We start from the raw sequence: 115,343 nt of genomic DNA, 5'->3' as shown, positions 1-115,343 counted from the left end.
TGCAGCCTGCTGAGCAGGTCGGTCAGCGGCTTGCCGATCATCGCCAGCACCGCCGCCGTCAGGATATACGCGACTACGTTGCTGAAGTACCACACGAGGAACAGAACCACTGCCGTGATGACCCCTGCAACGATATACCGGTATATTTTAGACATCTTTATAAATTAGGTCTCAAGAGTAGGAATGTCTTTATCTCTTTTTTGGGGGAGCGGATTCCGGCATAACCCGGCCGAAACTACTGCTTTTTCAGCCGCGCGATCAGCGTTTGCGTACCGACCACCTTGTCGCCGAGCTTGACCCGGATGTCGGCGTCCAGCGGCAGAAACAGATCGACCCGCGAGCCGAACTTGATGAATCCGCACTGCGAATTTTGTTCGACGCGGTGCCCTACGCGGGCGTAAGAGACGATCCGTCGGGCCACCATACCGGCGATCTGGCGGAACATGATTTTTTGTCCTCCCATGTCCACGACCGTCGTCGTCCGTTCGTTGTCTTCCGACGATTTCGGGTGCCACGCCACCAGGAACAGCCCGTGGTGGTGCCGGAAGTAATCGACCGTTCCCGAAACCGGGAACCAGTTGATGTGCACGTTCCAGATCGACATGAAGACCGATACCACGATCCGGTTGTCCTTGAAATATTCCTTTTCTTCGACCTCCTCGAGCGCGACGATCGTTCCGTCCGCCGGCGAATACACGGCTCCGTCGTCCTGCAACAGCGGCCGCGACGGGCTTCGGAAAAAGGAGGTGATGAACAGTACGCCGATCCATGCCGTCACGGATACGATCCATGCCGCCGCTGTCGGCAACAACCAGAAAGAAAGTACGGCAAGAACGATTGCCAGAGCCGCGGCGCACAGGATGATCGGAGCTCCCTCCTTATGGATTTTCATACTATCTCAGATTGGGTTTCAGAGCGTAAATATAATGCTAAAATAGGTGTAAACAAAAGGCAATGCCAAAATCAGCGCGTCGAAGCGATCCAGGAAGCCTCCGTGTCCCGGAAGAATGTTCCCGGAGTCTTTGATTCCGACCGAACGTTTGAACATGGATTCGACCAGGTCGCCGAAAACCCCGGTAACGGCGACGATTCCCCCGGCCCCGGCCCATGCCGGAACCGAAGCGTCCTGCCACAGCGCGACCAGCATACCCACGCCCACGGCGCAGGCTACCCCGCCGAAGAATCCTTCCCACGATTTGTTCGGGGAGATGCGCTCGAACAGTTTGCGCCGTCCGAACGCCACGCCGAACAGGTAAGCGCCCACGTCGTTGGCCCAGACGATAAACAGGATGCTCAGCAGGACGGCCGGCGAATAGTCGATCGCTGCGCCGCGGACGGCGACCGGAAGGGTCACGAACAGCGCCATCGGTACCGCCGCATAGACGATCCCTGCGATTTCCCATGCGATGTTCGTCAACGGCGACGGCTGTTTGCGATAGAGTTCGGCGATGAACAGGACGAAGACCGCCGGAAGCGCCGCTGCGAGGCAGACCGGCGCAAGCGTGCCCGTTTTTATCAGGAAAGCGAGAACGACGATCGCCGCTCCGACGACGATCGGATATGTCGTGAGCGGCCGCGCGCCGGTAAGCCGCCCGATTCGGTAAAATTCACGCATGATTCCGGCCGTGAGAAATACGCCCAATGCAAGCATACTGTACGGCGACCACAGCACCGTTCCCAGTACGACAATCAGCAGCGCGATGCCGCTCAGCGTCCGGACATACAGCGTTTTATTCAGCAGACGGCTCACTGTTCAACGGTTCTTCGATTTTGACTTCCAGTTCTTTGCGGATTTCGCCTTTGCGTTTGCCGAATATCTTTTCGAGGTCTTCTGCGAAAATGACTTCCCGTTCGAGCAGCAGTTCGGCCAACTGGGTCAGCCCGGCGCGGTGTTTTTCGAGCGTTTCCAGCGAACGCTGGAAGGCTCCGTCGATCAGCTTCTTCACTTCGGCGTCGATCTCCTGCGCCGTCCGTTCGCTGTACGGTTTGGTCAGCGCCATGTCGTTCTGTCCGGTCGAATCGTAGAAACTCAGGTTCCCCACTTCGCTGCTCATTCCGTAGTAAGCGACCATTGCGTAAGCCTGTTTGGTCACGCGTTCGAGGTCGTTCAGCGCCCCGGTGGATACTTTGCCGAAGTTCAGCAGCTCCGATGCGCGCCCGCCGAGGATGGCGGCCATCTCGTCGAGCATTTGCTCCTTCGTGGTGATCTGGCGCTCTTCGGGCAGGTACCAAGCCGCGCCCAGCGCTTTGCCGCGCGGGATGATCGTTACCTTGATCAGCGGGTTGGCGTGTTCGAGTACCCAGCTTACTGTGGCGTGCCCCGCTTCATGATAGGCGATCGTCCGTTTTTCGGACGGAATGATGATCTTGTTCTTGCGTTCCAAGCCGCCGATGATCCGGTCGATGGCGCTGAGGAAATCCTCCTTCTCGACCTGTTTCTTATTGTTGCGGGCGGCGATCAGGGCCGCCTCGTTGCAGACGTTGGCGATGTCGGCGCCCGAGAATCCCGGAGTTTGGCGGGCCAGGAAGTCGCGGTCGAGCTTCGGATCGAGCTTCAGGTTTTTCAGGTGCACGTCGAAAATTTCACGGCGCTCTTTCAGGTCGGGCAGTTCGACGTTGATCTGGCGGTCGAAGCGTCCGGCCCGCAGCAGCGCTTTGTCGAGGATGTCGGCCCGGTTCGTGGCGGCCAGCACGATCACGCCGGCGTTCGTTCCGAAACCGTCCATCTCGGTCAGCAACTGGTTCAGCGTATTTTCTCGCTCGTCGTTCGACGAATAGCCGACGTTCTTGCTGCGCGCCCGCCCGATCGCGTCGATCTCGTCGATGAAGACGATGCAGGGCGCTTTTTCTTTTGCCTGCCGGAACAGGTCGCGCACCCGCGACGCGCCGACGCCGACGAACATCTCGACGAAGTCGGAACCGCTGATCGAAAAGAACGGCACGTTCGCCTCTCCGGCCACGGCTTTCGCCAACAGCGTCTTACCGGTTCCCGGAGGGCCTACGAGCAGGGCGCCTTTCGGAATTTTGCCGCCCAAGTCGCTGTACTTGCCCGGGTTTTTCAGGAAATCGACGATTTCCATGATTTCCACTTTAGCTTCTTCGAGTCCGGCGACGTCCTTGAACGTGATGTTGACGTTCGCATCCTTGTCGAACATCTGCGCTTTGGCCTTGCCGACGCTGAAGATCCCGCCGCCGCCGCCATTGTTGCCGCGCGACATGCCCCGCCACAGGAACCACCAGATTCCGACGAGGATCAGGATCGGGAAGATCAGCGTAAATGCATCTCCCCAGATGTTGCGGCGCGTTTCGAAACTGAGCGGAACTTCTTGATCGTATTCGGTTTGCGCGTTTTCCAGGTTGTGTTGGAAATAGTCGAGCGACCCGATATTGAACGAGAACTGGGGCCCTTGTTCGGTGATCCCTTTGTACTCTTTCCGGTCGGAGTAGGACGCGACCTTGTCGGGTTTCAGGTAGACCTCGGCCGTCTCTTTGTTCACGACGACGATTTTTTGCAGGTCTCCCTTTTCGATCATCTCCTTCACGCCGTCCCATGTGGTCGTGTGCGTCACTTTCTCGTTACCCAGCAGTCCCCACGAGAGGATCACCACGGCCAGGATCATCCAAACCCAGTAGATGTTGAATTTCGGACGTTTGCCCCCCAACTGGGGCATATTGTTGTTATGATTCGGTTTCATGTTTGTTATGTGATGCTTTTATCCAAAAAATCAACGGTCGGCCCGTTGCGATATTGTCTTACGCTTCGGATTCGTAGCGGGTCGCCGGAGCGTCGGCCCAGAGTTGTTCGAGTTTGTAAAAATCGCGCAACTCGGTCTGAAAAATGTGCACCAGCACGTCCCCGTAATCCATTACGACCCATACGCTGTTGGTGATTCCTTCGACGCGCCATACTTTTTCGCCCAGATCGGCCAGCGTTTTCTCTTCGATTCCCCGGGCGATGGCCTCGACCTGCGTAGTCGAGTCGGCGTTGCAGATAACGAAAGCGGGACATACAGCCCCGTCGAAACCGCTCAGATCCAGCGATATGATGTTTTTTCCTTTTTTGTCCTGTATAGCCTCTGCGATTGTATCGATCAGTTTACTCATAGGTTTTTACTTCATTTTAAGGAGGTAAAGATACGAAAAAGTTATAAATTCAAAATTTTTTGCCCGTAGTTATACGGATAACTTCGGAGGGGCGTTCAGGCGCCCTTCCGGAAAACTGCAAATATCCTGCAAAAGATAAAACGGATCAGTTCCGCGCGACGTTCATGACCGATTCTTTCAGCGCGTCGATCAGCGACCGTTTGACGTAGGTGCGGCGAACCGCAATCGTGATTTTGCGCGATGCGGCCCCTTTGGCCAGCGTTTTGACCTGTGGACGGTGTTTTTCGTCGATGTAGTCGGCGACCATTTCCGGAATGATCGTTATCAGGTTCGGGGTGTTGTCCACGATCCGCATCAGGGTTTCGAGCGATCCGCTTTCGAAAGAGTACTGCCGGGCGATGTTTTTCTGGGCTTGGCACAGTTCGATCACCTGGTCGCGCAGGCAGTTCCCTTCCGACAGTAGCAGCAAATGGCGCACGTCGATATCTTCGATACGGATGTTGCTGCGCTGGCAGAGCGGGTGGTCGGTCGACACGTAGGCGAAGAAACGGTCGTTGAAAAGTTCTTCTTCGCGGATGCCTTCGGGCGAAGTGCCCCCGGCCATGATTGCGGCGTCGAGCATGTCGCGGTCGAGCGCGCGGATGATGTCGCCGGTCATCATTTCCCGGATCTGCAGTTCGACCTTCGGGCATTTGCGGACGAAATCCGGAATGAAACGGTGCAGTAGATAAGGAGCGATCGTCGGAATGACCCCGAGCCGCAGCGTTCCCGAAATTTCGTTTTGCAGGTCGGATACGACTTCCCGCACCATGGCGAAAGCCTGTACCGCCTCTTTTGCCTGGCGGATGACCGCCAGGCCCGCGTCCGTCGGCAATACCGGTTTTTTGCTGCGGTCGAGCACGATGACGCCCAGTTCTTCCTCGAGGTTTTTCACCTGCATACTCAGCGAAGGCTGCGTCACGAAACATTTTTCGGCCGCCAGCGAGAAACTGCCGTAGTTGGCTACGGCCAGCAGGTATTCCAGTTGGATGATGGTCATATCAGCAGTGTTGATGTCGGACTGCAAATATTATAAAAAAAAATGATAACTTCCAACTTTCCGGATTTTTTTAACGGCGGTCGGCCGGTTTGATTATTAGATCGTTCTGGCGTACGATTTTCCCTGCCAACTGTCCCGTTCCTCGAGGCGGCGTTCCAGTTCGGCCCACAGTTGTTCATTACGGATCAGTCCCCAGGCCGGGCCTGCATGGAAGCGCGGCGGCGCCTCGCCGGCGAAACGTTCGACGACCAGGTCGGGACGCAGCCGTTCGAGGATGCCGATGAAAAAGTCGATATACTCCTCTTTGCCGAAAAAGCGGAAATCCTCCGGGTGCCGTGCGTACTGCTCGGCCATCGGCGTCTCTTTGAATAACTGCAACTGGTGGAATTTGACGGTGTCGAGCGGCAGCGCGTTGATCCGTTCGGTCTGTTCGGTCATCATCCCCCGGGTTTCGCCGGGCAGTCCGAGGATGAAATGCGCTCCGGTATGGATGCCGCGCGCCGCCGTCGCCTCCACGGCCCGCTGCGCGCAGGCGAAGTCGTGTCCGCGGTTGATGGCCTGCAGCGTGCGGTCGTAGCACGACTCGATGCCGTATTCGATCACGACGTAGTGGGATTCGGCGAGCCGGGCGAAGTAGTCGAGTTTGCGTTCGTCGATGCAGTCCGGGCGCGTGCCGACGATGATCCCGGCTACCTGCGGCACTTCGAACGCCTGCGAAAAAACGGTTTCGAGCCTCTCCAGAGACGCATACGTATTCGAAAAGGACTGGAAGTAGGCCAGGTATTTTTCCGCGGTGCGGTAGCGGCGGCGGTGGAATTCGATTCCCTCTTCCAACTGCTGCCGGACGTTTTTCTGCGGCGTGCAATAGGACGGAGAGAAAGCCGAGTTGTTGCAGAACGTGCATCCGCCGGTCGAGACCGTGCCGTCGCGGTTCGGGCAGGAGAATCCGGCGTTGACCGACAATTTTTGCACGCGGGTGCCGAACAGCCGCCGGAAGTATCCGGAATAGCTGTTGTAACGTCTCGCATCCCCCCAGGGATAGGTGCTGCCGGTACCGGATGGCGGTTTTGTTTCAGGGCGTTTCATGGATTCTAAGAGTTTGCTGCGGGGCGGCCGAAAACGGTCGGTAGCACTCCGCGAAGCGCGGCGGACGCGAATTCCCCATTGTCGAACGGCGGTCCGCGACCGGTTTACCCTTCGGCCGTTCAGTGGTTGCGCAGCGCTTCGATAAAGCCGGGAAACTGCGTCCAGAGGTGTTCGGTCTGTAGCCACAGTTCGCGGGCGAGAGTCTGGCGCAGCGGCTTTTCGCTCTCGATGTCGGCCAAGTATTCCGGAGTCACTTCGTGGACGTTCGACGTGAACTCGGCGTAAAATACCGGAAAACTTTTTTTGAAGTGAATCAATTCGCCGGCGGGGAGGCTGCCCGTCTGCCGGAATTCGCTCCAGAGCTTCAGGATCTCTTTTTCCGGATATTTGTCGCTGATGTCGTTGACGATTTCGTCGAAAAGTTCGTAGTCTTCGAGCGCCAGGTAGCAAAATGCCAGCGGCTTGGTAGTTTCGAGGTGGTCTTCCGGGTCCATGTCGAGCAGCATCTCCATCATTCCCGCCGCCATTTCGAAGTCGCCGACCAGGAAATGGTCGATCGCCGACCGTTTCAGCAGTTCCAGCACGGATTGGTTCTCCTCTTCTTCCCAGTCCAGCTGCACTTCGTCTTCGTCGGGGATCAGATCCATCAGCTTCTTGACGCCTTCGTACCGCAGGTTGCAGGCCTGTTCCACGTCGCCCTGCCGTTCACAGGTTCTGGACCTGGCCAGAATGGCCGCGAAATCGTAAGCGGCGTCCGTTCCGTGAATCGGATATGAGATGACGTAAGTGTTTTCGGCCGTCGGGACAAACTGGGGTGTATTAGCCATTTAGATAAAGATTAAACGAAAGGGTCTGCACTGTAAACCGCTGCAAAGGTACGATTTTTTGGAAAACGGCAACAAAGTCCCGAACATTATTTGACGGAAAACGGCATTTGCCGCCGCCGTTTTTTGCCGTTTGATGCGTCCGTCCGATTTAATGCATGTTAATATGTTGATAATTAATATACTGTCATCGAAAAGTCCGGCGCTTTGCAATATGGATAAGGGATCGGTTGTTCATCGTACCGGAAAAAATCTTATTTTTGCATACGCATAGCGGTCTGCCGTACAGACCGCCGACCGAACCGCCGCGCCATGAGTCTTACCGACATCAACAACGAATCCAGGTACCTGATCTCGACCGAAGAGGACGAGCTCTGGGGGCTCGTCGTGACCAGCGTGGGTAGCCAGACGATCTCCGCGAAAGAGAATTACCCTCCGTCGAGCCATCCGCAGGGCTATTTTTTCAATGTGGACGAAGGCCGGGTGCTGAGCGAATACCAATTGTTGTATATCACCGACGGCCAAGGTATTTTTACGTACGGCGATTCGCGCGAGTCGCAGCTGATTACCGAAGGAAAGGTGTTTTTTCTTTTCCCCGGCGTATGGCATACATACCGGCCTTTCGCCAATACCGGTTGGAAAGAGTACTGGATCGGGTTCAAAGGGGAGGTGATCGACCGGATCGTCGGCGAAGGCTTCTTCGTGAACCAGGCCCCGGTGTTCAATATCGGACTTAACGAGCGTATTGTCGACCTGTATATCAAGGCTTTCGATATCGCGAACGAGGAACGTTCCGGGTTTCAGCAAGCGTTGGGCGGGATCGTGATGCACCTGCTCGGGTTGATGTATTACCGTCACCGCACCCGCGATTTCGTCGACGAGAACATGATCAACAAAATGAACAAGGCGAAGGTGATCATGCGCGAGGGCGTTTACGAAAACCTGTCGGCCAAGGAAGTGGCCGACAGGTTGCATATCGGCTATTCGGGTTTCCGCAAAGCGTTCAAGGAGTTTACCGGAACCTCGCCGGCCCAATATATGCAGGAGTTGAAACTGAACGAGGCGAAGCTGCTGCTCACCACGACCACGCGTCCGGTGAAGGAAATCTCGTACAGTCTGAAGTACGAGAATCCGGAATATTTTTCGATGTTCTTCAAACGGCGGACTTCGATGACGCCCGTCGAGTACCGCAACATCGGGAGCCCGGCGAAGGACGAGGAGGAGCGCATGCCGGAATAATTCGAGTACTAAAGGATTAAAGGAGAGTAAGCAATTTTACGAATCTATGGAAAACAGGAACGAAAAGGTAGAAATCATACAGATTAATATTTCCGGGGAGGACAAGCCGGGGCTGACTTCTTCGCTGACCGATATTTTGGCGCGCTACGATGCGACGATCCTGGATATCGGGCAGGCCAATATCCACCAGACCCTGTCGATGGGCATCCTGTTCAAGACCGATTCCCAGCGGGCCGGCGACATCATGAAGGACTTGCTGTTCAAGGCCTACGAATTGGGCATTCAGGTGCGTTTCAAGCCGATTACCGCCGAACAGTACGAAAACTGGGTGGGAATGCAGGGGAAAAACCGTTACATCATCACGGTGCTCGGCCGTAAGTTGAGCGCGCAGCAGATCGCGGCGGTCACGAACGTGGTGGCCGGGCAGGGATTGAACATCGACTCGATCCTGCGGCTCACGGGGCGTATCCCGTTGGATGTCGATGCGCGCGCTCCAAAATCGTGCATCGAACTGTCGGTGCGCGGTACGCCGCGCGACCGCGAGGGGATGCAGTCCGAATTCATGCGGCTTTCGACCGAAATGGGGATGGATATTTCGTTTCAGGCCGATAATATGTTCCGCCGGACGCGCCGGCTGATCTGTTTCGATATGGATTCGACGTTGATCGAAACCGAAGTGATCGACGAATTGGCCGAGCGCGCCGGGGTCGGAGAGCACGTACGCGCGATCACCGAAAGCGCGATGCGCGGCGAGATCGATTTCACGGAGAGTTTCCGGCGCCGGGTGGCCATGCTCAAAGGGCTGGACGAGTCGGTGCTCGCCGACATTGCGGACCACCTGCCCTATACCGAGGGGCTCGACCGGTTGATGCATATCCTCAAGCGCATCGGGTTCAAAACGGCGATTCTGTCCGGCGGGTTCACCTATTTCGGCAATTATTTGCGGCAGAAATTCGGGTTCGATTACGTGTACGCCAACGAACTGGAGATCATTGACGGCAAGTTGACCGGCCGTTACCTCGGCGACATCGTCGATGGCAAGCGCAAAGCCGAATTGCTGAAACTGATCTCGCAAGTCGAAAACGTGGACATTGAGCAGACGATCGCCGTCGGCGACGGAGCCAACGACCTGCCGATGCTCAGCGTGGCCGGGCTCGGTATCGCATTCCACGCGAAACCGAAAGTAAAAGCCACGGCCGGACAGTCGCTGTCGACGATCGGGCTGGACGGCATTCTCTATTTCCTCGGTTACAAAGATTCTTATCTGGACGACAAACGGTTTGTGTGACGGGTTCCCGACAGGGGGAAACGTTCCGTTGTTTTCGACGGGTCGCGTGGCCGGATCGGCGACGGGAAGATGCGCTGTGCGTGGCCGGGCGGAGCCTTATCCGGCGCAAAACTTTGTAAACTTGAAAACTTTTTTTGTTTATTAGTTTTATTTCGTATCTTTGGAACCGGATTGTTAAGGTATTGCCATGTTGCTAAAAGATAGAATCGTAGCGGAGTCGACGAATCTGTTTGTCCGTAACGGCGTGAAGTCGGTCCGGATGGACGATATCGCGTCCCGCCTGGGCGTCTCTAAGCGGACGATTTACGAATTGTTCGGCGACCGGGAGTCGCTGATCGTCGAATGCGTGCGGCATTTTTATGCGTCGCAGGACGAAAAACACGACCGGCGCGTCGCATCGGCCCGCAACGTCATCGAGGAGTTTATCCTGCTGCTGGAAGATTGGGAAAACATGATGATGACCAACATCAATTTCATGAGCGATCTGAAACGGTTCTATCCCGCCGTCTTCGAGCGGGTCTATTCCGAGATTCGCCAGCGCGGGCAGGAGCGACTGAAAGGATCCCTGAAGAAGGGGATCGACGAAGGGTTGTTTTTCCCGGAGCTCAACCTCGACTTTACGGCCGTCGCGCTGATGGCCTCGATCAATACCATTTTCGCTTCGCCTTCGGTGTACGACGAGGTGCACGTGTCGGTGTCCGATGCCTTTAAGTACATCACGATGTGTTTTTTCAGAGGCATCTCGACCAAAGAGGGGATTCACATCATCGACGATACGTTCCGGAAGCATTTTCCCGGCGGCCTTTTCGGGCAGAACAAAGTTCGGGCGTAAGACGGAGTCGACCTCGATTGTATATAATCCGGGGGGCGGCCCGCTCAGACGCCGAGGATGAAAATCGCGGGGCGTTTGTGAATATCGGGCGTTTTCGCCTTCCAGTCGCGGATTTGCGCGGTGCGGATGAGTTGATCGGGCTGCAGGATATCCGCCGCGACCGTCAGCAGCGTATTCCCGTTGCATTCCTTCAGAAAATCTTCGAAAAGTTTCAGGTTGCGGTAAGGCGTTTCGATAAAGATCTGCGACTGGCGCTCGGTTTGCGCCCGTTTTTCGAAATGCCGGATCGCGCGGCCGCGTTCGGGTTGTTTGACCGGCAGGTAGCCGTTGAAAGCGAACGACTGCCCGTTCAGCCCGGAGGCCATCAGCGCCAGCAGGATCGACGACGGGCCGACCAGCGGAACCACTTCCACGCCGCGCAGGTGCGCAAGCGCCGCCAGGTCCGCGCCCGGGTCGGCTACGCCGGGCAGGCCCGCTTCCGAGATCACGCCGGCATCCGTTCCGGCGAGCACAGGGGTCAGCAGTTCGGCCACCGCTTCCGGCGTCGAGTGTTCGTTCAGTTCGGCGAAACGCAGCGAGTCGATCGGCCGTTGTATGCCGGCGCGGCTCAGAAAGCGGCGGGCCGAACGGGTGTTTTCGACGATGAAGTATTCCAGGCGGTCGATTACGGTTCGATTGTATTGCGGCAGCACATCCCATACCGGCGTATCGCCGATCGGGGTCGGCAGCATGTAGATTTTCCCCTTTCCCATTACTCTTTGGTGTAGATCCGTTTGACGCGGGTCGAAATACCCGTCATGATTTCGTAGGGAATGGTTCCCAGTACGTCGGCCATTTCGCCGACCGGCGCTCCTTCGCCGAAGACCGTGACCGTGTCGCCCTCGTGCGCGTCGATGCCGGTGATGTCGATCATGCAGGTGTCCATGCAGATATTTCCGATGATCGGGGCTTTCCGGCCGTTGACGATGAAGCTCCATTTTCCGCAGCTAAGCCGGCGGTTCAGGCCGTCGGCATAGCCGATCGGGACGGTCGCCGTACGCACGGGATGCTCTGCGACGATTCCGTGGCGGCCGTAGCCGACCGTATCGCCGACCGGAACCTCTTTGATCTGGACGATGCGGCTTTTGAGCGCGCTGACCGGCAGCAGGTGCTCCTGGTGGGCGACGCTGATGCCGTACAGTCCGATGCCGAGCCGTACCATGTCGAACTGCGCTTCCGGGAAGCGCTCGATCCCGGCGCTGTTGTCGACGTGCCGCAGGATGTGCCGCTGCGGGAAGGCGGCGACCAGCCGGTCGCTCAATTCGCGGAACAGGGCGATCTGGCCGCGCGTGAAGTCGTCGTGCCGGGCTTCGTCGCTACCGGCTAAGTGCGTGAAGATCGTGCGGATGTAGAGTTCCGGGATCGTTTTCAGCGCGTCGATCAGCGGGTCGATGTCCTGCCGTTCGAATCCGAGGCGGTGCATGCCGGTGTCGAGCTTGATGTGGATCGGATAGTCGGTTTCTCCGTTCCGGCGTACCGTTTCGGCGAACGACTGCAACGACGATCGGCTGTAAATCTCCGGTTCGAGCCGGTAGTCGAGCATCAAGTCGAAGCTGTCCGAATCGGCGTTCAGCACGACGATCGGCATCGTGATGCCGGCCTCGCGCAGTGCGACGCCTTCGTCGGCGAACGCGACGGCCAGGAAGCCGACGCCCTGCTGTTCGAGCATGTTGGCGACTTCGAAAGTGCCGTTGCCGTAGCCGGATGCCTTGACCATCGCCATCACTTGTTCTCCTTCGCGCAGCAGGCTGCGGAAGTAGTTCAGGTTGTGGATCATGTGGTCGAGGTTGACTTCCAGCACGGTCGTATGTATCTTGTCTTCGAGGATGCGGCCGATCCGTTCGAACTGGAAGCGGCGTCCTCCTTTCAGCAGGATGCTTTTTTTCGAGAAGCGCGACCGGTTGACGCCCCGCAGGAAATTTTCGGTGGTCAGGTAGAACTCCTTGCGGCAGTCGAATGCCCCCGCATGTTTGAAAATCTCTTCGCCGATACCGATCAGTTCGGTCACTCCGTTCGCCTTCAGCAGTTCGGCCACCCCGGCGTACAGCCGGTCGGGTTTCAGACCGCTCTGGTCGATGTCGGACAGGATCAGCGTTTTTTCGCGGTGGCCGGCTACCGACGACAGGTATTCCAGCGCGATGCCCAGCGAGTTGATGTCCGAATTGTAGCTGTCGTTGACGATTTTGCAGCCGTTGATGCCGTCTTTGAGTTCCAGCCGCATCGCTACGTTTTGCAGCGAGCGGAGTCCGCCCCGGACTTGCGACATGTCGTACCCCATTACTCCGTACAGGGTCAGCGCTTCGGCCGCGTTTTCGCGCGAGGCGGCGTCAGGGTAGGGCAGTCCGTTCAGGTCGCAGCGGCTCGCGTCGACGGCGATCAACTGCCGGTCGGGATAGCGGGCCGGAACGAGGCGCCGCAACAGCGGGTCGCCGGCATTGTAGATAATCGTCGGCGTGTGGGCGAATAGGTTCAGTTTCTCTTCGGCCTTTTCTTCCGGCGTGTCGAAATTCTCCTGATGGGCGTCGCCGATGTTCGTGATGATGCCGATGTCGGGACGGACGATCCGTTCGAGCGACTGCATCTCGCCCTTGCGGGAGATACCCGCTTCGATCACGGCGATCTGCTCGTCGCCCGCGGTCATCAGCAGCGACAGCGGTACGCCGATCTGCGAGTTGTAGCTTTTCGGACTGCGGAACAGTTTTACGCCCGGCGGGCAGAGCTGGGCGATCCACTCTTTGGTGACGGTCTTGCCGTTGCTGCCGGTGATGGCTACCACTTTGCCGCGGATGCGGTCGCGGAAGCAGGCGGCCAGCCGCTGCAACGCCGCTACCGAATCGTCGCAGCGGACGAATCCGGCTTCCGGGTAGCGTCGGACGTCGACGGCGCCGTCGACGATGAAGGCGCGCACTCCCTTGCGGTATAACGGTTCGATGTAGTCGTGTCCGTCTCGGTTCGTTCCGCGGATCGCGACGAAAAGGGTACCTTCCGGGAGGTTGGCTCGCCGGCTGTCGGTCGTCACGCGGACGACGGTCGTGTCCGTCCCTTCGAATGCGCCCCCGACGCAAGCGGCGATATGTGTCAGTAGATCGTTCATGTTCCGAATGAATTGAAGCGACACAAAAGTACGCCATTTTCCGCAAAAAGTTTTGAACCGTGCGGAATTTTACCGGAATTACCGGCTCGTTGCCTGCGGTTCTCCGATAAAAAAGCCGGAAAAAACGGATCGTCCGTTTTTCCCGGCGTATGCGAACCGGCCGGATGCCTTTAGAAAACGTATCCGAACCCGATGTTCAGGTAGACGTTGTACATGTTGAACCCGATGCTTTTGAATCCTTTTTTGAAGATCGAGTTCGCCGCCCAGGTCAGCTCTCCGTATACCGACAGGTGGCGGTAAGCCATCCATTCGGCTCCGAATTCGCCGCCCCAGTTGAACCGCCGGATGTCGTTATCGAAATTGTACGTGGCCGACTCGACGCCGATCTTGGTTCCGGTCGGATCTCCGTCGCGGATGTATCCGTCGTAGGCGTTTCCGCTGAAGCCGCCCCGCAACAGGTATGAGAAGAAGAACCCCAGTTTCAGTTCCCAACGCGGGGAGACCTGGCGCATTGCCATCACCGGCACGGTCAGGTATTCGTTCTGCACCCGGGTTTTGACCTGTCCGGTGAATACTCCGGAGATCAGCCCTTGTTCGTCGCCGTTGTCCACGTTCATCGTCAGTTGGTAATTCTTCACCTGGGCGCCGGCCGACATCCCCTTCGTTTCGAAACGGAGTCCGCTGATCAGCGCCCATTTCGCAGTCAGGTTTCGGACGACGTTTCCTTCGATGGCGAAAGCCAGCGTCGGCGAGTACGCTTTCAGTTTCCGGATCTCGGCCGGTAGCGGAAGCGGGGTCGTGCCGCCGATGTTGAAACCTGCCTTGACGCGGTATTCGAATTTTTTGAAAGACTGGGCGGATACGCCGCCGATACACAGCAGTGCGACCGCCAGGCAGATGATGTGTTTTTTATTCATCGTCATAGTTGGGTTGTCGGGTTAGTTTGCCGGTTTCTCTTCGCAGATCACTTCTACGTCGTCCACGAGCAGCGTGCTTCCTACGGCTCCTTTGAAATAGGCTCCGTAACGGCTGGACGAGAAGACGACGGTCAGGTTGTACTTGTAATTCTTCATTTTTTCCTCGTCGAACCGCTTGAGATAGGTGAATTCCACGTCGAAAGGAAGGTAGGTTCCCAGCGGCGACTCGACCGGGTCCGGGACGACGGCCTTGGCGACGATGTTCGGCGAAGTGAGCACGTTGTCGCCGAACAGGCATTCGACGTTGTCGTCCGTTTCGTACAGCACCGCGTAAATCTGGCAGGAATCCCGCTGTTCGGGGATCACCAGGTTGTTGTATTTATCGGTCACGTTGCCGGCCGACACGTAGCTGTAATAACCTTTCAGGCGCAGCGGTTTTTTGCCGAACGGAAGACCGAACCGGGTGGCCTCCATCGGATTTTTGGTAGCCAGCATACCGTCGAACGTTCCGATGAACAGGTTCCCGGCGGCGATCGGCATGTTCAGGGCCGAACCGAACGTCCCGGTCGATTTGGTTTCGAGTTTGGCCGCCAGCCGGCCTCCGTGGGCGATCGGGGTGGAACAAGTCGGAAATTTGCTCGGGACGGATGCGCCTCCGGTCAGCGCGTAACCCGCATTTCCGGACGACCATATCTCTTGGGCCACACCCCCGGCGATGATTTCGTAAGGCTGTTCGTATTTTCCTATCTCTTTCCAGTCTTCGAAACTGAACAGGGTCGGCAGGTCGGTTTCGATCACGCTGACCAAGTAGGATTTGTTCCAGCGCCCATCCTGCGAGGTGACTTTGTAAAGCTTCGGAGTGGTGAAATCGCGGACGGTGCCCGATGCCGGTTCGATGACGGCTCCGGGAGTCAGCTTGAACTCCGGGGCCATCCGGGTAACGTCCGTCGAGCCCGGGACGATCAGGATCATCACCGTGTTGTCGGCGATCTTGGGATCGGTTTTGACGATGTCTCCCGGAACGGTGCATTCGATGATGTCCGCTTCGGCGTTCAGCGGTTCGTCCTTGATGCAGGAAACCGTCAGCGCTGCGGCGCCCAGGAGCGTTAACAATAAGCGTATTTTCATAATTGTCGGATACATTTATCGGATTTTCTCCGCAAAGGTAATTTTAATCAGATATCTCCGCAAATCTTTGTTCCGGGGGGCGCGGAATTTCTCCGGAGATATTTACGGATTCATTTCTTCTGTCCGAGGTAATCGGGGTACGGTAAAATAATCTTATTTATTAAATAACGCATATTTCGGCGATAAGTTACATGTGTGGGTTTATTCGGTTGATACATAGTGTTATAAAAATGAGGCGGATATGGAAATGCCGAATTTCGGACGGAAATGTCCGGATTCGCCGGATCGTTTTCGTCGAAAGTTTGACGCCCTCGGCCGAAAATCATTTTCGGAAATTTGTTAATCGGCGATTTTTTTCCTACTTTGCAAAATGATTACGGAATTATTTTTAACTTAAAATTAACCTTGAAAACTTCCCTTCGGAGGTTTTGTAACCTGATTTAATTAAGATGAAACGAGTCGATTTCAAACCGAAAGGCATTTTGTCCGCGGGCGTTTTCTGGCAGCGTTCGGTTGCCGTCTGCCGGAAAGCGGTTCCCGCATTGATGGTCGCGGCGTTGCTGTTGGCGTCCTGTGGAAAGGATAACGGGGACGATCCCGGTCCGGGACCTAATCCCCCCGACCCGGATCCTACGCCGACTCCGAAAACCGAATACCTGACCTTCGCTACCAAGACGGCGAATCAGATTTCCGTCAAAGAAGTTTCGACCGGCGAGTACGAAATGTCGATGACCGGGACGGACCCCTACATTTTCACCAATTCGTTGGAGCGTACCAATCCGGCGGACTCCTGCATTCTTACCTTTCAGTACCGTTGCGATAAGGAAATTTCATTCTTACAACTGTTTTTCGCCTCTACACCTTCTTCCGGCGTGTCGGAAGACCGTTCGGTAAAAGTGGACGGGATTCCCGCTTCGCAGACCTGGAAAACCTGGAAAGCCAACGTGAGCGAATCGCTCGTAAAATTCGCATGGGGGAAAGCCGGTAACTGTTTGCGGGTCGATTTCGGAGACAAATCGGGGATTAAACTCTATATAAAAGGGATTCATTTCCGCGGAATGACCGAGCAGGAGAAACAGGAGGCCGAAGAGGAAGAAGAGAACAGCAAGTCCGAAGCGGCGTTCGAAAACAACCTGAAAACCTATCTGTCGACGCTGTATCCGTCCTCTACGTCGGTAACCTCGGTGGAAGCCGGACTGACCAAAATTACCGTGAAAGGGAACTGTTCCGCTTCGGGCAGCTATAGCCTTTGCGAAATTCCGCCTTACGTCGATCTGCTGAAAACGACCAAATTCGAGTTCAAAACGGCTCTTACCGACGGGACGTTCAGCAAGGAAATGGACCGCTATGTCGAACGGGACGGGTTCAAATACGACCGGACCCTTTCGAAATGGGCGATCGTAGAGAACGGCGATACGAAAGATAAATTGGTGTCTCATGCGCGTTACGCTACCGAGATCGCTTCGACGCAACAATTGCCCGCAGCGAAACCCGCCAGCAAAAAGGGGCTCGGCGGATACCATTTGGGCGGTCCCGAGAGCGATCTGGACGATCTGGGGATTACCAGCATCACGATGAACGTTTCTTTCGTCGGCATGATGTCGCTCAGTCCTTCGGGCAATTCCATCGCGCACGAATACGGCGGTAAAACCTACTATTTCGATAAAGGCAGCGTGGAAAACTATGACAAAACGTTGCAGGCGGCCCAGAAACGGAATATCGTCGTTGCCGCTATCCTCCTGGTCGCTCCTTCGAGCTCGGAGGTGGGAAAACTGCTGCTGCATCCGGATTACACTTCGCGGGGGATCTACACGATGCCGAATATGACCAATCCAGAGAGCGTGAACTGTTATGCCGCCGCGCTCGATTTCCTGGCCAGCCGTTATTGCCAGACCGGCAGTCCGTACGGTCGTATCCACCACTGGATCATGCACAACGAGGTCGATGCCGGGCTCGACTGGACGAACATGGGCGTCAAGCCGATCACCATTTATACGGATACGTATCTCAAGTCGATGCGAATGTGCTACAACATCGCTCGGCAGTACGATCCGAATACCGAGGTGTTCGCTTCCTTTACGCATTCGTGGACGGAGGCCGCTTCGGACAGTTACGCTTCCCGCGACATGCTCGATCTGCTGAGGAAATTCGGTACGGCGGAAGGCGACTTCCAATGGGCGGTGGCTTACCATCCTTATCCGCAGGATCTGAACGATGCGAAAACCTGGAACGATAATAAGGCTTCGTTCAACATGAATACGAAGCTGGTGACGTTCAAAAACCTCGAAGTGCTGAGCGCCTGGGCCAAAAAATCGGAAAATAAGTACAAGAAGACGATCAAGCGTTCGGTATGGCTCTCCGAAAACGGAACCAATTCGAGAACCTATGCGGACATGTATCTTAAAGAACAGGCCGCCGGTTTCGCTTATGCCTGGAAAAAGCTGAAAAAGCTCGACGGCATCGACGCGATGCAGTGGCATAACTGGATCGATCATCCCGAGGAATACGGCCTGCGGATCGGATTGCGCAAATTCCCGAACGATCCCGACGATCCGATGGGTAGAAAACTCGTATGGTATGCCTATCAGGCAGCCGGGACGTCAACCGAGGATGCGGTTTTCGAACCTTATAAGGCGGTGATCGGAATCGACAATTGGAATATCATCCAAGAGGTTCAGTAATCCGTTCGAAAAATTACGGGGTTCGGAATTGTTCCGGACAGGAACCGAAGTAAAGCAAAGACGCTGATTGAAAGCGTCTTTGCTTTTCCGTATTCCGAGCGTAGCCGGGCCGCGCCTCCGGCGTTCGTCCGTAAACTGCGGCCCGATAAGTTTTAGGTATTACCTTTGCAGGGAGTCTAAACGATTATTATTTAAAAAAAAATTAGGAGCTATGAAAAAAGCGTTTGTTTTGTTGGCCTGCCTGTTCGCGATGCAACTCACCGTTTCCGCCGACGACGGCACGCCGATCGAGGTGAACAACCTGCCGGTAAAGGCGCAGCAATTTCTGAAAGCCTGTTTCCCGGATAACACGGTGTCTTACGCCAAAGTGGAAAACGAGTGGACCGGCAAAGAGTACGAGGTGTTGTTCGAGGACGGCACCAAAGTAAAATTCGACAAAAAGGGAGAGTGGGAGGAAGTAGACGGCGGATATGCCGTTATTCCGGCTAACACCGTTCCCGTTTTGATCAAAAAGCACGTTGCCGAGAAGCATCCGAAGCAGAAAATCGTGAAGATCGAACGGGATCGTAGAGGTTACGAGATCAAGTTGGATAACGGTTTCGAGCTGAAATTTGATACTAAGTTCAAGCTGACCGGTTACGACGATTAGCGAAAAGCAACATGAGAAACAGGGCGTCTTTCGAAAGAAAGACGCCCTGTTTTTTTAAATCCGCTCCGGTCGTATCCGGGCGTTTGCCTGTCTCGGTCGCGATTAAAATCTCCAACCGGCGGTAACGGCGAATACGCTGTTGCGCGTGACGATGTCCTTGTCTTTGGCGAGGCTGGTCAGGCCGATGTTGTAGCGGGCGTCCAGGATCAGGCCGCAGTTGAACAGGTATGAAACGCCGACCGGTACGGCAACGTCCGCTTTCTTGTAAGCAGCCTTGACGTCGACGTCGTTGTTTTTGGCTTTGAGCAGAAAGCCCGGCTGGATACCGGCTTTGACGGCCAGTCCTTTTACGAGGTAGAAGTTCGCCAGGATCGGTATGTTCAGGTTATCGGTCTTCACTTTGACGCCTTCGCCTTTGGTTCCCTGACGCGAGTAGAGTACGTCTGCCGACAGGGCGAACAGGTTGCTGAAACGGTAGTCTGCGAATACGCCGGCTGTCAGGCCCGTTTTGTAATCTCCGTCGAGCAGGGTTTGGTTCGACAGGTTGATGCCCACTTTGGGGCCGAATCCGAATCCGGTTTCCTGGGCGGATGCATAGGTAGCTACCGTAAATAAAGCCGCGATCGATAACAGTACTTTTTTCATGACGATTAAGTTTTTTAGTTAAACAATTCAAAAGCGTTAAAACACTTGGTGCGCGCCCGCTTTTGTGCGGGACGTTTCGGTTGATTTTAACGACACGCCGGCTTGGTCGTCTTTGTTGAGAGTAGAACGGCCGGAGCTTCGTTTAGTTACAAAGTCCGGTCGTTTTTGAAATGCGTAAAATGTGTTTTTTGTTCGGAACGTATGCTGTAATAGTTTTGTTGTCAGCGTATTGGCGCGTGTGTTGGAGAAGTGAAAAATTATATTGCGGAATTGTTTTTTCCGGTGCGGCCGTCCGCAGTACAGTGGCGTTCCGGACTTTTCCGTTCGAAAAAACGGGAGCCTTCCGTCAGTCTTCCCGGTCGTTCAGGTAACGGATGTAAAGCGCGTGCGCGATGCCGTCGGTAATGCCGATCGTCGGCACGCAGATGCTGTCCGCATGGACCCGTTCGGCGATGTTCAGGAAGATTTCCGCTGCCGGGATGATGACGTCGGCCCGGTCGGGGTTCAGGCGGAATGCGGAGATCCGCTCTTCGACCGTCAGCGCTTTCAGTTCGTCGTAGATGGCCTTCAGGTCGGCCACGTCGAGCCGGTTGTCGTTCTTATTGCCTTTGAGCCGGTAGAGCTTGTTGATGTTGCCGCCCGTGCCGATGATTTTCAGATCCGGATAATCGGCGGCCAGTACGGCCAGGTCGCGGTTCAGCGACTCGATGTCGGCGAGTTTGACCATGCCGCCCAGCGAGCGTACCGTCCCGATATTGTACGAGTTGGAACCGATCAGTTTCCCGTTCGAGATGACGCTGACTTCGGTGCTGCCGCCGCCGACGTCGACATAAATGTAATGCCCTTCGCGGCCGAGCAGGTCGGCAATGTGGCTGTCGTAAACCATCCGCGCCTCTTCGAGCCCGTTGATGATTTCCAACCGGATGCCGGTCTTGTTGTGCACTTTCCGGGCGATCTGTATGCCGTTCGAGGCGTCGCGCATCGCCGACGTCGCGCAGGCGCGGTAGGCCGTTACGTCGTACACTTTCATCAGAAGTCGGAAAGCCTTCACCGTGCGCAGCAGTTGCTTCTCCTTTTCGCCGGAAATGCTTCCCGTGCCGAATACCTCTTCGCCGAGCCGCAAAGGGACGCGCAGCAGCACGGTTTTGGTCATTTTGTCTGGCGAGTCGCCGTCGTTGACGCTTTTAATCAGCAGTCGTACGGCGTTCGATCCGATGTCGATCGCCGCGAAATTCAGTTTTTTGTTTTGCATGTTTCGGAAAGAGTTTAAAAGTTACAGGTCTCCGCTGAGGTCGTGATAATGCTCGTATAGTTTCTGTTGCGAACGGAACGGCGGTTCCCCGTTGTCGTAAATGCGGTTTCGGCCGGTGCCGTCGACGATCCTCGCCGCCACGTTGTCGGCCAGTCCGAATTCGACGATCGTTTTCAGTTCCCGTCGGATCTCCGGATCGTAGACCGGTGCGTAGGCTTCGATCCGGTGGTCGATGTTGCGCGGCATCCAGTCGGCCGATCCGATATAGTATTGTTCGTCCCCGCCGTTGCAGAAGATCAGGATGCGCGCGTGTTCCAGGTAACGGTCGATGATGCCGCGGATTTCGATGCGATCGCTTTTCGGACCGAGTCCGGCGACCAGGGAACAGTTGCCCCGCACCAGCAGGCGGATACTGACGCCGGCCGCCGAAGCTTCGTACAGTTTCTGGACGATTTTGGCGTCGGTGATGTGGTTGATTTTACACAAGATATAGGCTTCTTTGCCGTTTTTGGCATTGAATATTTCGTTGTTTATCAGCGCGTACAATTTTTTGCGCATCCCTTGCGGCGAAACGATCAGCTTCCGGAAGGCGATCGTTTTGTATGGCTGGTGGATGAATTCGAATACCCGGTCGACTTCCCGGACGATCGTTTTGTCGGCCGTAAAAAGGACGGTGTCGGTGTAGGTGCGGGCGTTTCCTTCGTGAAAGTTGCCGGTGCTGATGCAGGCGACATTGCCTTTTGTCGAGGCGATATGGGTCAGTTTGCAGTGTACCTTCAGTCCTTCGACGCCGAAAAGCACCTGGATGCCGGCGTCCTGCATTTTTTTCGACCAGCCGATGTTCGACGCTTCGTCGAAGCGGGCCATCAGTTCTACCATGACCGTTACTTTCTTGCCGTGCTTGGCGGCGCAGATCAGCGCTTTGACCACTTTGGAATCTTTGGCGAGCCGGTAAACCGTCGTTTTGATGCTGCGCACGTCGCGGCTCAGCGCCGCTTCCCGCAGCACCTTGATATAGTTCGAAAAGCTGTGGTAGGGATAGTGCATAAAAACGTCCCGGCGGCGGATCTCGTCGAGCGCGCTGCCGAGGCTGTCCATCGACGGAACGGGGGCGGGCACCCGCTTTTCGAACTTCAAATCGCTGCGGCTGCAATCCGGGAAAGCCATCAGGTCTTTCATATTGTGGTAGCGCGACCCGCCGACGCAGGCGTCGTAGCGGTCGATGCGGAATTTGCGCTTCAGATAGCGCAGCATCTCTTCGGGCATTCGCTGGTCGTAAACGAAGCGGATCGCTTCCCCCTTTTTGCGGTTCTTGACGCCGCGGGCCACTTTTTCGACCAGTCCTTCGTCGATGTCGCCGTCCAGCGCCATCTCGGCGTCGCGCGTGAATTTCAGCGTGTAGGCTTCGAACGATTCGTAACCCAGCCCGGCGAAGATGAACGGCAGGCAGAAACGCACCACGTCGTCGAGGAAGATGATGCAGGTCGTGTCGCCGTCCGACGGCAGCACGATGAAACGGTCGAACTCGCGGGTCGGCAGTTCGATCAGCGCGAAGTCGCGCACCGGTTTTCCGGTTGCGGCATTTCGGCGAATCATTTTGATGGACAGATAGATGCTTGAGTCCGTCAGTTCGTCGAGCTTCGATCCCTGCGTCATGATCAACGGATAGGTGGCGCTGTTCAGATCCGTCCGGTACACCGTGCGGATGTAGCGCTGCTGCTCATCGGTGAGCTGCTGCTCGTTGACGATGAAAATGCCTTCGGAGGCCAGTTTTCCCTTTAGGTTTTCGAACGTTTCGTCGAATTCCTGCGAATAATCCTTGGTCAGCCGGGTGATTTCGCGCAGCTCGCGGATGGTCGATGCGGGCCGGTTCTGCGGTTCGTTGTCGTATTCCACGATCCGTTTCATCGTGGAGACCCGCACCCGGAAAAATTCGTCGAGGTTGTTCGAATAGATGCCGAGGAACTTCAGCCGTTCCAGCAGCGGAACATTGTCCCGTTGCGCTTCCTGTAGAATCCGGTGATTGAAATACATCCAGCTGATGTCGCGGTCCAGTGTCGTTTTTGCTCCCATGTCAGTCTCCGTCTTTTGATTGCCCGCCACTAAGGTAGGCTTTTCCTTCCGGAAAAAAAAGAGCGCTGCTCCCCGGATTTTGTGCGATGGCCGATCCGGTCGCATTCGTCGGGCAAAGGGGAAATCGGACGTAAGTATAAAGACGTATTTTGCGGTATCTGTGGTTGTTGCGGGGTCTGTATCCGGTCGTTTCTGTTGGCTGTTTCTTAAAATTGTCCTACTTTTGTAAAGCGTCCCGGTCGTTCGGGAAACGCAGAAACGATAGTTCATCCGATTAAGAACATGGAAAATTTTAACGCCACCAGGTATAAGTTGCAGAATGTCGCGACGAAACGGATTTTCGAAGACGAGGGCTGGACGCTCGACGATACGCAGAGTTCGCATCCGTCGCTGATCCGCGCCGTTTACGAATCGCAGCAAATCCATCCGCACGGCGAGGAGCACGGGATTTACCGTTTCGCCGAATGGTTGCCGGTCAAAAGGATGCTGGCCGGTTCGTGCGCGCCGGTAACTTACAAGAGCAAAGGACTTGCGCAGAAACTTGGGCTTAAAAATCTGTATATTACGTTCAACGGTTATTTCCCGGAGATCGGGGCCCGGATGTCCACCTGCTCGTTCAAAGAGACGGAGGCGTATTCGGTTTGCGGAAGGCTGAACGGCAGCCACAAGGACAAAGTGCTGGTGGTGGCTTCGGCCGGCAATACGGCGCGCGCTTTTGCCAAAGTCTGTTCCGATAACCGTATTCCGCTGCTGCTGAGCGTGCCGGAAGACAACATCGACGCGCTGTGGTTCGACGCGCCGCTGAACGATTGCGTGAAACTGATCGTTTCGCAGAAGGGAAGCGACTATTTCGATGCGATCCATCTGAGTAACCTCGCCCTGCAATCCGATAAATTTTTCGCAGAAGGCGGCGCCAAGAACGTGGCTCGCCGCGACGGGATGGCGACCACGGTGCTTTCGGCCGTAACGCATATCGGCCGGATTCCGGACTACTATTTCCAAGCCGTAGGCAGCGGAACCGGAGCGATCGCCGCCTGGGAAGCCAACCTGCGCCTGATCGAGGACGGTCGGTTCGGCAATCACAAAATGCGGCTGATGGTGTCGCAGAACGCGCCGTTCGTGCCGATGTACAATGCATGGAAAGCCCGCTCGCGCGAAATGCTGCCTTACAACGACGACTGCGCCCGTATCGACGCCGAAGAGATCGACGCCAAAGTGCTGTCGAACCGCAAGCCGCCCTACGGGATCAAAGGCGGGCTCTTCGATGCGTTGACCGATACCGGCGGCGATATCCTGGTTGCGACCAACGAAGCAGCGCGCGCCGCTAAAGAGCTTTTCCTGGAGTGCGAAGGCGTGGATATTTACTCCGCTCCGGCCGTGGCGCTGGCTACGCTGATCCAGGCGGTGCGCGACGGCGAGGTCGATCCGGAAAAGATCGTTATGCTGAACGTTACCGGCGGTGGGGAGAAACGCTTTATGCAGGGCAAAAAATTACATTACCTGAAGCCGTCGGCTGTCTTCCCGATCGATCCGGATGCAAAAGAGGTGGCCGAAAAAGTAGGTCGCCTGTTTTCGTAGCGAGGCGCGACTTATATAAGAACGAAAAACGACCGGCAGTCTGTCGGTCGTTTTCCTTTTTTTCGTAATTACGGGATTTCGCCCGCCGGAACGTTTTCCTGCCTGGGAAATTTTTCCAGATAGACGAGCCGCATTCCGGGATAGGCCTCTCTTTCGGGGAAAGGACGGTAGCCCAGCCGCCGATAAAGAGCCAGGTTCCGAACGCTGCTATGGCTTGTGAAGAGTTCGCATCGGTGGATACTCTTTTTCGATCGATCCGAGCAGTTCGGTGCCGATCCCTTTTCTCCGTTGTTGATGCCCGACGATCAGTTTGCCGATGAACAGCGTGCGACCGTCCGTATGCGCGCGGACGGAGCCGACGATTCTGCCGCAGCCGTCGGTCGCTTTCAGTACGACGCCCGTTTCGAATTCCGCTCGCAGCTCTTGCAGCGTTTGCAGCAAAGGGGGAATCCGGAAGTCGTTCAGCAATTCGGCTTCGCTTCGGTAAGCGAGGTATTGCAGATCCAGGATCTGTTGCAGGTCGCATCTTTCCGCCCGGGTTATCGTCGTCATATCCGTATTCACGTTCGAAGCGCCTGCACGACTCGTGCAGGCGCTTCGAACATAGGGTGAAAATATTATTTCTTATAAATGTCCGGAATCTCGGGACGCCCGACGCCTACGGTCACGTTGACGCGCCAATCCACGTTGTTCGTGTACAGGTGACGGAAATCGAACGGCTGTTGCGCCCATACGCGGAAGATATTGCCTTCCTGCCAGGTATTTCCGGCCGAGGTGTAGTCGCACATCCGCAGGATGTGTTTGTTGCCCGCTTCGTCCTTGCACGGTACGTCGAACGTCATCCAGATCGCCGGCGTTTCCGGGTTTTCGACCAACTGAACGTCGATGTAGTTGTCCGTGTCGCGCATGAATTCGTAGCGGTACATCGGCGGTTCGGTCACGCCGTCGCGACGCGGAATCAGCCGCGAGTCGAACGCCAGGACGATCGGCCCGCGGACAATGGCGGCGTCGCCTACGCCCGACGGCGCATCGACCACGCGCGCGCGCATGTCCAGTTCGACCTCGATCTTATCGTTGTCGTTCCAAGTGCGTTCGATCGAAGCGTACGTGCCCGGCAGGATGTAACCGTCGTAAGGTTCTCCGTTGATCTTGATGGCAGTGCGCTTGCTCCACTGCGGGATGCGCAGTTCGAGCGCGAAGGCTTCGCTTTGGGGCAAATTCACGGTCGCCGCCACGTTCCCCTGTACCGGGTATTCGCTTTCCATATTGATTTTCAGCGGTTGTCCGGAAGGCGTCTTGACGGTGCTGTTCATTTTGCCGTACAGGTTGATTGCGGCGCCGTCGGCGGTGGTCATCACGGCCCAGGAGGGAGTGATCATCAGTCCGCGCGGACCGTTGGCTACGCAGCAGCTCATCACCACGTCCGGGAACTGCTGGTGGCTGTGTACCCGTTCGCCCATCAGGCCGGCGTAATACGACCACCATTCTCCTTTCGGCGACATCGAGGCGAGCAGGGCGTTGTAAAGGCTGGTTTCCAGTTCGTCCGCATAGCGGCTGTCGCCGGTCAGGCGCAACATTTGATACAGGAACTTCATCCAGGTTGCCGTCACGCAGGTCTCCATCCCCTGATACATCGGTTCGGTTTGGCGCATCTTGCCATGGCACCAGATTTCGGCCATCGAACCCGATCCGACGATCATGATTTCGTCGCGGATGATCGTGTTGATCAACTTGTGGCAGGCCTCGAAATAGAGCGGATCGCCCGTAATGCGGTACATTTCGCACAGCCCTTCGAAACACGACATCATTTCGTAGGCTTTCGGCGCGCCGCTCATTTTCCATAACGGAGTGCCCGACACGGCTTCCTGAACCAGCCGTAGTCCGGTCGGCGTCAGCTTGTTCGGCGTGTCCCACGACTTGATGATATATTCGGCGAAATCGAGGTAGCGTTTATCCCCGGTTTTCTGGTACAGCAGCGCGATCGGTTCCAATACCGAGCAGGAGGCCAGCCCTTTCCAGCCGATCCATCCGGTCGCGGCGATGTTGACCCCGCTTCCCGGACCGGTTTCTGAGATCAGGTTGTCGGCCACTTTACAGGCGGCGTCGAGCACGCTTTTGTCCTGCGTCTGGTCGTAATAGGCCAGCAGGCCGAGCATGACGTATTTACGGCCCCAAATATCCCATTCGCCGAGGTGGTTCTCGTCGAGATAGGTACCGATGTATCCGTTTTTGTCCTGCGTGGCGATCAGTTCCTGCACGGCTTTATCTACCACGGCGCGGTTCTCGGCGGTCGGCGCATAACCGTAGCCCTGCATGGCCGCCGTGTACCATTTACCCCAGAATTCGGAGCGGAAGCCCCAATTTCCGTCCGGTTTGTCGCGGAACGGCTGTACGACCCGTTCGATGTCTTGGGCCATCAACCGGTTGTCGATGCACAGGTCGAGTTTTTCGCCCAGGTAGCCGCCGAAATGGGTGGCTCCGTAAGCGGCCGGTTCGAGCACGTTGCGTACTTTGATCGTGGAGGCCGGCGCGGAAGTTTTTTTCTCTTTCCCGTAAGCTTGGGGGGCGAGCAGCGCTGCGGCTGCGGCGAGAAGTAAAAGTTTTTTCATAAGGTTGATTCGGTTCTTCGTTTATTGTACAAAGATAAAAAATTGTACGGAGTTATTCCAGATAAGACAAAATGTTTCCGCTGATCTGCTGTAACGAGATTTCGCACAGCTTCGTGTTGTATTGCGCCGAGAGAATGCGTTCCTCGGCGTCCAGCAGGCTTTTCTGGGCTTCCCGCATCTCGATGCCCGACAGGTCGCCGAGCAGGTAGCGCTCCATTGCGATTTCGTGGTTCTCGGTCGCTGCGACGAGGTTCTCCTCTTCGAGTTTCAGCAGTTCGAGGTTGTTGCGGTAAGCCTGCCAGAAGTCGGCCAGGTCGGCCCGCAGCGACAGTTCGAGCTGTTGCCGGGTGAGCTCGGCGTTTTCGATCTGGATGCGGGCGTTGCGTTGTTCGCGCCGTCGGTTGCCGTCGAACAGCGTGATGCCGAGCGTCGCGCCGACGTCCGGGCCCCAGGTTTGCCGCTGCCGGTTGGCGTTGTTGCCGTAGCGGTTCAGTTGGTAACCGTATCCTGCGTTCAGTTTGACGTAAGGATAGTTTCGCGCTTGGAGCGTTTTCAGATCCAGTCCGGCGAGCGCCGTATTGCGGTCGGCTTTGAGCAGCGAGGCGTTCGTTTGCAGCATCCGCTTGAGCAATTCACCTTCTTCGAGCCGGCTGTTGACCCGGATCAGCGAGTCGCAGATTTGCAGCGGAGCGTTGACGTCCGGGCCCGCCATCAGTTCGTTCAGCCGGATCAGCGACGCCTGCACCAGTTCCTGCTGGTTGATATACTGCGAACTGTCGGCATTGAAATCCACGCGCGCTTGTTGCAGGTCGAGCCGCGAAAAGTTACCGATCCGGTAGCGGGCTTCGACGATCCGCAGCCGCTCTTTCGACAGCGAGACGGCGTAAAGAAAATTTTTCAGCCGGATTTTCTGCTGTACGTAATTGTAATATTCGGCGGTCAGTCCCGCTACGAAATCCTCGATAGCGATCCGCGCATTGACTTCGCCGAGACCGCGCAGTTCCTCCAATCGCTTGTAATTGGTTTGCACCCGGAATCCGTCGAAAAGCGTCCAGCCGAGGTCGAGTCCCGCGTTTACCGTTTGGTCGTAAACTCCGGAAACGCTGCCGCGTTCTCCTTCGGCGCTTTCGGTGCGGTTTTCGCTCAGGGCGCCCGAATAACCGGCCGCCAGGTCGAGCGACGGCAGGCGGCCGGCATTGGCCGCCGTCACGTTGTTCGCGGCGATCTGTTGTTCGTTTTTCGAAATGCGGATCGCGTAGTTCTTCTCGAGTCCCTCCTGCAGGCAGGTTTGCAGCGTGTAGGTCTGCTGTGCCGACAACATTCCGCACAGACATCCCGCTGCGATCGACAAAACGTATTTTCTCATGCTTGCTTTTTTAATCGGTTCGTGGAGACATAGGTGTATATGGCCGGGACGATGTACAGCGTCATGATCGTCGAAACCAGCATGCCGCCCACCACGGCGATCCCCATTGTGATCCGTCCGTTGGCTCCCTCGCCGGTGGCGAAGGCGAGCGGCAGCAGCCCGAGAATGGTAGAGGCGCTGGTCATCAGGATCGGGCGCAGGCGTTGCAGCGCCGCTTCTTCGATGGCCTGCATCTTGGCGACGCCCGTTCCCTGTTTCTGGTTGGCGAATTCGACGATCAGGATACCGTTCTTGGCGACCAGGCCGATCAGCATGATGATCCCGATCTGGCTGAAAATATTCATCGTCTGCCCGGTCGCGAACATAAATATCAGCGCTCCGGCGACAGCCAGCGGTACGGTCAGCATGATGACGAACGGGTCTTTGAAACTTTCGAACTGGGCGGCGAGGATCAGGTAGATCAGTACGATGGCCAGCACGAAGGCGAACATCAGGCTCGACGAACTTTCGCGGAACTCTTTCGAGTCGCCGGCCAGCGCGGTGCGGAACGTGTCGTCTAGTACCTCTTTCGCGATTTTGTCCATCTCGTCGAGTCCCTGACCGATCGTTTTGCCTTCGGCCAGGCCTGCGGAGATCGTGGCCGAAACGAAACGGTTGTAGCGGTAGAGCTGCGGCGGCGCGATGCCTTCGGCCAGGCTCACCAGGTTGTCCAACTGGATCATCTCGCCTTTGTCGCTGCGGATATAGATCGATTTCAGGTCGACCGGCTTGTTGCGCTGCTGCCGGTTGATCTCGCCGAGTATTTCGTATTGTTTCCCGTTCATGTAGAAATACCCCATGCGCTGGCCGCTGAGCCCGTATTGCAGCGTCTGCGCGATGTCGCGGGTGCTGACGCCCATCAGGTTGGATTTGTCGCGGTTGATCGAAATGCGGGCTTCGGGTTTGCTGAATTTCAGGTTGACGTCGGCCATCTGGAAAGTCGGGTTGTCGTAGACCCTGGCCATGAACTCCGGCAGTACCTCCTGCAATTTTTCGAGGTTGGTGGCTTGTAGCACGTACTGAATCGGCATCGATCCGCGTCGGCCGCCGAAAGTCGATTGTTGCTGCACGAACGCGCGGGCCATCGTCTTGCTTTTGACCGCTTTGGATAGCTGTTCGGCGATATCCATCTGCGACCGTTGGCGTTCGGTGATGTCTTTCAGCGCGATCTGCACGTTTCCGCTGCCGCTCGATACGCGGGCCGTGACGGCCCGGGATTCGGGAACCAGCGTGTCGACCAGCCGGTTGATGTCCTCGGTATAGTCGCGTATGTATTCGTAAGTGACGCCTTCCGGTCCGCGCGTATTGATCGTAATCATCGAACGGTCTTCCAGCGGCGCCATCTCGGACGGAATCCGGCTCCACAGGACGTAGATGATGCCGACCATCGCCAGCACGATCGGGAAGGCGAGCACCCTGCGGCGCAGGAACGCCGCCAGCGTGCGGCTGTAAAAACGGTTCATGCCGACGAAGAACGGTTCGGTCTTGCGGTAGAACCACCCCGGCCGGTCGCGGTGCTTCAACAGCTTGGTCGCCAGCATCGGTGTGAAAGTCAGCGCCGAGAATGCCGAAATGATCACCGCGCCGGCCACTACGAGGCTGAATTCCCGGAACAGCCGGCCGGTCATGCCCTCCATGAATACGATCGGGAAAAAGACGGCCACCAACGTGATGGTCGTCGAGATGACGGCGAAAAAGATCTCCTTAGCTCCTTCGATACCGGCCTCCTTCGGACTCATGCCGCGTTCGATGCGGATGTAGATATTTTCGGTCATCACGATCGCGTCGTCGACGACCAGTCCGACGGCCAGCACCACGGCCAGCATCGACAGCACGTTGATCGAGAATCCGGCCAGGTACATCACGAAGAACGATCCGATCAGCGAGACGGGGATTACTACGCACGGCACCAGCGTCACGCGCCAGTCGCGCAGGAACAGGAAAATGATGACGATCACCAGGAAGAAGGCTTCGTATACGGTGCTTTCGACTTCGTTGATCGAGGCGCGGATGAATTTCGTGTTGTCGAATCCGTAGCTGGTTTCCACGTCTTCGGGCAGATCCTTTTTCATCCGTTCCATCCGTTCGTAGACCGCGTCGGCGATCTCGATGTGGTTGGCTCCGGGCTGCGGGATCACGACGACGCCGACCATCGGCACCCCGTTCATCTTCATGTAGCTGCGGGTGTCCTGCGGGCCGAGCTCCGCCCGTCCGATGTCGCGGAATCGGATGATTCGGTTGTTCTCTTCTTTGATTATTAGACTGTTGAATTCTTCTGCGGAGTGCATCAGTCCGAGCGTGCGAATGGTCAGTTCCGTGGTGTTTCCCTCGATGCTGCCCGACGGGAGTTCGACGTTCTCGCGGTCTACGGCGTTTTTCACGTCGACCGGCGTAAGGCCGAAACCGGCCATTTTGACCGGGTCGAGCCACAGCCGCATCGAGTAGCGCTTTTCACCCCAGATCGAAACGCTGCTGACGTCGCTGATCGTTTGAAGTTGTTCTTTAACCGTCAGGTCGGCGATTTCGCTCAGTTCCAGCAGCGAGCGTTTGTCGCTGCGGATGGCGACCATCAGGATCGGCGAAGCGTCCGCATCGGCTTTCGATACGGTCGGCGGATCGCAGTCGCGCGGCAGGTAGCGTTGTGCGCGCGAGACTTTGTCGCGCACGTCGTTGGCGGCGGTTTCGAGGTCGACCGACAGTTCGAATTCGACCGTGATGCGACTCGATCCCTGGCTGCTGACGCTCGACAGCGAGCGGATGCCGGGGATGCCGTTGATGTTTTGTTCGAGCGGCTCGGTAATCTGGTTCTCGATTACGTCGGCGTTCGCACCCGGGTAGGAGCACGAGACTGAAATGATCGGGTTGTCGACGCTCGGATACTCCCGCACGCCGAGGTAATTGTACCCGATGAGGCCGAACAGCAGGATGATCACGGTCATCACCGTGGCGAGCACCGGCCGCCGGATACTGATTTCTGAAATATTCATACGGCGGCGGAATTAGTCGATACGGTCGAGTTTCACTTGCAGTCCGGTACGCAACTGCAACGTTCCAGAGGTAATCAGCGTGTCGCCCGTCTGCAATCCGCTGACCACTTCGACCTGAGCGTCGGTGCGCAGTCCGGTTTCGATCTGCACCGGCTGGGCTGTTCCGTTCCTGTACAGGAAGACCTTGTCTACGCCCAGTTCCGGGACGACGGCTTCGGTCGGAATGACAATGGCGTTCAGTACCTTGCGCGTTTGCGCATACACGTTGGCGAAGCGGCCGGGCATCAGTTTCCGGTCGGCGTTCGGATAGAGCGCTCTCACCGGAAGCAGGTGGTTGGCGTCGAGGCTCGAACCGATGGCGTAAACCGAGGCTTCGAACGGTTTGAGTTCCCCGGTCAGCCGGAAAGTGACGCGCGTTCCCTTACGGATCTCGGACGCGTATTGTTCGGGTACCGAAAATTCGATTTTCAGCGGAGAAGTCTTGGTCAGTTTGGCCACGACTACCGACGGCGAAGCGTAAGCCCCCTCGCTGACGTGGCGCAGCCCGATGATCCCGTCGAACGGCGCGCGCAGTTCGGTCAGGCCGATATTGGCTTTGACCAGGGCGATGTCGGCGTTCAGGGTCGCCAGTTCGGTGCGCGCCTGTTCGTAGGCTTCCTGGCTGACGGCATCCTTTTCGAGCAGTGCGCTCTGACGGTACACGCGATCTTCGGCCAGCTTCAATTGGGCTTCGAATTTCGATAGCTGGGCCTGAAGCGGCTTGTCGTTCACTTTGGCCAGCAGATCGCCTTTGCGCACGACGGTTCCTTCGGTAAAATTGATCTGCTCGATTTTGCCGGATGTTTCGAACGTCAGGTCGACTTCCTCATCCGGAAGCAGGGTGGCGATTGTGAAAATGCCGTCGCTCAGTTCCTGTTCGCGGACGATCTGCGCGTTTACGTTCAGTATGTTGGCTCTGGAAGAGGCCGGCGGCGCGTCGATACCGGCATCCGGTTTTTTTTCGCGCATCAGCCGGTAAGTGCCCAGACCGATCGCGACGACAAGAATCAGGGCGGTAATTGCCCATTTCGTCTTTTTGTGCATGCGAAGTAAAAAGTTAAGTTAAGGAAGTCAGGTTCCTGCAAATATAGAAAATTCGTTTCAAAATCGAATGTGCCCCGGACGTTTTTTCGTATTCTTTTGCCTGGCGGGCAGACGTTGCGCGGGCGTTTGTTTGCCGGTTTCCGGCATTTGTCGCGGGCGGTTCGGGCATTGGCCAAATATTTGCTCGTAAACTTCGGATAAATGTTGATTTTCAGTTTTTATGGAAGATAGTGTTCTGGTTAAATGGGCGCACAACCTGCTCGTGCAGGTCGGTATCGAGCCCGAGACGGCCCATCTGCTCGATCAGTTCGTCATCATCGCGATGATCCTGCTTTGCGCGTTGGCGGCCGACGTCATTTGTCGTTTCGTCATTCTCGCCGTCGGCAGGCGGATCATCGTCCGGACGAAGAAGCGTTGGGGCGAACTGTTGTTCAATCGGGACGTGCTGCGCAAGTTCTCGAACATCGTTCCGGTCGCATTGATCTATATCCTGATTCCGCTGGCTTTTCCGGAACATTCCGAAACGCCCGTGCTGCTCCGGAAAATCTGTTTGCTGTACGTTATTTTCGTGGTCGTCATGTTCGTCAACATGCTGCTGAAGGTGTTTTTCGGCATTTTGGAACAGAAAGAAACCCTGCACGACCGCCCGTTGAAAGGCCTGCTTCAAATCCTGCAGGTCGGTCTGTTCTTTTTGGCGGCGATCGTGGTGACCAGCCTGCTGATCGGCCGTTCGCCGCTGAAGCTGCTGGCCGGGTTGGGCGCTTCGGCGGCGATCCTGATGCTGATATTCAAGGACACGATCATGGGGTTCGTGGCCGGAGTCATGTTGTCCGCCAACAAAATGTTGAGACCGGGCGACTGGATCAGTATGCCGAAGTACAACGTGGACGGCACGGTGCTCGAAGTGACGCTGAATACGGTCAAGATACAGAATTTCGACAATACGGTTACGACCGTTCCGCCTTTCATCCTGACCGGCGATTCGTTCCAGAACTGGCGCTGGATGCAGGAGTCCGGCGGCAGGCGGATCATGCGTTCGATCAACATCGATTTGGGCAGCGTCCGGTTCTGTACGCCCGAAATGACCGAAAAATATAAGGATATAGAGCTGTTGCACGACTATATCGTTCAGCGCGAGACCGAATTCGACCGGTACCGTAACGGTGCGGAAAACCCGAACGGCGCCGATTTTTTCCGGCTGACCAACCTGACTGTTTTCCGAGCTTACCTGAACCTCTACTTGAAAAAATTGGCCGTCGTCAACCACGAGCTGACCTGCATGGTGCGCCATCTACAGCCCACTCCGAACGGGATTCCGGTCGAGGTGTACTGTTTTTCGGTCATCAAGGAGTGGGTCGCCTACGAAAGCGTCCAGGCCGATCTGTTCGACCATATCATCGCGGTCGTGCCCGAATTCGACCTGGTGCTGTTTCAGAATCCTTCCGGCAACGACATCCAGCGGATTTTCCGTCCGGCGCGGAATGTTGCGGCCGGAGCGTAGGGTCAGCGGCGATAACTTTTGTTATTTTCCTTTTTATCGACCTTTTGCGTCCGATCCTTCTCTCGGTCGCTGCGGCGGTCGTCGTTTCTCCGCGAAGCGTCGCGCGCGCTACGTCCGGAGATGGATTTTTGGTTCCGCGGACGGTATTCGGGGCGCTGCGGCCGGTCGGTGCTCGAAGGCCGCTGCGGCCGAACCGGATGTCCCGGCGGAACGGCGGGACGGTTGCCCGGCATTTGCGGACGCGGAGGGTGCGGGGGGCGTACGACCGGGCGCGGAGGTTTGGGCGCGGGCCGACGGTGCGGCGCATCGGGCCGGAAGTAAGACCAGCCGTGGCGGTAAACGGGAGGCGGAACCCGTCCCGGATGACGGTGCGCGTAGTATGCGTTCCAGTACCGACTGTATTCGCGGAACCTGCCGAGGATGATGCGGAAGTCCGCCGACGAACGTCCGATTCCGAAATGGAGCGAAACGTTGATCCAGTTGCGGTCTTTGCCGCGCCGGTAATAGTCCATCACGGCGCGCAACGGATATCCCGATCGGCGCGACAGTTCGATTCCGGCCAGCAGGTCGCTCGGCGAGTATCCTTTGCGGAGGTAGTACCGTAGGTCGTTGCGCGGGAAATTGTATTCCCGTGCGGCCCAGATCACGAACTGGTCGGAATAAGGGGCCGCGTAATTGTTGATTTGCACGCCCCATTCGTACAGATCGCCGTCATCGTAATCGTCGTCGTCGAAATAGCGGTCCGCCGGGTGTGCGAAGACCGCGTATCCGAGGAACAGGCTCCCCAGGATCAGTATGATTCTTTTCATGGCTTCCATTCGGTTGGTTGTTTTCCGTAAAACGTTTTCCTTCGGCAAAAGTTACGTCCGGAGCGGCTTGCGAAAGTTATTTCCGTACCGTGGGCTGATGCATCATCAATGCTTCGATCGTAGCCGTAACCTGTTCGGTCGGCATTTTTGGCAGCAGCCGCGCGTGTCGGCCGGCCGGATCGGGCGTCCAGTGATCGTTGCTGTCGGCCGGCGTGACCGTCAGCGTGCCGGTTTCGAGACCGAAATAGGGTTCGGCTCCGCGTACGGCGACCAGTACGGCCGACTGATCCCAACTGTTCCGTCCTTCCGGATTATCCTGTTCGAGACACATTTTATAGGCTTCGCGCACCGGACTCCCTTCGACCGGCATGGCGGCGGTCTGTTTGCCGGTGATGATCTTTTCGCCGATGTCGAATCCGCTCAAAACGATCGGGGTCGGCCAGTTCTCAAATACGTACTGACTGGCCGGCGCGTCCATCATCACGTTGAACTCCTTGCCTTCCGGAAAATACCCGGCCATCGAAACCAGCCGTTTCACTTTGGCCGCGACCAGTTCTTTGCCGGACAGCGGGCTGTCGGCGTCCGGCCCCGATTCGAGCAGGTCTTTCAGGTTCGTGAAAAAGCCGACCGTCACGACGACGACGCTGGTGTCCGGTTGCGCGTTCAGCACCCGCCGGTAAACCGATACGGCGTCTTCGGCCTGCGATGCGCTTTCGACCTTATGCGGGAAACGGGACGGAAGTTCTTCGGTCCACTTCAGCCCTTTATGCCAGGTATCCATACTGCCCCCTTCGCCTTTCGGCGCGCCGACGGGAATCCCGGGCCGCCCGAAATAGGTGTTCAGTACGTCGATGCACGGCGCGGTGGTCTCCTGTTTATTCGACGAGACGGTGGCCAGGATATCGACTTCGCCGGAGTCGGCCAGCGCATGCAGTACGGCCATGGCGCCCACGTCGTCGTAGTCGGGAGCCATATCCGTGTCGAAAATCAGCGAAACGGGTTGCTTTTTCGGCGCGCAGGCCGCGCAGCACAGTGCCAACAGTAGGTAAAAAAACGTTTTCATAGGTTTTTCGATTAAGTTGTCGAAATGTAAAGATAACGAACGGACGCGGGATATGCAAAACGGAATCGTTTTTTTAAAATATTTTGTTTTTCCCGGGCGAAATGAGTAACTTGCCTACATGATTTTCCAAAAACAAAAAACCGAAATTATTAAACCAACTGAAAATGAGTTCTGAATCGAAATTCTCACGCCGCGATTTTCTGAAAGTTTCCGCACTCGGCGCAGCCGGGGCGTTACTGATGCCCTCCGGGCTGGCGGCTGCTGCGAAAAGCAAAAAAAATGAAAAAACCGCTGCCAACGATACGATCAACATCGGTTTTATCGGCCTCGGTCAGCAGGCGATGCACCTGCTCAACGGTTTCATTACCATCGACGGGGTGAAAGTAGTGGCCGGCTGCGACGTCTACGACGTGAAACGCGCCCGCTTCGATAAGCGCGTGAAGAAATACTACGCCGATCACGGCGAAAAATGCAAGGTCGACCTGTACGAAGATTATCAAGAGCTGCTGGCGCGTCCCGATATCGACGCGGTCGTGATCGCCACGCCGGATCACCAGCATGCGATCATCGCTATCGCCGCCTGCAAGGCCGGCAAAGACGTTTACCTCGAAAAACCGATGACGCTGACCATTTATGAAGGACAGCAGCTTCGCAAAGCGGTGCGTAAGTACAGCCGCATCCTGCAAATCGGCAGCCAGCAGCGTTCCGACGCCGAATTTATCCACGCTGCCAACCTGTGCCGCGAGGGGGAACTCGGCAAGATCGGGCTGATCAAGGTGCATGTGGGCGGTTCGCCGACTCCCTACACGCTGCCGAAACAGGAAGTGCCGGCCGGCCTGAATTGGGACAAGTGGCTCGGTCCGCTGCCCGAAACCATTTATTACAATTCGGATTTGAACCCGGTCATCACGATCGATCCCGAGCAGAACGAACAGCTCTGGGGCGCATGGCGCTGGTATCAGGGCATGGGCGGCGGCCTGATGACCGATTGGGGCGCGCACATGTTCGACATCGTGCAGTGGGCGATGGGCAAGGACGGCAACGGCCCGGTCGAGATTATTCCCGCCGGATACAGCTATTACGATCACCTGACTTATAAATACGACAACGGAACGACCGTTACCGAACAGGAGTTCGACGGAGGCAAGCAGGGACTCAAAATTTACGGCGACAACGGCTGGATCCAGGTGTGCCGCGGCGAATTCCTCGCTTCCGACCCGAAATTCATGCCGAAGGCCGAGAAACAGCAGGACAGCAGCGTGCCTTACGAGACGAAAGTCGGGCACTACCAGACCTTTATCAACTCGATGCGTTCGCGGATCGATCCGAACGTTCCGGTGGAAGTGGGACATAGTTCCTGCACGGTCTGCAATTTGGGCAACATCGCCAACGAACTGAAGCGTCCGGTGGTGTGGAACCCGATCGTCGAGAAATTCATGAACGATCCGGAAGCCACTAAACGGATGCATTACCAGTACCGCGACGGATATTCGCTGGACGTTTAGCGTTCCGGCATCAAAACGGAAGCGGAGGAAATGTCGTTTTTTTTCCTCCGCTTCCGTTTTTGTCTGTCCGCAAGGACGGTCAGTCCAGATAAACTTTTTGATAGGTAAGCTGTCCGAGTCCGTCGTTGGCTACGAGGGTTTCCGGTTCGAACAGGATCTCGAACCGGCGCTGGGGCCGGCCGGCTTCCTGAGGGTTCAGTACCAGTTCCGATTCGGAGCTCAGTCCCCAGCGTCCGTCCTCGCGCTGTTCGGTCGTTTCGGTGAAACGGACGACCGTATAGGTGTAGTCGCCCCTCAGGTGCAGCATCCGGTTGCCTTCCCCGCCGCCCGCGTTGCTACGGTACATGCCCGCGATCAGGCCGTTCGGATCGCAGTGGGTCGCCCGGTCGAAACCGAAAGGTTCACGGACGACCATCCGGACCGGGCCGTTCGACGAGTCGGCTTCTTGCCGGATCTCGGCGTGGCAGAACATGTGAACCCGCTCGTGGGGGGCCGGCCGCATTTGTTCGTAGTTTGCGATGACTTCCGGATACGCCCCGCTGCGGTCGAGCAGATAGGTACGGCCGGTCGCGCAGTCGAAAAACCGGGCCGTGTCGTCGTAGCAGACGAATTCGCCTCCGAAATAGTCGGACGGAAGCGGTTTCGCACGGTTGCATCCGGAGGCCCACAGGCCGATTCCAAGCAATCCCAGCAGGCAGTAACGTCGGTTTTTCATAGCAATTCCCGGTTTGTGTTTCGGACTATTTGATTCCCATTTTGTCGAATAGCGCCTGCGTGTCGGGTTTATGTCCGCGGAAACGGACGTACAGCTCCATCGGGTGCTCCGAGTTGCCTTTCGACAGGATGTTTTCGCGGAACGACGCGGCCGTCTCCCGGTCGAAAATGCCTTTTTCCTTGAACAGCGAGAACGCGTCCGCTTCGAGCACTTCGGCCCATTTGTAGCTGTAATACCCGGCGGCATAGCCTCCGGCGAAGATGTGCGTGAACGAGGTCGACATGCACTGTCCGTCCACCCGCGGCATCACCTGGGCCCTGGCGACTGCCTTCGCTTCGAAAGCGTCGGCCGGTTCGTTCACGGGGGCGGTAATGCTGTGCCAGGCCATGTCGCACAAACCGAACGATACCTGGCGGATATGCTGGTAGGCGGCCAGGTAGTTCTTGGCGTCGATGATCCGCCGGATCAGCTCGGCCGGCATCTTTTCGCCGGTCTGGTAGTGTACGGCCCAGAGGTCGAGGAACTCTTTCTCGGTAGCCCAGTTCTCCATAATCTGCGACGGCAGTTCGACGAAATCGCGGTAGACCGACGTGCCGGTCATGCCGGGGTAGTTTCCCTGCGAGAAAATGCCGTGCAGCGAGTGTCCGAATTCGTGCAGCATCGTGCTGACCTCGTCGAATGTCAGCAGCGACGGGGTATTCTCGGTCGGTTTCGTGAAGTTGAAAACCAGCGAGACCAGCGGGCGGGTGTCCTGCCCGTCGCGCGCCGACTGGCTGCGGAATTCGGTCATCCAGGCCCCGCCGCGTTTCGAGGCCCGCGGGAAGAAGTCCATGTACAGTACGGCCAGGAATTTCCCGTCGGCGTCGTGCACTTCGTAGGCCTTTACGTCCGGGTGGTAGACCGGGATGTCGGGGTTCTCTTTGAACGAGATTCCGTAGAGTCTGCCGGCCAGGTCGAAAATGCCGGCCTGCACGTTTTCGAGTTTGAAATAGGGCTTGGTCAGCTCTTCGTTGATGCTGTATTTTTCGTTTTTCAGTTTTTCGGAATAGTAGGAAAAATCCCACGGCATCAACTCGCCGGTAAAACCGTTCGCGGCCGCATATTCGGCGACGCTCTTTACGTCGGCATGCGCGGCGCCGATCGCCCGGTCGAGCAGTTCGGTCAGGAAAGCGTTGACCGTCGGGGCGCTTTCGGCCATCCGTTCTTCGAGCACATAGTCGGCGTAAGTATCGTAGCCGAGCAGGCGGGCCACTTGTAGCCGGGTGTCGGCGATCTCTTCGACGATCTTCGAGTTGTCGAACTCGCCGCCGAACGCGCGGGTGTTATACGCTTTCCACAGCTTCTCCTTCAGCTCGCGGTTCGACGAGTACATCATAAACGGCGACATGCTCGGGTATTGCAGCGTGACGACCCACCCTTCGAGGTTACGCTCTTTGGCCTCGGCCGCCGCTCCTTCGCGGACAAAGTCGGGCAGTTCGGCGACCTGCGCCGAGTCGGTGATGTGCAGGATAAAGGCGTTGGTCGCGCCGAGCGTGTTCTGGTTGAATTTCTGGGTCAGTTGCGACAGTTTGGCGGTTAACTCGCGGTAGGTCTTTTTATCCGTTTCGGACAGCGCCGCGCCGTTGCGCGCGAAATCCTTGTAGGTCTTTTCGAGCAGGCGAGACTGTTCGGGCGTCAGGGCGAGCGAGTCGCGTCGGGCGTAGACCGCTTTGACCCGTTCGAAAAGCGCCGGATTCAGCGTGATGTCGTTGCTGAATTCGGTCAGAACAGGCGAGATTTCCAGCGCCAGGTTCTGCATCGTGTCGTTCGTGTTCGCTTCGTTCAGGTTGAAAAAGACGCTGCTGACGTTGTCGAGGCGTTCTCCGCTGAACGCAAGCGCTTCGACGGTATTCGCAAAGGTCGGTTCGTCGGGATTGTTCACGATGCGGTCGATGTCCGCGCGGGCCTCTTCGAGCGCTTTGTCGAAAGCCGGTTTGTAATCTTCGTTTGTGATTTGCGGGAACAGCGGCGCTTCGTAGGGCGCGGTGGACGTCACCAGCAGCGGATTCTTTTTTTCGCCGCAGGCTCCCAGCGTCAGGACGGGAATAGCCATACAATACAAAATTATTTTTTTCATTTCAAAGCAGTATAGAGATTGCAAATATCGTACTAACTAACGCGGCCCGCGACCGTTTAATTGTCGTAGAAGTTGTCGTAGAAGCTGCTGTTGCGGTCGTACTTGAGGTCTTTCAGCATCGAAGCCTTCACGTTGATCGTGAAGCTCCAGCTCTTGCGGAACCCGATCGGAACCCAGTTGAACGACATCTGCCAGCAGTGCAGGTCGCGGGTCAGCGTGAAGGTTCCCGGCGTGATTTTTTTCGATCCGAAGTCGTAACCGCCGTTGAACGTAACCCCCCATTTGGCCGTCAGGTTGACGCTGCCGTTGAAGCCGAGGGTTTGGACGATATTGGCCTGAAGCCCGGGCTTCGTATAGCTGAAGCTGTAATTGAATCCGAAATTCCACGGGATGCTGAAGTCGTAGTAAGTGGCCGACATCATTTGCCGCCGGGTGAACGGGTCGATTTGGTTGTAGCCGGGCTGCGTGAACATGTCGGTATATTCCGGAGGCACTTCGGTCGTCCCGCTGTTGATGTCGTTGATGGCTGCCGGCGACGAGGATCCCCGGTTTTTCGAATTGAACGAATAGCCGAACGAGGTGCTGACGCTCGTGAGCCGTCCCAGTTTCCCTTTCCGCAGCATGAACTTGTTGACCTTTCGTCCGTTGGCGTCTATCTGATAAGGATCGAGCGTCGCGTTGACGTTCAGTCCGACGTTTTTGAACAGGTTGGTGCGCAGGTTGATCGAGAAAGGAGCCAGGTTCAGCGAGTCGGCCAGGAAATTGTAGGACGACGTGATGCTGAAGTTGTCGATCAGCTTGATCTTCCGGAATCCCGAGGTGTCTTTGTTGCTGCGCACTTTCATTTCCAGCGTTTGGGTGAGTCCGAAGGATATGCCCGCGCTACGCCCCGCGCTCGGCACCCCGTACAGACCCTCCTCGAACGGCGAATAGCGCCTCATGTTACCCAGCGTATCGCTCTGCACGTATTTGTAATACCCGTATTTGGCGGCTCCGAAATCGGGGCGGTAGTTGAAGCTGATCGTCGGGGTCAGCGTGTGGCGGAACGCCTGCACGGCAGCCGTTTTTTTGAACTGGTAGGTTCCGTACAGCTTGGTCGTGGCGCTGACCGAGAAACTGTAATCGTACAGCCGGTAGAAGCCGGTGGTCGTATCGCCGTTGACGACCGACCGGGAAACCGGGTCCCACTCCTTGTCGATCTTACGGAAGTACCAGCGTTCCTGATAGTTTGCCGAAGGACTGACGTTGATGTAGTTGAGCAGGTTCAGCGACGTGGAGATCGGAATGTTGTGGTTGACGCCGTTCTTCATCTGCTTGAACATCCGGTCGGTGAACAGATCCCTTTCTTTGACTTTTACGTTGTTGCCGAGCGTTCCCGTGTAGGTGAACGAAATTTTCTCGTACCAGCGCTGCTTGCCGACGGCCTCCTTGCGCCGGAACGGATAGACGCGCGATACGCTGAAAACCACGTTCGGGAAACTCAGCGAAACGGTCGTGTCCTGCGAGTTCTGCGAGTGCTGCATGTTGGTCGATAAAGAGAACGGCGTACCGGCCCACGATTTGGAGTAGGAGATGCTGGAGTTGGTTTGCGTGTTCAGGTAGTCGTTGATCGTCTGCGCCCCGTATTTGCTGTAACCGCTGGTTGAAAAGTTCACGCTGGCCGAGAAGGTCGAGTTCGGGCGGAACTTCGCGTCCTGCTGGTGCGTCCATTGCAGGTTGAAGTTGTTCATGTTGACGTAGTCGGGCTCGTCGCGTTCGCCGATGATGTCTTTTGAAAAGTAGAAATTCAGGCCGCCCCGGTATTTGTACCGCTTGACATACCGCGACGCGAGGCTCGCCTGCCACGATCCCAGCGTGTAGAAACCGCCCTGGACGGTCATGTCCATGTAGTCGTTGAATGCGAAATAGTATCCGGCGTCCCGCAGGAAAAAGCCCTTTATGGCCTCCTCGCCCCAGGTCGGCATGATGAAACCGGAGTGGCGTCCGCTCATCGTCGGAAAGAAGCCGAACGGCAGTCCGAGGAAATAGATCGGCACGTCTTCCATCACCAGGTACGACGGGCCGACGATCACCTTCTTGCCCGGAATGGTCTTGGCCTTGGTCATTGCCAGGTAGAAGTGCGGGTGATCCAAGTCGCAGGTGGTGTATTTGCCGTTGGCGATGTTGATCGTGTTGTCGGGCATTTTCTTGACGCGCGAGCCTTTCAGGTAGCCTTCGCCGTCCTGCGTCGTCACGCCTTTGATACGGGCCTTTTCGGTGGCGATGTTGTAGGTGATCGTGTCCATCTGGTAGGTCGATCCTCCGTCGGTGAATTCGGGCCGGGTGTTCGTCTTGGTGGTCGTATCTTCGCGTCCGTAGGCGAAGATGATCTTGTCGTCCATGTTGATTTTCATGAAGTCCGCCTTCAGGTTTTTATCCTGGTAGTCGACGTCGCCTTTCTCGTAGATGTAGACCGTTTTGTTACGAAGATCGTAAACCAGCGAATCCTGGTTTTTCCCCGAAATTACGTCGTCGAGGAACGATTTGCGCTGCGCGGTGTCTTTCTTGGAAGTATCCCGCGCGGCGACGGCCGCACTGTCGGCCGCCGCATATTGCGGCGTCGCGGAAGAATCCAGTCCGGGGACGGAGTCTGCGGCCGCGTGCGCGATCGCAACGTTTTCCGTCAGCGAATCGCGTCCTGCGGTATCCTGCAAAAAGGATTCGTCCGAAGAGGCCGGATAAGCCCTCTCGCGGCTGAAAACAAGCTGTCCAAACGGGATCAGACATAGCAGGAGTAAGATATATTTCGCTTTTTTTAGCCGCAAATCCCAACAAATAATTTAACTTTGCAAAGTTATCAAATTTCGTCCGCAAAAATAGTTAAAAAAAAAGAGTTCTCTAACGTTTGCCGTAATGAAAGTTTCAAGCCTCACGTTTTTAACGGTTTCGGTCGTTTTTCTTTCGCTTTTCGGCGTCGTTATTACTGCTAACGCGCAAAAGAAGGAAATCGGTATAAATACCGTCGTAATTGATGCGGGACACGGCGGACGGGACGCGGGAGCCGTCGGCCGGATTTACAAGGAAAAAGATATCAATCTGGACGTCGCGCTCCGTTTGGGAAAGATGATCGGCCAGAAATATCCCGATGTCAAAGTGGTGTATACGCGCAAGACCGACGTGCTGATCCCGTTGAACGAACGGGGAAACATCGCCAACAAGGCCGGAGCGGATCTGTTCATTTCGATCCATATCAACAGCAACAAATCTTCCGCGCCGTCGGGCACGTCGACTTACGTGATGGGGGTCGACAAGGCCGGCAAGAACCTCGATGTCGCGATGAAGGAGAACGACGTGATTTCGTACGAAGACGATTATTCGACCAAATACCAGGGATACGTGCCCGGCTCGCCGGAATCGTTCATTATCTTTTCGCTGATCCAGTCCGCTTACTTGTCGCAAAGCTGCACGTTCGCGGATATGGTGCAGAAACAGTTTGCCAGTCAGACCAAAATGCAGAACCGCGGCGTGCACCAGGCCGGTTTTTTGGTGCTGTGGTCGGCGGCGATGCCGAGCATCCTGGCGGAGTTCGGGTTTATTTCGAATCCCGCGGAGGAGAAGTTCGTCGGTTCTGACAAAGGGCGCGAGACGTATGCGCGCTGTTTGTTCAACGCATTCAGCGAGTACAAGGTGCGCAGCGAGGGACGTGGCACACGGATTGTTTTGAGTGACGACGACGGGGACGATTCGCAGCCGAGGAACGATTCTGCGGCGGATTTCGCCCGGGACGAGCCGGAAACGGCCGCAACGGAGAGCGTCGCGGACGACAGCGGCGGGGAGATCGTCTACCGGGTTCAAGTCGCTTCGGCCCCGCAGAAACTGCCGAAGAATTCGTCCCGTTTCGGGCCTTATCGCGGCGAGGTGCAGGAGATCGTGATCGGCGGCACGTACAAATATTTCGTCGGCGGCACGTCGTCTTACCACGAAGCGTTATCTTTGCAAACCCAGGTGCGCAAGAGTATCCGGGACGCGTTCCTGGTCGCATTCGACGGCGATAAAACGATCCCGGTCGGCGAAGCGCGCCGCAGGCAGCAGTGATTGAACGAACGATTGTGAATAACGGACAGATAAAATTTTAGGCATGAAATTGAAACTGAGCAGAGAATTTAAGATAGGCTTTTTCGGGATACTGATGATCGCGGCGTTGTATTGGGGGATCAATTTCCTTAAGGGACGGGATTTGTTCACGTCGTCGGTGCATTACTATGCCGTATACGATCAGGTGAACGGCCTGCAGTCGTCGGCCGCCGTGCTGATCAAAGGTTATAAGGTGGGGTCGATCAGCGATATCAGCTTCGATCCGGAACGGTCGGATAAGGTGGTCGTGGAATTTTCGATCAAGTCGAAATTCAAGATTCCGGACGATACCAAGGCGCGGATTTTCAGCGACGGGCTTATGGGCGGCAAGGCCGTCGAACTGGAACTGGGCAAGTCGGCCAAATACCTGCAACAGGGCGATACGCTCTTTTCGGAGATCAACAAGGATTTCCTGGAGGTGGCCGGCAGCGAGTTCGAGTTCCTGAAACAGCGCGCCAACGACGTGATCAACCAACTGATGATTACGCTCGGACATATCAATACGCTGATGGCCGACAACAAGGACAACCTGAATGCGACATTCACGAACATCGCTTCGATATCGGGTAATCTCAACGAAGTGATCGCCGGGGAGAAAAACAACGTTCGCGAGATCGTGCAGAACCTGAACGAGTTGTCCAAAACGCTGAACGGCAAGTCAGGACAGATCGACCGGATCGTCACCAACGTCGAGAATTTCAGCGATTCGCTAAGCAAGTCGAAGATTCCGACGATGATCGCGCAGGTGACCACGACGCTCGAATCGCTGAACACGACGCTCGAAAAAGTCAACCACGGAGACGGCACGGTCGGTCGGTTCCTGAACGACCAGGCGTTGTATGACGAACTGGTGGACGCCACGGCGAATCTGTCGGCCCTGCTGGAAGATCTGAAAGCGCACCCGAGCCGTTATATCAACGTGTCGGTGTTCGGCCGGCGCAACCGGGACGAATAGCGCGTCCGTTTACCGTATTAATTTTTTTCCGAAAGTTTTGGTTTATCCCGATAATTTTGAGAATAAGATCGGTTTCGATCGTATCCGTAGCCAGGTCAAGGCGCTCTGCGTGACGCAGGGCGCAGTCGATAAACTTTTCGAGGCGGCGTTCAGTGACGACTACGAGTCGGTCGTCGCGCGTCTCGGTCAGGTTTTCGAGATGCGAACGGTGTTGATGATGGACAACGGACTGCCCGAAGGCAGCTTTGTCGATATGGACGCGTTCCTGAAAAAAGGGGCCGTCGAGGGCTCTTTCCTGGATGTCGGCGAGTTGGCGGCGTTGCGCAAAGGGTTGGCGATGGTCCACGGGCTGGTCGCCTTTTTCAATGCCCGTACCGACGAGCAGTATCCGCAGTTGAGGGCCCTGTGCAGCGGGGTCGACGGTTTTCCGGAGATCATCAACCACATCGACTCGATCGTCGACAAGTTCGGAAAGGTGCGGGACAACGCTTCCGCGGAACTGTTCTCGCTGCGCCGGACGATCCGCGACCGGGAGAGCCAGGTGTCGCGCCGCCTGCAACAGATCATGGGACAGGCGCAGGCTTCGGGCATCGTGGACGGCGACGTGTCGGTCTCGATCCGCGAAGGGCGCGCCGTGATCCCGGTGGCCGCCGCCAATAAAAAGAAAATCAAAGGCCTGATCCACGACGAGTCGGCGACCGGCAAGACGGTCTATATCGAACCGATCGAGGTCGTGGAGCTCAACAACGAACTGAAGGCGCTCGAATACGAGGAGCGCCGCGAGGTCGTGCGTATCCTGACCCGTTTTACCGATGCGATCCGTCCCGACCTGCCCCGTATCCGCGAGTCGGGCGATTTCCTGACGACGATGGATTTCATCCGGGCCAAGGCGCGTTTCGCGCTGGCCAACGACTGTACGTTGCCGATCGTCGAGAACCGCAGTTCGATCCGCCTGATCCGGGCCCGGCATACGTTGCTCGCGCAGACGTTGCGGCGCGAAGGGAAGGAGATCGTTCCGCTCGATCTGACCCTGACCGACGACAAGCATATCCTGGTGATTTCGGGGCCGAACGCCGGCGGCAAATCGGTCTGTTTGAAAACGGTCGGGCTGCTGCAATACATGCTTCAGAAGGGGTTTCTCGTGTCGGTTTCCGAAAATTCGGAGATGGGGATTTTCAAAGATATCTTCATCGACATCGGCGACGAGCAGTCGATTGAAAACGACCTGAGTACTTACAGTTCGCACTTGCTGAATATGAAGAATATCCTCCGCAGCGCGGGGGAGCGTTCGCTGATTCTGATCGACGAGTTCGGCACGGGTACCGAGCCGATCATCGGCGGAGCGATTGCCGAGGCGCTGCTTGAGAAGTTCGAACAGCGGCACTGTTTCGGCGTGATTACCACGCATTATTCGAATCTGAAATACTACGCCAGCAATGCGCGCGGCATTCAGAACGGCGCGATGACGTTCGACGTGCAGAACATCCGCCCGTTGTTCCGGCTCGAAATGGGGAAGCCGGGCAGTTCGTTCGCCGTCGAGATCGCCCGCAAGATCGGGCTTCCGGAAGAGATCATCCGCAGCGCGTCGGAAAAAGCCGGCAGCGACCATATCAACATCGAGCGCCAGTTGCGCGAGATCGCCCGCGACCGCCGTTACTGGGAGCAAAAGCGCGATAAAATCCGTCAGGCCGAAAAGCGCGTGGACGAACTTTCCGAAAAATATCAGTCCGAGCTGGAAACGCTGAAGGCGGAGCGCAGCCGGCTGTTGCGCGAGGCGAAGGCCGAGGCGCGGCAGATTACCGCCGAAGCGAACAAACAGATCGAAAATACGATCCGGGTGATCCGCGAGTCGCAGGCAGATAAGGAAAAGACGTTGGAGGTGCGGCGCAAAATGGAGGAATTTAAAGAGACGCTGGAACAGGATTCCGCCGGAGACGAAGCGATCGACCGGAAAATCGAGCAGATCCGCCGGCGCGAACAGCGCCGTGCCGAACGCCGCAACCGCAAGCCGGAGACCGGGAGTGCGACGCCTGCGCCGCCCCCCGAAAAGCCCCGGATCGTAGAGCCGGGCGTTAAAGTGCGGATCAAAGGGCAGGATGCCGTAGGCGAGGTTGTTAGCGTGAGCGGTAAGCGGGCCACCGTCGGTTTCGGGCAAATTCTGACGACTCTCGACGCCGAGCGGCTGGAACCCATCTCGAATGCCGAATATAAAAAGGCGGTGCGCAACGAACGTTCCGCGCCCGTTCCGGTCACGAATTACAGTACGGCCGAACGCCGGCTGCAATTTACCCAGCAGATCGACGTGCGCGGTATGCGGGTGTCCGAAGCGCTGCAGGCTACGCAGGATTTTGTCGACGAGGCGATCATGCTGGGTTTTTCCGAAATCCGGATTTTGCACGGCAAAGGTACCGGGGCCCTCAAAGAGGAGATTCGCAATTACCTGCGCGCGGTCGATCTGGTCAAAAGCGCCCGGGACGAGCACGAAGAACTCGGCGGGGCCGGCATTACGGTCGTCAAGTTGGATTTATAGATTGAATTTTACGGGAAGCGGTCGTCGCCCTGGCGGGCGTCGCGGCTGCTTTCGGTTTGCAGTGCATTCTTACTGAGATGTTTCCGATAACGCTCGGATGGCGGTCAGAAAAATCCGGTGAAAAAATATCCGCAGAGGTATCTTCGAACGCGATTATTTATACTTTTACTATCGGACTGCTATCCAAAAAGTGTGACATGAACGAAAACGACCGCTTTTTTCCTCCTGAAAAGCACGATCATTCGATCGAAAACAAATACCGAAACGTCATTTCCGTTCTGGCGGCTCACCGGATCGCCCTGTGGGAATACGATATCCCGACGGGAGCCTGCTGTTTCGACGACGATTATTTCCGGGTGCTGGGGCTCCGGGATGCCGGCATCGAATTCGCGGATATCGACGATTTTTACCGTTTCGCGCATCCCGACGACGTCGATTCTTACAGAAACGCTTTCGAATGCATGTTGGCATCCGATACCAAAGTATCCAAGATACGGGTGCGCTGCGTCGGCCGAGAGGGGCAGGCGGTTTGGCTGGAAGACTGTTTTTTCTCCTGCGAGCCGGACGAACAGGGTCGTCCCCGCAAATTGATCGCCTATACGTCGAACATCACTTCCCGCTGCGAAAAAGAGGCCCGCATCCGGAGCCTCGAAGAGCGGAACCGGAAAATCGTCGAGGCATTGCCGGAATTTATTTTTATCCTGGACGACCGTTTTGTTATTACCGACGTGTTGATGTCTCGGGGCACGATCCTGCTCCATCCGGTGAACGAGCTGATCGGAGCGGACGGGCGGACGATCTATTCGCCGGAGGTGAGCGATCTGTTCGTTCGCAATATACGGGAGTGCCTGCAGGACGGTCAGATTAAAGAGATCGAATATCCGCTGGACAAGGACGGACGGCACTATTTTCAGGCGCGGATCGCCCCGTTTGAAGGGAACAGGGTGCTCGCGCTGATCCACGACGTGGGCGACCGCGTCCGGCACACCGAGGAACTGATCGTCGCGAAGAAAAAAGCGGTGGAGGCCGACCGGTTGAAATCGGTTTTTCTGGCCACCATGAGCCACGAAATACGGACTCCGCTGAATGCGATCGTCGGGTTTTCGGAGTTGCTCGCCGCCGATGACTGCGATGCGCACAGGGAGGAATACCTGGATATCATTCGCAAAAACAGCAACCTGTTGCTGCAGTTGATCAACGATATTCTCGATCTCTCGCGGATCGAATCCGGACGGGCGGAAACCCATTTTCAGCAGGTGGAAATTACCGGATTGCTCGAGGAGGTGGAGAAAGTGCACCGGCTGAAAATGAAGGAAGGAGTCGGTTTCAGAATAGAGTGCCCGCGGCTGCCGGTATGGATCTCTTCCGACCGCAATCGGTTGACGCAGGTGCTTTTCAATTTCCTTTCGAACGCGATCAAAAATACGGATCGGGGGTGGATCACCCTCGGAGCGAAGTTGCGGAACGATTGGTTGGAACTATTTGTGACCGATACCGGACGGGGTATCCCGCAGGAGAAAGTCCCGCTTATTTTCGACCGTTTCGAAAAGCTGAACGATTTTGTGCAGGGGACGGGGCTGGGGCTTTCCATCTGCCGGAGCATCGCCGAGCGACTCGGCGGACGGATCGAGGTGCGTTCGCAGGTCGGCGAGGGGAGTACGTTTACGCTTTGTTTGCCTTGCTGTTCGGCCACGGCCGTATGCACGGATGCGGAAGGCTCGGCGGACAGACGGCGGAAAGTGATTCTGGTCGCCGAGGATGTGGAAACCAATTTCAAATTGCTCGAAGCCGCGCTGTCCAAAGAATACGTGCTTCGGTGGGTGCCGAACGGGCAGGAGGCGGTGCTCAGCTTCGTGCGCGAACGTCCCGACCTGATCCTGATGGATATCCGGATGCCGGTGATGAACGGGATTGAGGCGACCGAAAAAATCCGCGCGATCTCGCCCGACGTTCCGATCGTCGCCGTGACGGCGCACGTCTTTTACAGCGAGAAGGAACAAGCTTTGGCCGCCGGATGCAATACGGTCGTTTCGAAGCCTTATTCGCCGGACGATTTGAGAAAAACGGTGCGAAGGCTACTCGGAACGGATGCCTGAGGCGTTTCGTTTTCAAAATGCCGGCCGGCGCTACGAATAGCGCCGGCCGGTGTTCGTGATAGGCTGCATGTCGGCGATTGTCCGGCATGAATTGGGGCGTTGCGAACCGGCTGCGGCATTTGCAGACCGGCCGCGTCGGTGCGGATATTCGTTTCGGATGACGATCCGTATTTTCAGCGCGGACGCAGGAACGATTTTATTTCGTCTCCCGCATCGAATCGCTGATGTGCTGGGCTTTCTCTTTGACGGAATCCGCCGCTCGGGCCACTTTTTCTTTTACGGCATGTTTTACGTGCGTCGCATGCTGCTGGACGCTGTCGGATACATCCGAAATCTTTTCGGCCGTCCGGTCGATGCCGGCATCGATTTTCCGTTTTACCTTTTCGGCCTTTTCCTTGACGCGGTCGTTCATGGTTGTAAATTTTAGAGGTTCTGTGATTTTTTTCGGGACGGTCATGCGACGGCACGGGCGCGGAGCAAACCGCGGGCGGCTGTCCTTCGGACGGTTCCGATCCTGAAATTTCCAAGAACCGCGCCATTTTTGATCCCTGCGGAAAGTCCGAGAAGTTTCGGCGTTCATTTTACGATTTCGGCGAATTGTCCGTTGGACGATAATATTTCGATATCGCGTTTGCCGTATTTTTAATAAATAATGTTATATTTGTCTACGGTCGTCCGTTGAAGTACAGACTTGTCCGAAGAATTGACATCGAAAACGACAAAATCCGGTATTATGAAAAAATTACTGTTCTGCCTGTGTCTGTTCGGGAACCTTTCCGCGTTTGCCCAACATAAAGTTACTTTCGAAGTCGAGGAACTTTCGAAACCCGAAAAATTGCTTCCCGTGCGATCCTGCGAGGATATTTACAAAAGGCTTATCTTGTCCGAAGCCGGATTGGAGCCGTATCAGCTAAAGGAAAATTTAAATTATCCGTTTAGTATCATAGCCAAGGGCGAGATTCCGGATAGTCTGGTTTCCTTCCAGTACAATTCTTTTTTTTACGGGATGTATCAGGCTTATGCGGATCATAGACCGTTCGTTTTGTCCCCGGACATGATCTGGCTGTTGGTTAGCCAGGGGTTTGCACGGCATGTGGAAGCCGACCCGGAGTCCGTGAGGCATTATTTTGCCGATTTTACCGGGAAACAATCGTTGATTGTGAAGACAGACAAGAGACCGGATGATCCCGATTTCGCATGGGAGGAAACTTTTTCCGAATTTACCGAACAGATCGGAAAGTATGGCGGGGATAAATTGGTCGGGTTGCTGACCTGTGATTTTTCGACGACGACACCTTTGGAAAAGGTGGCTTCCGAAGTGACCTTGATGGAGGCCGCGAAACCGTATTTCGAGTTTATCGTGCTGCGTATCGTTTGCGGAATTCCCGAAATAACGCTCGAAGGAACGCCGGAAGATTGGGAGAAAGTATTGTGTAAGGCCAGAGGGTTGAAAGAATACGGGCTGGAATGGTGGATTTCCGAACTGGAGCCCCTTTTGGAAGAGTTCGTCAAAGCGTCGAAAGGCGAAATAGACCAGGAGTTCTGGCGCAATATGTTTAAATATCATTCGCAGAAGAAATACGGAGCGCCCAAGATAATAGACGGATGGATCGTCAAGTTCTTCCCGTACGATAAAGAGGGAAAAAGGAACGACCTGGAACGGTTGGTAGGGACGGATTGTCTGCCTGACGAGATTGTAAAAGTCGATTTGAAATTTCAGGAAGAACACGGCGATAAGATTGTTGAGACGCCCCTGGAGCTTTGGGCCGGTTTTGTAGGCTTGGAGCAGAACAAAGATAATTTTGCTCTTAAGCCGCGGATCGGTTGGATGATCCGGAAAAAAAACGTTCGGAATGACGGGGTGAAAAATAAATTGAAAACCGATGCCCGGCAGAAAGGCAGGGAAGATGGCATTTCTATTCGGGTCAAAGAGTTTCCGTCTGTTTTGCTGGAACTCACACGGGTTAATAAATTGAAAATGGAATTTACGGACGAGATCGATATCCCGGATGAGCTGGCAAAAGTAAAGATCGGGGAATTGGAGCTGTCTGGGAGGATCGACGAAGAAGGAATCGACCGGATCCGGAATCTATTTCCCGATACTGAAATCAGGGTGAACGGCAGGCAGGCACAATAGATGTAATCGCGTAATCTCAAAAAAACATCCCGCTTTACGCTGAAAAAGTAAAGCGGGATATTTTCGTTTAACAGACGACAATTGGCCTGTTTGTGGAGCTGGAGGGAGTCGAACCCTCGTCCAAACAAGGAACCCAAAAGCTTTCTACACGCTTATCCTTCGGTTGATCCTTCTGCCGCAACCTGGTCGAAGGCGACCCAGTTACGGCCCCAGCCTATTGATTTTCGCGAATCGTTATAGGCATCCGATCCGCTATTTCCGTTTGAATGATACCCCGGTGCCTTCCGCTACGGAACGAAGCTTCGGCGGGGTACTCGTCTGACAGCCTCCTTGGACTGCCGGATTAAGCCATTTTACTCTGTAAAATTAAGCAGCGAGTGCATAGCTATTATCGCCATTTGTAGTTTGAGCATTCAGTTTTACGAGAGTCCACACAACGCTCGGCGTGCTTACAATCAGACTCTGCCTGCTGTCAAAACCGGTCAGCCCCTGATCGGGATCGCACTACCGTAAGATCCCGGTACAAAGATATACGTTTTTTCGGAAGAATTATTTTTACGGGCAATATAAATTCGTCCGGAGATATCCGGGGACGTTTCGGGGACGTGAAAAATATCAACACTTCATCAACAAACGGGAGATGCTGTCCAAACAATCGGTATCTTTGTTTTGTTAAATGTGCCCGCACGGGAAATGTGTGTCGGCGGGCCGGATCAAATTTGAAAGCGATGAATCCGAATGCGGTGATAGAACTACGGGATGTGGCGATTTTCCATTTCGACGATGCCCTGCGGGAGGCCAGTTTCCGGGGTAACGGCAGAACCAGCGATATGGTGCTGTCGGATGTCAATCTGACGGTGTTTCCCGGCGAACTGGTCTATCTGATCGGCCGGGTCGGGTCGGGCAAGAGTTCGTTGCTCAAGACGCTTTACGCCGAACTGCCGCTGCGCGAAGGAGGCGGGATGGTCGTCGGGTTCGACCTGCGGCGGATGCGCCGCAAAGACGTGCCGTACCTTCGGCGCCGGATCGGAATCGTGTTTCAGGATTACCAATTGCTGACCGACCGGAACGTTTTTCAGAACCTGCATTTCGTGCTGAAGGCGACCGGGTGGAAAAACGAATTGCAGATCCGCAGCAAGATCGCCGAAGTGCTCGACATGGTAAGCCTGCAAAACAAGGAGTATAAGATGCCGTTCCAGTTGTCGGGCGGCGAACAGCAGCGGTTGGCGATCGCCCGGGCCCTGCTGAACAACCCGCAGGTGATTCTCGCCGACGAGCCTACCGGCAACCTCGATCCCGCCGCCGCAGACGGGATCATGCAGTTGTTCGCGTCGATCGTCGCACGCGGGTGCGCCGTGCTGATGTCGACGCATAACATCAGCAATATCCAGCAGTATCCGTCCCGTACGCTGCGTTTTCATCAGGGAAAAGTGGCCGAGATTGATCTCCATTCGATCCTTGGAATTTAGCGGAAAAATGACTATCTTTGTTCGAATCGTTCCGGGCGTTTCGGTGGGCCGGAATGCCGTGCGCCGGGGCGGGATCCGTTCGGCCGGAACGGTTCTGGCCGGCAACTTTTTGGCAGAGTAAATTAATAGAAAGGAAAAATATATGAGCGTAGAGGAAAAAGATCAGATCCAACAAACCGGGGAGGCGTACTCCGCTTCCAGCATTCAGGTGCTCGAGGGCCTCGAGGCGGTGCGCAAGCGCCCCGCGATGTATATCGGGGACGTCGGAGTCCGGGGGTTGCACCATTTGGTGTACGAAGTGGTCGACAACTCGATCGACGAGGCGTTGGCCGGGTACTGTTCCCGCATCGACGTTTTCGTCAACGAGGACAACTCGATCACCGTTAAGGACGACGGGCGCGGTATTCCGACCGATATGCACGAGAAGGAAGGGCGTCCCGCCCTCGAAGTGGTGCTTACGGTGCTGCATGCCGGCGGTAAGTTCAACAAGGACAGTTATAAGGTGTCGGGCGGTCTGCACGGCGTCGGCGTGTCCTGCGTGAATGCGCTCTCCACGCTGCTGGTCGCCGAAGTGCACCGCGGAGGAAAAATCTTCCGGGAAAACTTCAGCAAGGGCGTTCCGCAGGGAACCATGGAAATCATCGGCGAGACGACCGAGGACGATCACGGAACGATCATTACCTTCAAACCCGACAGTTCGATCTTTACGGTCACCGAATACGATTATGAGACGCTGGCCTCGCGCCTGCGCGAATTGGCTTACCTGAACAAGGGAATTAAGCTCAATATCACCGACCTGCGCACGAAGAACGAAAACGGGGAGTCCGTTCACGACGAATATTACTCGACCGAAGGGTTGAAAGAATTCGTCAAGTTCCTCGACGCCAGCCGCGAATCGCTGATCGAAAACACGATCTATATCGATACCGAAAAAGACGGCGTTCCGGTCGAGGTGGCGATGCAGTACAATACGAGTTTCTCCGAGAACGTGCATTCGTACGTCAACAATATCAATACGATCGAGGGCGGTACGCACCTGACCGGTTTCCGCCGGGCGCTGACCCGGACGCTGAAGAAATACGCCGAAGATTCGGGTATGCTGGCCAAGCTGAAATTCGAGATCAACGGCGACGACTTCCGCGAAGGGCTTACCGCGATCGTCTCGGTCAAGGTGCAGGAGCCGCAGTTCGAAGGACAGACCAAGACCAAACTCGGCAACGGCGAAGTCGCCGGCGTCGTCGATCAGGCGATTTCCGGCGCGTTGACGCACTATCTGGAAGAGAACCCGAAAGACGCCCGCGCCATCGTGTCGAAGGTGATCCTGGCCGCCACGGCCCGGCATGCGGCCCGCAAGGCGCGCGAACTCGTACAGCGCAAAACGGTGTTGTCCGGATCGGGGCTGCCCGGCAAGCTGGCCGACTGCGCGTCGCGCGATCGCGATCAGGCCGAGATTTTCTTCGTCGAGGGCGATTCCGCAGGCGGTTCGGCCAAACAGGGCCGCGACCGGAATTTTCAGGCTATCATGCCGTTGAGGGGTAAGATACTGAATGTCGAGAAGGCGATGGAGCACCGGATCTTCGAGAACGAGGAGATCCGCAATATCTTCACTGCGCTCGGCGTGACGATCGGAACCGAAGACGACAGCAAGGCGCTGAACCTCGATAAGTTGCGTTACGGCCGCGTGATTATTATGACCGATGCCGATGTCGACGGCAGCCACATCGCGACGTTGATGCTAACGTTCTTCTTCCGCTACATGAACAACCTGATCAAAAACGGACACGTCTATATCGCGACGCCGCCGCTCTATCAGGTCAAAAAGGGTAAGAATAGTCGCTATTGTTGGACGGAAGAGGAGCGCGAGGCGGCTTTGGCGGAATTCGGGTCGAAAGGGGCCCATGTACAGCGTTACAAAGGTCTGGGGGAAATGAATCCCGAACAGTTGTGGGAAACGACCATGTCGCCCGAAACGCGTATCCTGCGTCAGGTGAATATCGAGAGCGCCGCCGAAGCGGATCGTATCTTCTCGATGCTGATGGGCGACGACGTGCCGCCGCGCCGGGAATTTATCGAAAGGCATGCCAAGTATGCCAACATCGATATTTAGCGGCGTGCGGCCGGAGCCGGACAAATCGTTGAACATAGAAATTAAAAAATACCGATATGAGTCTGGAAAAAGAGATTAACGACGGAATCAAAGCGGCGATGCTCGCCAAGGAGAAAGTGCGTCTGGCAGGCCTGCGGGCCGTGAAGGCGGAGATCCTGCTGGCCAAAACGGCCGATGGATCGGACGAAATCAGCGACGGCGCCGTGCTGAAAATTATTCAGAAGCTGGTAAAACAGCGCAAGGAGTCGGCCGCCGTTTATACGCAGAACAACCGACCGGAACTGGCCGAAAACGAATTGGCCGAGGCGGCCGTGCTGGAAGTGTTTATGCCGAAACAATTGAGCGGAGAAGAACTGGAGACCGTCCTGAAAGCGATTATCGCGCAGGTGGGAGCCGCTTCGCCGGCGGATATGGGAAAGGTGATGGGAGTGGCCACCAAACAGCTTGCCGGGCAGGCCGACGGCCGCGCGATTTCCGAGGCGGTCAAAAAATTATTGCAGTAGCGCTCACAGCGTAATAAACCGATCGAACGGCGTGGGAATGTCTGTAAAAGGCATTCCCACGTTTGTTTCGTATCCTTGCGGAATCGTGTGAAATATTGCTGTAAAGCAAAATAATGTTCTAAAAAGTTGTATAAATCGTTCGGTTTGCGTAACTTCATAGCCCGGACGGTTTTTTTTGCGTGCTTGCTCGATCGGAGGGAGAGCGGTGGCGGAGGTGTTTTGCCGGAAGCGGAGGGGCCGTGCGCCCGTGCGGGTTAAAACTGTCTGCCATGAACAAACGGTGGTTGCCGATTCTCGGGATGCTTGTTTTTTCCGTGTCGCTGCACGGGCAGGGCAGCGTCGTGGTTTTCGACGAACAGCAGCGTTTCGATGTCGTCGACCGTTACGAACCGGACGGCGATACCGTTTCCTTGTGGTTGTCCGTGCCGCTTTCGGCTTACGACGGGCCGTTCGCTTCGCTGTCGCGGTATCGTTTTTCGTTCGTCCGTTATGCGAGGCGCGGTTATGCGTGGAATTGCAGCCGCCGGTTGCTGAACGGGATCGATCTGGACAATCCGGTTACCGGCGAGCCGTTCTGGAATGTGCTAACGGCCGTTCGCCAGGCTCCCGTCCGGCTGGATGAACAGCCGGGGATCGCGCCGTCCGTTTCGACGGTCGGCAATGCCGGTAACATTTGCGAATACGATCTCGACGTTTTGCACGAGCCGCCCGGCGGCCGTGCAGGCTGGATGTTTACCGACCGCCGTTTCCGGCAGGGTTTGCGTGCGGGAATCGCGACCGGAACCTTGGGCGGCGGCTGGGCTTTCGCAGCGGCCGGAACCCGGCGCTGGGGGCGTGACCGGCATATCCGGGGCGTCTACGCCGACGAGTGGTCGCTGTGTCTTTCGCTCGGGCGCCGGCTCGGCGCGAAAAATTCCCTTTCCGCCGTGTTCCTGATGGCCCCGTCCGAGCGGGGATTGCGCAGCGCTTCGACCGGCGAAGCATTCGAAGCGTCCGGAGATCGTCTTTACAATCCGGCCTGGGGATACCAGCAGGGACGCGTCCGCCCGTCCCGCGTCCGCTGCGAACGGACGCCGATGGCGCTGATTACCTGGCGTTGCGGAGCGGACACCCGCTGGAACCTTACTACGACCGTTTCGGCTCTGTGGGGCACCTCTTCGCGTTCGGCGCTCGACTGGTACGACGCGCGCAATCCGTTGCCCGACTATTACCGCTACCTGCCCGGTTCCTACGAGAATCCGGAGGTGTCCGGGGCCGTCTCCGCGGCATGGAGGCAGCGCGACGTCCGGGTTACGCAGATCGATTGGGAGGAGTTGTACCTCGCCAACGGAAATCGCGATACGCTGCCGGCCGCCTATGTGCTGGGCAGCGCCGTAGATCGGTTCCGGAACTGGCAGTTCGTTTCTTGTTTCGATTACCATCCTTCCCGGACGCTGCGATTGCGGGGAGGGGTGCGTGTGCGGATCGACCGGACGACCGCTTACAACCGGCTGGACGACTTGCTCAGTGCCGCTTTTCTGTTCGACATCGACCCGTACCTGATCGACGATCGCTATTTCGGCGACAAATTGCAGAATAACCTGCGCGCGCCTGACCGCCGGGTGGCCGTCGGGGAGCGGTACGGGTACGACTACGACCTGGATTACGTCTGCGGCGAAGGGTGGCTTACGGCCGATCTGAGGAACCGCTCCGACGAGCGTTTCGGCGGATACGTCGCGTTGCGGGTAGCCCAGGTCGGATATTCCCGCAACGGGCGTTATGAGAAGGAATTGTTTCCGGGAAGCGACTCCTACGGGCGCTCCTCCCGGCTGCATTTTACCGAATATACGCTCAAGGGCGGGATCGATTGCCTGTTCACGCCGGCGCATACGTTGCGCCTCGACCTGCTGTACGAGGACGTCGCTCCGGCCGCGCGCGATGTGTTCGTGTCGATCGATTATCGGAACCGTACGGTTGGCGATCCGCGTACGGCGAACCGGTTCGGCGGCGAGCTGAGCTACCGGTACGCGGGCCGGACCGTTCGACTCGAACTGTGCGCGTATGCGACGGTTTCGCGCGGCGAATCCGAAGTGCGCCGCTACTACGACGATATCGCGTCGGTCTATTCCGACATGGAACTTTCGGGGATCGGGAAACTGTATGCAGGAGTCGAGTTCGGGGCCGAGGTGCTGCTTACGCGGCGGTTCGCTCTGCGTGTCGCCGCATCGCAGGCCCGTAACAGTTACCGGAACGATCCGTCGGTACGCATCCTGTCCGACAAGGATGGCAGTGTGATCGCCGACCGCGCCCGTTCGTTGCTGAAAGGGTATCGCCTGGGCGGGTCGCCGCAGCGGATCGCTTCGGCTGAATTGAGCTACCGGGGGGCGAAACTGTGGATGGCTTCGCTGTCGGTCAATTATGCGGCCGACCATTACACGACGGTCAGTCCGCTGAACCGGATGGGCCGGGTGTACGATTATGCCGCTTCGCCGGAAGACTTGCGAGCGCTGACGGAGCAGGAGCGTTTTCCGGAGGCTTTTACGATCGATCTGTTCGTGTCGAAATCGTTTCGACTCGGCAGTCGTTACCTGTCGGTAAGCGCGGCGGTGAACAATCTGGCCAACCGCAAGGAGATCGTTTACAGCGGTTACGAACAGATGCGGCTGCGCAAAAGCGGGACGGGGTTAAACCAGAGCATCACGGCTTTCGGATCGAAGTACCTGTACGCCTATCCGCGCACCTATTACCTGACTGTGAATTTTCGTTTTTAGATTTGACGAGGTCGAAAATGAATGGATTTATAAAAATATGGATCGGATGCGCTGCGGCGCTGTTGGCCGCCGGGTGCGGTTATGACGATTTCGGCGAACCGCATCCTGCGGATGAAACCGCGCCGTTGCCCAATATGTCGGTCGCCACGCTCCGCGAACGGTGTGCGGTGGGCCCGGTTGCGTTTTCCGGCTCCGGGGTCGTGTTGTCGGGGTATGTGACCACATCCGACCGGGCCGATAATTTCTACCGGACGCTGATGCTCGAGGACAATTCCGGCGCGGTCGAGGTCTGCGCCGGACTGTACGATCTGCACAACGATTATCCGGTCGGTTGCCGGTTGACGTTGTCCGCCGACGGCCTGACCGCGGCGCTGGACGACGGGTTGTTGCGGATCGGTTTGCGGGGCGGTTCGGCGACGGAACCCGTCGCCCCGATGGAGAGTCCGGCGATCGTGCGGCGTCATCTGTTGCGAACCGGCGAAACGATCCTGCCGACAGCGCTGCCGACGACGATCGCCGGGTTGAACGACGACCGGATCGGCTGTTTGGTGCGGATCGCCCGGCTGTGCCTCGATACGCCGTCGGATACGACCTGGGCCGTCCCTGCGGCGGTATCGGCCGACGGTACGCCGCGCAGCGCCTTGTTGAAATTCCGGTGCGGAGCGGATTCTGTTTATGTCTATACGAGCGGTTACGCTTCGTTTGCCGGCGAACGGGTTCCGCACGGGCCGGTTTCGGTGACCGGTATTCTGCTGCCCGGAAAAGTGGGCGGACGCCGGGTGTATGAACTTAAAATGCGTGATTTGAATGATGTACAGGTTGATTAGCTGCTGTCTGCTGTTGCTGTTGGCCGGCTGCGTGTCCAAAAACGGTTTCGATCGGGACGACGGAGAGAGTCCCGGGGGCGATCCGGTGTCGGTCGCTTACCTGAAATCGCTGTATCGCGGTTATCCGCTTCGTGTGACCGATGACGTCGAACTGCGCGTCGTCGTAACGGCGAACGATGCTTACGGGGCGTTCCGCAATACGCTGGTCGTGCAGGATGCCACCGGAGGAATCGAGGTCAAAGTCGGCGGACGCGATCTCTTTACCGTATTTCCGGTCGGGCAGAGCGTACGGATCCGTTGCCAGGGGCTGGTGCTGGGCGACTACGGAGGCGTGGTGTCGCTGGGCGCGGCGTCGGACGATTTCGCTTACGAAAACGGGTTCATTCCGCAGTCGGTCTGGCCTCAATTTCTGAAAAAGCAGGGCGGCGTGACCGATATTCGTCCCGATACCCTCGTTTTTTCCGATCTGGCGGCCGCCTGGATAAGCCGTTACGTGGCTTTCGAACGGGTGCAGTTCGTCGATGCGGAGTGCTCGGAGAACTGGTGCGACACCATGTCGGATACCGATCGGCATCTGGTCGATCCCGCGGGGGATACGCTGATCGTGAGAACTTCTGCGAAGGCCGACTTCGCAAATTGGCCGCTTCCTTCGGGCAGCGGTTATATCGAAGGGATTCTGAGTTGGTTCAACCGGAATTATCAGTTGAAAGTCGTATCGCCGAAAAATGCGGTGATGGAATTGCCCCGTTTCCGGCCCGCGTATGTTTTCGGTTACTGATTGTCGCGTTGCAGGGCTTCCCAGAGCATGTCTTTGAGTTGTCGGATGTGGTACCCGCTGACCGACGAGATAAAGATCGACGGAATGTCCGGCAGATCGGCGGCGATGGCTTCTTGCAGTTCTTCGTCCAGCAGGTCGCTTTTGGTGATCGCCAGCAGGCGCTGCTTGTCGAGCAGTTCGGGGTTGTATTGTTCCAGTTCGTTCAGCAGGATGCGGTATTCTTCGCGCACGTCTTTCGTGTCGGCCGGGATCATGAACAGCAGGATCGAGTTGCGTTCGATGTGACGCAGGAAGCGCGTTCCGAGCCCTTTGCCGGTATGCGCCCCTTCGATGATGCCGGGGATGTCGGCCATCACGAACGACTTGTGGTCGCGGCATTCGACGATGCCCAGATTCGGTTCGAGGGTCGTGAAAGCGTAATTCGCGATTTTGGGCTTCGCCGCCGAAACGGCTGCCAGCAGTGTCGATTTCCCGGCGTTCGGGAATCCGACCAGCCCGACGTCGGCAAGCACTTTCAGTTCGAGGATGAACCATCCTTCGACGCAATCCTCGCCCGGTTGCGCATACCGCGGAGCCTGGTTGGTCGCCGTTTTGAAGTGCCAGTTGCCGAGTCCTCCGCGGCCTCCTTTCAGCAGGACAGCCTCCTGTCCGTCTTCGGTGACTTCGCAGACGATTTCCCCGGTTTCCGCATCGCGTGCGACGGTGCCTAGCGGCACGTTGATGACGACGTCCGTCCCGTTCTTCCCCGAGCAGCGCGCCCCGCTGCCCGCTTCGCCGTCCTCGCCGAAGATGTGACGCTTGTACTTGAGGTGGATCAGCGTCCAGTACTGGCTGTTGCCGCGCAGGACGATGCTGCCTCCGTTGCCTCCGTCTCCGCCGTCCGGGCCGCCGAATTCGATGAATTTCTCGCGGCGGAAATGGCGGGAGCCGGGGCCGCCTTTACCGGAGCGGCCGAATATTTTCACGTAGTCGACGAAGTTGGACGATGGCATAGATTCTGATTTATCGGATGTCTGATGCGTCAAAGATAATATTTTTTTACCTTTGGTGCGGTTTACGCGGCCATGAAAAAACGAACCCCCATAAAAATATCGAGGCAGACCCATTGGAAAATCGTGTTGTTGCTGGTGTTGGCGATCGTCGTGTTGGCGATCGTTTCGCAGGTCGTTGCGGTGCGTCCCTGGACGGGTGGACGGCAAGCGGAACGCGGCGCGCGCTCCGGCGGATCGCCGGAAACCGATCCCGAGATTCTCGCCTGTCCTTTTTTCGCGAACGACGAGTTTGTCGTCCGTTGTCCGGAGGGACGCTATACGATGCTGTACGATACGGCTTATCGTCAGGCTGCCTGGGTAGCTTACCTGCTGACGCGCAGGGATGTATCCGGCAAGGGGGTGAAGCGCAGCGGGGTTTTCAAGAGCGATCCGGAAGTGATCGCCCGCGGGTGGCCTTCGGCCGCAGACCGGGATTATACGGGTAGCGGTTTCGATCGGGGACACCTGCTGCCGTCGGCCGACCGGAACGATACCCCGCAGGAGAACGGGGCTACGTTCCGTTTGTCGAACGTTTCGCCGCAGCGGCCGGGACTGAACCGCGGGACGTGGCGCAGGCTGGAAGAACGGGTGCGGCGCTGGGCGGCGCGTTACGATTCGCTCTACATCGTGACCGGCGGCGAACTGACCCCGTCGCTGCGACGCATCCGGGGCGGCGTCGGGATTCCGCAGCGGTTTTTTAAAACGATTCTGGCGCGGGACGGCGGTACTTTCCGGGCGATCGCTTTCCTGATCCCGAATACGGAGCGTCCGGCCGGGGATTGTTTTCGCTATGCGATCAGCGTCGACAGTCTCGAACGGGTGCTCGGCATGGATTTCTATTCAGCGCTGCCCGACAGCGTCGAAATGCGCGTCGAGGCCTCCTTCGACCGTTCTTTCTGGCGTTAGTTCCGCGTCCGGCAGGGCGTTTTGCCGTTCCGTCCGGTCGTTTCGCCGCGCCGATTCGGCGTTTCGCCGATTTCTCGGAATCGCTCTGCGCCGTTGGAATTATTTTTGCGGAACAGGATTCCTGTAAACATTAAATTTTGAAATTATGAAAGCGAAACATTTTTTTGTATCGGCATTCGCAATGCTGTTTGCCGCGATCGGTGCGACGGCTCAGCCGCAGCACCGCGAACAAATGACTCCCGAGCAGCGGGCCGACCGGATGACGCAGCGCATGACCGAACAGCTTTCGCTGTCGACCGACCAGGCCGAGCAGATCCGCCGGATATTCCTCTCCAATTTCGAAGAGATGAAAGCGGATCGTGCGGTGCGGGCCGACTCTGCGAAGATGAAATCCGACCGTCCGAAGAAATCCGACCGTCCGAAACAGGGAGACAAATCCGACGGCCGTAAGGGGCAGGGCGGTCCGCATGCCGAACGGATGGCCAAAATGGACGAATCGATCAAAAAGGTGCTGACCGAAGAACAGTATGAAAAATGGACGGAACAACGCGCCAAAATGCAGGACCGAAATCGTCCGCGTCCGGAAGAGCAGCCTCAGGACGAATAGGGCGTCCGGTGGAAAGCAGGATGAACGGGAGGACGACGATCGATCGCCGTCCTCCTTTTGCGTGCACATTGCGCCGGATGTTTTTATCGTTTCCGGAAATAAAGCCGTATCTTTGTCCGAAACACATCGATTATGCATAAATCAGGATTTGTCAACATCATTGGGAACCCGAACATGGGAAAATCGACCCTGATGAACGCGCTGGTCGGGGAACGCCTGTCGATTATCACGTCGAAGGCGCAGACGACCCGCCACCGGATCATGGGGATCGTCAACGGCGACGATTTCCAGATCGTCTATTCCGATACGCCGGGGATACTCAATCCGAATTATAAGTTGCAGGAGTCGATGATGCGTTTCGTACGGAGCGCGCTCTCCGATGCCGACGTGCTGCTGTATGTGACCGACGTGTTCGAAAAACCGGAAGACGACAACGGGATCGTTTCGAAGATCGCCGGCGGCGGGACCAAAACGATCCTGGTGATCAACAAGATCGACCTGACTACGCAGGAGACGCTCGACGCCCTGGTGGAACGGTGGCGGAAAGTGCTGCCCGACGCCGAGATCGTGCCGGTGTCCGCGCTGAACAATTTCAACATCGGCGGGCTGTTCGACCGTATCCTGGCGGCCCTGCCCGAGGGCGAGCCCTATTACCCGAAAGATACGCTGACCGACAAAACGCTGCGCTTTTTCGCGTCGGAGATCATCCGCGAGAAAATCTTGTTGAATTACCAGAAAGAGATTCCGTACTGCACCGAGGTCGTGATCGACGAATACAAAGAGGACGCGGATATGGATCGGATTGCGGCGACGATCTACGTGGCACGGGAAAGCCAGAAGGGAATCGTTATCGGCCATCAGGGCGGTAAGCTCAAAAAGGTGGGCACCGAGGCCCGCGAGGAGCTTGAACAGTTTCTCGATAAAAAGGTTTTTCTGAAATTGTACGTCAAAGTGAACGACAACTGGCGGAACGACGAACGTCAACTGCGCCGGTTCGGGTATATCGAATCGTAAACTTCGGTTTCATAATAAAAGCAAGGCGGATACCGATCGGTATCCGCCTTGCTTTTTGATGGACGCGTGCTATTCGATAACAATCGCGTAGTGTCCCGACGGAAAGCGGTACAGCGGATTTTCCGCGCCTTGTCCGGCGGTCGGATAACGGTTTTTGTCCAGCGGCTGGCCGTTGACCGTAACGGTTTTGCCGTCCGGCAGGGCTACCAGTCCGGAGGCGTTCGCCGGAATTTCGATCTTCCAGTCCATTTTGCCGCCTTCCTGTTTCCAGTCGCTTTTGACTTCGCCGTACGGGGTTTCCAGCGTCGCTTTCGCCCACGGCAGGTAGGCCGTCATCGTCGGTTCGAAACGGGTCACTTTGAAACCGGGGCCCGAAGCGTCCGGACGGATGCCGGCGATGTCTTCATAGAACCACGTGTCGTAGACGCCCTGCATCGGGTGGCTCAGCGAACTTCCTCTCAGGCAGAGTTCCTTGCTGGCTGCATTGACCGGCAGCGTTTCCCACAGCGTCGTGGCGTCGGCGTCGGTCCACATGTAGGCGAAACTGTTTTCGCCGGTTTTGGTGAACATGTCCCAGGCTGCCTGGCTGTTGCCGTAGCGCGACAATGCCTGGCCGATGTGGCCCAATCCGAAGATACCGGTATGCATGAAGTTGTCGTACTTCTCCTTCATGTTGCGGACGGTGGCGTCGGAAACCGCTTTTTCGTCGCCGGCCGGCACCATGCCGTAAGCCAGCGCCATCGCGTTTGCGGTCTGGCTGCCGAACGTTTTGTTCGTTTTGTCGTAGAATTTATCGACGAAAGCCTTGCCGATCCGGTCGCGCAGGGCGGCATAATGCGCCGCGTCTTCCGTTTTGCCGAGTACGGCCGCCGCTTGCGAAACGAGGTCCGCGTCGTGATAGTGGAACGCTGTCGAGCTGACCGGGATCGGGCAGTCGATCGCCGCGTTTCCGTTCGGCGGACACCAGTCGCCCAGACCGTAGGGAACGATGTCGTTCTCGGTCAGCGCCGCGATGTGATCGACCCATTGTTTCATTTCGCCGTAGTAGATTTCGAGCGCTTCCTTGTTGCCGAAATAGAGGTAGATATCCCACGGGATCTGGACGACGGCGGTGCCCCAGTCCGGCGATGCCACGCCGCACAGGCGGCGTCCCGGGGAGATCATGAACGGAATGCCCGGTTGCTTGTCTGCAAAATAAAATTCGCTGTTGTGCAGCTTCTGATGCAGCGTGTTTTCGAGGAATACCGACGACGAAGAGCTGACGTCGCCCATGTATTTCATCCAGAAGTTATTCATGCCGTAATTCATACTTTCGAACGGCGCTACCGCATGGGCGTCGCCGAGCCAGCCGCAGCGTTCGCGGTGCGGGCAGTCGGTCGGCAGGCCGTGAATGTTGCTCAACATCGTCCGGACGGCCAGTTCGTGCAGGCGATTGATTTGCGGGTCGGCGCATTCGAACGTACCGATCCGTTCGACGTCGGTGTGTACGACCACCGCTTTCAGCCAGTCTTTTTCGGGTTGGGTCGCCGCGCCCGATAGTTCGAGGTAGCGGAATCCGTGGTACGTGAACCGGGGCGTCCATTTTTCCTTGCCTTTTCCGGTGCAGACGTATTCGTCGGTCTGTACGACGCCGGTCGCGGCTACGCCGGTCGTGTTGTATTCGATCGACTTGTCGGCGGCCAGCGTTTCGCCCATCCGCATTTTGATCCGGGTGCCGGCCGGCTGTTCGACGGTCAGCAGCGGGATGGCTGCCACGTTGACGCCGAAATCGTAGATCCAGTTGCCCTGCGGATCCTGCCACAACGCTACCGGAGCGATCTCCTGTTTCATTCGGATCGGTTCTATCAGTTGCGGTTTCAGTTCTTTCGGAATAACGCCTCCGGCCGGCAGTGCGGACTGCCAGTCCGCGCACGGAGTTTTCGCATCGGCCCAGCCGGCGATCTCCTTGTTCGCGTCGTATACCTCGCCGGCGTAGAGGTTCGAGCTGAGTACCGGCCCGGGCGCCCATTTCCAGGTTTCGTCCGTGCCGATGATCTTTTTCGAACCGTCCTTATAAGTAATTTCCATTTGCGCCAGCAGGATCGGTTTGCCGTAGCTGAACCCGGGGCCCCATACCTTGCCCTGGTTGTACCAGCCGTCGCCGAGCATCACGCCGATGCAGTTGTCCCCTTTTTTCAGTCGGTTGGTCACGTCGAACGTGCTGTACAGCGCATACAGTTCGTAATTGCTCTGAGCCGGGTCGAGTATCCGGGTCGAGTCTACGCGGCGGCCGTTGAAAAACAGGTCGCTGCACCCGAGACCGGAGAGGTAGATCACGGCGCGTACCGGTTTCGTACCCGGTTGATCCGCGTTGAAAACGGTGCGGAAATAGGGCAGCGGACTGCCTTCCTCCCATTGGGCGGTGATCCATTTCGCTTGCCATTGGTCGGCTGCGGGACCCAGCGAGAACGATGCGGGATCGCTCCACGAAGTCGGTCGGTCGGCGCCGTCCCAGATGCGGACGCGCCACCAGTAACGCTCGCCCGGTTTCAGGTCGGCGCCCTGCGGACGGACGTTCAGTTGCTGGTCGGAAAGTTGTTTGCCGGACGACCATACGTCGGCTTTTCCATTCTTCAAAGCCTTTTCGTCGGAAGCGATTTCGATCTCCCAGGCCGTTTGCACGACGCTGTCGGCTTCCGATTCGATCTGCCAACTGAATACGGCCCGATCGACGCCTTCCGGATCGTCCAGGTCGCGGCAGCGCAGTTCGGTCACTTCCGTGTCGCCTCCGGCGCGTTTCGCTCCGCCGGATCCGTTGCAAGAGTTCAGCGCCGGCAATACCGACAGCAGGATTCCTGCGAGAAACAGTTTGAATTTCATAGTTGTCTGTTGGTTTTAAGTTATTTGGTTTGTCGTATGATCATGCCGTCGTACGGGCCGAAGGGTAGCGGCGCGCCGTTTTCCAGCGGTTTGACTTCGCCTGTCTGCGGATTCCATCCTTCGAGCGATTTGGCGCCGGGAAAGTTTGCCTTGACCGTTTTCGGGGCGTTCGTATCGTTGACGATGAAATAGACGTTCCGTCCGCCGATCCGTTTGTGGCTGTGCAACACCCCGGCGTAGGAGTCCAATACGATATCGCGGTCGAGCACCCCTTCGAGCAGGTAGTTCAGCAGCCGCGCGTTGAACGTCGGTTCGTAGTAGACCGCAGGGGTGAGGGTCTTGTCCCCGACCATCTGGGCGACGGCGCTTTCGACCGCTTCGGACGGGAACGCGTCCGGCGTATTTTTCGGCAGCGCTTCGAGCAGGATCACGCAACCTCCGGCCCGGGCGAACTCCGTGATGCGGGTCAACATCTGCGGCGTAATCGTCTCGACGCCCGGCAGGATCAGCACATCCCAGCGCAGTTCGCCGTGCGCGAGACTTTTGTTCTCTACCTTGGATTGTTCGATCCCGGCCGCGTCGACGTACGAAAATTCCCAGCCGTTGTCGTACAGGCAGTCGCTGACGCGGTCGAACAACTGCGACAGCCGCTGCGCTTCGGGGGCTCCTCCGGCGACGTTGTCCCAGCTTTGCAGGCAGGACGGCAGCGGACGGTATTTCGACCACAGCGTTTCGACCGGGTAGTAGACGGCGATGCGCGAAGCCCGCACGCCTCCCGCCAGCATCATTTCGACGCGGGCGATGTAGTCGTTGAACGCTTTGCGACCGTTCGAATCTTCGTGCTGAAGTTGCAGGTAGTTGTTGAAGTCGGTCACTCCGCCGACGATCTGGCGGTTCAGCGATCCTTTGATTTCGATCGTGGGAGCCTCTTTGCCGTCATAGAAATTATAGTCCGAGATCGGGCACGATTCGCACATGACCATCGAATTGCCTTGCAGTTCGGCGGCCGACGACGCCAATCGCGAAGAGTACAGGTAGCGGCGCGTAAAGCTCGGCATACCGGTCAGCACGTCGATGCCCGGTACGTCCATCTCGCGGTAGCAGGCCATGATGCTGCCGTACAGCGGAACCTGCGCCATCATCGTCTCTTCGACGAGCAGATGTCCGCCCGATTTGAGCTTTTGCGTGGAACAATATTCCCGTATCTGACGAAAATAGTTCCGGCTCATGAAATCCGCGATGATCCGGAAATACCGGTAGCGGAGTTTCTCCCCTTCCGGCCCCCGATCCAGCATCATCGGCAGCAGCACGTCTTTCAGATCGGCGCTGTAACGGGTCATGAATTCGGTCGATACGTTTTCTTTCCACGGGTAGACGCCGTATCCGAGGTTCGGGAACGGCAGAGCCATCGACGACGGTTCGTCGGTAAACGTGGAGGTGAAAAGGGTTCCGAGTTTCTCTGTAAAAGCCTGCGCGTAGCGCCGGTGCGTCAGTTCGATGAACCGTTTGGTCACTTCGGGCATCAGCAGACTCGGGTAGCGCGGCGTCGTTCCGCCCCGGTCGGTGCCGGCCTGGAATCCGGTGTAAAGCGGCGCGTGCGAAATCTGGGCGATTGTCCACGTGCCGTCGGGAGCCGTCCACCGGATCCGACCGTCGCGAATCGACGACAGCAGGCTCCGCGCCCGGTCGTATTCCAACTGCCCGTCGACCGAAGGCACCGCTTTGACCAGGATCGGCTGTCCCGGCAGCAGCGGCAGGTCGACGGCGGTTCCGCCGTTGACGGTCGTATCTTTAAAAAGAAGGCCTTCCGCCTCCCACTCCGGATGTTCGTCGAGCACGTAGGTGTCGGCCATTCCGGACGGATAGCTTCTTTCGTCATACAGCCACAGGTCCAGTCCGCGCGCTTTCGATGCGTGGACGAACCGATTGAATACTTTCAGCTCTTCGTCGCTTTTGAGGTATTCGTTCGGGTTGACGTTGGTCGCCATGCCGCCGTACCCGTTGGAGATGATCCACTGGATCATCGAGTCCTGCTCCCGGTCGTCGCGCGGCATACTGTGTCGGTTGACGTTCATCCGGTATTCGAGCGTGGGTTTCAGGAAATCGGCTTGCAGTTTCTTTTCGTTCTGTGCGCAGGCGACCGTGCTTCCCAGCAACAGCGCTACGGCGAGTTTGAATCTGATCATCGTTTTTCTGTCGTGTGTTATGTTACTCGGCTGCTGTCGGCGCGGCCTGTCCGAAGACGGCTTTGATCGCTTCGAGATATCCCGTCCCGTGGATCGAGTCCGGTTCGATGTAGCTGCCTTCGGTCCATTCGTTCCAACTGTTGATGTTCAGGATGCGCGGCCCGTTCGGGTCGGCGAGCAGTCTGTCCTTGGTCCGCTGCAGCGCTTCCCGGAAATTTTCGGGGGTGTTGTTGCCGATCGTATAGGTTACCAGGTAGTTTTTAATGCCCTCGGGCGTTTGTTCCACATAGCGCGGAGACGGGTCCCAGCCCATCGTTACATTCGGGTAGTACGGCACGCCGTATTCCGCCCGCGCCTTGTCCCAGAACGCGAAATAGTCGTCCATGGCTTTGATGTAGTCCGTTTGCAGATCGGGCAGCGGCGTGTGGTGGATCCAGACGTACGAAGTTCCCGAGTCGAATCCGAGTTTTTTCAGCAGTTCGGGCGTATTCTCGGCGGCTTTTTCGCCCGGAAGCACCGGATTGCCCCACGTTACCAGGTTCCAGTGAACTCCCGGCAGGCCGGCCGCCACGGCTTTTTCGCGCAGTTTGTCCATAGCTGCGCGGGCCGCTTCGACGGAACCGAAGTTCTCGACGAATTTCTGCACGTCGTAGACCGAAAAGTAGGGCTTGCCGTCCACCGTCCAATAATTCGGTTTCGTAAAATATTCTTTGATAATCAGGTCGCCGATCTTGTCGAACGTTTCGGGCGTCACCCGTCCCGGATAGAGGATTTTCTGTTCGTCGCCTTTCGTGTAGGGGTGGATGTCGAGCCAGTCGTGATTGGCCCACATCAGCGCGAATTTCAGTTTTTCGGTATTCGGCGCTTTCAGGAAGCCTTCGTCCAGCGCGCGGTTCAGGAACGGCCCGTCGTCGTAGTAATACCAGTCGAAAATGAAAACGTCGACCCCGTTGTCGGCTGCCGCGTCGATCTTACGGGCCATCTCCGCCGGGTCTTTTTCGTCGGTATATCCCCAGGCCGGCACTTTGGGCTGCTGCTGGCCGTCGAAACAGGGACGGGCTTTCTTGACCAGTTCCCATTCGGCCCAGCCGTCGCCCTTGAGGCTGTCGTTACGTCGGTCGTGGGTGTGGTAATTCGGGAAATAGTAGCAGGCTACCGTGATCCGGTCGGGGTCTTCCGTCTTTTTCGGAGAGGAGCCGCAGGATGCGAATGCAACAGCCAGCGCGGAGCAGGCGATCGTGGTAAAGATTTTCATTTTGAGTCGGTTTTAGATCGGGTTATATTCGTGGACTAAGGTACGAAAAACTGTGCATTCTCCCAAAAAAAAGTGCGGCGGATTCCGCTGGGGAGAGGAGCCGACTCCGGTCGCGTTTCCCGAATTCGGATATTTTATTTTACATTTGTCGTTTCGAATACCTAACCCTGACCTAACCCGATTAACCGAACTGCATGAGACTGCTTTGCCTGTTGCTGTTGACTTTTTTCGCGGCGCCCGCGGCCGCTTCTCCGATCTGCGTGGCGGGAAGACTGGCTGAAACCGGCTCCGGAAAGGCGATCGATTTCGCCGAAATCTACCTTTTTACCGGCGGGAACGTCCGGCCGGCGCGTCAGACGCTGCCGGACGAGCAGGGCGGTTTCCGGCTGGATTCCGTCGATCCGGGTGCTTATACGCTGATGATCCGCCTGATAGGATACGACGTGCTGACCCGCGAGGTCGCGCTGGAACATTCGGCCGGCACGGTCGATTTGGGCGTGCTGTACCTTACCCCGCTGGAGAACGGGATCGCCGAAGTGGAGGTCGTCGCCGCGAGAAAACAGCTCGTTTACAAGCTCGACAAAAAAGTGGTGGACGCTTCGTCCAACATCATGGGCGGCGGCGGGTCGGCCGTGGATATTCTGGAGAATACCCCTTCGGTGCGCGTGGATGCGGAGGGAAACCTGTCGTTTCGCGGCAGCAGCGGGTTTACGGTCTACGTGGACGGCAAGCCCAGCGTGTTTTCCGGTTCGCAGGCGCTCGAACAGATTCCCGCCGGGCATATCGAGAACATCGAAATCATTACGACTCCGTCGGCGAGGCACGACGCGGAGGGCGATGTGGGCATTATCAACGTCATTACCAAAAAGCATACGCAACGCGGGCTCAGCGGCACGGTGAACCTGTCCGGCAGCACGGCGTTGTCGCGCAACGTCGATTTCCTGTTGACCCGTCAGAACGAGGCTTCCCGTTGGTATGCCGGCGGCGTGTGGTTCGACAAATTGCGCAAAAGCGATTTCGAGCAGCAGAAGACGACGGTCGTGGACGACCTTACCACCACGTCGCGTTCGAAAGGGCCGCGCGTCGGGGATAATTACAATTATACGCTGAAGGCGGGATGGGCGTACGCGCTTCCGCGCACGTCGTTCTCGGTGGACGTCGAAGGCGGATACCGGGGCAACAAGCGCAACGGCCGACTGGATTACCGGGAGAGCCGCTTTTCGCAGGGAACGGGCGACGGCGAGATCGGCGACTACCGAAGCCTGGACGATTACGACAACCGCGAAACCATCGGCCTGGGAACCGTGGCCGTCGGACACAGGTTCAACGACAAAGGACACGAGCTTTCGGCCAGTTTTTATTATAAATACGGCGGAGGCGCGGTCGAATATTTCCAGAGCGATCTCTTCAATCTGCAGGGCGAACGCGAGCAAGGGCACCGCGCCTGGGAATCCGAGTACCGCATCACGGCCCGCGGAAACCTGGACTACGTGCTGCCGTACAGCAAAACCGGGAAGATCGAGGCCGGTTACCAGTATTACTCTTACCTGGAGGACAGCAAGTACGAAATGCAGTTCTGGAATCCCGAGACGAAAACGTTTTACTGGCGCGACGACATTTACAATACTTCTTATTTCCGCGAGAACGTCAATTCGGTCTACGCGATTCTGTCCGAGAACCTGCGCGCGCTGGAGATCCAGGCCGGCGTCCGGGGCGAATATACCCACACCCGCCTGCGCAGTTCGATCGCCGGGGCCAGCCGCGACAAACGGCGTTTCGAGGGGTTTCCGTCGATGCACTTGGGATATACGTTTCCGCGCGGCCACCGGCTGCTGGTTTCCTATTCGCGGCGAACCACCCGCCCGCAGCTTTTTTACATGGAGCCCTATATTACTTTCCGCGATTACTATACGGCCGAGATCGGCAATCCCGATATCCGTCCCGAATACATCCATTCGTACGAACTGACCTACCGGAAAAGTTTCCGGGACAACAACGTTTCGGCGACTTTTTTCCACCGTTCGCGCAGGGACAAGATCGAACGGCTCCGGGTGCCTTACGAGGCGGGCGTCACGCTCGACTCGATGGCCAACGTGGGGCACGACTATTCGACCGGCGTGGAGCTGACCGCCGTCGTTCGCGTCGCGCGCTGGTGGAATACCTCGCTGAACGGCAATCTGTATTATTATAAGATACGCAACGAGTTGGCCGCCGGGGGCGGACGCGAATCGAGTACGAATTACGACATCATGTGGAACAATGCCTTCGATGCCGGCAAAAATACGCGGATTCAGTTGGACGCCAACTTCGTAGGGCCTTCGGTCACGACCCAGGGGCGTACCGATGCTTTTTGGTACGTCAATCTCGCCGTCCGGCAGCAGTTCTTCAAACGGAAGCTTTCCGCGACGCTCTCCTGCCGGGATCTGTTCGGCAGCGCGCGTTATGTCAGCGATATCCGTACGGCCGACCTGCAGTCGTTGACGCGCATCCGTCCCAAATATCCGCTGATCGCCCTGACGTTGGGGTATGTTTTCAACAGTTTTAAGGCAAAAACGGATCCGGCGAAGGAGAGTCATGACCTGTTCGAGGGCACCAACCATTGACCGGAATGTCTTATTTTCCTATAAAACCGGCCTGAAAATTTCGAAAAAGGGTTCGTTTTTCGGAACGGGACGGAACGGCCGTTCGGCGCGGCGCGGGATTGTAAGGGGGTGAGAATGTTCGCTGTTTCCGTCCGGCGCGACGCTGCGAAAGGGTGCAAAATAATTTTTCCCGACAAATTTCGAGTCAATTTATCGTATTTATTTGATTAATTATGAAAAAATTCTTTATATTTGTTCAATCTAAAATCTCTAAATGCTCAAACTATGAAAAAATTTACTTTATGCAGTTTATTATTGCTGTCTTCGGTAATATTCTGGCGGTGCGAGGATGATTTCCAGTCGTCTATGAAGTTGGGCGACTTCTCATTCATGCTCGATACGACCACCTGGAAAGTTCCCGTCGACGGTGGACGGGATTACCGGGTGATCGAGGCGCCGGGCGATTGGACTGTAAAGATCCAATATCCGGAAGGAACCACTGACAAGTGGGTGAAGATCAGCGATACCACGGGTAGTTTCGGTAAATATAAACTGACTCTTGTCGCCGGCGCGAACACTTCCTACGAGTTTGCCCGCGAGGCTTCTTTGGTTTTCTCCAGCGGAGAACAGACCGAAACCATGAAGATTTACCAGCCGACCCCGATCGGAGCCGTGGTTAAACAGGACACCTATAACGTGGAAGCGGGCGATACGGTGATCAAAGTCGAATTCACGGTGAACGTGCCGTACGACTATTCGATCAGCGACAACGCGCAGAAGTGGATTATCCCTGTGTTGGGTAAAGCGGTGGACAACGTGACGCTTCAGTTCCAGATTCTGGCCAGCAACCGGAGCCGCGAACGCGTCGGGACGATCACGATCTATCCGGAAGGAGGCGAAGCCGTACCGGTTACGGTTACGCAGGCCGGCGCTTCGGAACTGATCGAGTACCCGATCTACGAAGAGACCGATCTCCGCGGAAACGTTTCGTTCGTGAAGAACAGCGACGGATCGATGGATGCGTGGTTCCTGCGTTCGACTCCGATGAAGTTCCAGAGCGAACCGCATATGTATAATAAGACGGGCTGGTGGTATGCTGTTACCGATAATACCAACAACGCACATTGGGGTAAAGACGCGTACGATCTGGGCAGCGGCCCCATTGCATTGAAATTCTACGCTTCCACGGCATTCAATCAGTTGTGCTACATGGGCAGCGGTTCTTGCACCTTTACCTTGTATCCGTGGGATACGGATTATGCGACGAGTATGGCCAAAACGCCGGTCTTCCAGAAGACTATGACTTATGACGGCGGATGGGCTTATCCTACCGGAGCGGGCGAATACCTGCCTGCCGGAAATTATCTGGCTGTTGTCGAAGGAAGCGCGGGCAACTCGGTAATGGTAACGACGAACGAACCGGACGACGAAGTTTGGGCTTACGCCAACGGCGCTTCGACCAAGAAATTCCTGGCGCTGTCTTACGAAGTGTACTTCCAGAATCCTGGCGTAGAGTTCGATAATTTCAACGCATACGACTTCTCGGCGATGGTTAAGGCGCATTCGGCTGACGGTCAGTCGTGGGATGAACCCGAATTTGTCTTCACTGCGAACAATGCGATGCTGTCGCAGCGAGATAACCTGGGATATGCTAACAATATGGCGATAGCCAAAGTCGGTTCGGATTATTTCATGGCGTTGTCTCACGATGAAAACGGAATCTGGATGGCTAAATCCGCCAACGGAAAAGATAACTGGGAGATTCTGGGCGACAAGAGTATCCTTGAAAGCGGTAAGGTAGTTTCGATGTTCATCAACGACGCGATGATTTACCTCTACTTCCAGGTCGGCAGCGACATTCACGTCGCAACGACGAGCGCCGGCAGCAGTGATTGGTACACGACGCTGAAAGATAACGGATCGGTACTGACGGTTCCCAGCGGTGTAGGCGGCGTTTCGGTCGTGTACAATGCGAACATCAGTAAATACCAGATTCTCTATTCGCAGAGCGACGTGATCTCTTCTTACGTAGCCGATGCCGGTACCGATAAATTCGAAGCGGGCGACATCGTTGTGGATGGAACCAGAGCGGGGGCGACCCAGGTAGGTTACTTCACGAATGAAGCCGGTATCGTTCCGGACGAAGCTAAGACGTGGGTCGGCTATCAGTACTCTCGGGGACTTATCGCGATGCCTTTGTAATAAGGATTTAAAGGGTTTTTAAATCCTGTCTATAAAACTAAGGGGTTCGGCAAATTTGCCGAACCCCTTAGTTTTATATTTGTCGGGGAGGCGACGTCCGCAGCCTGCCGGCTTTCGTCGGACGGACCGAACGGCCGGCGCGGGAATGAATCCGGCGGGATTGTGCCGACAGTTCTTGCCGGAAACGGTGATATATAAAATAAACGATTATCTTTGTACCGGACGTCGAGCGTATGAAGCAGGGACTGGTGAAAATAGCGAAATGGCTGATGGTGGTGCTCTTTATGAGTTACTACTTCAGTACTACGCTTTTTTACCATACCCATCATTTCCAGTGGGGAACCGTTACGCACTCCCATCCTTACATTCCGTTCGAAGGCGGGATGCCTTCGCATTCCCATACGGCCGAACAGTGCGCGACGATCGGTTTGTTGTCGGCAATCGTTTTGTGGATCGCTGTCGCTCCGGCTCTTCTTTTCGCAAGGACGATCGTTACGCCGATTTATGTTTTCTTTTCGCGGTACGTTTCGCACCTTCGTTTGCCTGGCATTTTGCTCAGGGCCCCTCCTGTTTTCATTTGCGGGTGATTTACCGACAGGTTTTCGTAAGTCACGGTTTCTCCGGAAATTCGTTCCGGAGAGGAAAAAGCGTATGTTTTTTATAATTCGAGCAAATGAAAAAAATTATTTTTTCCATTGGTCTTGTATTGCTGTATGCCTGCGCGGACAGGTCGCAGGGGCAGCGGCATGCAGACGACCGGGGAGTCCGGGTGGAGGAAGAGTGCGTCGTGCTGGCGGCGGATTCTCCGATCCGGGAGCGCATTAAAACCCAATCGATTCATTTTTCCGATTACCAGGCTGCGTTTACGACCTCCGGGGTCGTGCAGGCTATTCCGACCGGTTATGCCGAGATCGCCTCGCCGTTTGCCGGGCGTATCGTCAAGTCGTTCGTCCGTCTCGGCCAGCAGGTTGTGCCGGGAAGTCCCGTTTTTTCGATCAGTTCTCCGTCGTTTTTCGAGACAGGAAAGGCTTATTACCAGGCCAAACAGGAGATGGAGCTGGCCCTGAAAAGCCTGAACCGAGAGAAAGACCTGCTCCGTAACAATGTCGGCGTCGCCAAGGAGGTCGAGGAGGCGGAGGTAAACTACGAACTCCGGAAGAAAGATTACGAGAACGCTCTCGCCGCATTGAGCGTGTTCCAGATCGAACCTGAAAAGATGACGTTGGGACAGCCGTTGGTCATTACTTCGCCGATCGCCGGCGAAATCGTGAAAAACAATATCGTTATCGGGCAATATATCAAAGAGGACGCCGGTCCGCTGGCTCTGGTGGCGGATCTGAACAAGGTTTGGGTGGTAGCCCATGTGAAAGAAAAAGATATCCCTCTGATCCGTCGGTTGAATCGGGCGGATATTCGTCTGATGGCGGTTCCGGATACCGTTTTCAGCGGTACCGTTTATCATGTCAGCGAATTGCTCGACGAGGAAACCCGTTCGGTGGAGGTCATTATCGAGTGCGATAATCGTGACCGGCGGCTGAAACCGTTCATGTACGGGACCGTACAGCTGACCGATACGCCGTCGCGCGCGCTGGTGATTCCGACCTCGGCCATCCTGCAGCGGGAGGACGATTGTTACGTGCTGGTACGCGAGTCCGAGGATCGTTACCGTAAAGTCCGGATCTCCGTATCGTCTTCCGACGAGCGGCAGACGGTCGTGTCTTCCGGACTCGGCGATGGCGACGAGGTCGTTACCGAGGGGGCGTTTTACCTGATCGACGCGCGGTAGCTTATGAAAAAGTTGATTTATGAGGCCATTCATCGGCGGGCGCTGATGTTTGTGCTGTTCGGCCTGTTGGCCGTGATCGGCTACTACGCGTGGACTCGGCTGGCTATCGACGCTTATCCGGATATCGCCGACGTAACGGTGCAGGTCGTTACGCAGGTTCCTGGACTGGCGGCCGAAGAGATCGAGCAACAGATTAGCATTCCGATCGAGCGGGCGATGAACGGCCTGCCCGGCCTGCATGTGATGCGGAGCAAAAATACGTTCGGCCTATCGACCGTGATCCTCGTGTTTCAGGACGGGGTGGACGATTATTGGGCCCGGCAGCGCGTGCAGGAGCGGTTGGTGGACGTGGAACTTCCCTACAATGCCGTTCCGGGCCTGAATCCGCTGACTTCGCCGACCGGCGAGATATTCCGTTACGTGGTCGAAAGCGACCGGCACGATCTGCGAGAGCTGACCGACCTGCATAAATGGGTGATCATTCCGCGCCTGAAACAGGTGACCGGCGTGGCGGACGTCAGCAATTACGGCGGGATCACGACGCAGTACCAGATCGAGATCGACCCGCACAAACTCGAACAGTACGGAATTTCGCTCGCCGACGTGGTCGAAAAGGTGGAAAAGAACAACGTCAATGCGGGAGGCAGCATGATTTCGCACGGCGATCTGAGCTATGTGATCCGTGGAATCGGACTGGTCAAAGGGCTCGAAGACCTCGGGAACATCGTGGTCAAGACCGAGAACGGCGTCCCGGTCTATCTGAGCGACATCGGCCGGTTGAAATACGGCAACCTCGAGCGCAAGGGGGTGCTGGGATTTACGGACGATACGCGGGACTATCAGGACGGCGTGGAAGGGATCGTGCAGATGTTGCGCGGACAGACTCCTTCGCAAGTGCTGCAAGGAGTGCACGGAGCGGTCGACGAACTGAACGGCGATATATTGCCCGAAGGGGTTTCGATCCATCCGTTCATGGACCGCACCGACCTGGTCAATACGACGCTGCATACCGTGTCGCATACGCTGTTCGAAGGAATGCTGCTGGTCGTGCTGGTGTTGATCCTGTTCCTGGGTAGTTGGCGGGGCGCGCTGCTGGTGGCCGTGACGATCCCGTTGTCGCTGTTGATCGCTTTTATCCTGATGAAGATTACGGATATTCCCGCCAACCTGCTGTCGCTCGGGGCGATCGACTTCGGGATACTGGTCGACGGGGCGATCGTGATGATGGAGACGATTCTCAAAGGACGTGAAAGTCGTCCCGACGTCGAGCTTTCCAAGGACGGCGTGGTCCGGCGTGCCACCGAAGTGGCGCGTCCGATCCTATTCTCGACGCTGATTATCATTACGGCTTACCTGCCCCTGTTCGCTTTCGAACATATCGAGCAGAAGATGTTTACCCCGATGGCCTATACGGTGGGATATGCGCTGCTGGGAGCGTTGGCCGTCGCGTTGTTGTTGACTCCCGGCTTGGCGTTCCTCGCTTACCGGATGCCGCGCAAAACCTACCGGAACCGGTGGCTCGAAAGGCTGACCGAAGCTTACGACCGCCGGATAAGGAACATTATGAAGCGTCCGAAGCGCATTTTCGCTCCGCTGGCTGCGATTCTGGCCGGGGCCGTCGTGCTTTCCGTTACGGTTGGCAAGGACTTCTTGCCGCCGATGGACGAAGGGGCGATCTGGATACAGGTGCAGCTTCCGCCGGGCATTTCGATCGAAAAGTCGAAAGAGATGGGAGCCGAACTGCGCAGGACGCTGAAACGGTTCGACGAGGTCTCGTACGTGATGACCCAGGTAGGACGCGACGACGAGGGGGCGGAGGCGTTCTCGCTGTCGCACGTCGAATGCGGCGTCGGGCTGAAGCCCTATAATACGTGGGAAAGCGGACGCAGCAAGAGCGAACTGATCGATGCGATGGCGGTCGAGCTGCAGAAGATGCCGGGATATTCGGTCGGTTTTTCGCAGCCGATCATCGACATGGTGATGGATCAGGTGGCCGGAGCGCACAGCGACCTTGCCGTAAAAATCTACGGCGAAGACCTGCACGAAACCCGCCGCATCGCCGAGCGGATCGAACAAACGCTCAGGACGGTGCCGGGAGCCGTCGATGTGGCGGTGGATCAGGAACCGCCGCTGCCGCAGTTGCAGATCATCGCCGACCGCGACCGGATCGCGCAGTACGGGCTGAACGTTTCGGATGTGACCGAGCTGATCGAGTTCGCGATCGGAGGAAGCGCCATCTCGCAGGTTTTTGTCGGCAGCAAGTCGTACGACGTGACCTGCCGGCTGAACGAAGAGTACCGGAACACGCCCGAAAAGATCGGGTCGCTGATGCTGACCAACGGCAGCGGTACGAAAATTCCGCTTTCGCAGGTCGCCGAGGTCAGGATGACCACCGGGGCCAGCACGATCACACGGGAGATGAACAGGCGTCACATGACCGTCCGCGTGAACCTGCGCGGCGTGGATTTGAGCACGTTCCTGCGCGATGCGAACCGGGCCATCGCCCGGAACGTGGACTACGATCGCGAAGAATTTCACCTGAAATGGGCCGGACAGTTCGAAAATCAGCACCGGGCTTACGCGCGGCTGGCCTTTGTCGTTCCGCTGGCGCTGTGCATCATGTTGCTGCTGCTGATCGTCGTTTGCGGAAAATTCCGGCAGGCGGCCGTACTGATGAGCGTCGTTCCATTGGCGCTGTTCGGCGGCATGTTGGCCCTGAACGTGCGCGGTATGACGCTGAACGTCTCGTCGGCGGTGGGATTCATCGCGCTGTTCGGCGTGGCGATCCAGAACGGGGTCATCATGATCTCGCACATCAACAACCTGCGCAGGCAGCAGGGGAAGGAGCTGTTCGATGCGGTGGTTTCCGGCGCGCGTCACCGTTTCCGTCCGGTGCTGATGACCGCGACGGTGGCGGTGCTCGGCTTGCTGCCGGCGTCGCTGTCGACCGGGATCGGTTCCGACGTGCAGCGACCGCTGGCCACCGTCATCGTCTACGGACTGTTGTTCGCGACCGTCGTGACGCTGTTCATCCTGCCGGCGCTCTACTACATGGTCGAAAGTTATCATCTCAAACGTAAAAGACCGGAACCGGATCAAGCATGAAAAAGAGAATCATTTTATGGATAGCATTGCTGCCGGGCGTCGCGGCCCAGGCGCAGACGCTCCACCGGACGGAATGTCCGCTGGGGTACGACCAGTACATCGGTCGGGTTTGGCGGGAAAATCTTTCCTATGCCGCCGAGAAGCTGAATGTCCGCATCGCCGATGCCGAGGTGAAAGCCGCGGGCGTATTCAACGATCCGCAGTTCGGCGTCGAGTACGGCAACAACGCCGACCGGCGGATGCAGATGGGGCAGAGCGTGTCGGCCGAGCTGAGCAAGACCTTCTCGCCCGGCAAGCGCGCCGCGCGGATCGACCTGGCCCGCAGCGAACAGGAACTGAGCGGGGCGTTGCTGGAAGACTATTTCCGTAACCTGCGGGCCGAAGCGACGCTTGCCTACCTCGATGCGGTCAAGCAGGCCGAACTGTTCCGCGTGAAGCAGGACGCTTACGAGAACATCCGCAAACTTGCCGAAGGGGACAGCGTCAAATACACGCTGGGCAAGATTACCCGCGTGGACGATATCCAGAGCGGACTCGAAGCCGGCATGATGTACAACGAACTGCTTCAGGCGCGTACCGACCTGCACAACGCTTTTTTCGCGCTGAATTTGCAGACGGCGACCTTCGACCGCGATACGCTCTACGTGCCGTCGGGCTCGTTGCACATGCCGGAACGGACGTTCGATCCCGATCGGCTCGTACAGTCCGCGCTGGACAACCGAGCCGACCTGGCCGCCGCGCTGAAAGACACGGAGGTTGCCCGGCGTGCGCTGACGGTAGCCCGGCGCGAACGGAATATGGATTTCGACGTATCGCTCGGTGTGAACCATAATACCGAAGTGCGTAACGAAATCGCTCCGGCGCCGCGTTTCAACGGCGTTACGGTGGGGCTTTCCGTACCGCTGAAATTTTCGAACCTAAACAAAGGTACCGTGCAGGCGGCCAAGTACCGGATCCAACAGGCCGAAGCCCGCTACCGGCAGGCCGAATTGGAGGTGCAGACCGAAGTGTTGCAAAACCTGCGGCAGTACCTTTCGCTGGCCGAACAGGTCAGACGTTACGAAACGGGGTTGCTGGAGAAAGCCAAATCGGTCATCGACGGTAAGATATACAGTTACGACCGGGGCGAAACGCCGTTGCTTGAGGTGTTGAACGCGCAGCGGACTTACGACGACCTGCGGACGGCCTATATCGAGACGTTGTACGACCATGCGGCGGCGCTGGTCGAACTCGAACGCAGCGCCGGCATCTGGGACGTCGTTGTCGAGTGATCGTGCCGGATGCGTCGGTGTCGGTAAAAAGAGGAAGGGCGAACCGATCACGGTTCGCCCTTCCTCTTTGAAAATTTCGGCGGCGTTACTTCATCGCCTCTTCGATGGCTACGGCGACCGCCACCGTAGCGCCGACCATCGGGTTGTTGCCCATGCCGAGGAAGCCCATCATCTCCACGTGAGCGGGCACCGACGACGATCCGGCGAATTGTGCGTCGGAGTGCATACGGCCCATCGTATCGGTCATCCCGTACGAAGCGGGGCCTGCGGCCATGTTGTCCGGGTGCAGCGTGCGTCCGGTGCCGCCGCCCGAAGCGACCGAGAAGTATTTTTTGTTTTGCTCGTAGCACTCTTTCTTATAAGTGCCGGCTACCGGGTGCTGGAAGCGGGTCGGGTTGGTCGAGTTGCCGGTGATCGACACGTCGACGCCCTCTTTGTGCATTACGGCCACGCCTTCGCGCACGTCGTCCACGCCGTAGCAGCGTACTTTTGCGCGGAGCCCTTTCGAGTACGGGGTTTCCTTGACGATTTTCAGTTCGCCCGAAGCATAGTCGAACTCGGTCTGCACGTAGGTGAAACCGTTGATGCGCGAGATGATCAGCGCGGCGTCCTTGCCCAAGCCGTTCAGGATCACGCGCAGCGGATTTTTACGCACTTTGTTGGCCATTTCGGCGATCTTGATCGCGCCTTCGGCGGCGGCGAACGATTCGTGCCCGGCCAGGAATGCGAAGCACTGGGTCTCTTCGCGCAGCAGGCGGGCGGCCAGGTTGCCGTGTCCGATGCCCACTTTGCGATCGTCGGCTACCGAGCCCTTGATGCAGAAAGCCTGCAAGCCGATTCCGATCGCTTCGGCTGCTTCGGCTGCGTTTTTGCAACCTTTTTTAAGGGCGATCGCCGCGCCTACCACGTAAGCCCATGCCGCGTTTTCGAAGCAGATCGGCTGCGTCTCCTTGCAGGTGGCATAGGGGTCGATTCCCTTTGCGGCGCAGATCGCCTTGGCGTCCTCGATGCCGTTGATCCCGTATTCTTTCAGTACCGCATTGATATGGTCGATTCTGCGGTCGTATCCTTCAAATAAAGCCATGTTTTTAAATTTTAACGGTTTTTACAAAACGGGTTATTCCTGGCGCGGGTCGATGTATTTGACCGCTTCGGCGAAACGGCCGTACGAACCTTTGGCCTTGGCCAGCGCTTCGTTGGCGTCGACGCCCTTTTTGATCATGTCCATAAATTTGCCGAGGTGGACAAATTCGTAACCGATCACTTGGTCGTCTTCGTCGAGCGCCATGCGGGTGCAGTAACCTTCGGCCATTTCGAGGTAACGGGTGCCTTTGGCCACCGTGCCGAACATCGTTCCCACCTGGCTGCGCAATCCTTTGCCGAGGTCTTCGAGCGAAGCTCCGATCGGGAGTCCTCCTTCGGAAAAGGCCGACTGGCTGCGTCCGTAGACGATTTGCAGGAACAGTTCGCGCATCGCCGTGTTGATGGCGTCGCACACGAGGTCGGTGTTCAACGCTTCGAGCAGCGTTTTGCCCGGCAGGATCTCGGATGCCATTGCAGCCGAGTGCGTCATGCCCGAGCAGCCGAGGGTTTCGACCATCGCTTCCTGGATAATGCCGTCTTTGATGTTCAGCGTCAACTTGCAGGCGCCCTGCTGCGGCGCGCACCAGCCCACGCCGTGCGTCAGTCCCGAAATATCCTTGATCTCTTTGGCGCGCACCCATTTGCCCTCTTCGGGGATCGGGGCGGAGGGATGGTTGGCTCCCTTTTTCACGCAGCACATGTGCTGCACTTCGTGTGAATAAATCATAACGGTAAATTTATGTGTTAAACGTTTTGTGGATGTATTCCGATCCGCGCCGGGCGGCTGCGCAGCGCGGGTATTGTTGCCGTGTGTTTCTCCGTTTTTCGCATGACTCGTTCGTTCAAAAGATTTTGACGATCAGATGCCCCAGGCAGGCGGCGGCGAGTCCGAGTCCGAAACTCAGCGTCGTGTAGAGGATAAAATGCAGGAGGTTGCCGTTCTGGAAAAGCGAAAAGTTTTCGTGAACGAACGTGGAGAACGTCGTGAACCCGCCGCACAGCCCTACGGTCAGGAACAAGCGCAGGTCGGGATTCATCAGATTGCCGCGCTCGAAAATTCCGTACAGCAGGCCGATCGCCAGGCAGCCCAGCACGTTGACCGCCAGTGTCCCGAACGGGAACGACGACCCGGTTCCCCCCTGCACCCAGCGCGCGAGCAGAAAACGGGCGATCCCTCCGATAAAACTACCCATGCCGATAAAAAGGAGCGTCCTCAGCATAAGGCTTCGCTCTTTGACATGGAACGATAAAAGTGTTTGTTTGTTACCGTCATAGCTGATTTGCAAAGTGGATTCGAATTCCCGTAGGTATCATCAGCTCGCCTGGAAAGGCGGCGGTTCAAGGCAGATACCATTGCCGAACTTCGGCGCAAAGATACCTAATGTTAGGTAAAAAGCAAAACCTTGTCCGGTAAAATAGCGTCCGATCCGGATATGGTCCGCATACGAACCGCGTCTTCCGATTTTGATACCGGAGCCGGGAATGTTTCGGACGGGAAGCGCTGTATTTCGGTGAGACCGGCGAAAATGGAGTCGGATGGCGGATGTTATCGGAACTTTTGTTTATTTTGTAATGTTTTTGGTCGTGCGGGTCGAACCGAAAGACCGCCGACCGCGCGATTGCATGGTTTTTAATCGTATTCTCAAATATTCGTTTGCTGATGGAAATGCAAGGGAGGGAACATATCGGCTGGATCGACCTGCTGCGTGTCGTCGCCTGTTTTCTGGTGGTTTTGTCGCACTGCTGCGACCCGTTCGTCGCCCGGTTCGATGCCGACCGGGGAGCATTTTTGACCGGGGTATTCACCGGTAGTTTCGTCCGGGCCTGCGTCCCGCTGTTCGTGATGATGACGGGGGTGCTGTTGCTTCCCGTACGCGCGGAGCTCGGGGATTTTTACCGGAAGCGTATCGGACGCATCGTCGTTCCGTTGGTTTTCTGGTCGGTCGTGTTGCCGCTGTCGTATTTCGTTTACCTGAATTACGTCGTTTCGACCGGTAATCCGATGGTCGTCGTCGACGACCATACCCTGGGAGCTACTCTGACCCGGATCTGTACCTTTATTTTTAATTTCAATTACGATACGACCCCGTTGTGGTATCTCTACATGCTGGTCGGCCTTTATCTGATCATGCCCGTGATCGGCGCATGGCTGCAGCAGGCTTCCCGAAGGGATATCCGGCTCGTTCTGTACGTATGGGGCGTTACCCTGCTGCTGCCCTATATAAAAATGGTCGCTCCGGCGCTGGGGTATACCGGCAATTACGGCAATATGGGGATTCTCGGTGTTTGCGACTGGAACAGTTACGGAACTTTCTATTACGTGTCCGGGTTCATCGGTTACCTGATCCTGGCCTATTACCTGGCGAAGTACCCGCCGCAGTGGAGCTGGAAGCGTACGCTGGCCGTTACCGTTCCGATGTTTCTGGGCGGCTACTTGATCACTTCGTTCGGTTACGTGCTGACCCAGCAATATTTTCCGGGCGATTACGCTTACCTTGAGATCGTGTGGCTTTTCACCGGGATCAACGTTTTTATGATGACTTTCGCGGTGTTCGTCGTTATCCGCAAACTGAAGGTGCGCGCGTCGGTCGGTCTGTCGCGCCTCGCCTCGCTGACGTTCGGCATTTACTTGTGTCACTTTATTTTCGTGCAGGTGGGATACGATCTGATGGGGACGCTGGATGCGCTTCCTGTGTTGCTACGTATTTTCTGCGTCGCGCTTTTTGCCTTCGGGATAAGCTGCGCGTTGGTCTGGATCATGTTCCGGTTTCGCCCGACACGCCGTTTCGTCCGGTAGAGGCGTTCTTCGAAAACGGCTTCGCTTTGCTATCCGGGCGATACCGTGCCGGGACAGCCTGTTCTGGTTCGGTATCGTGCGATCCGGAGAACCGAATCCGTCGGTATCGGGATGATCCCTGTTTTCAACGAACTGTTTCTCTTTCTCGGGATTTCGAAAAGACCGACTGACATTTTTCCCCTTTTCCGGCTTTCGCGTATTGCCATATTTGTTGACGTCTTTTGATCCGTACCACGCTGCGGTCGATTTTTTGCCGTCCGGCGGCCGGCTGTGCCTTCCGGGCCGATTTATGGTGAATTTAGACGGAAGGACTGCTTGTTTGAGGTGGTAAATCGTTTGATTATCAGTGTGTATAAATCAGATGATTCGTTTTGGGACACTCGTGTAAATTTTGTAACTTTGTCGCATAATTAAGCGTTATGAGTGTTATAATTGATATATACCGGGACGACAGCGCAGAAAGATTAAAAAAGATTCCGGACAATTCGGTCGATTTGATCGTAACATCCCCACCTTACGCGGATCAACGGAAAAAAACTTACGGAGGGATCCATCCCGACCGGTACGTCGAGTGGTTTTTGCCGATCTCGGCAGAGTTGCTGCGGGTGCTGAAGCCTACGGGGACTTTTATCCTGAATATTAAAGAAAAAGTCGTGAACGGCGAACGCAGTATCTATGTCATGCAACTGATCCTGGCGATGCGGCAGCAAGGCTGGATTTGGACCGAAGAGTTTATCTGGCATAAGAAGAATTCGTATCCGGGCAAATGGCCGAACCGGTTCCGCGATTCGTGGGAACGGTTGCTTCAGTTCAATAAGGAGAAAAAATTCAATATGTACCAGGAGGAGGTGATGGTGCCGATGGGCGATTGGGCGAAATCGAGGCTCAAGAACCTTTCCGAAATCGACAAAAGCAGGGATAATTCGAAAGTGGGCAGCGGCTTCGGTAAAAACATATCCAACTGGATCAACCGGGACAAAGCCTATCCGACCAACGTGCTGCATCTGGCCACCGAGTGCAATAACAAAAATCACAGCGCGGCCTTTCCCGAAGAACTGCCCGAGTGGTTCATTAAGCTGTTTACTCGGGAGGGCGATTGCGTGCTGGATCCGTTCATGGGTTCCGGTACGACGCTTCTTGTTGCCAAAAGAATGAACCGGAATGCGATCGGAATCGAAATTATTCCGGAATATTGCGAGATGGTGAGCGAACGGTTGGACGTGGAGATTAAAGAGTGAATCGCGGCGCATTGAATCCGGAACGAATACACTGAATTAAAGTGCGGACAGCCGGACTTCGAAAACGAATGAGAAGTTCCGAAATATCCTGAATCCGTATTTGAAAGATCGAATCATCCCGTATCGGTTGGATTGCGGGACGATTCCGTGCGTATATCCTTCAACGAGAATATTGTACCGGAGTCGAAACGGTCGAAAAAACGAATATTTTTGGAATCTAATAACAATATAATTCATAAATTTGTAACAAAAAGTTTATAACCGGACTCCGGTAGGAGACGGGTCCGGCCGGAAGAATCGGTGCAATTCAATTCACACTAACCAAAATAGAATATATTATGGAAAAATGTATTATTCCGGGTTGTCCTCACGAAGGAGGAAACCAGCTGGGAATCAGATGTCGCAGGCCGGATACGACGGCCGTTTGGGCTCCGAACTGCAATGTTTTTTTGTGCAACGAACATGCCGAAAGCGGATGTCGCATCGACATCAGGATTACTCCCGCCAACGATGGGAAAATTACGACGAACGTTTCCGTGTCCGGTTGCGACGAGAGTATTTCGCGGGTGACGATGATCCGGCGGAAATAACATGAACGGAATCTGAAAGAGCGAAAAATCCTTATTTTTGCCGCTGTTTCAATATAAAAGCCATGAATCGAATGTGATTTCATGGCTTTTATTTTTCGCAATGTGGTATTCTGCATCTGTTCCGGTTCCGCGTTTTCTTTATCTGCAGAGAAAAGGACTCGTAACATAGGTATAAACGGAAGGAACAGCGCATAATTGCCGGAACAATTATCAACTTTACAAAAAAACGGGCGAAGTTGTGAATGTGTAAAATGAAATTAAGGCTTCGAATAATTGAATATCAATTATTCGAAGCCTTAAAAGTACCCGGAGCCGGGATCGAACCGGCACGGATTGCTCCACTGGTGTTTGAGACCAGCGCGTCTACCTATTCCGCCATCCGGGCAAGATGTGTTTCGAGAGTGCAAATATAGCGCTTTATTCCTTATCTGCAAACCGTTTTCGGGAAAATGCCGCCGGAATGCGTAAAGGATTGCGTTTATTCGTGGCTGGTTCCGTTATTTGCCATTGATGTCCCGCAGGCGGATCGCCGTGATGACTTTTTTCGTATACTGCGGGAAATCGCCGTTCATCATCCACAAGTAATAACTCGGTTCCGTTCGGAACACTTCCGACACGGACCTGCCTTTGTGCTTGCCGAAATTGAACACTTCGACTCCCTTGTCGTTGTATACGATACGTCCGGCATAGTCGACGTTTTGGTCGCGGCACGAAAATTCGGCCAGAAAACCGATGTCGTTTTTCAGGTCGTCGGGGTAACGGTCGAGCTGGGCTTGCAACACTTCCAGGGTGGCCAGCGTATCGGCTTCGGCCGAGTGGGCTTCGGTCAGGTCTTTCTGGCAGTAGAATTTGTATGCGGCGACCAGCGTGCGTTGTTCCATCTTGTGGAAAATGTTCTGCACGTCGATGAAACGGCGTTTTTTCAGGTCGACGTCTATACCGGCTCGCAGGAACTCTTCGACCAGCACCGGGATGTCGAACTTGTTGGAATTGTATCCGGCCAAGTCGCATCCTTCGATGTAGCTCCACAGCGATTTGGCGATCATCTGGAAAGTCGGACAGTCGGCTACGTCCTGGTCGTAGATATGGTGGATGGCCGATGCCGCTTCGGGAATGTGCATCTCCGGGTTCAGCCGGCGGGTTTTGGTCTCCTGGCTGCCGTCGGGCATTACTTTTGCGAGCGATATTTCGACGATCCGGTCTTTGGCAGGATCGACTCCGGTCGTTTCGAGGTCGAAGAAGACGATCGGATTTTTCAGATTCAGTTTCATGGGGTGCGCGTTGTTTTCCGTGTCTCAGGTACGTATATAATACGGCACGGACTTTCCTGCGGGTACGCCGCGGGGGGATGTCCGTGCCGCAGATTCGGTTATGCGTTGATCATCATCGGCATCAGCAGCATCAGCGTGTCGGTGGCCGGCGCTTCGTCGTAAATGGGTTTGAACACTCCGGCGCGGGTCGAGTCAGCCAGCTCCAGCACGACGTTTTGCGTATCGATATTCGCCAGAATCTCGACGAGGAAAGTCGATTTGAAACCGATCGAGATAGCCTCTCCTTCGTACTCGCAGGCCAGCGATTCTTGGGCCGATACCGAAAAGTCCAGGTCCTGCGCCGTCAGGTTGATCGTGCTCGATTCGATGTCCATCTTGATCAGGTTCGTAGATTGGTTCGAGCAGACGGCCACGCGGCGGATGCCGTTGAGCAGCTCGACGCGGTCGACCCGCACGTGATTCGGGTTGTTGCTCGGGATGACGGCGTTGTAGTTCGGGTAGTTGCCTTCGATCAGCCGGCAGATCAGCGTATGGCTTTTCAGCCGGAACGTCACGTTTTTGTCGTCGAATTCCATGCGGATACTTTCGTCTTCTTTACCCAGCATACTGCGCAGCAGGTTGGCCGGTTTTTTCGGCAGGATGAACGAGGCGGCGATTTCGGTTTCGATCGGCGATACGTATTTGACGAGCTTGTGCGCGTCGGTCGCCACGAACGTAATGCTCTGCGATTCGATGTTGATGTAGACGCCGTTCATCACCGGACGCAGTTCGTCGTCGGCCGTCGCGAAGATCGTTTTGTTGATGCCCGTAAGCAACATGTCCGCGTCGGCGTCGAGTTCCCGGCGGGATTCCGGATTCAGTTCCGGCAGGTTCGGATAGCTCAGCCCCGAAGTGCCGGGAATGGTCAGCTTACCGGTTTTCCAGCTTACCTGGATCTCCCAGGTCGATTCGTTGGCTTCGATCGTCAGCGGCTGTTCCGAGAACTCTTTCAGCGAGTCGAGCATCAGTTTTACCGGGACGGCGATCAGTCCTTCTTCTTCCATATTGTCCACTTTCAGCGATCCGATCAGCGTGGTTTCCAGATCCGAAGCGGTGATTTTGAGGACGCCTTCCTTCAGGTCGAACAGGAAGTTGTCCAGAATGGGCAGCGTGTTTTTGTTGCTGACGACTTTACTCGAGGTTTGCAGCACGTTCAGCAGCGCGGTAGAAGATACGACGAATTTCATATGTTATACATTTTAGTGTTTTATATGCATTTGAACCAAATTCCAACTTCAAAGATAATTCAAAAAATTACAATCCGGCCAGCTTTTCGAGGGACATTTTGATCATCTTATCAACAAAAGGCCGGTAGTCGGTGTCCATTTCGAGGGCAACTCGCTGTGCGATAACCGTGCAGATCGTGGCGGCATCGTGCCCCAGCAGCAGCGACAGTCCGGCCAGCGCCGAACCTTCCATTTCGAAATTGGTAAAGCGTCGTCCCCGGTATTCGAACGATTCGATCTTGCCGTTGAGCGACGGATCGGCCGGCGAGAGCCGCAGGAAGCGGCCCTGCGGGGCATAAAACCCGGGGGCCGAGATCGTCATGCCTTCGACCGTCCGGTCGGCGAACAGTTCGGCCAGCCGATCCGAGCAACGGACGAAATAGGGGGCGGTCAGCAAGCGGCTCCAACCGGTGTGCTCGACGAAGTCCTGTTCCATTTCGAGATCGCAGACCGCGTTGCGCCCTTTGTAAAAATTTAGCAGCCCGTCGAAGCCGGCCGAGATGCGCGACAGCACCAGGTCGCCGATCCTCAGTTCGGGCTGGATGCCGCCGCAGGTTCCGAGCCGCACGAGTGTCAGCCGCGTTTTTTCAGCCTTTTCGGTACGGGTCTCGAAGTCGATATTCGCCAGCGCGTCCAGTTCGTTGACGACGATGTCGATGTTGTCGGTGCCGATGCCGGTAGACTGTACGGTCATCCGTTTGCCGAAACACTCTCCGGTCACCGCAACGAATTCGCGGTTTTCCGCACGGCATTCTACCGAGTCGAAGTATGCGGCGACCTGCTCTACCCGTCCCGGATCGCCGACGAGGATCACGGTATCGGCCAACTGGCCCGGTTTCAAATGCAGGTGGAAGATCGAGCCGTCGCCGTTGATAATCAATTCCGAGGGGGCGATAATACGCATGGTTTTCAGGTTTTGGATTTTTATTATTGCTATAAAAGTAATTAATTTGCGTTAAATTTCATAGGTTATGACACTGATAAAATCAATTTCCGGAATACGGGGGACGATCGGCGGACAGCCGGGCGACAACCTGACGCCGATCGATCTGGCGAAGTTTACGTCGGCCTACGCCCAGTGGCTGAAAGAGACCAGCGGTGATAAGAGACTGACGGTCGTGGTCGGTCGCGACGCGCGGCTGTCGGGTGAAATGGCGGCTTCGATCGTCGAAGGGACGCTGTGCGGTTGCGGTATCGACGTGATCGATATCGGTCTGGCTACGACGCCGACCGTCGAAGTGGCCGTGACGGGCCGTAGGGCCGACGGCGGGATTATTCTGACGGCCAGCCACAACCCGAAACAGTGGAATGCGCTGAAGTTGCTCAATGCGCGCGGCGAATTTTTGAACGATGCCGAAGGCAAGCGGGTGCTCGCTATCGCCGCATCGGACGGTTATACGTTCCCGGACGTGGATCGCATCGGACACGTGCTCGATCGCACAAGTTACGATAAGACGCATATCGATCGGGTGCTCGCCCTGAAGTTGGTCGACCGGGACGCGATCCGCGCCGCCCGTTTCAAAGTGGTCGTCGATGCGGTCAATTCGGTCGGCGGCGTGGTGATCCCCGCGTTGCTCCGGGAACTGGGCGTCGAGGTGGTGGAACTGAACTGCGCTCCGGACGGGCATTTCGCGCACAATCCGGAGCCTATTCCGGCGAATCTGACGGAGATTTCGGCGCGCGTGCCGGCCGAAAAAGCCGATCTGGGGATCGTGGTCGATCCGGATGTCGATCGCCTGGCGCTGGTGTGCGAGGACGGGACGATGTTCGGCGAGGAGTATACGCTGGTCGCCGTGGCCGATTACGTGCTGTCGCATACGAAAGGGGCTACCGTGTCGAACCTGAGTTCGTCGCGGGCTTTGCGCGACGTGACCGAACGGCACGGCTGCCGGTATTACGCCGCTGCGGTCGGCGAAGTGAACGTCGTGACGAAGATGAAAGAGGTCGGCGCGGTGATCGGCGGTGAGGGCAACGGCGGGGTGATCTATCCCGAAATCCATTACGGACGCGATGCGTTGGTCGGCGTGGCGCTGTTTCTGACGCATCTCGCCCGCAAAGGGATGAGCGCGTCGGCTCTGCGCGCCACCTATCCGCCGTATTACATTTCGAAGAATAAAATCGAACTGACGCCCGAGATCGACGTGGACGACGTGCTCCGCCGGATGAAAGCGAAATATGCGCACGAACAGGTCAACGATATCGACGGCGTGAAGATCGACTTCCCGACCGAGTGGGTACACCTGCGTAAATCCAATACCGAACCGATCATCCGCATTTACAGCGAGAGTCGCGACGAGGCGGCGGCCGATGCGTTGGCCGAAAAGATCATCGCCGATATCCGTTCGGTGATCGCCGGCTGACCGGCGGAACCGTTCCCGTATCGAAAAAGCCCCGTTCCGGATTCCGGAGCGGGGCTTTTCTTACTAAATTTGGAAACAAAACAGGTAATTTTTAGGTTAGAGTACGGTACATGCATTAAGTTCCGGCTCCGGGTGTTCGGATCTGTATCGGAAAATATCCATAACCGTGCCGTGTTTTTTAATAAGTCGGTTGCTCCGTTGGGCGTAGGCGTCGATATTTCATACTTCCGGCGACTTTTCGTGCGATCGATCCGCCGTGTTTTGATTTGTGCGCAAAGCGTATTATATTCGTCGTATGATAACCGATTTCCGACTGAAAGTTTTCCGGGCCGTGGCCGAAAGGCTCAGCTTTACCCGTGCGGCGGACGAGCTGTTCGTCACGCAGCCGGCCGTGACTAAACATATCAACGAACTGGAGAAGCAGCTCGGCGTGCCGCTTTTCGTCCGACGGCGCAATGCCGTCGCGCTGACGCCGCAGGGCGAGTTGCTGCTGGGCTATGTCCGCCGATTGCTGGCGTTGTATGCCGAACTGAACGACGCGTTCGCCGGGGACGGCGAGACGTTCGGCGGTGAATTGGCGGTCGGAGCCAGTACGACCATTTCGCAATACGTTCTTCCGGCCATTCTGTCCCGTTTCAAAAAACGTTATCCGGAAGTCCGCCTGACGCTGTGCAACGGCAATACCGAACTGATCGAGCGGATGGTGGCCGATGAAAAGCTCGATTTCGGGGTGATCGAGGGCAATGCCGGAAATCCGCAACTGCATTACGAGACGTTTATGGAGGACGAGCTGGTGCTCGTGACCGCTTCGTCGAACCGTTCGCTGCGGCAGGAGGAGATTGCGGCCGCCGATCTGAAGAAACTGCCGCTGGTGATCCGCGAAACGGGATCGGGGACGCTCGACGTCGTCGAACGGGCGCTCGCTTCGCGCGGAATTTCGTTGCGGACGCTGCCGGTCGAGATGCAGTTGGACAGCACCGAGAGCATCAAGCACTACCTCTACGGGTCGGATGCCGTCGCCTTCGTTTCGGTGCAGGCCGTGTTCGAGGAATTGCGGCACAACCTGCTGCGGGTGATCGAGATCGCCGACCTGTCGGTGGTGCGCCGTTTCAGTTTCGTGATGCGGCACGGCCGCAATAGCCGCCTTTGCGAGTTGTTCAAACAGTTCTGTATCAATTATTATAACCAAAAGTTATAGGAGAGCACTTTTCGTGATTGGCTTTGAACGGATCGGCGGTCTATTTTTGCGGCGTAATTCAAAAGATGAAACGACGTATGCAAACACGATCCGCCCGAAAAACCGCTGTTCTGAAAGCCTGTTTTATTCTTTGTATCGCCCTTTGCGCGACTCCGTACGTATCCGCTCCGATCGCTCTGGTCGGCGGTTTTTTATTCTCCTTGTTTTGGGGGCATCCTTTCGCCAAACTGAACCATAAGGCCACCGGACTGCTGCTGAAAGTTTCGGTCGTGGGGCTCGGCTTCGGCATGAACGTCCACAGCGCGTTGCAAGTCGGTCGCGAAGGGCTCGAACTGACGGTCGTTTCGATCGCGCTGCTGTTAACGCTCGGTTATTTCGTCGGCCGCTGGCTGCGGATGCCGCGCAAATCGTCGCACCTGGTAGCTTCCGGGACGGCTATCTGCGGCGGCAGCGCGATTGCGGCGGTGGCTCCTGCCGTGGACGCTTCGGAGAAGGAAATTTCGGTGTCGCTCGGCGTAGTGTTCCTGCTCAATTCGGTGGCGTTGATCCTGTTCCCGGCGATCGGACATCTGCTGGGGTTGACGCAGCACCAGTTCGGAATGTGGAGCGCCATCGCCATTCACGATACCAGTTCGGTGGTCGGCGCGGCGTCCGCCTACGGCAGCGAAGCGCTCGAAGTGGCCACGACCGTGAAACTGGCCCGCGCTCTGTGGATCATTCCGGTATCGCTGCTGTCCGCCCTGCTGTTCCGCAGCAAGGGGAAGAAGATCTCGATTCCGTGGTTCATCGGGTTCTTTATCCTGGCGATGTTGGCCAATAGCTACCTGCCGTTCGTCGACGATTTCAATACGGCCGTTGTGACCGTGTCGAAGGCCGCGCTGGTCGTGACGCTGTTCCTGATCGGCGCAGGGCTTTCGGTTTCGAAAATCCGCGAGGTCGGTTTCAAACCGTTGTTGCTCGGCGTCACGTTGTGGGTCGCGATTTCGGTGCTGTCGCTGGTGGCGATCTGCCATCTGTAGACCCCCGTTCCTATTTTCGGAAACCGTTGCGGATTGTCCCCGATATTTTTTATCTTTATCCCGACCTCTTAAATGCAGACTTATGGATAAAGCGAAAGCGTATATCGACGAACACAAGGAGCGTTTCGTCGGGGAGCTGTTCGAACTGTTGCGGATTCCGTCCGTCAGTGCGCAGAGCGTGCATGCGCCCGACGTGGTGCGTTGTGCCGAATTGTTGGCCGGATTGCTGGTGCGTTCCGGAGCCGACCGCGCCGAAGTGATGCCCACTGAAGGAAATCCGATCGTTTACGCCGAGAAAATCGTCGATCCGGCGGCTAAGACCGTGCTGGTCTACGGCCATTACGACGTGATGCCGGTCGATCCGCCCGACCGGTGGGAGACCGATCCGTTCGAACCGGTCGTCCGCGACGGCCGGATCCGGGCGCGCGGCGCCGACGACGACAAGGGACAACTTTATATGCATGTCAAGGCGCTGGAAACCATGTTGCAGACCGGCACGCTCGCGTGCAATGTGAAATTTATGATCGAAGGCGAAGAGGAGATCGGTTCGGGCAGCATCGCCCGATGGTGCGGCCTGCACCGGGAGTTGTTGAGAGCCGACATCATTTTGGTTTCGGATACCAGCTTGCTGTCGTGGAAGGTGCCGTCGATCACCTGCGGCCTGCGCGGTCTGTGTTACGTTGAGGTCGAAGTGACGGGGCCGAACCGCGACCTGCATTCCGGTCTGTACGGCGGAGCGGTAGCCAATCCGATCAATGTGCTCTCCGGGATGATCGCTTCGCTGATCGATGCCGAAGGGCGCATTACGATTCCCGGCTTTTACGACGGCATCCGTGAGCTTGCTCCGCAAGAGCATCGGGAGTTTGCCGCCGCGCCGTTTTGCGAGGCGGCCTATTGCAAGTCGCTCGGTATTCTCGAAACGCAGGGCGAAAAAGGATATACGACGCTGGAACGCACCGGGATCCGGCCGTCGCTCGACGTGAACGGCATCTGGGGGGGCTATACCGGCGAAGGGGCCAAAACGGTGATTCCGTCTTCGGCGTATGCGAAGATCTCGATGCGATTGGTTCCCGGCCAGGATTTTCATAAAATAGGGGAGCTGTTCGCGGCTTATTTTCGGGACATCGCCCCGCGCAGCGTGAAAGTGCGGGTCAAAGTGCTGCACGGCGGCGCTCCGTACGTGTCGCCGACCGATCTGCCGGCTTACCGGGCTGCTTCGGCGGCGTTCGAGCAGACTTTCGGCCGCAAGCCGGTTCCGTTCTATTCGGGCGGCAGCATCCCTGTAATCAGCGTTTTCGAAAAGGAACTCGGCGTAAAGTCCATCCTGATGGGATTCGGACTGGACGAGGATGCGATCCACTCGCCGAACGAAAGTTATCCGCTGGCCAATTTCTACCGGGGGATCGAAACGATCGTTCGTTTTTACGCGAATTACACCGCGATGGAAACAGCATAATTTCCTTCGCGGCTTTAACCTGTTGTTTGTTTATAAGAAGAAATACGCGACGCAAAACAGAGCCAGGACACACAAACGTCCGATCGTCTCATATTTTCTTTTATACTTATGCAACACTAAAGATATAACCAACGATATAACCGATACGACAAGCGCTATCAATGCCAAATTATAATTTTTCCCAAGGGGATTTCCAATATATAGATAGAGAGCTAAGATAATAAATACCCATATCCCTGTTTGTATCGGCACTTTTTTCAAGACGGTTTATTTTTGGCGGTTAACGGCGGCGGCGCAATGATGTCGGGTCATTTGTTGATGGATGATATAGAAGATGAATAAAGATAATTATTACCTACTATATCAAAGCACAAAAGGCGGCATTTATTAAATGCCGCCTTTTAGGCGTTGTTTCTTCCTGCATTTCACATGCAATTCGGAGATAAAGAGCCGGATAATTAAGCTTCGGCTACCACTTCGAATTTAACGGTTGCGCTGATGCCTTTGTAAAGCTTCACGGCGGCTTCGTAAGCGCCGATCGTCTTCACGGGGTCTACGCTGATGCTCTTGCGGTCTACGGCGATCCCTTTTTCGTTCAGGGCTTCGGCCACGTTCGCTGCGGTTACCGAACCGAAAATGCGTCCTTCCTCGGCTTTGGCGGTGATGGTCAACGCGATCTCTGCCAGCTTGGCTGCCAGCGCTTCGGCGTCGGCGATCAGCTTGGCCTCTTTGTGCGCCTGCTGTTTCAGATTTTCGGCCAACACCTTGCGGGCGGAAGCCGTCGCGCTTTTGGCGTATCCCTGCGGGATCAGGTAATTATTGGCGTAACCGGGGCGAACTTCCACGATGTCGTTGGCATAACCCAAGTTCTCGACGTCTTTGATAAGAATTACTTGCATGATATTTCCTCCGGTTTTAGATTATTTAAACATATCGGTAACGAAAGGCAGCAGAGCCAGGTGGCGTGCACGCTTTACGGCGGTGGCTACCTTTTTCTGGAATTTCTGCGAAGTTCCGGTCAGGCGGCGGGGCAGGATTTTGCCCTGTTCGTTGAGGAACTTTTTCAGGAATTCGGCGTCTTTGTAATCGACGTATTTGATGCCGGATTTTTTGAAACGGCAGTATTTTTTCTTTTTGACCTCTACGGTAGGAGGGTTCAGGTATCTGATTTCGGATTGATTCTGTGCCATGACTTGTTATTCCTGTTTTGATTTGTATTTGTTTCTGCGTTTTTCTGCGTACTCAACGGCGTATTTATCCATTTTGAAAGTCAGGAAACGGATCACGCGTTCGTCGCGGCGATACTGAGTTTCGAGGATGTCGACGATGTCGCCTTCCGCTTCGAACTCGATCAGGAAGTAAAAGCCGGTGGTCTTTTTCTGGATCGGGTAGGCGAGTTTCTTGAGTCCCCACTCTTCGCCGCTTACGATCCGACCGCCGTTCTCGGTGATGACACCCTGGAATTTGCCGAACACCTCTTTGGTCTGAACGTCAGACAGCACCGGCGTGGCAATGAAAACGGTTTCGTAATGATTCATAACGATTTGATTTAATTTGTTTTGTGAAAATGTGCCGCAAAGGTAATAAAAAACAGGGAAATCCCAATGCTGTCCGCCGTTTTTTATGGTTTTTGCCGTTTAATTGTCTTTCAGCAGGCGGTCGATCGCCGCGCCGGCGCTGGAAATCCCGACCGGGGCATAGCGGGTGACGATCCTGCCGCTGCGGTCCATCAGCAGGTGGGACGGGAACATATAAAAGTCGCAAACCGTACTGAAGACAGTCGCCGAAGCGAAGTCGAACAGGAAACATTCGCCGGGGATTTTACCCTCGCCGACCATTTCGACCCACCTCTCCCGGGGCGACCATACCGCCAGGGTAACGAATACGACGTCTTTGCCCTCGTACTTTTCCTGCAGTTCGGCCAGACTTGACATCTGGGCGATGCAGGGAGAGCACCACGTGCCCCAGACGTCGATGTAGACTACTTTCCCGGCATACCGGGAGCGAAGCAGGCCGAAAATGTCTTTTCCTGAGACGGTGTCGACCGTGCCGCCCTGTTTATCGAAATAGCAGATCTCTTTCAGGGGCGTTTCCGGGAACCGGATGTCCGTTCGCTCCCGTTCCGCCCGTACTGCCCGTACCGTCCGGTCGGAAAAATAGGGCGATTCGAAAAAGGAAGCGGGTTCCGTATCGGGTATGTCCGAGGCGCCTTGTTCCTGCAGCGTTTGGGCTACCAGTTGGAAAGTCATAAAGTCCCGGCGCGGAGAAGCGGGTTGCGTGCCGGCGAAGCGCGCGATCCGCTCCCACGGGGTGAGCGCCTTGTTTTCGGGACGGTCCGAAAAGAGGCCGAAACCGCGTTGCGCGTAATCCGTCAGAAAAGCCTGAGCGCCGGAAAAAGTCAGGCTTTGCAGATCGTTCGAAGCGATCTGAGACAGAAAGGGAAAATCCATTTGGTAGAAGCCCAGCGTCTCTCGGAGCTGGATATACACCCGCGCCGGAATGCTTTGCCGGGCCCACTCTTTCGCTGCTTTGGATAATTTGGCGCGCGCGCTGTAACGGGCCAGCGAATCTTGCATTTGCGCCGTTTTTTCCGGATACAGCCCGTAGGCGGACGAATCCCGGGGGAACCGGATCGTTTCCGACAGTTGCGACAGGTATTTTTCGCACGCGTTGATCTGGGCGTTCAGCGAACCCTGTTTGCCGCCGAAGACGAATCCCGTGTCGTCGTTGCCGCAGATTTTGCCGAAATCCAGCGTCAGCGATGCCGAATCCCCCGGGGCGGAGAGCAGGACGGCGTGGTGGGTGTCCATCCGGGCGCCGACGCCGATGCGGATGTCTTGGCGCCACGGCATTTCCCGTTTCAGGGTGAAGCTCGTGTCGCTGTCTATGAAAAAGGCTTGTTTGCCGTCCGTGCAGGGCGAATAAAGCGCATTGAGCGGGTCCCGGTAGCAGGTCGGGTCGTGGAAATCGACGGTAAGGACGCCGGTCGGATTCGTTCCCGTGTTGATGATTTTCAGATGCAGGGTCGACAGGGAGCGGGAGGCTTCGGAGGCCCGGAGCGTGCAGGAAATGCTGCCGGCAATCATTGCCAGGGCGATCAGTTGTAAACGTTTCATGGCGGCGAGTTTTAAAAGGTTGCGATTATAGACTGTATATTCAAAATTAAAGACTTTTTGTGGTATTTCCAAGGAGGGCGGACTTTTTATCCGGTGAAATTTACTGAGAAGATTCCCGGCGGCGGCGATCCGTTTTTCAGAGTTTCTTTTTACCTTTGTAAAATTGAAATTAATTTAAACCGCAGATAGCGCTATGTCAGAATTTATTTATCAGGAGCCTTTTCCGATTTCGGAGGATACCACCGAGTATCGCCTGCTCACCAAAGATTATGTCAAGACGGTCGAATGCGACGGCCGCAAAATCCTGAAGATCGACCCGAAAGGACTGGAACTGCTTTCGCGCGAGGCGTTCGCCGACGTATCGTTCTACCTCAGGGCTTCGCACCTGCAGAAACTGGCCGATATCCTGAACGATCCGGAGGCCACCGATAACGATAAATTCGTCGCTTATACGATGTTGCTGAATCAGGCGGTGTCGGCCGAGGGCGAATTGCCTACCTGCCAGGATACCGGCACGGCGATCGTGATCGGGAAGAAAGGCGAGGACGTATATACGGGCGCGAACGATGCCGAAGCCTTGTCGAAAGGCGTTTACGAAACGTATCGCGACCGCAACCTGCGCTATTCGCAGGTGGTGCCGTTCACGATGACCGAAGAGAAAAATTCGGGGACGAACCTGCCGGCGCAGATCGACCTGTACGCGACGCAGGGCAACAAATACAGCTTCCTGTTCATCACCAAGGGAGGCGGATCGGCGAATAAGACGTTCCTGTACCAGCAGACCAAGGCGCTGCTGAACGAGGAGTCGCTGACCAAATTCATTCGGACGCACATTATGGACCTCGGTACGTCGGCCTGTCCGCCGTACCACCTCGCGCTGGTGATCGGCGGTACGTCGGCCGAAGCGAACCTGGCGACCGTCAAGAAAGCGTCGGCCGGTTACCTGGACCACCTGCCCACTTCGGGCAACGAAGGGGGGCGCGCGTTCCGCGACCTGAAATGGGAAGAAAAGGTGCTGAAGATCTGCCGCGAGAGCGGCGTGGGCGCTCAGTTCGGCGGTAAATACCTCGTACACGACGTGCGGGTGATCCGCCTGCCGCGCCATGCGGCATCGTGTCCGGTAGGCATCGGCGTGAGTTGCAGCGCCGACCGGAACATCAAGGCGAAGATCACCGAAGAGGGGATTTTCCTCGAACAGCTCGAGAAGAATCCGGCCCGCTTCCTGCCGAAGACGGCTCCGGGCATGAAACCCGCCGTTGAGATCGACCTCGACGAGGGCATGGATAAAGTGCGTGAAATCCTGTCCAAATACCCGGTTAAAACGCGCCTGAACCTCAAAGGCACGCTGATCGTGGCCCGCGACATCGCCCATGCCCGCATCAAACAAATGCTCGACGAAGGCAAGCCGATGCCCGAGTATTTCAAGAAACATCCGATTTATTACGCCGGCCCGGCTAAGACGCCGCAGGGAATGGCTTCGGGCAGCTTCGGCCCGACGACCGCAGGCCGTATGGACCCGTACGTCGACCTGTTCCAGGATCGCGGCGGATCGCTGGTGATGGTGGCCAAGGGAAACCGCACGCAGGCCGTGACGGACGCCTGCAAGAAGCACGGCGGGTTCTACCTCGGTTCGATCGGCGGCCCGGCCGCCGTGTTGGCGAAGAACAGCATCAAGAGCGTCGAGGTGGTCGATTTCCCGGAACTGGGAATGGAAGCCGTCCGCAAAATCTATGTCGAGAATTTCCCGGCGTTCATCATTGTCGACGATAAAGGCAACGACTTTTTTGCCGAGTTCAAGAAAGACGGCTGCGGGAGCGGACATTGATTGCCGCGCACCGTGTAAATGAAAAGCGGCGCCGTCTCCCGAAAGAGACGGCGCCGCTTGTATAGCGTCTGCCGTTTGATTGCATTTATTCTTCTTCTACCCGTTCGAACCAGGAGATCATGCCTCCGTCCGTATCGGCGTATCGGATGATGTCGAACTTGCGGACGTTGGATGCGGGAATCATGTAACTCCGGAATTTCCCCTTGATCGTTTCTCTGTATAAACCGCGTTCCGGGTCGATAAGGCTGAAATCCGCTTCCCGACCCGGAAATCCGATCGTGAAGTTACCGGCGGAATCGGATTGGAAAGAGGTGATCAGATCCGGTTCGGGGCCGTCCATATTTAAAAACGAAAAGGTTGAGTCCGAGAGACAATAGACGAATTTCCATGTACGGTTGTCATCCAGGTAGTAGTCTTCCCTGCCGGGGTATTTATAGACGCACACCCAGTATCCCCGGTATCGTTCGATGGTCGAGTCCAATCGGATGATCAGTGTGTCGCGTCCGCGCTGAAGCGCTTCGTCGAACAGCGCGGCGGAACCGTCCCGAATCATATCTTCACGGTACGAATCGAATCTTTTTTGCAGCGAGTCGGGTTCGAACCACCTGTAGGCAGGGGCCTCCCGGTTGTGGTTGATGTAGACGTAAGTCCGGGATAACCCGTAGACGGAATCCTGATCGTAATAGGTTTCGAGAACGGTAATCGAATCGGCCGGGTCGGCCGCATCGTATAGGGCGCCGCCCAATTGAAGGCGAATTGTATCGGCTACGGCCCGCATGTAGGCCGGATTCCTTAGGTCGGTTAGCGTACCCGGGGCGATCCTATCGCTATCGGTTGCGTCGGTTATCGTATCGATTACTACGGCGATTGGACCGGACGGGGTCGTCCGGGAGTTCCTGTTTCCCGATCCGGTGCAGGCGATCGAAAAGCCCGCGATCAGGAAAATAAAGCATAAATATTTCATAAGTTGGAGTTTTTGAGTTTCAAAGTTACGTAAGATTAAGGATAAAACGGCGTTCGCGAAGGTCTGTTTCTATGAATGCCGGATACTAAAGCGGGATTCGGACGCGTTTCTAAAACACGGCCGGGACAAGAATGTCAGTACCCGTTGCGGGTTTTGATTAAAAACAGTTATTTTTGCGGTTAAATTGATCCGATAGCAATATGTTACGTTTGATGAAGCATCTGTTTTGGGCGGCGGCTTTCCTGTTCGTTTCGGTGGCCGCTTTTGCTCAGAAAGTCGAGTTCGAGGCGAATGCGCCGGCCGTCGTGGCCGTCGGGGAGGCTTTCCGCATCGAGTTTTCGCTCAATGCCAAGCCCGAGGAGTTCGTGCCGCCGACGTTCGACGGATTCGACGTGGTGGCCGGGCCGACCCTGTCGGAAGGCACTTCGGTGTCGATCGTCAACGGCAACGTGACCAAGACTTCGTCTTTTACCTACACTTATGTCATTCAGGCTTCGTCGGTCGGCAAGGCTTCGATTTCGGCGGCGTCGGTCAGGGTGGACGGGAAGAGCTACGGGACGCAGCCGTTGACGATCGAGGTGATCGCCGACGAAGCCTCGGTCCGGCCGGGCGCCGGCGGAGGCGAAAAGCAGGCGGGGGAGGCGCGGTCGGCGAAGCTGGGGGCCGACGATCTGCTGGTGCGGGTTGCGGTCAACCGCAACAACGTATTCAAAGGACAGCCGATCCGGGCCACATTCAAAATTTATACGCGGGTGCAGTTGGGAGGATTGGATAATGTTAAGTATCCGGCATTCAACGGTTTCTGGGTGCAGGATCTCGATGTGCAGGGATACGGCTGGCAGCGGGAGACGTTGAACGGGAAAGTGTACGACGCCAAGATTATCCGGGAAGTGCTGCTCTATCCGCAGCAGGCCGGGCAGTTGCACATCGAGCAGTTCAGCCTGAATGCCGTCGCGCAGATCGTTATGCAGACCTCGCCGCGCGGGCAGTCGTTGTTCGACGACTTTTTCGGAGGCGGGCAAACGGTGCAGGAGGTGCGGAAAAACCTGTCGACCGCGCCGGTAGCGATTACGGTCAAGGATTTCCCCGCGGGGGCTCCCGCTTCGTTCAACGGAGCGGTCGGACAGTTCCAGATGAGCGGTGGGATCGACAAGAAAACGATGTCGGCCAATGCGTCCGACAATTTTACCCTGAAGATATCCGGCAGCGGCAACTTGCCGCTGATCCAGGCTCCGACGGTCGAAATGCCTACGTCGTTCGAGCAATACAACAAGAAGACGACCGAGAGCCTCGCGCACAATGCGAACGGGATTACCGGTTACCGCCAGTTCGAATACCCGTTCATCCCGCGCGCAGAGGGTAGCTATACGATCAATCCGGTGGAATTCAGTTATTTCGATCCGGATGCGGCCAAGTATGTGACGCTGAATACTTCGTCGTTCAACATCGAGGTGCGTCCCGATTCGACCGGCGGAGGCGGGGTGTCGGGGATCGTCAGCGGAATCAATAAGGAGGATCTGAAGATCCTGGACAAGGATATCCGTTTCATCCGTATCGGCGATCCGTGTTTGACGCGGCGCGGGAACCTACTGTTCGGCAGTACGGCCTATTTTGCGGCGCTGGCGCTGATCCTGCTCGTTTTCGCCGGAGGATATCTTTATCTGAAAAAACGCCTGAGCGAGATGCAGAATACCGTGCTGGTGCGTAACCGGAAAGCGAACAAAGTGGCGTTGCAGCGTTTGCGGGCCGCCTTCCAGCACATGAACGCAGGGAGTGAAAAAGCGTTTTACGAAGAGATGCTGAAGGCGTTGTGGGGTTACATGAGCGATAAGCTGAACATTCCGGTCGCCAACCTGACGAAAGACAATATCCGCGAGGAATTGCTCAAGCGCAACGTTTCGGCCGAATTGACCGGGCAGTTTATCGATACGATCACCCACTGCGAGTATGCGCAGTATTCGCCGTCGTCCTCGGGGCGGATGAGCGAACTTTACGGCTCTGCGGCGGGGATTCTTTCCAAATTGGAATCGGTAATTAAAAAGTAACATGCATAAGATGAAAAAGATCATTCTGATCGTATTTCCGCTGGTTGCGCTGTGTTGCGGCACGGTTGTCGCGCAGGCGGATGCCGATAAAATCTGGGACGATGCCAATACGGCGTATATCAATGCCGATTACGTAGCCGCCATCGACGGTTATGAAAAGCTGCTCGATTCGGGACTCGAAAGCGACCGGCTTTACCTGAATCTCGGGAACGCCTATTTCAAACGCGGTATGAACGGCAAGGCGATCCTGAACTATAACCGGGCGCTGAAACTCGCGCCTTCCGACGACGATATCCGTTACAACCTGTCGATCGCCAACGCTTATGTGCAGGACAAGATCGATGCGGTTCCCGTTTTTTTCGCGAAGCGTTGGCTGATCGGATTGGGGAACAGCCTGAGCAGTAACGCGTGGGCGGCATTGAGCCTGCTCTTTTTCGCGCTGACGCTCGTCGGACTCGGCGCTTACCTGCTGCTGCGCCGCGTCGCGCTGCAGAAGGCCGGGTTTTACGGGGCTTTGGTTTCCGTCGCGGCGTTCGCGCTGGCGGTCGTTTATGCGGCCGTCGGGCGCAGCCAGCGCATCCATCCCGCAGAGGCGATCGTGATGAGTACGGCGGCTCCGGTCAAGAGTTCGCCCGATCCGCAGAGCAAGGATATTTTCGTATTGCACGAGGGAACGAAGGTGGCGGTCGGCGATTCGCTGGGCGACTGGCGTGAAATACGTATCGCCGATGGTAACAAGGGCTGGGTTCAGGTTTCGGCCATCGAAATGATCGATTAGCGGGGAGATGTCGAAATTACTGGACGACGTGGTGAGCGAGCTGTCGCGGTTGCCGGGCGTAGGCCGGCGTACCGCGATGCGCCTGGCGATGCACATGCTGCGGATGGAAGAGCATGACGTGATGTTGATGACGCAGGCGATGGCCCGTTTCCGTTCCGATATCCGCTATTGTTCCCGATGCAACAACCTCTCCGACGGCGATGTCTGCGAAATATGCTCCGATGCGACGCGCGACCGGTCGACGGTCTGTGTGGTCGAACAGGTCAAAGACGTGCTTTCGATCGAAAATACGCGGCAGTATAACGGTCTGTATCACGTTTTGGGGGGCGTCATTTCGCCGATGCAGGGGATCGGTCCGTCCGACCTGAAGATCGACCTGCTGCTCGACCATCTGGCGAGCGGGGATGTCAGGGAGGTGATCCTTGCACTGAGTACGACGGTCGAAGGAGAGACCACTTCTTTCTATATATCGAGACGGCTGCAAGCGTGCGAAGGAGTCCGTCTGACTTCGATCGCTCGCGGGATCGGGTTCGGGGACGAGTTGGATTATGCCGACGACCTGACCATTGCCCATGCGCTGCATAACCGCCGGCCGCTGTAATCTTTCTGCGGCGTTTTTTCATTTCTTCAGTCCGATGAAACCGGGCGTTCGCTCCGGAGGTTTTCCGGGGAGTTCCATTTGTCGTGGTTTGCATCGTTCGGAATGTTGCGGACGGCTCGGTAAATGGTATTTGCGATTTCTTTACGGCCGGATTTCCGGTTAGCATCCCGAACTGTCGGAATGTCCGTGACAGGCCGGCATGTCAGAATGACCGGGGCGGTCGAAGCGTTTTTCGCCGGGTATGATAAAAAGAGAAGCACTTACGCAATACGTAAGTGCTTCTCTTTCATTGTCGGGGTACCGGGATTCGAACCCGGGACCTCCAACTCCCGAAGCTGGCGCGCTAACCGGACTGCGCTACACCCCGCGACAAATCGAGCGCAAATATAGTAATTATTCGTTATGTGCCAAAGAAATATTCCGTTTTATTTTGCGATTGTCCGGAAAAAGAGGATGCGATTTTTTTTTGTTTCATTTAAAGTATTGGTACGTAGTTTGTTGTTGTTCGCTTTCTAATATCGAAAAAAAGTGAAAAAAATGATCTTTCAGTTGATGGAGCCGGTGGAATTTGATATTTTTGAAAAAAGTTTTATAAATTTGCACACGTGGCAGAAAGTTTGAAGTAAGTATGTGAAAATAAGATACAACATTGGACGAGGTTTGGAGCCTGCCACCTTGGAATATAACGGGGATGGATTTGAAGTTCGATGATTTTATGGTTAAATCATTTTAAAAAAAATTTTACTATTAAAACAGATTGATTATGAAAAGATTTTTCATTGCAGTGGCGTTGACGGTCGCATGTGCGCCGGCTTTTGCTCAGGAGGTAGTCGGACTTCAGGAAGCCCAGACCCGCAGAGGCCCCTACCTGACCAATCGTTTGTTCGACAACATTTTTATCAGTGTTGCCGGAGGTATCAATATTTATGAAGGAGAGAATGACAGTTACGGCGGTAAGCGCCTTGCGCCGGCTCTGGACGTGGCTGTCGGTAAATGGGTCACTCCGAGCGTGGGACTGCGTTTGCAGTATTCGGGCCTGAAAGCTTACGGCTGGACGAACGCCCGTACCATGTACGCGGTCGCATCGGAATCTGCCGATTCGAGGGGAATGTTCCGTGAAAAGTTCAACGTATCGAACTTGCACGCCGACGTAATGTGGAATATCTCCAACGCGATCGGCGGTTATAAGGAAACCCGTACCTGGAATTTCGTACCTTATGTCGGTTTCGGTTGGGCCCGTTCGTTCGGAAACCACGCCTATAACAACGAGTTCGCCTTCACGTACGGTTTGCTGAACAACATCCGTCTGGGCGGTCTGGTAGACCTGAACCTCGAAGTGAAGCAGATGGTCGTTAACCAGCGTTTCGACGGCGTCGTTCGCGGCAGCAAGGGCGAAGGAATGACGACCATTACGGCCGGTCTGACCTTTAAGTTGAACCGTCGCGGCTTCAGCCGTCCGATCGTTCCGGTTCCGGTAGACCTGACTCCGTATAACAACAAGATCGCTTCGCTGGAAGGGGATCTGGCCGATGCGCAGGCCAATGCGAAACGTCTGGCCGACGAACTGGCAGCCGAAAAGAACAAAGTGAAAACGACGCCTGCTCCGGCTCCCGAAATCGAAGGCCCGATCATGGGTACGTTCTTCAATATCGGCAGCTACACCCTGTCTGCGAAAGAGATCATGAACCTGGGTTATGTAGCCAAATTCATGAAGGCTTATCCGGACAAGAAGTTCAAGATCGTGGGTTATGCCGACAGCGCTACCGGTTCTGCAAAACGCAACCAGTACCTGAGCCAACAGCGAGCCGAAGCCGTTTACAAAGTGCTCGTCGACCGTCTGGGCGTGAAAGCTTCCCAGTTGGAGATCGTAGCGAAGGGCGGTACCAACGAATTCCCGGAAATTCCGTTGAATCGTGTGGCTATCGTGGACGCCGACTGATAAAAGACAAATCATTAACGATAACCGGAATGGCCCGTTCATTCCGGTTATTTTTGTTTTTTGTCGGGATATCGGAATACGGCTCCCGTTTCTTTCTGAAACAAATATGCCGGCATATCGTGTTTCGGATGTCGGATTCTTTCCTGAAATCAATGTAGGAGGATCGGTATTTCAAAAGTTAAAAACTAGCTTCGTTCGTTACGCGGTCGGATTTTCTGACTTTTTAATGAATTTGTTTTGAAAATCGAACGTTTTGTTTTATATTCATATCTTGGAAAGATTTCTTGATCTTGATCTTGCGGTTGTAAATGGGCAGATGTCCGAAACTCAAATGTCGGTTTATCATGAAGCGCAGGCGCGGATTGACAAAAAAGTGATTTTTTCTAAAGGTAAATTTGAAATGAATCTTCGGTCGGGGAGTGAAGTCGGGATTTCCGACAGGTTATTCGATCACTTCAAAACTTGTATGGACGCCCAGAATCGAAATTTAGCCGAGGCTCAATCGGATGGTTTAATTCCTGTTGAGGTTTCGCCTAATGTAGTTCGATTCATTGATCCGAATGCTCCGATCTTGTTAGGAATGACAAAAGGAGGGGGTGTGGAAATTCCGGAAGGGGGAACGACGAACGTGGATTTTTTTTGGAGCGGTTGTGATATCTATATATCTAATGAGATGTTAAAGGGTATCTCTGATGGTGCAGATTTGGCATCTATAATTGCAACTTTTTCTGCAGCCCTTCCTGCAGCTACGCCTGTTGCGGCCATAACAGCTGCGGCAAGTGCTTTAGCCTCTGTGGGGCTAGGCCGTTTAGCATCAGATTATCCGAATGGAATAATTATTGACTGCGACTTAGCTCCCGGAACGCAGCATACAGGGCTTATTAGGCCGCAGGTTCCTGGTAGTATGGTGGATATGTAGGCTTATGCGCAGCAAATTGTTATACAAAGTCGCGGTTGTTTTTTCATGTATCGTCCTTGTTATTCTCATTTGGACGCGAACGTGGTTTTTAACGGTCTTAATAACTTGTTCGCTTATCTTGACTGTGTCGCAAGAATCTATAACCAACAAAAAAGCATTAAGAATCATTCGCATAGTTATTATAGCAGTAATTTTTATCGCTTCAGCGTTTTATTATTGTGTGAAACCTTACTGAGACGGTGGAATCTAACAATAATCGTGATTTTTATTGCGGAGAATTTATGGTATAAGGAGCAACGAAATCAAAAAGAATGTCGTTTTTTCTTTTGCTAATTATGTATTAAATTGTGTCATTTCTACAGTTTCTGATATCTGAGATAAGTCAGAATACATTCATTCAGTTTGCAGCCACTATTACGATAGTAGTGGCTGCAATCGTTTTGCTATTTCGAATAAGACGAAAGTTTTTCCTGAATGCCGGTGAGGTTTTTTTGCTAAGTTTTCTGGGGTTGATTGCTGTTTTCGGACTTTTTTCACCTTTCCCGGAACGAAACCTTTTTTACAGGATCGGTTTAGTCTTGGGAGTTTTTGTGATCCTGAAAACTCTTTTCGGAGAGCGGGATATCCGTTTGTTATCTGTTGTCATTGTTTTATTGGGGATTTGCGAAACTTTGTATGGTATTTCCCGTTAAAAATCAGATGTTTTGGGGACTTGCGGACATTTTGATAATCCTGCCGGTTTTGCATCGATGCTGATTGCGCTGCTTCCTTTTGCAGTATATCAGGTTGTCCGCCGCGGATTTCTGTTACGGATTCTCGGAATCTGTGCAATCGGAATTTTCCTGACAGGACTTGTATTGTCGAAGTCACGGGCCGGACTAATCGCTGCAGGAGCGATCGGTGCGATCTGTTTGTTGCGATATACTTATAAATCTTTTGCGTCGCTTTCCGAAAAAATCAAATGGCTTGTTTCCGTATTCATTTCCGCGTGTATTATAGGTGGAGGAATAAGCCTGTATTTTTATAAAAAAGATTCAGCCGATGGGAGGTTATTGATTTGGAAGTCATCCTGGGATATGGTGACCGATAAACCGTTTTTCGGGCATGGGGCGAATGCTTTTCAGCCAAACTATATGCTTTATCAGGCTGCTTATTTTGAAAAGAATCCGAATAGCCGGTTCGGGAATCTTGCTGATAATGTCAGAGCTCCTTTTAATGAGTATCTTGGTTTTTTGATTCAATTCGGCGTGACGGGGATTTTGTTGCTTTCCGTACTTCTCTTTTTTACATTCAGAAAAAGCCTGATAATAATTACCGAAGATAAACAGATGGCTGTCTTGTCATTATTGGGAATCGGCATCTTGGGTTTGTTTTCTTATCCGCTTTCCTATGCGGTTGTTTTAATTATGGTTTCGTTGAACTTGTTTCTGATCACAAGATCACAGGGACAAGATATATTGAAAGGTACTGTTCCTGTCTGGTTACTGCTGGCGATCTTTTTGCCTGCTGTTTATTATGCTAGTGTGGATTCTATGAGAAAAGTTCGATCGGAGAAAGTATGGAGTCGGTTAAAAAAACAGTACTTCATTCAGGGGGTGAGCGAACAAATGTTAACTCGATATCGTGATTTGTATTTAATTGAACAGTTTGATGATCCTGAATTTCTTTATAATTACGGAGCTATTCTGAATAAATCCGGGCAATATCAACAAAGCAACCAGGTATTGAGAGATTGCGAACGACAATTGAATGATTGCGATGTACAGGTGTTGCAGGCAGATAATTATTATAATGTCGGCGATTATATCCAAGCGGAACAGTGTGCCCGGTTAGCCTCCAGGATGTGTCCTAACCGTTTTACACCCCTTTATCAGTTGGTGTTGATTTACGATAAAACGGGCCGAAGAGTAAAGGCCCTTCAATTGTCCGATGAAATTTTAAGAAAGCCGATGAAAGTACGAAATACAGAAGTTTATAAGATTATACTTAAATTAAACGCATTTATTCAACAGAATGAATGATGGTCAGTGCAAATAGCGCTACCGGTTCTGCAAAACGCAACCAGTACCTGAGCCAGCAGCGAGCCGAAGCCGTTTACAAAGTGCTCGTCGACCGTCTGGGCGTGAAAGCTTCCTAGCTGGAGATCGTAGCGAAGGGCGGTACCAACGAATTCCCGGAAATTCCGTTGAATCGTGTGGCTATCGTGGACGTCGACTGATAACGTCGATCGTTTAACCGAAATATCCGGGATAAGTCATTATCCCGGATATTTTTGTTTTCCGGCTGCCGGTAAGCAACGATCGGACGGTCGCAGGCATCCTTAAAGCAGGGCCGGCGTTTCGAGTCGGATATCCGTGAGTTTTTTTATCTATTCCGTGCGAATTGCTTCGGGTTGATTTGCAAATTCGTTTAATAATCGTTTCTTTGTTATACGAAAAGGGTCAAACGGGATAGGTTTGAGGAATATTCGGCCTTGACAATGATTTTTGTCCGAGTAAAGACGCCGGAATGAAACGGTTTGCGTACGAACGAATAGGAGGGAATTTATCGATTACTTTTGACTGTTTTGCATTGGATGGAAAGAACAAAGGATGTGCCCGGGATCAGCCTCGTGGTTCCCGTATACAACGTGCAGGAATATTTGCCCGAGTGCCTGGATTCTCTGTTGGGGCAGAGTTTTGCGGCGATCGAGATCATCCTGGTCGATGACGGTTCGACCGATGCCTCTGCCGAAATCTGCGATCGCTATGCGGCCCGGGACGGCCGCATCCGGGTCGTTCATCAGCAGAATGCCGGCGTAAGCAAGGCGCGCAACGTCGGGATCCGTCTCGCCCGCGGTAAATATCTGGGATTCGTCGACGGCGACGATTGGGTCGACCGGGATTATTGCAAGCGGCTGTATGAAACGTTGATCGATTACCGGGCGGATATTTCGATCTGCTCTTATTACGTGGCGCGGTCGCGGAAAACCAAACCCGAGGCGGCGGACGGAAAAATAACGATTTACGACCGGAAAGAGGCTATCCGGATGCTGTATGAAGATGTCCGGATCAGGAGTTTCAGTTGGAACAAGTTGTTCCGACGCGAGTTGTTCGACGGGATCGGGTTCCCCGAAGACCGTATCATGTGTGAAGATATGGCCATTATGCATAAGCTGTTTTACCGGACCGGGGCGGTCGTGCAGATGAATGTTCCGTTGTATTATTACCGGATGCGGGGCGATAGCTGTACGAACGAGATGTCCCATCCGTTGAAAGAGTATCAGTTTTTTCTGGCGGTCTGCGAACAGGCGCTTTTCGAGAAAGAGAAAAACCTGCTGCCCGAAGAGCGCGGAAAACTGGAGGCCAAGGTGCTGAAAAGGGCGATCCGCCTGATCGGGCGAATCGTATCCCGTGAAAATTATACCGCATTCGAAAGCCTATACGGCGATGTGATTGCAAGGATGCACGGTTATGACCATCTGGGGATCGGACGAATCGGTATCGGCGTTTGTCTCAGGCGGAAGATGATTTATGATCATTTCGACGGATATGCGAATCTGATTCGAAGTTGCCGGAAACTGACCGGCCGAAAATGCCGTTAACATCCAAAGGAATGAGCGTACCGGAGATAACCGTCGTAGTTCCTGTCTATAACGTGCAGGCTTATTTGCCGAAGTGCATAGACTCCCTTTTGGCGCAGACTTTCGGTGAAATCGAGATCATTCTCGTCGACGACGGTTCGACGGACGCGTCGGGGGCCGTCTGCGATTCTTATGCGGAGCGGGATAGCCGGATCCGGGTCGTCCACCAACGGAATGCCGGGGTCAGCGGAGCCCGCAATGCGGGTATTCGGCTTGCGCGCGGCAGGTATTTGGGTTTCGTGGACAGCGACGACTGGGTGGATCGCGATTTTTGCCGGACATTGTACCGGGGGGCGACGGATTACGGGGCGGATATTTCCATTTGTTCGTATTACGAGGTCGGGGAGCAAGGGATGCGGTGCGGGGCTTCCGGGGACGGCGGCGATACCGTCGTTTATGACCGCAGGGAGGCGCTGAGATTGTTATACGAAGACTCCCTGATAAGAAGTTATTTCTGGGATAAACTGTTCAAACGGGAGTTGTTCGACGGGGTGCTTTTCCCGGAAGATCATACGGTCTTTGAGGATATGGCGATCATGTACAAACTGTTTTACAGAGCGAACCGGATCGTGCAACAGAATGTGCCTCTATATTATTACCTGCTCCGGACCGGAAGCATCCTGCACAGCGGATTTGATCCGCAGGCCGAATATCGGTTCTTTTTGGTGATCCGTGAGAGGGTGCTGTTCCTGCGCGAAAAAAATGTTTTCCCCGAAGACCAGGATCGGTTCGAAGCCGAAGTGTTGAAACGAGGCGCCCATGTGATCAATCACATCTCCGTTTTCGGCGAGGCGTTCGAATTCGACGCCGTTTGCAGGGATATCGTATCTAAGATGCATGATTTCGATCGCCTGAAATTCAGCCGAATCGGTTGGGGAACTTGGTTCAGACGGCGGATGCTGTACGGTCATTACGGGCTTTATATCAGGGCGTACCGCGTATTTCGGAAAATATTCAAAAGCAAAAGCCGGTAATGCCCGACGGAAAAGAGCGAACGGTTTGAAAATAAATAAACCGGGCGGCGGCAATTATTTTGCCGCCGCCCGCATTTTCCATTTGTCGGGGTACCAGGATTCGAACCTGGGACCCCCTGCTCCCAAAGCAGGTGCGCTAACCGGGCTGCGCTACACCCCGAATACCCTTCCCCGGACGGAGAAATCAGGGCAAAAGTAATTTATTTTTCCGGATTTGCAAAAGCGGCGCGCTGCGAAGTCCCGTGATGCGGCAATTTACCGCGGCGGAATCCGAACGACGTCTCGCCCGTACTCCGGAAGCGCGGGACATTTCCGGAATTCATGCCGGAGACTTTTCCGTTGTACGGTAGGAGAGATCAAATAAAATTGGTATCTTCGTCGAATAATCCGCGATTGGACTATGGAACACTACGAAGATATACATGGCAGGGAGCACGACAGCGCGCTGGCGGTGAACCGGGGCGTCGAACAGCCTCCCGTCGTAAACCCTTATTTCCGCCGGGCGAAACGGCATCGGATGACGACCGACGAATACATGCAGGGAATCCTGGCGGGTAATATTACGGTGCTTTCGCAGGCGATTACGCTGGTCGAGAGCCTGTTGCCCGAACACTACGCGCAGGCGCAGGAGATCATCGAGCGCTGCCTTCCCCATTCGGGCCGGTCGGTGCGGATCGGGATCACCGGGGTGCCGGGCGCCGGCAAGTCGACGTTTATCGAAGCGATCGGCGACATGGTGGCCAATCTCGGGCACAAGCTTTCGGTGCTGGCGATCGACCCGAGTTCGGAGCGCAGCAAAGGTTCCATCCTGGGCGATAAGACCCGGATGGAGACGCTTGTGCACAATCCGAGCGTTTTCATACGCCCTTCCCCTTCGGCCGGTTCGCTCGGCGGGGTGGCCCGCAAGACGCGCGAAACCATCATTCTGTGCGAAGCCGCCGGGTTCGACGTTATTTTCATCGAGACGGTCGGGGTGGGGCAGTCCGAGACGGCCGTGCATTCGATGGTCGATATGTTTTTGTTGTTGCAGATCGCCGGCGCCGGCGACGAACTGCAAGGGATCAAGCGCGGCATCATGGAGATGGCCGATATGATCGCGATCAACAAGGCCGACGGCGGCAATCAGCAGCGTGCCGATGTAGCCCGGAGTCATTTCGCCAATGCGCTGAACCTGTTTCCGATGCCCGATTCGCAGTGGCGGCCGCGGGTTTACACCTGTTCGTCGGTCGAGCACACCGGACTGCCCGAAATCTGGAACGGCGTCGAAGATTTTTTGAAATTTACCGGAAAGAACGGTTATTTCCAGCGCAACCGTCACCGGCAGGCTAAATACTGGATGTACGAAACGATCGACGAAGCGTTGCGCGAGCATTTTTACCGGAACGAAGAGGTCGCGGCCCGGATCGGCGAATTCGAGAAGATGGTGCTGGCCGACCGTAAAAGTTCGTTCGTCGCGGCCCGCGAGTTGCTGAACGATTATTTCGGCAAGATCGGGAAATAAATTCCGTCGGGAAGGCGGATAACGATTGCCGGTTGCGGGTCAGATGATCCGCAGCCGGTTCGTCATATAATATTGCAGCACCCCGCGCATCACCAGAAATGCCGTGAATGCGAACCAGAGGGCGTTATTGCCCGCTATGCCGCGCAGTCCGTAATAGGCGGCGAAGAAGACGACCGTCGAGACGAAGACGGAGTTGCGCATCACCGCCGTCCGGGTCGCTCCGATCAGGATGCCGTCGATCATGAACGGCGCGAAAGCGATCAGCGGAATGACGATCAGCCATTCGACATAGGCTCCGGCTCCTGACAGGATGGCCGTGCTGTCGGTGAACAACGACAGGATCGTCCGCCAGCCGAAGGCGTAGACGCCGACGTAGAGTATCGCCATAACGAGGCTCCATGCGAGCAGGTAGCGGATGCATTTGCGCAGCATCTCGGGATTCCGGGCGCCTACGTAGCGTCCCGCCAGCGATTCCCCGGCATAGGCGAAGCCGTCCATCAGGTACGAGAACAACGTGAAAAGCTGCATTAGCAGCATGTTGACCGCCAGCAGCGTGTCTCCCATGCCGGACGATGCGGAGGTGAAAAAAGTGTATACGGCGACGATGCAGGCCGTCCGCAGGAAAATGTCGCGGTTGATTCGGAAAAATCCGAGCATCGGTTTGATCTTCAGGCTCTCTTTCAGGTCGATGTAGCGTAGAAAGCGCCGGTAATACCGGAGCCACAGCCCGGCGGAGATCAGCAGACCGCAATATTGCGCGACGACCGTTCCCCAGGCTACGCCGGCGATGCCCCAGCCGAGTCCCAGCGTGAACCACAGGCAGAAGACGATGTTGATCAGGTTGATGACGATGGCGATGTACATTGGGAAGCGCGAGTTCTGCATACCGATGTACCATCCCTGGAAAGCGAACAGCGAGATGGTGGCCGGGGCCGCCCAGATGCGTGCGAAAAAATATTCGGCCGCATAGCGCATCGTGTGCGGCGTGCCGTCCATCATCATCAGCGTCAGCCGGCCGGCTGGACGCTGCAGGATCAGCAGCGCCATCGCTGCCGCCAGCGCGACCGAAAGAGCCCGTACCAGAATGGCGGCGATTTCGCGGAAATCGTGCGCGCCGTAGGCTTGTGCCGCCAGGCCGCTGGTTCCCATTCTCAGGAAAGCCAGGTTCCAGTATATGAAGTTGAAAACGGCCGTCCCGATGGCGATTCCGCCGATCAGCGCGTCGTCGCCGAGGTGACCGACGATGGCCATGTCGACCATGCCCAACAGCGGGATCGTGATGTTGGAGATGATGTTCGGAATGGCCAGCGCGAGGATTTTACGGTTCATGCCGCAAAGGTACGGCTTTTTTGCATCCTGTCGGCGGCATTCCGTCCATTCCGGTCATAAAAAGGACTTTACGGCTTTCCTGCAAGGTAGTCGGCGGCGCGGTCGGCGCACCGTTCGCCGTCG

General features: G+C 55.8%; 89 protein-coding genes, 3 tRNA genes, 1 other RNA gene and 1 riboswitch (2 of these 94 running past the window's edge). Of the genes, 46 read left to right on the top strand and 47 right to left on the bottom strand.

Features of this window, described 5'->3' with window-relative positions:
• From PGR91_RS05475 to PGR91_RS05440, 8 genes are all read right to left on the bottom strand, one after another.
• Positions 1–155: the 5' portion of an AI-2E family transporter gene (locus tag PGR91_RS05475; protein ID WP_101571342.1), read on the bottom strand. 949 nt of this gene lie to the left of the window's left edge; the window shows 155 of its 1,104 coding nt (coding positions 1–155); it begins with the start codon at positions 153–155; its stop codon lies off the left edge, out of view.
• An 80-nt stretch (positions 156–235) separates the two neighbouring features.
• Positions 236–892: a phosphatidylserine decarboxylase family protein gene (locus PGR91_RS05470; protein ID WP_118656441.1), complete on the bottom strand. Its 657-nt coding sequence runs from the start codon at positions 890–892 to the stop codon at positions 236–238.
• An 18-nt stretch (positions 893–910) separates the two neighbouring features.
• Positions 911–1,750, bottom strand: coding sequence for a phosphatidate cytidylyltransferase (locus PGR91_RS05465; RefSeq protein ID WP_228385760.1), 840 nt, complete (start codon positions 1,748–1,750; stop codon positions 911–913).
• Positions 1,731–3,695 carry an ATP-dependent zinc metalloprotease FtsH gene (gene ftsH, locus PGR91_RS05460; protein WP_055202059.1) on the bottom strand — a complete coding sequence of 655 codons (1,965 nt, stop codon included), beginning with the start codon at positions 3,693–3,695 and terminating at the stop codon, positions 1,731–1,733. The genes PGR91_RS05465 and ftsH overlap by 20 nt, the downstream gene beginning before the upstream one ends.
• Before the next feature lie 58 nt (positions 3,696–3,753).
• The gene (rsfS, locus tag PGR91_RS05455; RefSeq protein ID WP_055202057.1) at positions 3,754–4,104 is read right to left on the bottom strand and encodes a ribosome silencing factor; all 351 of its coding nucleotides are present in this window, start codon (positions 4,102–4,104) and stop codon (positions 3,754–3,756) included.
• A gap of 145 nt (positions 4,105–4,249) precedes the next feature.
• Positions 4,250–5,143 carry a hydrogen peroxide-inducible genes activator gene (locus PGR91_RS05450; RefSeq protein ID WP_055202055.1) on the bottom strand — a complete coding sequence of 298 codons (894 nt, stop codon included), beginning with the start codon at positions 5,141–5,143 and terminating at the stop codon, positions 4,250–4,252.
• 96 nt (positions 5,144–5,239) lie between these two features.
• The gene (locus PGR91_RS05445) at positions 5,240–6,229 is read right to left on the bottom strand and encodes a TIGR01212 family radical SAM protein (protein ID WP_118656439.1); all 990 of its coding nucleotides are present in this window, start codon (positions 6,227–6,229) and stop codon (positions 5,240–5,242) included.
• 119 nt (positions 6,230–6,348) lie between these two features.
• Complete coding sequence (locus tag PGR91_RS05440) at positions 6,349–7,056, bottom strand: hypothetical protein (protein ID WP_101571338.1); 708 nt, start codon at positions 7,054–7,056, stop codon at positions 6,349–6,351.
• A 309-nt stretch (positions 7,057–7,365) separates the two neighbouring features.
• On the opposite strand from PGR91_RS05440, the gene PGR91_RS05435 reads away from it, so the two are divergent.
• The 3 genes from PGR91_RS05435 (at position 7,366) to PGR91_RS05425 (ending at position 10,412) form a co-directional block, all read left to right on the top strand.
• Positions 7,366–8,292, top strand: a complete 927-nt coding sequence (locus PGR91_RS05435) for an AraC family transcriptional regulator (RefSeq protein WP_101571336.1) — start codon at positions 7,366–7,368, stop codon at positions 8,290–8,292.
• Positions 8,293–8,338: 46 nt separating this feature from the next.
• Positions 8,339–9,580: a phosphoserine phosphatase SerB gene (serB, locus tag PGR91_RS05430; protein ID WP_118656437.1), complete on the top strand. Its 1,242-nt coding sequence runs from the start codon at positions 8,339–8,341 to the stop codon at positions 9,578–9,580.
• A 187-nt stretch (positions 9,581–9,767) separates the two neighbouring features.
• Positions 9,768–10,412: a TetR/AcrR family transcriptional regulator gene (locus tag PGR91_RS05425; RefSeq protein WP_101571334.1), complete on the top strand. Its 645-nt coding sequence runs from the start codon at positions 9,768–9,770 to the stop codon at positions 10,410–10,412.
• A 44-nt stretch (positions 10,413–10,456) separates the two neighbouring features.
• Here PGR91_RS05425 and PGR91_RS05420 read toward each other — a convergent pair whose 3' ends face one another.
• From PGR91_RS05420 to PGR91_RS05405, 4 genes are all read right to left on the bottom strand, one after another.
• Positions 10,457–11,164 (bottom strand): SAM-dependent methyltransferase, encoded by a 708-nt coding sequence (locus tag PGR91_RS05420; RefSeq protein ID WP_118656435.1) that lies wholly within the window; start codon positions 11,162–11,164, stop codon positions 10,457–10,459.
• Positions 11,164–13,545, bottom strand: coding sequence for an alanine racemase (alr, locus tag PGR91_RS05415; protein WP_118656433.1), 2,382 nt, complete (start codon positions 13,543–13,545; stop codon positions 11,164–11,166). Before alr ends, PGR91_RS05420 begins: the two co-directional genes overlap by 1 nt.
• 170 nt (positions 13,546–13,715) lie before the next feature.
• Entirely contained in the window at positions 13,716–14,462 is a 747-nt protein-coding gene (locus tag PGR91_RS05410; RefSeq protein ID WP_101571632.1) for a porin family protein, read from the bottom strand.
• A 21-nt stretch (positions 14,463–14,483) separates the two neighbouring features.
• On the bottom strand, positions 14,484–15,590 hold the full coding sequence (locus tag PGR91_RS05405; protein WP_101571328.1) for a PCMD domain-containing protein: 1,107 nt from the start codon (positions 15,588–15,590) through the stop codon (positions 14,484–14,486).
• Positions 15,591–16,039: 449 nt separating this feature from the next.
• On the opposite strand from PGR91_RS05405, the gene PGR91_RS05400 reads away from it, so the two are divergent.
• On the top strand, positions 16,040–18,271 hold the full coding sequence (locus tag PGR91_RS05400; RefSeq protein ID WP_118656431.1) for a DUF5722 domain-containing protein: 2,232 nt from the start codon (positions 16,040–16,042) through the stop codon (positions 18,269–18,271).
• A gap of 211 nt (positions 18,272–18,482) precedes the next feature.
• Positions 18,483–18,920, top strand: coding sequence for a PepSY-like domain-containing protein (locus PGR91_RS05395; RefSeq protein WP_101571324.1), 438 nt, complete (start codon positions 18,483–18,485; stop codon positions 18,918–18,920).
• Between the two features lie 102 nt (positions 18,921–19,022).
• On the opposite strand, the gene PGR91_RS05390 is transcribed toward PGR91_RS05395, so the two are convergent.
• The 3 genes from PGR91_RS05390 to PGR91_RS05380 form a co-directional block, all read right to left on the bottom strand.
• Positions 19,023–19,565: a porin family protein gene (locus PGR91_RS05390; RefSeq protein WP_101571323.1), complete on the bottom strand. Its 543-nt coding sequence runs from the start codon at positions 19,563–19,565 to the stop codon at positions 19,023–19,025.
• A 346-nt stretch (positions 19,566–19,911) separates the two neighbouring features.
• Positions 19,912–20,817 carry an exopolyphosphatase gene (locus PGR91_RS05385; RefSeq protein ID WP_055202033.1) on the bottom strand — a complete coding sequence of 302 codons (906 nt, stop codon included), beginning with the start codon at positions 20,815–20,817 and terminating at the stop codon, positions 19,912–19,914.
• A 21-nt stretch (positions 20,818–20,838) separates the two neighbouring features.
• Complete coding sequence (locus PGR91_RS05380; protein ID WP_118656429.1) at positions 20,839–22,890, bottom strand: RNA degradosome polyphosphate kinase; 2,052 nt, start codon at positions 22,888–22,890, stop codon at positions 20,839–20,841.
• Between the two features lie 282 nt (positions 22,891–23,172).
• Here PGR91_RS05380 and PGR91_RS05375 point away from each other — a divergent pair, with 282 nt between their 5' ends.
• A complete protein-coding gene (locus tag PGR91_RS05375) occupies positions 23,173–24,468 on the top strand; it encodes a cysteate synthase (protein WP_101571317.1) in 1,296 nt (431 codons plus the stop codon).
• Positions 24,469–24,675: 207 nt separating this feature from the next.
• Here PGR91_RS05375 and PGR91_RS05370 read toward each other — a convergent pair whose 3' ends face one another.
• The 5 genes from PGR91_RS05370 to PGR91_RS05350 all read right to left on the bottom strand — a co-directional run bounded on the left by PGR91_RS05370 (position 24,676) and on the right by PGR91_RS05350 (position 32,552).
• Complete coding sequence (locus PGR91_RS05370; protein WP_216645966.1) at positions 24,676–25,020, bottom strand: GNAT family N-acetyltransferase; 345 nt, start codon at positions 25,018–25,020, stop codon at positions 24,676–24,678.
• Between the two features lie 65 nt (positions 25,021–25,085).
• A complete protein-coding gene (locus PGR91_RS05365) occupies positions 25,086–27,077 on the bottom strand; it encodes a glycoside hydrolase family 127 protein (RefSeq protein WP_118458773.1) in 1,992 nt (663 codons plus the stop codon).
• A 52-nt stretch (positions 27,078–27,129) separates the two neighbouring features.
• Complete coding sequence (locus PGR91_RS05360) at positions 27,130–28,443, bottom strand: TolC family protein (protein ID WP_101571313.1); 1,314 nt, start codon at positions 28,441–28,443, stop codon at positions 27,130–27,132.
• The gene (locus tag PGR91_RS05355) at positions 28,440–31,469 is read right to left on the bottom strand and encodes an efflux RND transporter permease subunit (RefSeq protein WP_101571311.1); all 3,030 of its coding nucleotides are present in this window, start codon (positions 31,467–31,469) and stop codon (positions 28,440–28,442) included. The genes PGR91_RS05360 and PGR91_RS05355 overlap by 4 nt, the downstream gene beginning before the upstream one ends.
• A 12-nt stretch (positions 31,470–31,481) precedes the next feature.
• The gene (locus tag PGR91_RS05350; protein WP_101571309.1) at positions 31,482–32,552 is read right to left on the bottom strand and encodes an efflux RND transporter periplasmic adaptor subunit; all 1,071 of its coding nucleotides are present in this window, start codon (positions 32,550–32,552) and stop codon (positions 31,482–31,484) included.
• Positions 32,553–32,772: 220 nt separating this feature from the next.
• Here PGR91_RS05350 and PGR91_RS05345 point away from each other — a divergent pair, with 220 nt between their 5' ends.
• A complete protein-coding gene (locus PGR91_RS05345; RefSeq protein WP_055202019.1) occupies positions 32,773–34,053 on the top strand; it encodes a mechanosensitive ion channel family protein in 1,281 nt (426 codons plus the stop codon).
• 2 nt (positions 34,054–34,055) lie between these two features.
• Here PGR91_RS05345 and PGR91_RS05340 read toward each other — a convergent pair whose 3' ends face one another.
• Complete coding sequence (locus PGR91_RS05340; protein WP_147387391.1) at positions 34,056–34,862, bottom strand: hypothetical protein; 807 nt, start codon at positions 34,860–34,862, stop codon at positions 34,056–34,058.
• A 76-nt stretch (positions 34,863–34,938) separates the two neighbouring features.
• The gene (locus PGR91_RS05335; protein ID WP_118656426.1) at positions 34,939–35,925 is read right to left on the bottom strand and encodes a nucleoside hydrolase; all 987 of its coding nucleotides are present in this window, start codon (positions 35,923–35,925) and stop codon (positions 34,939–34,941) included.
• 164 nt (positions 35,926–36,089) lie between these two features.
• Here PGR91_RS05335 and PGR91_RS05330 point away from each other — a divergent pair, with 164 nt between their 5' ends.
• Positions 36,090–37,430 (top strand): Gfo/Idh/MocA family oxidoreductase, encoded by a 1,341-nt coding sequence (locus tag PGR91_RS05330; protein WP_118656424.1) that lies wholly within the window; start codon positions 36,090–36,092, stop codon positions 37,428–37,430.
• A 79-nt stretch (positions 37,431–37,509) separates the two neighbouring features.
• Here the strand turns inward: PGR91_RS05330 and PGR91_RS05325 are convergent, their stop codons facing one another.
• From PGR91_RS05325 to PGR91_RS05315, 3 genes are all read right to left on the bottom strand, one after another.
• Positions 37,510–38,145 carry a hypothetical protein gene (locus PGR91_RS05325; RefSeq protein ID WP_118656422.1) on the bottom strand — a complete coding sequence of 212 codons (636 nt, stop codon included), beginning with the start codon at positions 38,143–38,145 and terminating at the stop codon, positions 37,510–37,512.
• 25 nt (positions 38,146–38,170) lie between these two features.
• Entirely contained in the window at positions 38,171–40,237 is a 2,067-nt protein-coding gene (locus PGR91_RS05320; protein ID WP_055202011.1) for a M3 family metallopeptidase, read from the bottom strand.
• 80 nt (positions 40,238–40,317) lie between these two features.
• Entirely contained in the window at positions 40,318–43,065 is a 2,748-nt protein-coding gene (locus tag PGR91_RS05315; RefSeq protein WP_222613614.1) for a putative LPS assembly protein LptD, read from the bottom strand.
• A gap of 88 nt (positions 43,066–43,153) precedes the next feature.
• Here PGR91_RS05315 and PGR91_RS05310 point away from each other — a divergent pair, with 88 nt between their 5' ends.
• The 4 genes from PGR91_RS05310 to PGR91_RS05295 all read left to right on the top strand — a co-directional run bounded on the left by PGR91_RS05310 (position 43,154) and on the right by PGR91_RS05295 (position 49,955).
• Positions 43,154–44,335 (top strand): N-acetylmuramoyl-L-alanine amidase family protein, encoded by a 1,182-nt coding sequence (locus PGR91_RS05310; RefSeq protein WP_101571301.1) that lies wholly within the window; start codon positions 43,154–43,156, stop codon positions 44,333–44,335.
• A 43-nt stretch (positions 44,336–44,378) separates the two neighbouring features.
• Positions 44,379–45,329, top strand: a complete 951-nt coding sequence (locus PGR91_RS05305; RefSeq protein WP_101571299.1) for an MlaD family protein — start codon at positions 44,379–44,381, stop codon at positions 45,327–45,329.
• Positions 45,330–45,366: 37 nt separating this feature from the next.
• Positions 45,367–47,859: an endonuclease MutS2 gene (locus PGR91_RS05300; RefSeq protein WP_101571297.1), complete on the top strand. Its 2,493-nt coding sequence runs from the start codon at positions 45,367–45,369 to the stop codon at positions 47,857–47,859.
• Between the two features lie 197 nt (positions 47,860–48,056).
• Positions 48,057–49,955, top strand: coding sequence for an ATP-binding protein (locus PGR91_RS05295; RefSeq protein WP_101571295.1), 1,899 nt, complete (start codon positions 48,057–48,059; stop codon positions 49,953–49,955).
• Between the two features lie 196 nt (positions 49,956–50,151).
• Here the strand turns inward: PGR91_RS05295 and PGR91_RS05290 are convergent, their stop codons facing one another.
• On the bottom strand, positions 50,152–50,367 hold the full coding sequence (locus PGR91_RS05290) for a hypothetical protein (protein ID WP_055202000.1): 216 nt from the start codon (positions 50,365–50,367) through the stop codon (positions 50,152–50,154).
• Positions 50,368–50,688: 321 nt separating this feature from the next.
• Between PGR91_RS05290 and PGR91_RS05285 the strand changes: the two genes are divergently transcribed.
• On the top strand, positions 50,689–52,092 hold the full coding sequence (locus PGR91_RS05285) for a DUF4419 domain-containing protein (protein WP_118656418.1): 1,404 nt from the start codon (positions 50,689–50,691) through the stop codon (positions 52,090–52,092).
• 90 nt (positions 52,093–52,182) lie between these two features.
• On the opposite strand, the gene ssrA is transcribed toward PGR91_RS05285, so the two are convergent.
• Positions 52,183–52,582: a transfer-messenger RNA gene (ssrA, locus tag PGR91_RS05280) on the bottom strand.
• A gap of 238 nt (positions 52,583–52,820) precedes the next feature.
• On the opposite strand from ssrA, the gene PGR91_RS05275 reads away from it, so the two are divergent.
• From PGR91_RS05275 to PGR91_RS05250, 6 genes are all read left to right on the top strand, one after another.
• Complete coding sequence (locus tag PGR91_RS05275; protein WP_055203458.1) at positions 52,821–53,561, top strand: cell division ATP-binding protein FtsE; 741 nt, start codon at positions 52,821–52,823, stop codon at positions 53,559–53,561.
• A 142-nt stretch (positions 53,562–53,703) separates the two neighbouring features.
• Positions 53,704–55,668 carry a DNA topoisomerase (ATP-hydrolyzing) subunit B gene (gyrB, locus tag PGR91_RS05270; RefSeq protein ID WP_055201970.1) on the top strand — a complete coding sequence of 655 codons (1,965 nt, stop codon included), beginning with the start codon at positions 53,704–53,706 and terminating at the stop codon, positions 55,666–55,668.
• Between the two features lie 56 nt (positions 55,669–55,724).
• Positions 55,725–56,171: a GatB/YqeY domain-containing protein gene (locus PGR91_RS05265; RefSeq protein WP_101571287.1), complete on the top strand. Its 447-nt coding sequence runs from the start codon at positions 55,725–55,727 to the stop codon at positions 56,169–56,171.
• A 269-nt stretch (positions 56,172–56,440) separates the two neighbouring features.
• The gene (locus PGR91_RS05260; protein WP_118656416.1) at positions 56,441–58,921 is read left to right on the top strand and encodes a hypothetical protein; all 2,481 of its coding nucleotides are present in this window, start codon (positions 56,441–56,443) and stop codon (positions 58,919–58,921) included.
• Positions 58,922–58,938: 17 nt separating this feature from the next.
• Complete coding sequence (locus PGR91_RS05255; RefSeq protein WP_101571283.1) at positions 58,939–59,748, top strand: DUF5689 domain-containing protein; 810 nt, start codon at positions 58,939–58,941, stop codon at positions 59,746–59,748.
• Entirely contained in the window at positions 59,729–60,526 is a 798-nt protein-coding gene (locus PGR91_RS05250; protein ID WP_101571281.1) for a DUF5689 domain-containing protein, read from the top strand. The genes PGR91_RS05255 and PGR91_RS05250 overlap by 20 nt, the downstream gene beginning before the upstream one ends.
• Here the strand turns inward: PGR91_RS05250 and obgE are convergent.
• Entirely contained in the window at positions 60,520–61,518 is a 999-nt protein-coding gene (obgE, locus tag PGR91_RS05245) for a GTPase ObgE (protein WP_055201960.1), read from the bottom strand. The genes PGR91_RS05250 and obgE overlap by 7 nt on opposite strands.
• A gap of 72 nt (positions 61,519–61,590) precedes the next feature.
• Here obgE and PGR91_RS05240 point away from each other — a divergent pair, with 72 nt between their 5' ends.
• From PGR91_RS05240 to era, 3 genes are all read left to right on the top strand, one after another.
• Positions 61,591–62,463 (top strand): DNA/RNA non-specific endonuclease, encoded by an 873-nt coding sequence (locus PGR91_RS05240; RefSeq protein ID WP_101571279.1) that lies wholly within the window; start codon positions 61,591–61,593, stop codon positions 62,461–62,463.
• A gap of 145 nt (positions 62,464–62,608) precedes the next feature.
• Complete coding sequence (locus tag PGR91_RS05235) at positions 62,609–63,070, top strand: DUF4890 domain-containing protein (protein ID WP_118458747.1); 462 nt, start codon at positions 62,609–62,611, stop codon at positions 63,068–63,070.
• 132 nt (positions 63,071–63,202) lie between these two features.
• Positions 63,203–64,084, top strand: coding sequence for a GTPase Era (era, locus tag PGR91_RS05230; protein ID WP_055201954.1), 882 nt, complete (start codon positions 63,203–63,205; stop codon positions 64,082–64,084).
• Positions 64,085–64,153: 69 nt separating this feature from the next.
• Here the strand turns inward: era and PGR91_RS05225 are convergent, their stop codons facing one another.
• The 3 genes from PGR91_RS05225 to PGR91_RS05215 are packed head-to-tail and all read right to left on the bottom strand — an operon-like array spanning position 64,154 to position 70,384.
• A complete protein-coding gene (locus tag PGR91_RS05225) occupies positions 64,154–66,943 on the bottom strand; it encodes an alpha-L-rhamnosidase (RefSeq protein ID WP_118656414.1) in 2,790 nt (929 codons plus the stop codon).
• A 20-nt stretch (positions 66,944–66,963) separates the two neighbouring features.
• Entirely contained in the window at positions 66,964–69,129 is a 2,166-nt protein-coding gene (locus PGR91_RS05220; protein ID WP_055201951.1) for a glycosyl hydrolase, read from the bottom strand.
• A 22-nt stretch (positions 69,130–69,151) separates the two neighbouring features.
• Complete coding sequence (locus tag PGR91_RS05215; RefSeq protein WP_101571271.1) at positions 69,152–70,384, bottom strand: glycoside hydrolase family 99-like domain-containing protein; 1,233 nt, start codon at positions 70,382–70,384, stop codon at positions 69,152–69,154.
• Positions 70,385–70,578: 194 nt separating this feature from the next.
• Between PGR91_RS05215 and PGR91_RS05210 the strand changes: the two genes are divergently transcribed.
• From PGR91_RS05210 to PGR91_RS05185, 6 genes are all read left to right on the top strand, one after another.
• Positions 70,579–72,987: an outer membrane beta-barrel family protein gene (locus PGR91_RS05210; RefSeq protein WP_101571269.1), complete on the top strand. Its 2,409-nt coding sequence runs from the start codon at positions 70,579–70,581 to the stop codon at positions 72,985–72,987.
• A 264-nt stretch (positions 72,988–73,251) separates the two neighbouring features.
• Positions 73,252–75,168, top strand: coding sequence for a BACON domain-containing protein (locus PGR91_RS05205; RefSeq protein WP_118656412.1), 1,917 nt, complete (start codon positions 73,252–73,254; stop codon positions 75,166–75,168).
• Between the two features lie 233 nt (positions 75,169–75,401).
• On the top strand, positions 75,402–75,755 hold the full coding sequence (locus PGR91_RS05200; RefSeq protein WP_118459072.1) for a hypothetical protein: 354 nt from the start codon (positions 75,402–75,404) through the stop codon (positions 75,753–75,755).
• Between the two features lie 86 nt (positions 75,756–75,841).
• Entirely contained in the window at positions 75,842–76,954 is a 1,113-nt protein-coding gene (locus PGR91_RS05195; RefSeq protein ID WP_118656410.1) for an efflux RND transporter periplasmic adaptor subunit, read from the top strand.
• Positions 76,955–76,957: 3 nt separating this feature from the next.
• A complete protein-coding gene (locus tag PGR91_RS05190; protein ID WP_118656408.1) occupies positions 76,958–80,059 on the top strand; it encodes an efflux RND transporter permease subunit in 3,102 nt (1,033 codons plus the stop codon).
• Entirely contained in the window at positions 80,056–81,330 is a 1,275-nt protein-coding gene (locus tag PGR91_RS05185; protein ID WP_101571259.1) for a TolC family protein, read from the top strand. The genes PGR91_RS05190 and PGR91_RS05185 overlap by 4 nt, the downstream gene beginning before the upstream one ends.
• Before the next feature lie 85 nt (positions 81,331–81,415).
• On the opposite strand, the gene PGR91_RS05180 is transcribed toward PGR91_RS05185, so the two are convergent.
• From PGR91_RS05180 to crcB, 3 genes are all read right to left on the bottom strand, one after another.
• Positions 81,416–82,414 carry a GGGtGRT protein gene (locus PGR91_RS05180; RefSeq protein WP_101571256.1) on the bottom strand — a complete coding sequence of 333 codons (999 nt, stop codon included), beginning with the start codon at positions 82,412–82,414 and terminating at the stop codon, positions 81,416–81,418.
• Between the two features lie 33 nt (positions 82,415–82,447).
• Positions 82,448–83,140 (bottom strand): iron-sulfur cluster assembly scaffold protein, encoded by a 693-nt coding sequence (locus PGR91_RS05175; RefSeq protein WP_055201943.1) that lies wholly within the window; start codon positions 83,138–83,140, stop codon positions 82,448–82,450.
• A 115-nt stretch (positions 83,141–83,255) separates the two neighbouring features.
• Complete coding sequence (gene crcB / locus PGR91_RS05170) at positions 83,256–83,633, bottom strand: fluoride efflux transporter CrcB (protein WP_055201941.1); 378 nt, start codon at positions 83,631–83,633, stop codon at positions 83,256–83,258.
• A 77-nt stretch (positions 83,634–83,710) separates the two neighbouring features.
• Positions 83,711–83,780, bottom strand: a riboswitch (Fluoride riboswitch).
• A gap of 293 nt (positions 83,781–84,073) precedes the next feature.
• Here crcB and PGR91_RS05165 point away from each other — a divergent pair.
• The 3 genes from PGR91_RS05165 (at position 84,074) to PGR91_RS05155 (ending at position 87,038) form a co-directional block, all read left to right on the top strand.
• Positions 84,074–85,210 carry an acyltransferase gene (locus PGR91_RS05165; protein ID WP_270399227.1) on the top strand — a complete coding sequence of 379 codons (1,137 nt, stop codon included), beginning with the start codon at positions 84,074–84,076 and terminating at the stop codon, positions 85,208–85,210.
• A 419-nt stretch (positions 85,211–85,629) separates the two neighbouring features.
• Positions 85,630–86,448 (top strand): DNA-methyltransferase, encoded by an 819-nt coding sequence (locus PGR91_RS05160; protein WP_118656406.1) that lies wholly within the window; start codon positions 85,630–85,632, stop codon positions 86,446–86,448.
• Between the two features lie 338 nt (positions 86,449–86,786).
• The gene (locus tag PGR91_RS05155) at positions 86,787–87,038 is read left to right on the top strand and encodes a hypothetical protein (protein WP_055201933.1); all 252 of its coding nucleotides are present in this window, start codon (positions 86,787–86,789) and stop codon (positions 87,036–87,038) included.
• 303 nt (positions 87,039–87,341) lie between these two features.
• On the opposite strand, the gene PGR91_RS05150 is transcribed toward PGR91_RS05155, so the two are convergent.
• From PGR91_RS05150 to PGR91_RS05135, 4 genes are all read right to left on the bottom strand, one after another.
• A tRNA-Leu gene (locus tag PGR91_RS05150) sits at positions 87,342–87,423 on the bottom strand.
• 112 nt (positions 87,424–87,535) lie between these two features.
• Entirely contained in the window at positions 87,536–88,309 is a 774-nt protein-coding gene (locus PGR91_RS05145) for a 3'-5' exonuclease (RefSeq protein WP_118656405.1), read from the bottom strand.
• 98 nt (positions 88,310–88,407) lie between these two features.
• Positions 88,408–89,535: a DNA polymerase III subunit beta gene (gene dnaN / locus PGR91_RS05140; RefSeq protein WP_101571251.1), complete on the bottom strand. Its 1,128-nt coding sequence runs from the start codon at positions 89,533–89,535 to the stop codon at positions 88,408–88,410.
• Positions 89,536–89,602: 67 nt separating this feature from the next.
• On the bottom strand, positions 89,603–90,478 hold the full coding sequence (locus tag PGR91_RS05135) for a nucleoside phosphorylase (RefSeq protein WP_118458394.1): 876 nt from the start codon (positions 90,476–90,478) through the stop codon (positions 89,603–89,605).
• A 67-nt stretch (positions 90,479–90,545) separates the two neighbouring features.
• Between PGR91_RS05135 and glmM the strand changes: the two genes are divergently transcribed.
• From glmM to PGR91_RS05115, 4 genes are all read left to right on the top strand, one after another.
• Complete coding sequence (gene glmM / locus PGR91_RS05130; protein ID WP_101571249.1) at positions 90,546–91,934, top strand: phosphoglucosamine mutase; 1,389 nt, start codon at positions 90,546–90,548, stop codon at positions 91,932–91,934.
• Positions 91,935–92,229: 295 nt separating this feature from the next.
• Entirely contained in the window at positions 92,230–93,132 is a 903-nt protein-coding gene (locus PGR91_RS05125) for a LysR substrate-binding domain-containing protein (protein ID WP_101571246.1), read from the top strand.
• Between the two features lie 77 nt (positions 93,133–93,209).
• Positions 93,210–94,151, top strand: coding sequence for a YeiH family protein (locus tag PGR91_RS05120; RefSeq protein WP_118458458.1), 942 nt, complete (start codon positions 93,210–93,212; stop codon positions 94,149–94,151).
• Between the two features lie 82 nt (positions 94,152–94,233).
• The gene (locus tag PGR91_RS05115; RefSeq protein WP_118656404.1) at positions 94,234–95,607 is read left to right on the top strand and encodes a dipeptidase; all 1,374 of its coding nucleotides are present in this window, start codon (positions 94,234–94,236) and stop codon (positions 95,605–95,607) included.
• Between the two features lie 458 nt (positions 95,608–96,065).
• On the opposite strand, the gene rplI is transcribed toward PGR91_RS05115, so the two are convergent.
• The 4 genes from rplI to PGR91_RS05095 form a co-directional block, all read right to left on the bottom strand.
• Complete coding sequence (gene rplI / locus PGR91_RS05110) at positions 96,066–96,506, bottom strand: 50S ribosomal protein L9 (protein WP_055201881.1); 441 nt, start codon at positions 96,504–96,506, stop codon at positions 96,066–96,068.
• A 21-nt stretch (positions 96,507–96,527) separates the two neighbouring features.
• Positions 96,528–96,797 (bottom strand): 30S ribosomal protein S18, encoded by a 270-nt coding sequence (rpsR, locus tag PGR91_RS05105; RefSeq protein ID WP_101571240.1) that lies wholly within the window; start codon positions 96,795–96,797, stop codon positions 96,528–96,530.
• Positions 96,798–96,803: 6 nt separating this feature from the next.
• Positions 96,804–97,145 (bottom strand): 30S ribosomal protein S6, encoded by a 342-nt coding sequence (gene rpsF, locus PGR91_RS05100; protein WP_055201877.1) that lies wholly within the window; start codon positions 97,143–97,145, stop codon positions 96,804–96,806.
• 99 nt (positions 97,146–97,244) lie between these two features.
• Positions 97,245–98,723, bottom strand: a complete 1,479-nt coding sequence (locus tag PGR91_RS05095) for a TlpA family protein disulfide reductase (protein ID WP_118656402.1) — start codon at positions 98,721–98,723, stop codon at positions 97,245–97,247.
• Between the two features lie 193 nt (positions 98,724–98,916).
• On the opposite strand from PGR91_RS05095, the gene PGR91_RS05090 reads away from it, so the two are divergent.
• A complete protein-coding gene (locus PGR91_RS05090) occupies positions 98,917–100,548 on the top strand; it encodes a fumarate hydratase (protein ID WP_101571235.1) in 1,632 nt (543 codons plus the stop codon).
• Positions 100,549–100,633: 85 nt separating this feature from the next.
• Here the strand turns inward: PGR91_RS05090 and PGR91_RS05085 are convergent, their stop codons facing one another.
• Positions 100,634–101,512 (bottom strand): hypothetical protein, encoded by an 879-nt coding sequence (locus PGR91_RS05085; protein ID WP_101571233.1) that lies wholly within the window; start codon positions 101,510–101,512, stop codon positions 100,634–100,636.
• 212 nt (positions 101,513–101,724) lie between these two features.
• Between PGR91_RS05085 and PGR91_RS05080 the strand changes: the two genes are divergently transcribed.
• The 3 genes from PGR91_RS05080 to recR are packed head-to-tail and all read left to right on the top strand — an operon-like array spanning position 101,725 to position 104,936.
• Complete coding sequence (locus PGR91_RS05080; RefSeq protein ID WP_118656400.1) at positions 101,725–103,557, top strand: BatD family protein; 1,833 nt, start codon at positions 101,725–101,727, stop codon at positions 103,555–103,557.
• A gap of 10 nt (positions 103,558–103,567) precedes the next feature.
• Entirely contained in the window at positions 103,568–104,335 is a 768-nt protein-coding gene (locus PGR91_RS05075; protein ID WP_101571627.1) for a tetratricopeptide repeat protein, read from the top strand.
• 7 nt (positions 104,336–104,342) lie between these two features.
• Positions 104,343–104,936: a recombination mediator RecR gene (recR, locus tag PGR91_RS05070; RefSeq protein WP_101571228.1), complete on the top strand. Its 594-nt coding sequence runs from the start codon at positions 104,343–104,345 to the stop codon at positions 104,934–104,936.
• A 292-nt stretch (positions 104,937–105,228) separates the two neighbouring features.
• On the opposite strand, the gene PGR91_RS05065 is transcribed toward recR, so the two are convergent.
• Positions 105,229–105,303: transfer RNA gene (locus PGR91_RS05065), tRNA-Pro, on the bottom strand.
• 396 nt (positions 105,304–105,699) lie between these two features.
• On the opposite strand from PGR91_RS05065, the gene PGR91_RS05060 reads away from it, so the two are divergent.
• The 6 genes from PGR91_RS05060 (at position 105,700) to PGR91_RS05035 (ending at position 112,390) form a co-directional block, all read left to right on the top strand.
• Positions 105,700–106,875, top strand: coding sequence for an OmpA family protein (locus PGR91_RS05060; protein WP_055201862.1), 1,176 nt, complete (start codon positions 105,700–105,702; stop codon positions 106,873–106,875).
• A gap of 253 nt (positions 106,876–107,128) precedes the next feature.
• Positions 107,129–107,794 (top strand): hypothetical protein, encoded by a 666-nt coding sequence (locus PGR91_RS05055; RefSeq protein WP_101571224.1) that lies wholly within the window; start codon positions 107,129–107,131, stop codon positions 107,792–107,794.
• A 704-nt stretch (positions 107,795–108,498) separates the two neighbouring features.
• Positions 108,499–109,815 carry an O-antigen ligase family protein gene (locus PGR91_RS05050; RefSeq protein WP_147387390.1) on the top strand — a complete coding sequence of 439 codons (1,317 nt, stop codon included), beginning with the start codon at positions 108,499–108,501 and terminating at the stop codon, positions 109,813–109,815.
• A complete protein-coding gene (locus PGR91_RS05045; protein ID WP_101571218.1) occupies positions 109,812–109,931 on the top strand; it encodes an OmpA family protein in 120 nt (39 codons plus the stop codon). Before PGR91_RS05050 ends, PGR91_RS05045 begins: the two co-directional genes overlap by 4 nt.
• Before the next feature lie 438 nt (positions 109,932–110,369).
• A complete protein-coding gene (locus PGR91_RS05040) occupies positions 110,370–111,377 on the top strand; it encodes a glycosyltransferase family 2 protein (RefSeq protein ID WP_101571216.1) in 1,008 nt (335 codons plus the stop codon).
• Positions 111,378–111,388: 11 nt separating this feature from the next.
• Complete coding sequence (locus PGR91_RS05035; protein ID WP_180951509.1) at positions 111,389–112,390, top strand: glycosyltransferase family 2 protein; 1,002 nt, start codon at positions 111,389–111,391, stop codon at positions 112,388–112,390.
• Between the two features lie 85 nt (positions 112,391–112,475).
• Here PGR91_RS05035 and PGR91_RS05030 read toward each other — a convergent pair.
• Positions 112,476–112,550: transfer RNA gene (locus tag PGR91_RS05030), tRNA-Pro, on the bottom strand.
• A 240-nt stretch (positions 112,551–112,790) separates the two neighbouring features.
• On the opposite strand from PGR91_RS05030, the gene meaB reads away from it, so the two are divergent.
• The gene (gene meaB, locus PGR91_RS05025; RefSeq protein WP_118656394.1) at positions 112,791–113,891 is read left to right on the top strand and encodes a methylmalonyl Co-A mutase-associated GTPase MeaB; all 1,101 of its coding nucleotides are present in this window, start codon (positions 112,791–112,793) and stop codon (positions 113,889–113,891) included.
• A 39-nt stretch (positions 113,892–113,930) separates the two neighbouring features.
• On the opposite strand, the gene PGR91_RS05020 is transcribed toward meaB, so the two are convergent.
• Positions 113,931–115,220: an MATE family efflux transporter gene (locus PGR91_RS05020; RefSeq protein WP_118656392.1), complete on the bottom strand. Its 1,290-nt coding sequence runs from the start codon at positions 115,218–115,220 to the stop codon at positions 113,931–113,933.
• A 68-nt stretch (positions 115,221–115,288) separates the two neighbouring features.
• Positions 115,289–115,343: the end of an NAD(P)/FAD-dependent oxidoreductase gene (locus PGR91_RS05015; RefSeq protein ID WP_118656390.1), read on the bottom strand. 1,508 nt of this gene lie beyond the right edge of the window; the window shows 55 of its 1,563 coding nt (coding positions 1,509–1,563); the start codon falls outside the window, past its right edge; its stop codon occupies positions 115,289–115,291.

It is taken from the genome of Candidatus Alistipes pullistercoris (assembly GCF_027665465.1).
GTDB classification, from domain to species: Bacteria; Bacteroidota; Bacteroidia; order Bacteroidales; family Rikenellaceae; genus Alistipes_A; species Alistipes_A hominis.
The sequence above is the reverse complement of the archived record's forward strand: the minus strand, read 5'-3'. Positions and strand labels throughout refer to the sequence as shown.

Bases quoted from the DNA above. Each gene is read 5' to 3' on its own strand.
- PGR91_RS05340 (WP_147387391.1), bottom strand. From the start codon at position 34,862: ATGAAAAGAATCATACTGATCCTGGGGAGCCTGTTCCTCGGATACGCG.
- recR (WP_101571228.1), top strand. From the start codon at position 104,343: ATGTCGAAATTACTGGACGACGTGGTGAGCGAGCTGTCGCGGTTGCCG.
- PGR91_RS05420 (WP_118656435.1), bottom strand. From the start codon at position 11,164: ATGGGAAAGGGGAAAATCTACATGCTGCCGACCCCGATCGGCGATACG.
- crcB (WP_055201941.1), bottom strand. From the start codon at position 83,633: ATGCTGAGGACGCTCCTTTTTATCGGCATGGGTAGTTTTATCGGAGGG.
- PGR91_RS05085 (WP_101571233.1), bottom strand. From the start codon at position 101,512: ATGAAATATTTATGCTTTATTTTCCTGATCGCGGGCTTTTCGATCGCC.
- PGR91_RS05385 (WP_055202033.1), bottom strand. From the start codon at position 20,817: ATGCAAAACAAAAAACTGAATTTCGCGGCGATCGACATCGGATCGAAC.
- PGR91_RS05145 (WP_118656405.1), bottom strand. From the start codon at position 88,309: ATGAAACTGAATCTGAAAAATCCGATCGTCTTCTTCGACCTCGAAACG.
- PGR91_RS05035 (WP_180951509.1), top strand. From the start codon at position 111,389: ATGAGCGTACCGGAGATAACCGTCGTAGTTCCTGTCTATAACGTGCAG.
- rpsR (WP_101571240.1), bottom strand. From the start codon at position 96,797: ATGGCACAGAATCAATCCGAAATCAGATACCTGAACCCTCCTACCGTA.
- PGR91_RS05265 (WP_101571287.1), top strand. From the start codon at position 55,725: ATGAGTCTGGAAAAAGAGATTAACGACGGAATCAAAGCGGCGATGCTC.
- PGR91_RS05195 (WP_118656410.1), top strand. From the start codon at position 75,842: ATGAAAAAAATTATTTTTTCCATTGGTCTTGTATTGCTGTATGCCTGC.
- PGR91_RS05330 (WP_118656424.1), top strand. From the start codon at position 36,090: ATGAGTTCTGAATCGAAATTCTCACGCCGCGATTTTCTGAAAGTTTCC.
- PGR91_RS05440 (WP_101571338.1), bottom strand. From the start codon at position 7,056: ATGGCTAATACACCCCAGTTTGTCCCGACGGCCGAAAACACTTACGTC.
- PGR91_RS05135 (WP_118458394.1), bottom strand. From the start codon at position 90,478: ATGCGTATTATCGCCCCCTCGGAATTGATTATCAACGGCGACGGCTCG.
- PGR91_RS05255 (WP_101571283.1), top strand. From the start codon at position 58,939: ATGAATGGATTTATAAAAATATGGATCGGATGCGCTGCGGCGCTGTTG.
- PGR91_RS05325 (WP_118656422.1), bottom strand. From the start codon at position 38,145: ATGAAAAACCGACGTTACTGCCTGCTGGGATTGCTTGGAATCGGCCTG.
- PGR91_RS05375 (WP_101571317.1), top strand. From the start codon at position 23,173: ATGGAAAATTTTAACGCCACCAGGTATAAGTTGCAGAATGTCGCGACG.
- rplI (WP_055201881.1), bottom strand. From the start codon at position 96,506: ATGCAAGTAATTCTTATCAAAGACGTCGAGAACTTGGGTTATGCCAAC.
- PGR91_RS05165 (WP_270399227.1), top strand. From the start codon at position 84,074: ATGGAAATGCAAGGGAGGGAACATATCGGCTGGATCGACCTGCTGCGT.
- dnaN (WP_101571251.1), bottom strand. From the start codon at position 89,535: ATGAAATTCGTCGTATCTTCTACCGCGCTGCTGAACGTGCTGCAAACC.
- ftsH (WP_055202059.1), bottom strand. From the start codon at position 3,695: ATGAAACCGAATCATAACAACAATATGCCCCAGTTGGGGGGCAAACGT.
- PGR91_RS05155 (WP_055201933.1), top strand. From the start codon at position 86,787: ATGGAAAAATGTATTATTCCGGGTTGTCCTCACGAAGGAGGAAACCAG.
- PGR91_RS05435 (WP_101571336.1), top strand. From the start codon at position 7,366: ATGAGTCTTACCGACATCAACAACGAATCCAGGTACCTGATCTCGACC.
- gyrB (WP_055201970.1), top strand. From the start codon at position 53,704: ATGAGCGTAGAGGAAAAAGATCAGATCCAACAAACCGGGGAGGCGTAC.
- PGR91_RS05215 (WP_101571271.1), bottom strand. From the start codon at position 70,384: ATGAAAATCTTTACCACGATCGCCTGCTCCGCGCTGGCTGTTGCATTC.
- PGR91_RS05285 (WP_118656418.1), top strand. From the start codon at position 50,689: ATGAAAAAATTACTGTTCTGCCTGTGTCTGTTCGGGAACCTTTCCGCG.
- PGR91_RS05275 (WP_055203458.1), top strand. From the start codon at position 52,821: ATGAATCCGAATGCGGTGATAGAACTACGGGATGTGGCGATTTTCCAT.
- PGR91_RS05260 (WP_118656416.1), top strand. From the start codon at position 56,441: ATGAACAAACGGTGGTTGCCGATTCTCGGGATGCTTGTTTTTTCCGTG.
- PGR91_RS05115 (WP_118656404.1), top strand. From the start codon at position 94,234: ATGGATAAAGCGAAAGCGTATATCGACGAACACAAGGAGCGTTTCGTC.
- PGR91_RS05405 (WP_101571328.1), bottom strand. From the start codon at position 15,590: ATGAAAATACGCTTATTGTTAACGCTCCTGGGCGCCGCAGCGCTGACG.
- PGR91_RS05350 (WP_101571309.1), bottom strand. From the start codon at position 32,552: ATGCACAAAAAGACGAAATGGGCAATTACCGCCCTGATTCTTGTCGTC.
- PGR91_RS05390 (WP_101571323.1), bottom strand. From the start codon at position 19,565: ATGAAAAAAGTACTGTTATCGATCGCGGCTTTATTTACGGTAGCTACC.
- PGR91_RS05075 (WP_101571627.1), top strand. From the start codon at position 103,568: ATGAAAAAGATCATTCTGATCGTATTTCCGCTGGTTGCGCTGTGTTGC.
- PGR91_RS05425 (WP_101571334.1), top strand. From the start codon at position 9,768: ATGTTGCTAAAAGATAGAATCGTAGCGGAGTCGACGAATCTGTTTGTC.
- PGR91_RS05220 (WP_055201951.1), bottom strand. From the start codon at position 69,129: ATGATCAGATTCAAACTCGCCGTAGCGCTGTTGCTGGGAAGCACGGTC.
- alr (WP_118656433.1), bottom strand. From the start codon at position 13,545: ATGAACGATCTACTGACACATATCGCCGCTTGCGTCGGGGGCGCATTC.
- PGR91_RS05450 (WP_055202055.1), bottom strand. From the start codon at position 5,143: ATGACCATCATCCAACTGGAATACCTGCTGGCCGTAGCCAACTACGGC.
- PGR91_RS05120 (WP_118458458.1), top strand. From the start codon at position 93,210: ATGCAAACACGATCCGCCCGAAAAACCGCTGTTCTGAAAGCCTGTTTT.
- PGR91_RS05395 (WP_101571324.1), top strand. From the start codon at position 18,483: ATGAAAAAAGCGTTTGTTTTGTTGGCCTGCCTGTTCGCGATGCAACTC.
- PGR91_RS05470 (WP_118656441.1), bottom strand. From the start codon at position 892: ATGAAAATCCATAAGGAGGGAGCTCCGATCATCCTGTGCGCCGCGGCT.
- PGR91_RS05240 (WP_101571279.1), top strand. From the start codon at position 61,591: ATGAAAAAACGAACCCCCATAAAAATATCGAGGCAGACCCATTGGAAA.
- meaB (WP_118656394.1), top strand. From the start codon at position 112,791: ATGGAACACTACGAAGATATACATGGCAGGGAGCACGACAGCGCGCTG.
- PGR91_RS05045 (WP_101571218.1), top strand. From the start codon at position 109,812: ATGATGGTCAGTGCAAATAGCGCTACCGGTTCTGCAAAACGCAACCAG.
- PGR91_RS05310 (WP_101571301.1), top strand. From the start codon at position 43,154: ATGAAAGTTTCAAGCCTCACGTTTTTAACGGTTTCGGTCGTTTTTCTT.
- PGR91_RS05335 (WP_118656426.1), bottom strand. From the start codon at position 35,925: ATGAAAACGTTTTTTTACCTACTGTTGGCACTGTGCTGCGCGGCCTGC.
- PGR91_RS05295 (WP_101571295.1), top strand. From the start codon at position 48,057: ATGAACGAAAACGACCGCTTTTTTCCTCCTGAAAAGCACGATCATTCG.
- glmM (WP_101571249.1), top strand. From the start codon at position 90,546: ATGACACTGATAAAATCAATTTCCGGAATACGGGGGACGATCGGCGGA.
- rsfS (WP_055202057.1), bottom strand. From the start codon at position 4,104: ATGAGTAAACTGATCGATACAATCGCAGAGGCTATACAGGACAAAAAA.
- PGR91_RS05175 (WP_055201943.1), bottom strand. From the start codon at position 83,140: ATGATTTATTCACACGAAGTGCAGCACATGTGCTGCGTGAAAAAGGGA.
- PGR91_RS05345 (WP_055202019.1), top strand. From the start codon at position 32,773: ATGGAAGATAGTGTTCTGGTTAAATGGGCGCACAACCTGCTCGTGCAG.
- PGR91_RS05040 (WP_101571216.1), top strand. From the start codon at position 110,370: ATGGAAAGAACAAAGGATGTGCCCGGGATCAGCCTCGTGGTTCCCGTA.
- PGR91_RS05235 (WP_118458747.1), top strand. From the start codon at position 62,609: ATGAAAGCGAAACATTTTTTTGTATCGGCATTCGCAATGCTGTTTGCC.
- PGR91_RS05020 (WP_118656392.1), bottom strand. From the start codon at position 115,220: ATGAACCGTAAAATCCTCGCGCTGGCCATTCCGAACATCATCTCCAAC.
- PGR91_RS05125 (WP_101571246.1), top strand. From the start codon at position 92,230: ATGATAACCGATTTCCGACTGAAAGTTTTCCGGGCCGTGGCCGAAAGG.
- PGR91_RS05360 (WP_101571313.1), bottom strand. From the start codon at position 28,443: ATGAGAAAATACGTTTTGTCGATCGCAGCGGGATGTCTGTGCGGAATG.
- PGR91_RS05355 (WP_101571311.1), bottom strand. From the start codon at position 31,469: ATGAATATTTCAGAAATCAGTATCCGGCGGCCGGTGCTCGCCACGGTG.
- rpsF (WP_055201877.1), bottom strand. From the start codon at position 97,145: ATGAATCATTACGAAACCGTTTTCATTGCCACGCCGGTGCTGTCTGAC.
- PGR91_RS05225 (WP_118656414.1), bottom strand. From the start codon at position 66,943: ATGAAATTCAAACTGTTTCTCGCAGGAATCCTGCTGTCGGTATTGCCG.
- PGR91_RS05095 (WP_118656402.1), bottom strand. From the start codon at position 98,723: ATGAAACGTTTACAACTGATCGCCCTGGCAATGATTGCCGGCAGCATT.
- obgE (WP_055201960.1), bottom strand. From the start codon at position 61,518: ATGCCATCGTCCAACTTCGTCGACTACGTGAAAATATTCGGCCGCTCC.
- serB (WP_118656437.1), top strand. From the start codon at position 8,339: ATGGAAAACAGGAACGAAAAGGTAGAAATCATACAGATTAATATTTCC.
- PGR91_RS05190 (WP_118656408.1), top strand. From the start codon at position 76,958: ATGAAAAAGTTGATTTATGAGGCCATTCATCGGCGGGCGCTGATGTTT.
- PGR91_RS05080 (WP_118656400.1), top strand. From the start codon at position 101,725: ATGAAGCATCTGTTTTGGGCGGCGGCTTTCCTGTTCGTTTCGGTGGCC.
- PGR91_RS05370 (WP_216645966.1), bottom strand. From the start codon at position 25,020: ATGACGACGATAACCCGGGCGGAAAGATGCGACCTGCAACAGATCCTG.
- PGR91_RS05090 (WP_101571235.1), top strand. From the start codon at position 98,917: ATGTCAGAATTTATTTATCAGGAGCCTTTTCCGATTTCGGAGGATACC.
- PGR91_RS05290 (WP_055202000.1), bottom strand. From the start codon at position 50,367: ATGAACGACCGCGTCAAGGAAAAGGCCGAAAAGGTAAAACGGAAAATC.
- PGR91_RS05205 (WP_118656412.1), top strand. From the start codon at position 73,252: ATGAAAAAATTTACTTTATGCAGTTTATTATTGCTGTCTTCGGTAATA.
- PGR91_RS05180 (WP_101571256.1), bottom strand. From the start codon at position 82,414: ATGGCTTTATTTGAAGGATACGACCGCAGAATCGACCATATCAATGCG.
- PGR91_RS05250 (WP_101571281.1), top strand. From the start codon at position 59,729: ATGATGTACAGGTTGATTAGCTGCTGTCTGCTGTTGCTGTTGGCCGGC.
- PGR91_RS05200 (WP_118459072.1), top strand. From the start codon at position 75,402: ATGAAGCAGGGACTGGTGAAAATAGCGAAATGGCTGATGGTGGTGCTC.
- PGR91_RS05445 (WP_118656439.1), bottom strand. From the start codon at position 6,229: ATGAAACGCCCTGAAACAAAACCGCCATCCGGTACCGGCAGCACCTAT.
- PGR91_RS05210 (WP_101571269.1), top strand. From the start codon at position 70,579: ATGAGACTGCTTTGCCTGTTGCTGTTGACTTTTTTCGCGGCGCCCGCG.
- PGR91_RS05400 (WP_118656431.1), top strand. From the start codon at position 16,040: ATGAAACGAGTCGATTTCAAACCGAAAGGCATTTTGTCCGCGGGCGTT.
- PGR91_RS05185 (WP_101571259.1), top strand. From the start codon at position 80,056: ATGAAAAAGAGAATCATTTTATGGATAGCATTGCTGCCGGGCGTCGCG.
- era (WP_055201954.1), top strand. From the start codon at position 63,203: ATGCATAAATCAGGATTTGTCAACATCATTGGGAACCCGAACATGGGA.
- PGR91_RS05365 (WP_118458773.1), bottom strand. From the start codon at position 27,077: ATGAAAAAACTTTTACTTCTCGCCGCAGCCGCAGCGCTGCTCGCCCCC.
- PGR91_RS05060 (WP_055201862.1), top strand. From the start codon at position 105,700: ATGAAAAGATTTTTCATTGCAGTGGCGTTGACGGTCGCATGTGCGCCG.
- PGR91_RS05305 (WP_101571299.1), top strand. From the start codon at position 44,379: ATGAAATTGAAACTGAGCAGAGAATTTAAGATAGGCTTTTTCGGGATA.
- PGR91_RS05320 (WP_055202011.1), bottom strand. From the start codon at position 40,237: ATGGCTATTCCCGTCCTGACGCTGGGAGCCTGCGGCGAAAAAAAGAAT.
- PGR91_RS05380 (WP_118656429.1), bottom strand. From the start codon at position 22,890: ATGGGAGCAAAAACGACACTGGACCGCGACATCAGCTGGATGTATTTC.
- PGR91_RS05410 (WP_101571632.1), bottom strand. From the start codon at position 14,462: ATGAATAAAAAACACATCATCTGCCTGGCGGTCGCACTGCTGTGTATC.
- PGR91_RS05160 (WP_118656406.1), top strand. From the start codon at position 85,630: ATGAGTGTTATAATTGATATATACCGGGACGACAGCGCAGAAAGATTA.